Origin of the sequence: Faecalibacterium duncaniae, from assembly GCF_010509575.1 — a bacterium.
GTDB lineage: Bacteria > Bacillota > Clostridia > Oscillospirales > Ruminococcaceae > Faecalibacterium > Faecalibacterium duncaniae.
In genome coordinates this window covers 115,343-230,217 of the sequence record NZ_CP048437.1, presented here as the reverse complement: position 1 = coordinate 230,217, position 114,875 = coordinate 115,343, and the positions used below count along the sequence as shown (strand labels likewise).

The window sequence follows — 114,875 nt, the reverse complement described above, 5'->3', positions numbered from 1 at the left end:
TCTCCGGCCCCGTGGACCTGAGCCGCACCGAAAAGGATTATCCCGCCCTGCTCCACCGGGCGGGGCTCGACCGTACCATCCTATAAAAGAAAGGAGTTCCCCATGAAGAAATGCAAGATCTCTCCCGCCACGCTGGCCCGCACGGCGGCGCTGGCACTGGCGCTGACCAATCAGGTGCTCAGCGCCACCGGCCACCGTGTCCTGCCCATTGAATCGGCAGAGCTGGAGCAGCTGGTCTCCACCGGCCTGACCATTGCCACCGCGCTGGTCAGCTGGTGGAAGAACAATTCCTTCACCCCGGAGGCCATCGAAGCCGATGACTTCCTCTGCCAGCTGAAGGAGCACAAATAACCAAAAAGGGACGATGCTTTTGCGGCATCGTCCCTTTTTGGTTATCTGCTTTTGTTCTGAAGCACCGGCTCAGGAAATGGCATCCACGTCCCACTTCATGCGGACGGCATCCGCGCCATCCAGTTTGATATTCAGTGCACCGGCATTGTCCAGCACCTGCTCCGGGGTGCGGGCACCGCACAGCACATGCAGGCCGGGGATCATCCGGGCCGTCAGGGCAATGACCAGCTGGGCCACGGTGCAGTCGTATTTCCCGGTCAGGTCGTCCCACTTGGCCAGCAGGTCCAGCGCCTGCTTCCGGCGGGCAGGCTGGAAGCTGGGGTTGCTGTTCCGGGTGCTGCCCTCGGGGAAAGTGGTCTCCATGGTGACCCTGCCGGTGAGCAGACCCTGCTCCAGCGGGGAGTAGGCCTGCACCGAAACGCCCAGCTCCCTGCAGGTGGGCAGGAGCTGCTTTTCGATGCGGCGGGTCAGCAGGCTGTACTTTTCCTGAATGACATCCAGCTGCCCGTACCGGCAGTAGCCCCGGATGAGATCCGCCGTCACGTTGGACGCACCAATGGCGCGGATCTTGCCCTGCTCCTTCAGCTTCATCATGGCCTCCACGGTCTCCTCCAGCGGATAGAGGCCGGGTTCCGGGCTCTGCCAGTGGGTGTACAGCACATCCAGGTGGTCGGTGCCCAGGCGGCGCAGGCTGTCCTCCACGTCCTCAATGATGCTCTGCGCCGAGAGGTCCCGGTAGACGGCGGTGCCGTCCACGACCTTGTGGAGCACCGGTGTTTCGTGCCGCCACTCCAGGCCGCATTTTGTAGAGAGCACCACCTTGTCCCGGTCGATGTGCTTCAGGGCCTCGCCCACCACGGTCTCGCTGTGGTACAGGCCGTAGATGGGCGCGGTGTCGATCCACCGGATGCCCTGCTCCACAGCAGTCTGGATGGCTTTGACCGAAAGGGCATCATCGTTGTCGCCCCACCAGCTGCCGCCGCCGATGGCCCAGGTGCCCATGCCCAGAAAAGGCACTTCGATGCCGCTGCGGCCAATGTTCAGGTTTTCCATATACGTTTCCCTCCATGCCAGCAGTGTTCCCCGCAATGGGAACCATTCATACAGAGGCTGGCATCTTTTGTTGTATTTTTGCTTTTTTATAAAAAAGAGAACTGCGGTGCGAGTCAGCTCCGCACAGCAGCTCTCTTTTTTCCAATCAGATATTGCCGAACTCGCTCAATTCCAGCGTGTCGTTGTGGGTCTCAGCCCAGCGGACGGCCCAATCAGAGGTGAACAGCAGCAGACGGTTGCCCTTCATATCCTCCACAGCCTTGGTATCGCTGGTCAGATCCAGATCCCGCAGGTTGTAGGTGTCGGGGTCGTTCTTCACCCAGCGCAGCTGCTCAAAGGGCAGCTGCTGCATCCGGATCTCCACGTTGTACTCGGTGTTCAGGCGGTACTCCAGCACTTCCAGCTGCAGCACACCGACCACGCCGACCACGACCTCCTCCATGCCGCCGCCGACTTCGCGGAAGATCTGGATGGCACCCTCCTGGGCGATCTGCTCCATACCCTTCACGAACTGCTTGCGCTTCATGGTGTCCTTCTGCTCGATGCGGGCAAAATGCTCCGGTGAGAAGGTGGGGATGCCCGCAAACTCGACCTTCTTTTTGCCGGTGCACAGGGTGTCGCCGATGGAGAAGATGCCCGGGTCAAACAGGCCGATGATATCGCCCGCGTAGGCCTCATCCACGATGGCACGATCCTGCGCCATCAGCTGGGTGCCGGTGGCCAGCTTGATGTTCTTGCCCTCCTGCACGTGGTAAGCCTCCATGCCGCGCTCGAACTTGCCGGAGCAGATGCGCATAAAGGCGATGCGGTCACGGTGGGCCTTGTTCATGTTGGCCTGGATCTTGAAGATGAAGGCCGAGAACTCGTCGCGGCAGGGGTCCACCGGCTCGCCGGTCAGGCTGTCCACACGGGCCAGCGGGGTGGGGGTGAGCCGCAGGAAGTTTTCCAGGAAGGGCTCCACGCCGAAGTTGGTCAGAGCAGAGCCAAAGAACACAGGGCTCAGCTCACCGCGCAGCACCTTGTCGAGGTCAAATTCCTCGGCAGCGCCGTCCAGCAGCTCGATCTCGTCCACCAGCTGCTGGTGCAGGTAGGGGGTCAGCAGCTCGTCCAGTGCAGCATCGCCCAGTTCGGCCTCGGTCTCGTTGACCTTCTTCACGCCGTTGGCGCGGCCGTCGCTGGAGAAAGCCAGCACCTTGCGGGTATTGCGGTCGAACACGCCCTTGAACTCCTTGCCGCAGCCGATGGGCCAGTTCATGGGGTAGGTCTTGATGCCCAGGATCTCCTCGATGTTCTCCATCAGCTCAAAGGGGTCGCGGGCTTCGCGGTCCATCTTGTTGATGAAGGTAAAGATGGGGATGTGACGCAGGGTGCAGACCTTGAACAGCTTGATGGTCTGGGCCTCAACGCCCTTTGCAGCATCGATGACCATGACAGCGGAGTCCGCTGCCATCAGGGTACGGTAGGTATCCTCCGAGAAGTCCTGATGGCCCGGGGTATCCAGAATGTTCACGCACTTGCCTGCATAGTTGAACTGCAGGACAGAGGAAGTGACAGAAATACCGCGCTGCTTCTCGATATCCATCCAGTCGGACACAGCGTGCTTGGCGCTCTGCTTGCCCTTGACGGAACCGGCCTGATTGATGGCTCCACCGTACAGCAGCAGCTTTTCGGTCAGGGTCGTTTTGCCGGCATCGGGGTGGCTGATGATCGCAAACGTCCGGCGGCGCTCGATCTCTTCACGATTTGTCATATATTGATTTCTCCTGAATCAGAATGGCTCTTTATTCGGTCAATCTCACGTTACATTGGTAATTCTCCGTAAACTGGCTTGCCCTCTCAGTCTGCTTCGCAGCCAGCTCTCCCAAAGGGAGAGTCGGTTGCTGCTCCAGGTACAGGCCCTGCAGATCTGCAGCACTTCTCCTTCCAGATGCGTTGGCTCCCCCTTCGGGGGAGCTGGCAAAGCCGACAGGCTTTGGCTGAGAGGGCAAGGATGCCAAAATTACACACAACTTATATTTTACCAGCAATTCCACCTAGATGCAAGAGTTTTTGTTATTTTTTCAGGAGGAAGCAGGGCAAGGGGGCGGTATCGGCCCAATTGGCGAAACTGCAGACAAGGGCGGTGCACTGTTTCAGGGGCCGGGAGCGCATCCACTGGAGGATCTCGGTCTTTTCGTCGGAACCGATGATCTTGCCGCTGTACAGGATGGCGCTGAGCACCCCGCCGGGCCGCAGGGCCTCGAGGGCGGCCTCCAGCGCCGGAATACTGCTTTGGGCGTGGGAGAACACCCCGTGGTCGGCACCGGGCAGCCAGCCGAAGTTGAACATCACGGCATCAACGGTGCCGGGCTGTACATATTGTAAGAGGTTGGCGTGGCTGTCGCAGTGAAGCTCTGCCGCAAGGCCCTTCCGTGCAAGGTTCTGCCGGGTGGAGGCAATGGCTTCCGGCTGGATGTCAAAGCCCAGCACCCGGCCCCCTTCGCCCACAAGGCGGCAGAGAAAAGCCGTGTCGCCCCCGTTGCCGCAGGTGGCATCGATGCAGAGCCTGGGGTCAGCCAGCCGCGCGGCGAGGAAGTCCTGCACAAGCTTCACGGCCGTCAGGTCGGGGGTGCGGCGGCGGCACAGCCCGCTGCCCTCTGCCGCAAAGCCGAACTTTGCCCAGAAGGCCAGCTCCCCCGCATCGGCAGGCAGAGGAGCCGTGAACACCGTGGCGCTCTCTTTGTCATAGCCGCCCAGGCTGCGCAATACCTCTTTTAACAGGTAGGAACCGTAGCCCTTGCGCCGCCATTCCGGCACAATGGTCAGGGCAGTGATGTCCGCGCCCTGCTCCGTGGGCCGGGCCTGGCAGGTGCCAATGATGGTTTTCTCTTTATACAGGGCATAACCGCCCGGAATCTTTTCCAGTTTCATAATTTGCTCCTTTCGCGGACTTGCCCTGTTGGGCTAAACCTCTCAGTCGCGGGCGCTGCCGCGACAGCTCCCCTAGTAGGGGAGCCCTTGGCAGAAGATTCGTTTTTTCGCAATAATCGCTGACGCTCCAAAACCAATACCTGCCGCAGGGCAAACAGGAGCGAAGCGCCGACCCACGAAAACGCGACGGTATGCCAAGGCCTCTCCTACTAGGAGAGGTGGCATCGAGCAAAGCGAAGATGACGGAGAGGTTTCGCAATGCTGCCGGCTTCTGCGCTGCACCCTTAAAATACCAAGCCCCCGCGCCGCTGTCAAGGCTTCCCGCTGCGACCTTATTTCACATATTCTTCACCCGGTCAGCGATTCCTTTTCACAATTACCGGATACAATAGAAACAGTTCCAAGGAGGTGCGGCAGAAGCGCCCCCTCCGAACCATTCCCTTTGAGAAAGGAAGTAACCAGTATGGATAACGAGAACAAGTGGGAATACGATTATTCCTCTGAACATAGCCAGACCGGCGAGACCGGCTACCCCAACGTCGGCTCCTCCGGCATGAACACCGCCAACACGGCAGGCACCTACGGCGAGGCCGCACAGGCTGCCCCCCAGGCCGAGCCGAACAGCGGCAGCGATGGCGGCGCGGTGCCGCCTCCGGAAGACCCCCGGTATCAGGCCGCACAGGGAAGCCCCAAGCAGCCTCCCAAAAAGCGCCGCCGGAAAAACAGCAATATCGCCCGCAGTGCAGTTGCGCTGGTGCTGGCCGCAGCCATGGGCTTTGTCGGCGGCTTTGTGGGAGCCCAGGTGGGCAACACAGGCGGCAAGGTGGTCATCCAGCAGGTGGCACCTTCCTCCACGTCCAGCAGTGATTCCGGCTCTGCCTCCGCAGTGAACACCGCTTCCGGCATGACCACCGCTCAGGTCTCTGAGATGGTCAGCCCCAGCGTTGTGGTCATCACCACCGAGCAGGTGGTCTACTCCCAGTGGTCCTGGTACGGCCAGAACCAGGTGGAGAGCGGTGCTGGCAGTGGTGTCGTGATCAGCTCCGACGGCTATATCCTGACCTGTGCACACGTTGTGTCCGGCGCGTCCAACATCACCGTGACCATCGGCGATACCGATTACCCCGCCACCGTGGTGGGCGAGGATGACACCAGCGACGTGGCTGTCCTCAAGATCGATGCCACTGACCTGACCCCCGCCACCGTTGGCAACAGCGACAGCCTTGCCGTGGGCGAGAGCGTGCTGGCCGTGGGCAACCCGCTGGGTGAGCTGGGCGGCACCGTGACCAGCGGCATCGTCAGCGCCCTGAACCGCAGCGTGACCATCCAGGGCACCAGCTCCACCAACACCATGTCCCTGATCCAGATGGATGCCTCTGTCAGCCCCGGCAACTCCGGCGGCGGCCTGTTCAATATGAACGGTGAGCTCATCGGTCTGGTCAACGCAAAGTCCTCCTCCAGCGATGCGGAAGGCCTGGGCTTCGCCATCCCCATCAACGATGCCATCAAGGTGGCACAGGATCTGCTGGAGAACGGCTATGTCTCCGGCCGCCCCTACATGGGCATCACCTATCTGGCCGTGACCGATGCCCAGACCGCCGCACAGCTCAACGTCACTGCCTACGGCGTTTACGTTGTGGATGTTGTGCAGGGCGGCCCCGCCGACAAGGCCGGTCTGAAGACCGGTGACCGCATCGTGAGCATCGACGGCACCGAGATCGCCCAGAAGGACGACCTTGGCACCCTGATCCAGCAGCATGCCGCCGGTGATACCCTTTCCATCACCGTGGCCCGGGAAGGCCAGATGCAGACCGTCAGCCTGACCCTGGGCGAAAAGAACGCCCAGACCCAGCAGGCACAGAAAAACTCCTGATTCTCCCCAATCTTTTTCCTGATCAATAAATCAAAAATCCCCTGACCGGCATGAACTGGTCAGGGGATTTTCAATTGCAGGTTGTCAAGCAATGGCAGACCGTATTTTTATACCTGCCCAAACACGGTGGCGCTCAGGGGCAGGAGGACGGTCTGGCCGGTGCAGATGCGGCTGCTGCCCCGCCACAGGCTGGAGGAGATGCCGTCGCTCAGCAACTTCCAGCTGCCGCCGGGCAAGGTGACGACCTGCGCCGTCTCGGTGGGGTTATAGTAGACGCACAGGGCGCTCCATGCCGCGCCGTCGCCCCACTGGGCGGGGAGCCGCCAGCCCACAAGAGGCTGTTCCAGCGGGAAGAACTCGATGGCGGCAGGGCTGGCCTTGTCCAGCGCGCCCAGCCGGGGGAACGCCGCCCGCAGACCAATGAGCCCGCGGTAGTAATCCACAAGGCTGTGGAACTGTTCGGCCCGGTGCCAGTCCAGCCGGTTGAGGGCCGGGCTGGAGCGGTAGCTGTTGCCCTGCCCCTTCTTGGTGCGGGCAAACTCCTCGCCTGCCTGCCAGAAAGGCAGACCCATGCTGGTCAGGTAGATGCCCGCTGCCAGCCGGTTCTGGGCCAGCGCGGTCTTGTCCACAGCGGCAAACTCCGGGCGGGCATAGCGCACCATCAGGAGCTTATCCCACAGGGTGAAGTTGTCGTGGGCCGAAACGTAGCTGATGATCTGCCCCGGGGCGTGAGGCGGCAGCTTCTCACTGCGGCACCACGCCGCCACCGAAGCACCGATATCCCAGAAACTCCCGGACTTGCCCTCCACATAGCCCGGCTCCCGGGCATCGAAGCAGCCGCCCTTGATGGCATCCCGGGTGTTGTCGCAAAAGATGCCGATGCGCTCGTTCAGCATGTTCAGGTTGTTCTTGTTGGCCTCGTACCGGTGCAGGGCGCTGCAGCCGCCCTGCCACGGCTCACCGTACATCAGGATATCCCGCCCGCCGGGCAGCTTGTCCAGTTCAGCCCGGAGGAGATTCATGGTCTCCACGTCATACAGGCCCATCAGGTCAAACCGGAAGCCGTCGATGTGATATTCCCGTGCCCAGTAGAGCACCGAATCAATGAGATAGCGCCGGGCCATGGGCCGCTCGGAGGCAAACTCGTTGCCGCAGCCGCTGCCGTTGGAGAGGGAACCGTCGTCGTTCTGGCGGAAGTAGTAGAGGGGCACCACCCGGTTCAGCGCATTATCGGAACGATACATGTGGTTATACACCACGTCCATTACAACGCCGATGCCCGCCGCATGGAGGGCCGCGATCATCTGCTTGCACTCCCGCACCCGCACCTCACCCCGGGTGGGGTCGGTGGAGTAGCTGCCCTCGGGCACATTGAAGTTGGTGGGGTCGTAGCCCCAGTTATACTGCCGGGTCAGGGGGCGGCTCTCATCCACGCTGCCAAAATCGAAGATTGGCATGAGCTGGACATAGCTCACCCCCAGCCGCTTGAGGTAATTCAGGCAGGTAGGGTGGATGCCGTCGCTGCTCAGGGTCGTGCCCTGCTGGGTAAAGGCCAGAAATTTGCCCCGCCAGGCTGTGTGCACACCGCTGGCCGGGTCCTGCGAGAAATCCCGGACGCTGACCTCCCAAACGCTGCGGCGGGCCGGTGGGATCACCGGCCGCACATCCCGCTCCCAGCCCTGCGGGTCTACCCGGGCCGGGTCAAAGATCATGCTGCGCACCCCGTTCACCCCTGCCGAGCGGGCGTAAGGGTCCGCTGCATTGCAGGTGCCAAACGGGGTGGTAAGGGTGAAATCGTAGTATTTTCCGTGCTGGTCGCCGGGCAGATAGATGCTCCACACACCCTTGTCCTGCTGCTGCAGGGGCAGGGTGCCCACACAGGCCCCGCCGGTGCCCCGGCGGTACAGGTTCACTGCTGCCTGTTTTGCCGTGGGAGCCCACAGGCGCAGGTGTGTCCCGGCGGGGGTATACTCCACCCCCAGCGGGCCGTAGTATTCCGTCTGGCGGGCAAAGGCTTCGCTCTCAAACAGCGTCTTCCATTCAGCAGGTGTTCTTGGCTCCATGGCAATTCATCCTTTCATTTGACAATAGTGTAACGAACTTTGTCCTTTATTTCAACCCTTTCCTTGCAAAACGTACCAGACTCCACTATACTGAAAGAAAAAGCACTGCACGGAGGGAAGTTTTATGGCATACACCGATGATTGGGAAAGTCTGATGAACGGCGTGTTCGGCCCGGGGGGCAGATTCAAGGCCGCCCCCGGCACTTCTGCACCCAAAGCAGGCGGCAGCGCCGCCCTGCCTGACCTGAACGCGGCGCTTCTGGAACAACAGAAACGGCTGGATGAGCTGTTGAAGCAGCAGAACGCCCAGCTCAAAACCCAGAGCGATGCCACCGCCGCCGCGCTGGAAAGCAGCCGCCAGATGCTGCGGGACATGGAGGACGAAGGCCTGCTGGCCAGGGGCACCACCGACGTGAAGCCGGAGCACCTGGGCAGCTTTGAAGGCCTTGCTGCCGAGGTCAAGCAGACGGTGCTGGGGCAGGATGCTTTTGTGGACAGCGTGGTGCGGGCCATGCGCCGCCCCTTTGTGCTGGGCACCGAAGCCCCCGCCGCCCGCAACGTCATCCTGCTCACAGGCGGGGCAGGCACAGGCAGGCATTTTGCACTGGAAGAAACTGCCCGCCGCATGGCGGCCCGGGGCCTTTTGCAGAGCGACAGGATCGCCACGCTGGATCTGGCCCTTTACCCCAATTCCGGAGCCGAGAAGCTCTTCCTGCAGGACCTCTACGCTGCCCTGCATGCACCCGGGGAGATCCTTGCCTTTGAGCACTATGAGAGCTGTTATCCCGGCTTTCTGAAGACCCTGTCTGATCTGGCCGTCAAGGGCAGTGCCCCCCTGTCCAGCCGGTATCTCGTGAACAAAGAGGGCATCCTTGTGGATGCAGGCACGGCGCTGGCCCCGGGAGCCGTCAGCCGCATCGACCCCTGCGGCAAATACCTCATCTTCTACTCCCACAAGGGCCGGGAGGCACTGGCTGACAAATTCGGCGCGGCGCTGGTGTCGGCACTGGGGGATGTCTGCGAGACGGCCTCCTACACCCGGGAGGATCTGGCCGCCCTTGCCGCACAGCAGCTCAACGCGCTGGCCCAGAAGATCCGCACCCGGCTGGGGCTGACCCTTTCCGCCGGGGCCGACGTGCGGGACTATGTCGCGGCCCAGTGCACCACACAGAAGGGTGCGGCTGGCCTTTCCGCGTGCACTGACCGCATCTTCCGCGCCCTGAGTGAATATTGCCTGCGAACCGATGAAACCCTTACCGGCACCGTGACCCTGACCGCCGGGCCGGAAGGGGTGCTGTTCCGTCTGAACGACGGCGCAGACCAGCCCCTGTTCGACCTGCTGCCTGCGGCCTACACCGGCGCGCTGGATGCCATCCGCGCCGAGATCAACGAGCTGGTGGGCCTTGCCCCGGTCAAGGAATATGTGTTCGGTCTGGCCGACAACCTGCAGGTGCAGCAGCGCCGGGCCGCCGCCGGGCTCAAAACTGCCAGCCTGTCCATGCACATGATCTTCACGGGCAACCCCGGCACCGGCAAGACCACCATTGCCCGGCTGGTGGCACGGTATCTGAAAGCCATCGGTGCCCTCAAGGGCGGCCAGTTGGTGGAGGTGACCCGTGCCGATCTGGTGGGCCGCTACACCGGCCACACCGCCCCCCTGACCAACAGCGTCATTGAAAGCGCGCTGGGCGGTGTGCTCTTCATTGACGAGGCATACAGCCTTTACCGCGGCGAGCAGGACAGCTTCGGGCTGGAAGCCATCGACACGCTGGTGAAGGGGATGGAGGATCACCGGGATGAGCTGGTGGTCATTCTGGCGGGTTACACCAGGGAGATGGAGACCTTCCTCACCGCCAACAGCGGCCTTGCCAGCCGTTTTCCCAACCGGATCGAGTTCCCGGACTACACCGCCGTGGAGCTGCTGCAGATCACCCGGGTCCTTGCCAAAAACAAGGGCTACACCCTGGCCGAAGCCTGCACCGAACCCCTGCTGGGCTATTATGCCCGCTGGCAGGCAGTCGATGCCCGCACCGCCGGCAATGGCCGCCTTGCCCGCAACACACTGGAAAAGGCCATCTTCCACCAGAGCCGCCGCCTTGTCGCCGAGCCCGCCGCTGCCCTGGATCTGATCCTGCCCAGTGATCTGGAATTGAAGGAACCGTAAACACGCAAAAAGGACTGCTTTCGCAGTCCTTTTTCTTGTTATTGATGCTGTTCTGCCAGCCGGGCGGTCATCTCCCGCATTCCCTGCCGCACTTCGGGCGGGGCAACCACTTCTATCTTGCCGCCAAAGCCGCAGACCCAGCCATAGAACTGGTCACTGACGCAGATGGGGACATCAAAATGGAAGCAGCCATTCTCCTCGGGCAGGAACATGGGCGTTGCGCCAAAGCGCTCCCGCATGGCACCTTCCAGATCCGCGGTGCACCGCAGGGTAACGCGATGCTCCGGCCCGCCGTACATTCCAAAGTGCTTGCGCAGATAGGCAGGCAGGTCAAGATCCGCAAACTGCTCCTGACCCCGCCGGGGCGCATCCAGCACCCGGACCCCGCTCATCTTATCCACCCGATAATGGCGGATGCCCTTTTCGTCGGCAAAGGCAATGAGGTAGTAGCACCCGTTCTCCCAGGCCAGCTGCCACGGGCTGACGGACCTTTTCTCTTTCTCGCGGCTGTCGGCTTTTCTGTAGAGGAACTCCACCATTTTACCGTTGTTGATGGCCTCGTGCAGGGCATCGATGCTGTACAGCAGGCTCTTGCTGTCGGTCTTGGGGCGGCCCTCCACATAGACCTGACGCTGCAGCTGGCTGCCCTCGTAGTTGGAGCAGAGCTTTTCCAGCTTGTGGATCAGCCGCCTGCTCGTGGTGCCAGATACCACCCGGCTTGCCTGCACGGCATCCACCAGCAGCTTGAGCTCCGCCAGATCAAAGGTGCGGCTGGCAAGGAAATACCCGCCGCCCCGGCCCCGGCGCAGCTTGATGTCATAGCCCAGCGCACCCAGTGCCTCAATATCGCTGTACACGCTCTTGCGCTCGCAGCGGATGCCCTGCGCCTCCAGCAGCTCCACCAGCTGCGGCACGTTCAGCAGGTGGTTTTCATCGGTCTGCTGCTCAAAAATGCGCAATAGCGCCAGCAGCTTGGATTTCTGGCCTTCCTGTTTGGGCATTCGGTACACCTCATTTTTTCGTGTTGTGCCAAACCTCTCAGTCTCGATTCCAGCTCTCCCCAGCAGGGGAGCTGAAAAAAAACAGCAGTGCTGCGTGCTGAAAAGGTTACGGCGCTTTCTTATCAAACGCCGCGCGGCGCTGGGTGGACAGGCGGAACATCTCCTCCAGCTTTTCCCGGTCATCAGCCACAAGGGCGTTGCGCATCTCGTTCAGCGCCCCGCTGAACTGGTCGATCTCGGAGATAAGGTTTTCTTTGTTCCAGAGGAACAGCTCCGCCCACATCTTATCGTTGATGCGTGCAATGCGGGTCAGGTCCCGGAAGGAATCGCCGGTGTACTCGCACAGCGAGGTATTGTCGTTGGCGCACATCAGGCTGACGGCGATGGCATGGCAGAGCTGGCTGACATAGCCGATCATCCTGTCATGCTCCTGCACGGTCAGGGTGCAGATATGCTTGAAGCCCAGCACCTCGGCCAGCTCCCTGGCCCACTGAACGGCCTCCGGGGTGTTCTTTTCCGTGGGGGTCACAATGAAGTTGGCCGGGGCAAAATTCACCTCGGCGGCGTGCTCCACGCTGGAGGTCTCACGGCCCGCCATGGGGTGGCTGGCAATGAACTCCACGCCCGGCCTGCACATGGCCTGAATGGGCTCCACCAGACCGGTCTTTACGCCCGACACATCGGTAAAGATGCAGCCCTCCTTCAGCAGGTGGCCGTAGGTCCGGAACCACTCGAGCAGGGCCGTGGGGTACAAACCGAAGATGATATGATCGGCCTGACATACCAGATCCTCAAAATCGTGGGTCTTGCCGCTGGCGATATAGCCGTGGTCGAGGGCATACTGCAGATGGCCCTCGCTGCGGTTGATGCCGTCCACATGGAACCCGGCCCTGCTCAGCTCCAAGGCGTACTTGCCGCCCAGCAGGCCCAGGCCCACAATGAGATAACGCTTTGATTTATCCAACATGTTCCACCTCCGCGCCCAAAGGCTTGATGGCTTCCAGAAAATCCGGCCAGCTCTTGGCAACGGCCTCGGCCCCGCTGATGGGCAGGGCCAGCCCGGCGGCCAGCGCCAGCACCGCAAGGCTCATCACCACGCGGTGGTCGTTGTGGCCGGAAAGCGGCTGCTCCGGGGCATGGAGCGCGCCGGCACAGCCATGGATGGTAATGGTGCCGCCCTCGCTCTCCAGCTGCCCGCCGCAGGCCCGCAGCTCGGTCTCCATGGCCTCGATGCGGTCACTCTCCTTGATGCGGAGACGCTCGGCGTTGCGGATGACCGTGGTGCCCTCACACAGCAGGCCCAGCACCATCAGCACGGGGCCCAGGTCGGGGCAGTCGGCAAGGTCGATGTCCGTTCCGTGGAGCGGGGCCTTTTCAAACACCACGCCCTGCCCGGTGCGGGTGAATCTTGCACCGCACCGCCGGAGGATCTCCAGAATGGCGGCATCGCCCTGCAAGGTCTCCTCAGACAGGCCGGTGATGGCCACCCCGCCGGTCACAGCGCCCAGCACGGCAGGAAAAGCCGCCTGGCTGTAATCGCCCTCCACGGTGTAATCACCGGGAAGATAGTGCTGCCCGCCGGGAATTTCCAGCGTGTTTTCATCCAGCCAGCGGCTCTCCACGCCAAAGGCGTGCTGCACCGCGCGGGTCATATCGATGTAGCTCCGGCTCTCCACAGGCGGGATGAGGTGCAGGGTGCTGGTGCCGCCCAACAGGGGCAGGGCAAACAGCAGCCCGCTGATGAACTGGCTGGACACGTTGCCCGCCAGCTCGTATTCGCCCGGGGTCAGGGCACCTTCCACAGTCAGGCGGTCCGCGCCCTGCTCAAAGCGCAGGCCCTGCTGCTGATACAGCGTTTTGTAGACCGACTGGGGCCGCTCCATCAGCCGCCCACGGCCTGTAAAAGTCACTTCCTGCCCGGTCAGGCTGGCCAGCGGGATGAGGAAGCGCAAGGTACTGCCGCTCTCACAGCAGTCCACGGGGGCATCAACCGGCAGAAAGCGGCCAAGCCCCTCCACCACCGCGTCGTTTTCACCGGTGGTGACACGGGCGCACAGTCGGCCCGCCGCGCCCAGCGTGGCGGAGATATCCTTGCTGAAGGCAAGATGGTGGAGATGGGAGGTTCCCTTTGCCAGCGCCGCGCAGAGCACCGCCCGGTGAGCCATGCTTTTGCTGGGCGGCGCGGCGATCCTGCCCGCCACTGGGCGGGCGCGTTTTACCACCACATCCATCTTACATATCCCGGCCAATGGCCCATGCGACCTGACGGCACTTTGCCATGGCCTGTGCAAAGGCATCCGGGGTCAGGCACTGTGCGCCATCGCTCCATGCGTGGCGGGGATCATAGTGGACTTCCACCTCCAGACCGTCGGCACCGGCGGCCACAGCGGCGATCATCATCGGCTCAACCAGATTGGCCTTGCCGGTGGCGTGGCTGGGGTCCACGATGATGGGCAGATGGGTCTTTTCGTGGATGATGGGCACAGCGGAGAGGTCGAGGGTGTTGCGGGTGTATTTTTCAAAGGTGCGGATGCCCCGCTCGCAGAGAATGACCTGCTCGTTGCCGCCGGCCATGATATACTCTGCGGACATGATCCACTCCTCGATGGTGTTGCACAGGCCGCGCTTGAGCAGAACAGGCTTGTGCATCTTGCCCACGGCCTTGAGCAGCTGGAAATTCTGCATGTTGCGGGCACCGATCTGCACCACGTCCACATATTCCTCAAACTCCGGGATCCGGTCCTCGCTCATCAGCTCGGACACGATGGGCATTCCGGTGGCCTCCCGTGCCTTGACCATATCGAGGATGCCCTCGGTCTCCAGACCCTGGAAGGAGTAGGGAGAAGTGCGGGGCTTATAAGCGCCGCCGCGGAACAGGCTTGCACCGCCCGCCTTTACGCCGTTGGCAATGCGCAGTGCCTGCTCCTCGCCCTCGATGCTGCAGGGGCCTGCCATCACGGCGATCTTCTCGCCCCTGCCGATCTTCACGCCGCCGCAGTCGATGATGGAATCGGCGGGGTGGAACAGGCGGTTGGCCCGCTTATAGGGAGCGGACACGCGGGTGACGTTGTCGATCCAGGGGTTGGCCAGCACGTCGCGCTCATCGATCTTGGTGGTATCGCCCACCAGACCGAACACATTGTAATCCTTGCCGGTGATCAGGGTCACATCCAGGCCCTGTTTCTCGAATTTGTCTACGATCTTTTCCAGCTCTTCCTTGGGGGTGCCTTTTTTGGTCGAAATGATCATCTTGTTTCTTTTCCCTTCTGTTTTGTCTCTATGCTTTCAGTTTTGCTGCACAGCCTGCCCTACTTGCCAAGGGCTCCCCCTTCGGGGGAGCTGGCGAGCGAATGCGAGACTGAGAGGGTTGTTACTGCACCAGGTGCGTCTGCGCGCCGCCATCCAGCCGGAGCAGCTGCACAAGGTAAGCGCAGGCATGGAGATATCCGCTGACCCCCTCGCCTGCAAAGCGGCCCTGACAGCCAAAGGAGACCACATCCACGCTGCGGAAGGGCTCCTTGCCGCTGGGGTCGGCCAGCATCACTTCCACGGCGGGCACGCCGCACACCTGCAGCGCTTCCAGAATGGCCACGCTGTAATAGGCATAGCCGCCCGGGTTGAGGATAATGCCATCGGCCCGGCCTGCCGCCGACTGGATCTCATCGATGAGGTCACCCTCGTGGTTGGACTGGAAAAAGTCCACCTGAACATCCATCTGGGCACATCCCGCCTCGATATAATCCAGCAGTGTATTAAAATCGATCTGCCCCTCCATGCCCGGCTCCGTGAACTGGGTCAGGTTGAGGTTGGGACCGTTAATGACTAAAAATTTCATCCAGCGCCTCCATTGCCGCCGTCACGGCATCCGCAGGGGTGGTCTTGTTGGGGATCACAGCATCCGCTGCCGCCAGATAGAGCGGGCGGCGCTGGGCTTCCATGGTTTTCAGGGCCTCGGGGCTGGTGGAAAGGGGCCTTCCGCCGCCCACCAGCAGATCTTCCAGCGGCCGGTCGATAAAGAGCACGATGCCGTTGGCGTGGAGCGCCCGGAGGTTTGCCGGGTCTTTGACCACGCCGCCGCCGCAGGAGATGACCTGCCGGTTCTCCCTGGCAAAGCGGGCGGTCTGCGCGGCCTCCAGCTTCCGGAAGCCTGCCTCCCCCTCAGCGGCAAAGATGTCCGGGATGCTCCGGCCGTCGGCCTTGACGATCTCCTCGTCCAGATCCACGAACCGCTTGCCCAGCCGTTCCGCCAGAGCGCGGCCCAGGGTGGATTTGCCCGAGGAGGGCATCCCGATGAGGGCAATGTTCAGCTGTTCCCGCCGCAGCTCGCTGGTCACACGGGCGATCTCGGCACCGGCATCCTCAAACTTGCGGTCGAGGAAAAATTCTGCCGCGTACACTGCCTGCGCCACCAGCATTTCCAGACCGCCGACGGCAACGGGCACCCCCAGCTCTTCGGCCCGGAGGATGAGCTCGGTCTTATCGGGATTATAGATGACATCGATCACGGCTTCCAGCCCGGGCATGGAGGTGATATCCAGGGCGCTCACGCCCGCATTGGGGTACATGCCCACCGGCGTGGTGTTGATGATGATCTGCGCCCCGGTGGTCAGGGCCTGAGCATAAGTCAGCTCTCCCTTTTCGGGGTCGGGATGGCGGCTGACGGTATAGATCTGTTTCGCGCCCCGGTCATGGGCCACGGCCCAAGTGGTGTTGTGGGTGCCGCCGGTGCCCAGAATGAGCACAGTCCTGTCCTTGAACTCCACACCGTGTGCATCGCACAGGTAGGAGAAGCCGGGATAATCGGTGTTGTAGCCGTAGAGCAGGCCGTTCCTGTTGACGATGGTGTTCACAGCGTTGATGGCCTTGGCGTGGGGGTCGATGTAGGAGCAGTACTCCATGACCACCAGCTTATAGGGGATGGTGACATTGATGGCCCTGAACTGCCGCCGGGTCAGAAAGGCCCGGACTTCCTCTTCCGTGGGCAGGGGGCACAGGTCGTACCGGTAGCCGCAGAGCATCTCGTGGATGACCTTGGAGTAGGAGTGGCCCAGCCGCCCGCCGATGAGTCCGTATTCCATTTACAGCACCTCCTTGCGGTAGCCGGTGGGGTCCTCCATCCAGGCCATGCCGTATTTTGCGGTGAGCAGGTCGCCCACGGCCAGCGCGGCGGCGCAGGTCTGCACAATGGCGGCCCGGGGCACGATGCAGGGGTCGTGGCGGCCCTGAATGGACAGCTCCGCGTCCTTCTTTGCGATATAATCCACCGTGTCCTGTGTTTTGTAGATGCTGGGGGTAGGCTTGACCGCCGTGCGGAACACCACGGGCATCCCGTTGGAGATGCCGCCGTTCAGGCCCGCATTGTGGTTGGTGGCGGTGACGATGCGCTCCCCCTGCATCCGGAAGGCATCGTTGGCCTCCGAGCCCTTCTGGTCCGCAAAGCCGAAGCCGGAACCGAACTCGATGCCCTTGACCGCCGGGATGGAGAAGGCCAGGTGAGAGAGCTTGCTCTCCACGCTGTCGAAATAGGGTTCACCCACGCCTGCGGGCAGGCCCAGAATGGCGGTCTCCAGCACACCGCCCACACTGTCGCCCTCGGCACCGGCGGCACGGATGGCAGCTTTCATGGGTTCCTCCACACTGCCGTCCAGCAGGGCAAAGTCCTCGGACTTGTTCAGCAGTGCCTCGGCCTGCGCCGCCAGCGCGGCGGGATCATCCAGCGCAAAGGGGGCATCGCTGATCCCGGCACACCGCCCGATGTGAGTCACGATCTCGATCCCGGCCCGGTTCAGGGCTCTCAGCACCAAAGCGCCGCCCGCCACCAGCGCGGCGGTGACGCGGCCCGAAAAGTGGCCGCCGCCCCGGGCATCCTGATAGCCGTGGTACTTGGCGTAGGCGGTGTAATCCGCATGGCCGGGCCGCAGCAGGTCAGCCGTTTTGGCATAGTCGCCGCTGCGGGTGTTCTGGTTTTCGATCATCAGGGCAATGGCGGTGCCGGTGGTGCGGCTGTTGACCACGCCGGACAAAAACTGCACCGCATCCCCCTCCACACGGGGGGTGGAAAGGCCGTCGCCCCGGGCACGGCGCTTGTCCATGCAGGCAGCAAGAAAGGCTTCCTCCACAGGCACGCCCGCTGCCATGCCGTCCAGCACCGCGCCGACAGCCCTGCCGTGGCTCTCGCCAAAAATGGTCAGTGAAAGGTCGCTGCCAAAGGTGTTTTTCATGGCTTACTCCTCCACACCCAGCAGGGGGCGCAGGCCCTCCACGGGGATGGTCTCGGCCCGCCAGCAGCCCAGACCCGGCACCTTGATCACCGTGATCTGGCCGCCCTGAGCCTTTTTATCGTGCAGCATCTCGGCCAGCACCTTTTCCTTGTTATAGGTGGTGCGGGTGGGCAGGCCGATGCGGCGGTAGACCGCCCGCACCCGCTTCTGCAGCGCCTTGGATTCGATCATGGGCAGCATCCCCAGCGCCACGCACTCGCCGTGGAACAGGCCCACGGTGCGGCGGCCCTTGATGCCCTTGACGGCCTCGATGCCGTGACCGATGGTGTGGCCGAAGTTCAGGGCCTTGCGCATCCCGCGCTCGGTCTCATCCTGCTCCACGACGTTCTTCTTGAACCGCAGGCTGCGGTAGATGATCTCGCTGATCTGGGTGTCGATATCGCCCTTTTCAAAGATGGCGAACAGCTCGGGGTCCGCCAGCAGGCCTGCCTTGACCGCCTCCGCCAGGCCGTTGATGTAGTGGCGGCGGGGCAGGGTGGAAAGGGTGGCCGGGTCCACGATGACCAGCTTGGGCTGCCAGAACGCGCCCACGATGTTTTTGGTATCGCCCAGATCCACAGCGGTCTTGCCGCCGATGGAGGAATCGATCATGGAAAGGGTGGTGGTGGGGCAGTTGATGAAATCGATGCCCCGCATGTAGATGGCAGCGGCAAATCCGGCCAGATCACCGACCACACCGCCGCCCACGGCCACCACCAGGTCGCCGCGGCCCATGTTGAACTCCAGCATCTGCCGGAGCACCGTTTCCAGGATCTTGAAGCTCTTGCTGGCCTCGCCCTGCGGCACCGTGATGATGGTGGATTCCCGGCACTGGTCGGCCACGCGCTGGGCATATTCGGCAGGCACGCCGCTGTCGGTGACAACGGCCACCTTGCGGTCCAGCCGGGCAAACTGGTACAGGTTTTCCAGTGCACCGTTTTTCAGGATGATATCATAACTGCGCTCGCCCAGATTCATGGTGAGCTTTGTCCCGATGAAATCGCTCATTTCGTATACACTCCTAACAGCCGTACCGTGCGGCAGACATGATTCAGCTCGCGCAGCAGCGCGGCGGTCTTTTCGGCGGCGGGGTCTCCCACCAGCTCGACATAAAAATAATAATCAAAGGGGACGTGGGGCAGCGGGCGGCTCTTGATGGACTCCATATCGTAGCCGCTGGCACCGATGACCTGAATGACCTCGGCCAGCTTGCCGGGCTTGTTGTCCAGCGTGAACAGCAGGGAGAACCGGTTGCCCGCCGTGGGCTTTTCGCGGCTGAGGACGATGAAGCGGGTGGTGTTGTCGCCGTCGGTGTTGATGCTGGGCACCAGCACCTCCAGCCCATACAGGGCGGCCGTTTCCACGCTGGCAATGGCCGCCTTGGTCCGGTCGCCGCTCTCTGCCACGAACTTTGCCGCCATGGCCGTGTTGGGCATGGCCGTGGCAGGCAGGCCGAACTGCTTCAGGAAGGTCTCGCTCTGGGCAATGGCCTGCTGGTGGCTGTACACACGGGTCAGGTCGGAAAGCTGGGTGCCGGGCAGCACCAGCAGGTTCTGGGAGATGGGCAGGTCGTAGACATCCACCACCCACAGCCCGGGGTGGTTGTAACACAGGTCCAGCACCGCCGACACATCCCCCGCGTGGCTGTTCTCAAAGGGCACCACGCCGTGGGCGGCATCGCCCTTTTCCACGGCATCGAACACCTCATCCCAGGTGGGGCAGCTCACAGCCTCGGCATGGGGAAAGAGCGCCCGGAGCGCGATGTGGGCAAAGGCACCCTCCACGCCCTGATAGGCGGCGCGGTTGCGGCCCAACACCTCGGCTTCGTACTGCTTGGCCACGTCCATCATGTTCTGCACATGGTCCCGGTAATAGGGGCGCAGGGCCGGGTCCCCGATCCGCGCTTCGGCCTTGTCCAGCACCACCTTTTCGCGGGCGGCATCAAAGATGGGCAGGCCGTGGGCCTTTTTGTATTCCGCCACGCTGAGCACCGCCTTCATCCGCCGCTCAAACAGGGCAGCCAGCTGGGCATCCACCGTGTCGATCTCCCGGCGGGCCTGTTCCAGTGCGTCCATCATTCCACATCCTTTGCATTTCGTGATACTGGATTAGTATACCATAACTCGGACACGGAAACAACAAAGGGCGCACGGTTTCAGGGTGGACAACTTTTCAACTAGCACCTGCAAGAAGCGAATAGAATTGAAGAGGTGCCGCCCGTGGCAGCACCTCTTCAACGTTTCAGATCTTCCCGGCTCCGCGCCGTTCCATAGTATCTCCCATAGGGGTTTTCCAGCTCAGCGGCACGGGGCGGAGCGGGCGCGGCCGGCGGCTCCGGCACGGGGGCCGGGCGGCGGGGCGCGCCTTTTTCCCGGCGCAGGATACGGAACCGCATCGGCTCACCCCTCCGCTTCCACGGTGGAGACTGCCCCGGCGGTCAGTGCCTGCCAGAGCTCCTCGCCGCCCGCAAGGTTCTCCTCGGTGCCGGTGTTCCAGGCCCCGCGCATCCCGACATAGAAATCCGCGAGATAGGTCTGGCTGTCGCCGCCCTGGGCGTGGGTGGTGTCGGCCCGGTACTCGCCCAGGTCAAGCCCGGTCAGCACCGGGCAGTCCGTCCAGCGGTAGACCATGTTCCACCAGTCGCTGTCGCTTCCGGCCTCGGGCAGGGTGCCGTCCAGATACCGCAGGGAGCCGGTGCTCTCCTGAAAGCCCGCCGGGTCATACAGCAGGAACACCGAACTCAGGCCGCCCGCCACATCCGTGGACAGCTTGGTGGTGCCCGCCATGGTCAGGTAGGCATCGCTCTCGGTCTGGGTATCCCCGGCAGAATAATCCAGCGTGTAGACATTCAGGGTCACGACCGTCTTGCCGTCACCGTTCAGGTCCTCGCCATACCGGGCCAGCTGCTCCTGCAGGGCGGTCACGGTGTCATCCGGCAGGTAGTAGGGGGCCACCACTGCCACATTATAATCGGGCTTGGTGGTAAAGAAATACTGCCCGATGAAGCTGTAAGCCACAAAGGCCGCGGCAATACCGATCAGGAGGACCCACTTGAGGTTATAATCCCACCAGTTGGCCCAGCGCTCTTTGCGGGTATACTGTTTTTCCGCCCGCGGGGCAAGGTCTGCGGGGTCGATGTCCCGCTCGTAACGATAGCTTGCCATAGTTCTCCTTACAGTTGGGCCAGAATGGTCTGGCGCACGGCATCGGGCAGCTGCTTCTGTTCAGCCTTGCTCATGCCTGCGGTCTGAATGGCGGGCAGGATGCGCACCCGGATATCGCCGGGCGTGGCCCGCAGGCCGTGGCCCTCAAACAGGCCCCGCGCACCGGAGATGGCCACCGGCACCACGGGCACCCCCGTCTTGATGGCAATGCGGAAGGCACCGGCTTTGAACTCGCCCGCGCCGCCCTCTTCGCCCTTGTAGCGGGTGCCCTCAGGGAAGATGACGAAGCTCCGGCCGCTCTCCACGATGGCAGTGGCATCGTTCAGGGCCTTGACGGAAGCGCGGATGTCATCCCGCTTGACGAACACACAGCCCAGCAGCTTCATCCAGCGGTTGAGCAGGGGGATCTTTTCCAGCTCCTCCTTTGCCAGAATGCCGTGGGGCGCGTCCAACGCAGTCAGCAGGATGGGGATATCATAGTAGCTGCGGTGGTTGCCCACGAACACGCAGGGCCCCGCCGGGATATTCTTCTGCCCTTCCACCGTCATCCGGGCCCCCGTAACATGCAGGATGCCCCGGCTCCAGCGGGGGATGTTGGCCTTGACGATCTGCTCCACCGTGTCCAGATCCCCGGCAGCCAGGGCGCGCTCGGCCCGGCGCAGGGTGGCATAGTGCACGATCATATAGCCAAACAGATAAACGAATAACGCAATGGTGCGTAAAATGCTCAAATTCCTTTCCTCCTTCCGGCCCAAAAGGCCAGTATCATTGTAACATACTTTGGGGCAAAATGGGAGAGAACACACTTTTTTTACAAATGCGTGCTTTTTAGCTTGCAAAATCCACAAAATCCGGGTATATTTATAAGCAGAAAGGTAGCACAATGGCATTGCTGCCCATTACAAAAGAGAGGTATTCCGGAACAAATGGGTTTATTTCCTTCTTCTAAAGATTTCAAGGACGGGCCGGGCGTTGAAAAGGACACGCCCCGCAAAACGGGCGTAGGCCGCTTTTTTGAGCTGGTGGGCCGCGATATGAGCAGCATGTTCCTTGCAAACCTGCTCACCTGCATCGGCTTTCTGCCGGTGATCTGCCTGGTGTACATCGGCTTCCTGATGAACAACCTGACCGTGATGATCGTCAGCGCCATCGCGGGCGGCATCCTTGCAGGCCCCGCACTGGCCGGCATGTACGACACGGTGCTGCGCGCCCTGCGTGACGAGGCCGGTTACTGGTGGACAACCTACCGCCGGGCCTTCCGGCAGAACTTCAAGGCCAGCATCCTGCCCGGCATCCTGTACTGCGTGATCGTCACGGTGCAGATCTTCCTGGTCTATTTCTGCTTCAACATGCTGTACCACGGCACCAACGTGGGCGTTCCCATGTGGGTGGCCACGGTGCTGAACCTCGTGCTGTTCCACATGCTGTTTTCCTACATGTGGCCCCAGATCGTGCTGCTGGATCAGCCCCTGCGCCTGACGCTGAAAAACAGCCTGAACTGCATGATCGCGTTCCTGCCCCACGCGCTGGCCGCAGCGCTGGTCACCATCCTGTTCTGGGGCCTGGTGATCCTGTGCATGCCGCTGGGCCTGCTGCTGATGCTGGTGTTCGGCTTCTGGTTCCAGTGCGAGATCTGCTGCCAGATCGTCTACGGCGACCTGAACCGGGTGTTCCACATTGAGGAGAGCATCCAGAAGCTCCACGATGCCCAGCTGGAAAAGGAGCTGCGCGCCGAGCGCGGCCAGGACACCCCCGAAGAATAACACTGCGCCGTCCACAGCGCGCAAAGGAGAGAAGTGCGGATGGAACAACGGAACAATCTGGTGCTGCACGGCACCGAGACCTTCTCCCGGGGCGCACTGGACAATGTGGCGCTGGAAAGCGGCGCGGTGGTGCTGGATTCCTCCGCCGGCCGCTATCTGCCCTACGGCAGCTATACCACCCCGGAGTTCGCCATGCCGGCCTTCTGCAACCTGAATGTCAGCTGGAACGCCAGCGCTCCCCACAACACCATGGTCGAGGTGCGCTGCCGGGTCTATGCCGGGAACACCTGGACCGGCTGGCTCAGCTTTGGCAAGTGGGCACCGGATTATCCCCGCTGCAGCATCAAAGCCCAGAGCGAGGACGGGCTGGTGTTCCTGATGGGGGACACCGTCACCGTTGCCACACCGGGCGGCGGCACCGGCATCCAGCTGCAGGTGAACCTTTCCACCAACGATGACAAGGCGACCCCTGCTGTCCGGCTGCTGGCCGCTGCCGTGCGCCCCCTTGCCTGGGAGAAGCACAACGGCCACCCGCTGAACCGGCGGCTCTACCTGCCGGAATATTGTCTGAGCGCCCACGACCCCAGCTTTGGCCGGGAGATGGACCTGCCCCTTGTGATGGCGGCCCTGATGAACCGCTACGGCGAGGATATCCTGCCCGAGGAAGTTGCCTACGCCATGGAGGACAAAGCCACCAGCTCCACCGGCAATGCCGCCTTTGCGGCTGCGGCGGCGGGCTGCTGCGGCTATCCCTGCTGGCAGGCCTGGATGGATCTGGCCGACCTGCGCGCCCAGATCCACGATGACTGCTCCATCGCAGTCCGGGTGGAGCGCCGCGTCCGGGGCCAGCGGGACCCCGTGGGGGTCTGGATGGGCCTGCGGGGCTTTGGGCACGATGATGCCGTTCTGGCGGATTTCGTGCTGCTGAACGACCCCACTGCCGACAGCGACGGTGCCGTGAACTGCACCATGGCGCTGTCGGATTTTATGCGATACTTCACGGGCCGGGCCATTGCCCTGCGGCCCAAGCAGCGGGAAGTGGCCGCCGACCTGCCCAACCGGGTGCGATGCGACCTGACCCGCGCCGAGGATGGCAGCTATTTCTTTGAGCAGCGGGGCCAGCAGGACCCGCTGCCGGAGGATTTTTCCGGCTGGGCGGCCTATGCCGTCCACGATGGCGTGGCCCACGCCACCACTGCCCACCGCACCTTCCGCCGGATGGAGCGCACGCCCGAGGGCGGGCTGCTCTTCCCGCCCGAACAGCTGGCCGCAGGCGGCCGCTGCAGCGTGTACGCGGTGGACCAGACCGGGCGGATGCGGGTGGCGGAAGTCCGTCTCCCCGCGCCCCCCAAGCCCGCGGCAGAGCCTGCCGCACCCCAACAGGACCCAAGCACCGTGCAGTCCGGCCTCTGAGCCGGCAGCGCAAAGCGCTTTTCGGGATAGAAACCACAACATAGGGAGGAACACATTATGGCAAAAACGATCATCACCATTGGACGTGAGTACTGCACCGGCGGCAACTACATCGCAGAGGATGTTGCAAACGCACTGGGCATCAAGCTCTACGACAAGGAGCTGATCACCATGGCCGCAAAGCACTCCGGCCTCTCGGAGGAAGCCGTAGCCGCCAGCGAAAAACGCCGCACCCACAGCCTGCTGTACAGCCTGTATACCATGGGCAACGAGCTCCCGCTGGGTGATCAGGTGTTCATCCTGCAGAGCCGCATCATCAAGCAGCTGGCCGAGGAAGGCCCCTGCGTCATTCTGGGCCGCTGCGGTGACTATGTGCTGCGGGATCGCAAGGATGTGCTGCGCGTGTTCATCTACGCACCGGTGGAATGGCGGCGTGAGCTGGCCAAGACCGACCCGCTGGTCAAAGCACACGACGAGAAGGGCATCAAGGAAGAGATCGAAAAGACCGACCGCAACCGTGCTGCCTACTACAACTACTACACCCAGAACCGCTGGGGCGATGCCCACAACTATGATCTGGCCATCAACGCCGCCCTGGGCCGCGAGACCTGCGTCAAGATGATCCTGGACGCTGTCGCCGCCAAGGAAAAGACCATGGCTGAGTGATCCCCGCCGGGCCGGACGGCCCAAAAAACAATGCTGCTTCGTGGGTAGGGTGCTTTTGTGCTCTGCCCACGTTTTGGGCAACGGCAACGACCACCGCCAGTGGCGGATGAAGGGAGGAGCCGTTGGCGCGGCGGTCAGCGAAACGCAGGTGCTGTTTACAGCACGAAGCGATCGCCGGACACCACAGGAGAGGCGGGACACCTCCCTCCTGTTCAAGCATAAACCCTCGTCTATCATTCAACGTCAAAAGGAGAAATCGTGGAAAACAAACAGCTCAATCTTTCCGAACCCGAAAATATCATGGGCACCATGGATGTCAACCCGCTGCTGATCAAGCTCAGCATCCCGATGATGATCTCCATGCTGGTGCAGGCACTGTACAACGTGGTGGACTCGATCTTTGTCGCCCGTGTCAGTGAGAACGCCCTGACCGCCGTCTCTCTGGCCTTTTCGCTGCAGAACATGATGTTCGCCGTGGGCATCGGCACCGGCGTGGGTGTCAACGCCCTGCTCTCCAAGAGCCTGGGCGAAAAGAACCAGTCCCGCGCCAACAAGACCGCCGAGAACGGCCTGTTCCTGGCACTGTGCAGCTACCTGGTCTTTCTGGTGCTGGGCCTGACCGTTGTGCGCCCCTACTTCTACGCCCAGACCGCCGATGCCGACATCGCCGAGCAGGGCATCCGCTACCTGACCATCTGCTGCGTGCTCAGCCTGGGCATGTTCATGCAGGTGATGAACGAAAAACTGCTGGCCGCTACCAGCCGCACCACCCTGAGCATGATCAGCCAGCTGGTGGGTGCCATCGTCAACATCATCCTTGACCCCATCTTCATCTTTGGCTACTGCGGCGAGGCTCTGTCCGGCACCACCGGTGCAGCTTTGGCCACCGTCATCGGCCAGTTCTGCGGCGCAGGGGTCTCCTTCTACCTCAACCTCCGCAAGAACCCCGATATCCAGCTGGATTTCAAGGGCTTCCGCCCCAGCGCCGAAGCCATCAAACGGATCTACGTTGTCGGCCTGCCCAGCATCGCCATGCAGTGCGTGGGCAGCGTGATGACCTTCCTGATGAACCAGATCCTCATGGCCTTTACCGCCACCGCCGTGGCCGTGTTCGGCGTTTACTTCAAGCTGCAGAGCTTCGTGTTCATGCCCATCTTCGGCATGAACAACGGCATGGTGCCCATCATCGGCTACAACTACGGTGCCCGCAAGCCCGACCGCGTCAAAAAGACCATCAAGTGTGCCATGTTCTATGCTGAAGCCATCATGCTGGTCGGCTTCCTGCTGTTCCAATTCCTGCCCGACAAGCTGCTGGGCCTGTTCTCCGCCAGCGAGGCCATGCTGGCCATCGGCAAGCCTGCCCTGCGCATCATCTGCTTCCACTTCCTGCTGGCCGGCATGAGCATCATCCTGTCCTCCACCTTCCAGGCGCTGGGCAACGGCATGTTCAGCCTGATCATCTCGGTCTGCCGCCAGCTGGTGGTCCTGCTGCCCGCCGCCTGGCTGCTGAGTAAGACCGGCAATGTGAATATGGTGTGGTGGTCCTTCGTCATTGCAGAGCTGGTCAGCGTGACCCTGAGCTTTGTGTTCTTTGCCCGCCTGGACAAAAAGATCATCGAGCCCATGTACGACAACGCTGCCGCTGCACAGTAAACCGTTTCAGAACCCGTCCGGCACAAGAAAGGAACGTGACCTTTTATGGCAAAGAAGTTGAAATGGAATCTGATCCTGATGAGCGTGCTCTACCTGGGGCTGGGCATCTTCCTGCTCATGCGGCCCTCCACCGCCCTCAACGTGGTCTGCTACGCCCTGGGCGGCGTGGTGCTGGTGTGCGCCGCCGTTCAGCTGGTGCGCTACTTTGCCGTGGAGCGCGGCATCTTTCAGAGCCAGCTCACCCTCATCTCGGGCATCATCTGCCTGGGCCTGGGCGCGTTCCTCATCCTCCGCAGCGACATCGTGGTGCGCATCCTGCCCATCGTGTTCGGCCTGTTCGTTATCTTCGACAGCCTGGGCCGCATCCAGAACGCTCTGGACCTGCGCCGCTGTGAGTACCCCAGCTGGAAGGGCTTCCTGCTGCTGCCGGTGCTCAGCGTGGTGCTGGGCGTGGTGATGATCCTGAACCCCTTCGGCACCATGGAGACGCTGGTCATGGCCATTGGCATCATCCTCATTATCGAGGGTGCCATCAACCTGCTCAGTGCCCTGTACACCGTGCTGGCCATCCGCCGCTTTGCCAAGCTCCACCCCGAGACCCAGTCCATGCTGGAATCCCTGACCGGTCAGGATCTGAACGGTGACGGCGTGATCGCCCCGGACATCGCCCCTGCCGACGTGGAAGCCTCCGCCGTGGAGCTGGATCATGTGGATGAGAGCGCGGAAGTGGAGCAGGAAGAGGATTAAACTCCCTCCGTCATCGCTGCGCGATGCCACCTCCCTCCATGAGGGAGGCTTTGGCCACCCCCATAAAGCTTCCCTCCGAGAAAAGGCTCCCTCTCCGAGGGAGCTGTCGCCGACAGGCGACTGAGGGAGTTTGTAACTAATAGTAAAGGATAAAACTAGAGATGGAAAAATACGATCTGATCATTGTGGGTGCCGGTCCGGCCGGCATCTTCACTGCTGTAGAGCTGCTGCGCCACGGCAGCAAGAAAAAGATCCTGCTGGTGGAAAAGGGCAAGCCGGTGGAAAAGCGCCACTGCCCCAAGGCCGAGCTGGGCCACTGCGTCAACTGCCGCCCCACCTGCGCCATCACCACCGGCTTCTCCGGTGCAGGCGCGTTCTCGGACGGCAAGCTGAGCCTCTCCTATGAGGTGGGCGGCGACCTGCCCAGCCTGATCGGCGAGGAGTTCGCACAGGAGCTCATCCATTACACCGATAAGATCTACCTCGAGTTCGGTGCCGACCCCCATGTGGAGGGCATCTACACCGGCGAGGACATCAAGGAGATCCGCAAGAACGCCATCCACGCCGGCCTGAAGCTGGTGGACTGCCCCATCCGTCATCTGGGCACCGAGAAGGCCCAGCAGCTGTATCTGGCCATCCAGAACTATCTGGCCGACAACGGCGTGGAGATGCTGTTCAGCACCGAGTGCGAGAACATCATCCTGGAAAACGAGGAGTGCAAGGGCGTGTTCATCAAGGGACCCAAGGACGAGGAAGCCCATGCTGTTTATGCCGATACTGTGGTCATCGGCACGGGCCGCCGCGGTGCCGACTGGCTGGAGAAGATCTGCGCCGAGCACCACATCGCCCACAAGCCCGGCACCGTTGACATCGGCGTGCGCGTGGAGTGCCGCAACGAGGTCATGGAAAAGGTGAACAAGGTGCTGTACGAGTCCAAACTCATCGGCTACCCCAAGCCCTGGAAGAACAAGGTGCGCACCTTCTGCCAGAATCCCGGCGGCTTTGTGGCTCAGGAGAACTACGACAACGATCTGGCCGTGGTCAATGGCCACAGCTTCAAGGAGAAGAAGAGCGAGAACACCAACCTGGCCATCCTCGTCTCCCACAACTTCACCGAACCCTTCAACCAGCCCATCGCCTACGCCCAGAAGGTGGGTGAGCTGACCAACATGCTGGGCGCGGGCCACATCCTGGTCCAGCGCTACGGCGACATTCTGGACGGCAAGCGCACCTGGCCCAAGGAGCTGGCGCAATCCAACGTCAAGCCCACCCTGAAGGATGCCGTGGCCGGTGATATCACCGCCGCCATGCCTTACCGCGCCATGACCAACATCATTGAGTTCATCAAGATGCTGGATATGGTCGTGCCCGGCTTTGCCGCCAACGAGACCCTGCTTTACAGCCCCGAGCTGAAGTTCTACTCCAACAAGGTCAAGATGGACGAGAACCTCGACACCAACATCCGGGGTCTGCACTGCCTGGGTGACTCCTCCGGCTGGACCCGCGGCCTGATGATGGCCTCCGTCATGGGCGTGCTCATGGGCCGGAAGCTGGCCGAAAAGGAAGGGTGCTGATCGCACCTTCCCGCCCCTCAAAACGCAAAAAGGACTGCTCCAGCGGAGCAGTCCTTTTTTGTAATTTCAGCGCAGCTTATTCCGGTTTGGAGAATTTGACAGGCAGCGGGTTCTGGCGGGATCCCGGTTTATTTTGGAATGAGATGCATTTTCTTGCCAGATTCAATTGATTTTTCACCAAAAAATCGGTATACTATTCCAAGAGTACTGTGCGTTGTGCCCAATGCACAGCGCGCACAGGGAGGTATTGCTATGCACGATTCCCCGGGAAGCGTCGTCACCCAGCTGTGCTCCGGGCTCCAGCTTTACAGCGCCGAACGGCGCATTGCGGACTGCATTCTTGCAGATGTAAAGTGGGCCTCGGTCGCCACCTCTGCGGAGCTTGCAAAGGCCAGCCACTCGTCCGAAGCCACGGTCACCCGGCTGTGCCACAAGCTCGGCTACGCAAATTACCGCAAATTCCAACTGGAGCTTGCGCGGGATGTGCTGGAGCAGCAGGAAACGGAGGCCCGCAAAAGGCCCCCCAATGACCCGCTGCATCAGGCCCTGCTCGATCTTCAGAACAACCGTCAGGAGGAGGTTCAGGCCACCATTCAGGCCTTGAACCTTGTCCAGCTGAGAAAGGTGCTTTCCATTCTGCGGGCGGCAGAGATCATTGAGATCGAAGCCAACGGCAGCAGCCTGCCCGTTGCCATGGATGCTTCGCTCAAGCTGGGCAGTCTGGGCAAGCGCTGCATGATCAGCCCGGTGCCAGAAAAGGCACGGTCTTTCGCTTCGGCACTGACCCCAAAAGATGCCCTGCTGCTCATTTCCAGCGCAGGCCGCTGCGAGGCGTTGGAGACGGCCGCCCGTGCCGCCAAGAAGAACGGCACACCGGTCATCCTCATCACCTGCGACAAGCGCTCGGCGCTGGCAGGCCACGCCAGCTATACCCTGCTGGCCTCCAACCGTATCCAGCGCATTGCCAGCGATATGATGCCTTCCCAGCTTTCGGCAGCGCTGGTGGTGGAGGCGCTCTACTACCTGCTGGTGGGCAATTTCGATCTGAAGTAAGCGCAAAAAAGTCCCGGCCGTTCTGGTCGGGACTTTTTGCTGTGTTTAAGCGATCATGCGTTAAAAACGTACTTGTCCATGCGGTGGAACGCCTCCTCGATGCGGGAACGGGGAGAAGCCAGATTCATGCGCAGGTGGCAGGGGCCAAAGAACATGGTGCCGTCCTGGATGGCAGCGCCCACATCCCAGCAGGCGTGCTCCACATCCTCAATGGTCTTGCCGTGGGCCTTGCACCAGTCGGTGCAGTCCACGAACAGCATGTAGGTGCCCTGCGGCTTGGAGACGGTCACGCCCTCGAAGTGCTTCTCGATGTAATCGCAGGCAAAGTCGATGTTGCCGGTCAGCACCTCGCAGAGCTCGTCGGTCCACTCGTAGCCCTCGGGCTTGTAAGCACCGATCAGGGCGTGCATGGAGAGAACGTTCATCATGTTGTAGTGGCTCAGGCTGGACTCTTTTTCCATGCGGTCACGCCACCAGCTGTTGTAAACGATATGGTAGCTGCCCACCAGACCAGCCAGATTGAAGGTCTTGGAGGGGGCATAGAAAGCGGCAGTGCGCTGGCGGGCATCCTCGCTCACAGACTGGGTGGGGATGTGCTTGTTTCCGCTCAGGATGATGTCCGACCAGATCTCATCGGAGACCACATACACATCGTACTTCTTGTACAGCTCCATGGCCTTTTCCAGCTCCCAGCGCTCCCACACACGGCCGCAGGGGTTGTGGGGGTTGCACATGATGGCGGCATGGATCTTTTCCTCTTTCAGGTGCTTTTCCATGTCCTCAAAGTCCATCCGCCACACGCCGTTCTCATCCTTGACCAGCGGGCTGTGGACAGCCTCGTAGCCGTTGTTCTTCAGGCTCATGGTGAAACCGATGTAGGTGGGGCTGTGGATCAGGATCTTGTCGCCCTTGGAGCAGACGCAGTTCAGGGCGCTGATCACGCCGCCCAGCACGCCGTTCTCGTAGCCGATGCACTCCTTGGTCAGGCCCTGCACGCCGTTGCGCTTTGCCTGCCACCGGATGATGGAATCGAAGTATTCATCGGTGGGGTTGAAGTAGCCAAACGCGGGGTGGTTGGTGCGCTCGATGATGGCTTCCTGGATGGTGGGCACGGTGGGGAAGTTCATATCGGCCACCCACATGGGGATGGCGTCAAAGCCCTCCTTGGGGGCGGCGGGGGCAAAGCCGGTGCCAAGGCCATCCACTGCAATGGCATCCTTGCCGTGGCGGTCCATGATGGAAGTGAAATCGTATTTCATAGCGGTGCTCCTTCTCTCAAAATTTTTATCTGGCCCCACTTTAACACACTTTGCCGCCGGGTGCAAGCAGCCAGCACGTTTCCCCGGATATCGTGCGGAAAAATCACGAATTTTTACGGTAATTGCACGCAAAAAGCCGATCGGCATACGCCGACCGGCTTTTTTATTGGTATTGACTTTCTGGATCAGCCCAGCATCTCGTGAGCGGTCTTGCAGATGGTCGCTGCATCCAGACCGTACAGCTTGAGCAGGTCCCATGCGGGGCCGGAGCAGCCGAACTTGTCCTGCACGCCCACGCGGCGGACAGGGGTGGGCAGCTTCTCGCTCAGGACAGCGCAGACGGCCTCGCCCAGACCGCCGATGACGCTGTGCTCCTCGGCGGTGATGACCTTGCCGCACTCCTTGGCGGCCTTGAGGACGATCTCCTCATCCAGAGGCTTGATGGTGTGGATGTTGATGACCCGGGCGTGGATGCCCTCGGCAGCCAGCTGCTCGGCAGCCAGGCGGGCCTCGTTGACCATCAGACCGGTGGCGATGATGGCAATGTCGTTGCCCTCGGTGATCTGCTCGCCCTTGCCCAGCTCAAAGTGGTAGGTGGCCTCATCGTGGAACACAGGCACAGCCAGACGGCCGAAGCGCAGGTAAACAGGGCCCTGCATGGCGTAAGCGGCACGCACAGCGGCGCGGGCCTCCACATCGTCTGCGGGGCAGATCACGGTCATGCCGGGCAGGCTGCGCATCAGGGCAAAGTCCTCGCAGCACTGGTGGGAAGCACCGTCCTCGCCCACAGAGATGCCGCCGTGGGTGGCACCAATCTTGACGTTCAGGCGGGGGTAGGCGATTGAGTTGCGGATCTGCTCAAAGGCACGGCCTGCGGCAAACATGGCAAAGCTGGAAACAAAGGGAACATAACCCATGGTGGCCAGACCTGCGGCCACGCCCATCATGTTGCCCTCGGCAATGCCGCAGTCGAAGTGACGGTCCGGGTACGCCTTACGGAACATGCCGGTCTTGGTGGCGGCAGCCAGATCAGCGTCCAGCACCACCAGGTCGTCGTGGCCCTCGGCGGCCAGCTCTTTCAGGGTGTTGCCGTAGCTGTCACGGGTAGCGATCTTCTTCACTTCTGCCATCTTACTTGTCCTCCTCTTCCAGCGCGGCGTAAGCTGCATTCAGCTCCTGCATGGCCTGTGCGTATTCCTCATCGTTGGGGCCCTTGCCGTGCCAGTCAACGGAGTTCTCCATAAAGGAAACGCCCTTGCCCTTGAGAGTATCCAGAATGATGCAGGTGGGCTTTTCGTTCTCAGCGCGGAAAGCGGCGATGGCGCTCTCAATGGCATCAAAATCGTGGCCGTTGATGGTCAGCACGTTGAAGTTGAAGGCCTTCAGCTTCTCCTCCAGCGGGGCGCTGTTCATCACGGTCTCGGTGGTGCCGTCGATCTGCAGATGGTTGCGGTCCAGCATAACGCAGAGATTGGACAGGCCGTAGTGAGAAGCAAACATAAAGGCCTCCCAGCACTCGCCTTCTTCCACCTCGCCGTCACCCAGGATGGTGTAAACATTGATGGGCTTACCGGCGTGCTTGGCACCCAGTGCCATGCCGCAGGCGGCGCTCACGCCCTGACCCAGACTGCCGGTGGACATATCCACGCCCGGCACACTGTTCATGTTGGGGTGGCCCTGCAGGTAGCTGCCGATCTTGCGCAGGGTCTTGAGGTCCTCCACCGGGAAGAACCCACGCTCAGCCAGCGCGGCGTACAGCGCCGGAGCCGCATGGCCCTTGGAGAGCACCAGACGGTCGCGGTCAGGGTTCTTGGGATCCTTCGGATCCACCTTCATCTCTACGAAATAGAGGTACGCCAGCACCTCGGCGATATCCAGGCTGCCGCCCGGATGGCCGCACTTGGCGCTGTGAGTGCCCTCGATCACGCCCATGCGGATGTGGCAGGCGTGTTTTGCCAGGGTAAGCTTTTCTGCATTTGTCATCTTTGGTCCTCCCGTATGAACCTCAGCGTTTGCATCGGATATGGTACGCACCCGGGCCGTACGCCCCGATGCGCTATTTCTCAAGTCTATATTATCTATTCTATGCAAAAACGTCAAGGTTCTTTCGTCAAAATGTACATCCCTTGGCAAAATCGCTTGTAAATGTTCCCGTTTTTGTTGAAAATGCAGGGCCATTTTGCCCCCGCAAAACATTTTTGCAGCTTTTGACCGCTTTGCAATATCATCTTTTGCCGCTGTATGATATAATAAGATGAATTTGTTTGCTTTTTTTATCATTTTGGGAGGTTCCTATGTCTTTTTCCTCACCCACATCCCAGGCACAGCGCAGCCGCAGGATTTTTCCCTTGCTGTTGTACCTGTATGCCTTTGTGCTGTTCGCCATGCACTTTGTCCGCATTTTTGACAACTCCTTCTGGGGAGATGAAGGGTTCAGCATCGGCCTTGCCCAAATGAATGTTTTTGAAATGCTCCAAGTCACAGCGGCAGATAACCATCCGCCGCTGTACTATCTTTTCACACAGCTCCTATATCATCTTCTGGGCAATCACGGATATGTCTATCATCTGTCGGCTCTGATTCCCTATGGACTCATTCTGATTCTTGCCTGTACAGTGATTTTCAGACAGTTCGGATTGATTCCCGCAGTTGTTGTTTCCACTTTTGCCTCTTTGACTGATACCGCTATTATGTTCAATGTCGAGGCCCGAATGTATTCACTCGGCGCTTTCTTTGTGTTAGCGGCCTATCTGGCACTCCATAACATTCTTCATTCCGGTAAAACCTCCGATTGGATCATTTTCAGCGTCGCCTCTCTTTGTGCCGCTTATACGCACTACTATGCCCTGATTTCCGTTGCATTTTTCTATCTGGCTCTGCTTTCTCTGCTTCCGCAGGATAAGAGCAGCTTCAAAAAAATCCTTATCACTTATTGTGCCGCAGTGGTCGTATACCTTCCCTGGCTTCTGGTATTGCTTCCCACTTTCAAACGTGCTGCAGCAGACTGGTGGTCCACCTTCATTCCTTCTCCGATCAATTGTATCGGATTCTTCTTCAATCCTTCTTGGACAGTCCTCATTTTCGGTCTTGCATTCCTTCTTTATTTCACAGCACAGGCCAAGTCGTCCTCTAAATGGCTCTTCGCCCCTGATACGATCTGGCTTTTGACCGGCTTGCTTTCTGCCGCCGGCACCTCTGCAGTCGGGCTGATCGTTTCATATGCCTTTCGCCCGCTTTTTCTCGTTCGATACCTTTATCCGCTCACCGCAGTCGTTTACCTGGTTTTTGGCTTTCTTCTGTCTAAAGTCCGTTGGAGAACCATTCTGTCCAGTATTCTGATTTTGGGAACGCTGGTGTGCAGTCTACCGGATTTCTACCAAACCTATCAGCGGGAAAAGCGCATCGACCTTGCGACTACCCAGTGTCTGGAAGTTATTACCCCCTCTCAGGATGCAGTTCTTTATACAACGAACTACTTCCTAGACTGGACACTCTTTGATTATTACTTTCCGGGACGCGTCCATGCTCAAATCGAATCCTCCAATATTTCTCAGTGCTTCACTTCTTCCGATCCTGAGATCTGGCTCTTTATGGAACATGCGCTTTCTGATGCCGAATTGAATGCAGCCTCCGACAATGGTTATTCTCGCACCAATGTCTGTAACAGTACATTTGCAGAAGGCCCCGGTGAAGATTCCTTTTATTACATCTACAAATTTCAAAAATCCGCAAACACCGCCCCGTAACCATCCTCATCCGCTGAGCTTGACAAGGCGGCTTTGCATCTGCTATACTTTTTGCACAATTCCCGGCTGAAGCCGGGGCTTTGCGGGCTGAAGCCCGTGTTTCTCCCCGCAAACATTATTTTGAAACAGACACCATGAAGGGGTCTGCCGCTGGCGTGCGTGCTGGCGGCAGGCCCTTTTTGTCTGTGCATTTTCAGGAGGAATCATTGATGAATACCAAGACCCGTTCCGCGACCCGTGATCTGGTGCTGGCCGCACTGTTTCTGGCACTGGCCTTTGTGCTGCCCATGATCACCGGCCATGTGCCTCAGATCGGCAACATGCTCTGCCCCATGCACTTCCCGGTGCTGCTGGCTGGCTTCGTGCTGGGCGGCCCCTGGGGCCTGGCACTGGGCTTTGCCGCCCCGCTGCTCCGCTCGGTGCTGTTCGGGATGCCCCCGATGTACCCCATTGCCATCGCCATGGCCTTTGAGCTGGCCACGTACGGCGCTGTGGCCGGTTTCATGTACCGCAAGGTGCAGCACACCCTGCCCATGATCTACGCCACCCTTGTCACCTCGATGGTGGCAGGCCGCCTTGTCTGGGGTGCGGTGCGCTTTGTGCTGGCCGGTCTGTCCGGCTCCAGTTTTCCGTTCAGCGCGTTCCTGTCCGGTGCGGTGCTCACTGCCGTGCCCGGTATCGTGGCGCAGCTCATCCTCATTCCGCTGATCGTGGCTGCACTGCAGAAAGCAAAGCTGACGGCTTAAACCCCCTGCGCTGACCGAACCCACACAGCAAAAAAGCCCGGAACCGTACCTGCTATGGCGGCAGGTGGTTCCGGGCTTTTCAGTTCATATTACAGTGTGGCAGCAGCTGTAACAAAAAAAGAAGGAGAATCTTCAACCGGCAAATTGGAGAAGATCAGCCGGCAAAGCTTGCATTGACAGCGCGGCGGTTGCTCTGGTTGACAAAGTTCTTCTTTGCGCTCTCGAGCAGGCTTGCAAAAGCCAGGCCAATGCCGCAGTTATCGGACACGCCCTCGGTGACAGTCAGGTAAGCGTCCATCATAGTGTTGTCCAGAATAGCAGTGTTCTTGTTCATCATAATAAATATCCTCCGTATATCGGTAAATGTCATTGTGTTTTTTGGCAGGGCCTCTATCTCCCTGCATCCTCAGAGCGGAACCTTTCAGAACCCTTCGTTCTTTTGTTCCCCTCTCTGAGGATGGCCATATTATGCCACTCAATTATGAAATCGTTTTATAAATTCTATGAACAAACTATGAATTTAGTGATACATTTTTAACGTTCTTTCGTTCTTTGCGCAACTAGCACAAAACGTTTTTTATGAAAAATAAAGTTCTTGTATACATGGACGATTGAAACCTTGTTTGGAAAGTTTTTTCAGATTTTCTCTCCGTTTTGCCCAGAATTTCTTCTGTAAAAGGGGATACTCTCATGCAAAATCCGTCAGAATCCGTCAGTTTCAAACAGAACAAGGGCTTTCCTGTGCAAAATGCCCAGAAAAAGCTCCAAACAAAAAGGCCGCCGTGCCAGCAGCACAGCAGCCTTTGAAAAGCCATTTCAGTTTTGCATCACTTGCACAGGAACACCGGCAGGGGCTTGCCTTCCTTGCGCCACTGGTGATATTCCGCAGTGGCGGCAAATTCCACGTCGCCGGCGGAGTTCAGGGCAGTTTCCACGGAATCCTGCACCACGCCAATGATAAAGCCGACACCGACCACCTGCATGGCGATATCATTGGAGATGCCAAACAGGGAGCAGGCCATGGGGATCAGCAGCAGGGAGCCGCCAGCCACGCCGGAAGCGCCGCAGGCACCCAGAGCGCTCATCACCGAAAGAAGGATGGCGGCGGGCAGGGACACCTGAATGCCCAGCGTATTGGCCGCAGCCAGCGTCATAATGGTAATGGTGATGGCGGCACCATCCATATTGATGGTAGCGCCCAGCGGGATGGAGACGGAATACATATCCTTATCCAGCCCCAGCTTTTCGCACAGATCCATATTGACCGGGATGTTGGCGGCAGAGCTGCGGGTGAAGAAGGCGGTCAGGCCGGATTCACGCAGGCAGCGGAACACCAGCGGATACGGGTTGCAGTGCAGATACACAAAGATGATAAAGGGCGAGACGACCAGTGCCATAAAGAGCATGGTGCCCACCAGCAGGAGCAGCAGCCTGCCGTACTGGGTAAAGATGGACAGGCCGTTGCTGGACACGTTGGTGTACACAAGGCCCATGATACCGAAGGGTGCCAGATTGATGATCCAGCGGACGATCTGGGAGACTGCATCCGCTGTGTTCGCCAGGAACAGCTTGGTGCTGTCCGCGCCGTACTTCTTCATGGCCAGACCGAACAGGCAGGCCCAGAACAGGATGCCGATGTAATTGCCGTTCAGCAGGGCACTGACGGGGTTTGCCACAAAGTTGGTGAGCAGGGTGTTCATCACCTCGCCCAGACCCTGGGGCACCACCTCGGATTCTGCCGCCTCAGCCAGAACGACGGTCTGAGGGAACAGGAAGCTGGTCACCACCGCAATGGCGGCGGCCAGGAAGGTGGTGAGCATGTACAGCCAGATGACCGTGCCAAAGCGCCGGTCCAGCCTGGACGTGCCCTGCGCCAGCGCACTGGCCACGATAACGAACACCAGCACCGGGGCAATGCCCTTCAGGGCACCCACGAACAGGCTGCCGAACTCTTCCACCCAGCCCGCACCGGGCACCGCCAGTGCCAGCACCGCACCGACCACAAGGCCGATGACGATGCGCAGGATCAGGCTGGTGGCGTTGTACCTTGCCGCAACCGCTTTCAACGTTTTCATAACTTTTCTACTCCCCTATCCAGATTGTGCGCCCATTGCGCACAGTTTTCCCATTCCTCTACACGGAACAAGTACGATTATACGCCTCACAGGCCAAAAAGTCAAAGATTTTACCCGCTTTTTTTGTTTTTCATTTCAACATATACAGACACGAGCTTTTTTCACTGTCCGTATATGAAATACAGATTCACAAAAAGAGACCGCACCCCGTGTGTTTCGGGATGCGGTCTGTTCCGGTTTTAGTCGAGATAGGACACCTTGCCGGGCACAAAGCCCTGAATGCCCATGCCGGGCGCGTCGGAGACGGTGATGTTCTTTTCGTCGAACACGGCACCGCCGAGGATGTGGTCCTCGCTGCAGAGCACCGGGCCGTCGAGGTCGATCTTGGTGACGATCTTCTTGGCGCAGGCCAGCTCCACGGCGGCGTTGACCGAGATCTTTGCTTCCAGCATACAGCCGATCATGCACTCCACGCCGTACACCTCAGCGGCGGCGGCAATGCGCAGGGCATTGGTGATACCGCCGCACTTCATCAGCTTGATGTTCACAAGGTCGGCCGCGCCGGTCTGCATGATCCGCAGGGCATCTGCCGGGCTGAACACGCTCTCGTCGGCCAGCACGGGCACATCGGCATGGCGGGTGACATACTGCATCCCCTCAAGATCTGCGGCGGGCACGGGCTGCTCCACGAACTCAATGTCCAGCCCCTTCTCCTGCATCTGGTTCAGGATGCGGACCGCCTGCTTGGCGTTCCAGGCCTGATTGGCATCGATGCGGAGCTTGATGTCCCGGCCCACGGCCTGCCGCACCGCGGCAAGGCGGGCCACATCCAGTTCCGGGTCAATGCCAACCTTGACCTTCAGGCAGTCGTAGCCGCGCTGGACGGCGGTGCGGGCATCCCGGGCCATCTCCTCGGGCGGGTTGACACTGATGGTGATATCGGTCACGATGTTTTTGCGGGCACCGCCCAGCATCCGGTAGACAGGGGCGCTGTACTTCTGGCCCAGCAGATCCCACAGGGCCATGTCCACAGCGGCCTTGGCGCTGGTGTTGTGGACAAGCGCCTTCTGCACAGCGGCGGTCAGATCCTCAAATTCATCGAGGTCGCGGCCCAGCAGGGCAGGGGCGATATGATCCTGAATGGCACCGAGGATGGCCCCGGTGGTATCGCCGGTGATGACACCGGTCGGGGGTGCTTCGCCGTAGCCCACCGCACCGGTATCGGTGTGGAGCTCCACGATAACATCCTCAACGCTGTTCACAGTGCGCAGTGCCGTTTTGAACGGCACCCGCAGCGGGGTGGAAATGCGGCCCAGCCGCACCTGTGTGATCTTCATAGTCCCGTCCTCCTTCTTATTCCAGCGGCAGGTTTGCCAGCTTGACAATGGCGTTTGCAATGATCTGGGCGTTCTGCACCAGACGTTCCAGATCGATGCATTCATCGGGCTGATGCTCTGTGACCGGGTCACCCGCGAACAGGGGGCCAAAGGCCACCACGTTGGGCAGCATCTTGGCGTAGGTGCCGCCGCCGATGCACTTGGGCGGGGCATTGTCGCCGGTGGCATCCCGGTAAACCTCCAGCAGGGCGCTGACCAGCGGGGTCTCGGCAGGGTAGTAGAGCTTTTCCTTGTGCACCTGCCCATCCAGCGCCCAGCCTGCGGCCTCAAAGGCGGCCTGCACAGCGGGCTGGCAGTCTGCCCGTTCCATGGTCACAGGATAGCGGTAGTTCAGCTTGACCCACAGATGCTGCGCGTCGCCCTCGATCAGCCCCCAGTTGCAGCTCATGGGGCCGGAGAGCGCATCCTCCAGCCGGTGGCCCAGCAGGCGCTCGCCGTAGGGGTCGGTGCCCAGCTTCTCGGCCAGAAAGTGCACGGCCTGCTTGGCATCCCCCTCCAGCGGCAGCCGGTCAAGGTAGCACACCAGCCGCCCAATGGCGTTTTCGCCCTGCTCCGGGTGGCTGCCGTGGGCCGAAACGCCCACCGCTTCCACCTGATAGCCGCCGGGGATGGCTGTCACGGTGATGTGCTCCGCATCCGGCAGGGCGGCCCCCGCCGGGGCGGTCAGCACAGCGCAGGCGTAGTCCGGCACCACATTGCCGGCCACGCCGCCCTGCACCCTGCTCAGCTGCCAGGCCCCGGTCTGGTGCAGCTGCACGGCATAGCTCTCGTTCAGGATGCCCTTTTCGCCGTTGATGAGCGGATACTCGCCGTCCGGGGTGAAGCCCAGCACCGGGATCTCCCCGCCGTGGGCCTTGTAGTACAGCACGTCCCGGTCGTTGGTCTCCTCGTTCAGGCCGAACAGCAGCCGGACACGGCGGTTGAGCGGAATGCCCAGATCCCGGATGGCTTTCAGCGCGAACAGGCTGGCCACCACCGGGCCTTTGTCGTCAATGGCACCCCGGCCATACAGCCTGCCGCCCTCGATCTCGGCGGCGTAGGGCGGGTGATGCCAGCCCTCGCCCTCGGGCACCACGTCCAGATGCCCCAGCACCGCCACCATCTCGTCCCCGGTGCCGATCTCGCACCAGCCGATGTACCGATCCATGTCGGTGGTCTCAAAGCCCAGCTCATGGCAGAGGGCCAGCGCCTCGGCAAAGCAGGCATCCACCTCCTCGCCAAAGGGCTTGCCCGGCAGCGGGTCGGCCTCCACACTGCGCCTGCGCACCAGCCGCTGGAGCGCCGCCACCATCTGGGGCCGCAGCGCCGCCACGGCCTCGTTCAGTTTTTTGTCCATACGTTCCACCCCTTTTGTGATTCATTTCACAGCTTGTATTATAGAACGATTGCCCCCGCTCCACAAGCCCCCAGTTCCACGAAAAAACGCCCCCGCATACTTCATCAGAAGTATCCGGGAGCGCTCGGGCACAATCGTCAAGAGATGCCACCACCTCAGCATTCTGGTTTTTCTTTTTTTTTTCAAATTTTTTTGAAAAAGGGTGAAAGGATTTCGCGCGGCGTGTATTTAAGGAAGTGAGAGCATCCATTTTTGCCGGAGCTCCACTTCCGGCCCAAAGAAAGTGAGGGACCCCCTATGAAGAAACGACTACTCAGCCTTCTGGTGGCGCTGTGCATGGCGGTAACGCTCCTGCCTGTGTCGGCAATCACAGCGTGGGCGGAGGGAGGCGGCCAATTAAAAATTATTGATGGATATCCCGAAGGTTCTAGGGATAGTAATGGCACCTATACTACAAGTTGTTCCGGTGATGGCTGGAGCTATGACGGTTCTACACAAACGCTTGACCTGCATCCTGCCAGCTCGACAGAATATGATTTTTTATTGATTTGATAGACGCAAAACCTTTTATAAGTCCTCACAAATGTTTATAAACCAATGTGAAAATGGCTTAAAATCAAGGTTTTCCGCATATCTTCATTTTTCTTGTCATATCTCCGCATAAGGTGTTTTTGTAAGACCGGGCACCATTTTAGCACCACAGAATATAAGGAGGACGACATGAAAAACGAACTTTTGACTAAGGGTATTATACTTCCGTCCGGCGAAATCGGCAAGAATAAGATAAACCTTGTCGCCGGGGCAATCACGCAGCCGTTCGCGGAAATGGTATGGGTAACGACAGGCGGCGACATGGAAACAATCAACCGCCTTACCAACGTACTTGTAACCATGAACAACCCCACCGACCGGGGCAAGCTGTTCAAAATCATCAAACTGCTTTATGGGCTAATGGGCTTGCCTTTTTCAGAGGAAGCCGAGCCTATGGACGCAGACCCCGACGTTTTGGAATACTTCATCTTTTCTTTCATGGCAGACTTTGGAGAAGTCATGCAAGAACTGATAGCAGAAGAAATGAAATAGCGACCCGCACAGCGGCGTTTCTCACTCTCTCACTGGGAGAACAGGAACGCCGCTATTTTTATGCCCTCATGTTACGCAGTAGGGGCAAAAAAAGCCTTGATTTATCGGGCTTACAGAACGCAAAACAGAGGAAGCAAGGAAAAGATACCTTACCCCTCAAAATCCGCGTTCTACTGCGCAACAAATCTAAAGCAAAGGAGTGATGAAGCTATGGCAGTTTTCCGTGTGGAACGCAACACAGGCTACACCGTAATGAGCAACCACCACTTACGCAACAAGGAGCTTTCCTTAAAGGCAAAGGGGCTGTTATCTCAAATGCTGTCCCTGCCGGAGGATTGGGACTATACCCTTGCAGGGCTGTCCTACATCAACCGGGAAAGTATCGACGCTATCCGTACCGCCGTTTGGGAGCTTGAAAAAGCCGGATATATCACAAGGCGGCAGGGACGCGACGAGAAAGGCAAAATGACCGCAATCGAGTACACCATTTACGAACAGCCGCAGCCGCCGGAATTGGATTGCCCGGTATTGGAAAATCCAACAGCGGATAACCCGACAACGGAAAATCCGACGTCGGAAAATCCAATGCAATTAAATAAAGATATATCAAGAACTAACTTACAAAAAAAAGAAAAATCAAATACGGATTTATCAAGTACCCATTCCATTCCTATCCATTCCCTAAATCCCTTGCCTTATGGCGAGGACGAAGCGGCACAGCCGCCGGAACGGAAAGGAACGGAAAGGAACGACGCTTACAGAGTGTATGAGGAAATCATCAAGGACAATATCGAGTATAACATTCTCTTGCAGGATATGAAGTTTGACCATGACCGTCTGAATGAGATTGTTGACATTATCCTTGAAACGGTCTGTACGTCAAGAAAGAAAATCCGTATTGCAGGGGACGATTACCCCGCCGAGCTTGTGAAGTCAAAGTTTATGAAGCTGGACAGCGAACATATCCGCTTTGTGCTTGACTGTATGCAGGAGAACACCACGAAAATCCGCAATATCAAGCAGTACCTAAAGGCGGTTCTTTTCAATGCCCCGTCTACCATTGACAGCTATTATACTTCCCTTGTCGCTCACGACATGGCAAGCGGCGCATTATCCGGCAAGCCTAAATACGGCGACCCGGACTACTACACCTACAACGAGGGCGAAAGCCTGTAAACGAAAAAAGGAGGATTTACCACATGGCACAGAAAACAGGAGCTTTAATTTTTGACGAAACCGCTGACCGCTACGATATTCGCTTTGATATTGCCGACTATTACGGCGGCTTGCATTGCGGCGAGTGCATGGACGTATTCACAGGCGGCAAATGGAAGCCGACCCGGATTGAGTACGGGGACAACTGGTATCTTGTAGGTATCCGCGCCGAGGACTTGAACGGGCTGCGGGTGCGGATTTAACGGGGCGGCGTGAAGAACGGACGCCCTTTTTTCACGCCCAAAAGCGGCGTACCACCTTAACACTATCACTACTACCGGGAAAGGAGGACGGTAAACATTGCAAGATGAAATCAACGAAAAAGTGGTTGCGCTCTCTGTCAAGGGAGCGAAGCTGACCGCTGAAACGCTGCAAAAGGCAATCAAAGCCATGCTTGCACAGGCAAAAAAGCAGCAGGAAAAACAGCCCCACGGGAAGCAGACCCTAAAGCAGCTTGCGAAGCAGAACGCGGGGCTATCCAACATTGAGATAACCGAGGGCAATATCAAAGCCTTTGAGCAGACGGCAAAAAAATACGGTATCGACTTTGCCCTAAAGAAAGACAGCACCGAAACGCCGCCCCGTTATCTCGTCTTTTTCAAGGGGCGGGACGCGGACGCTCTGACCGCAGCCTTTAAGGAGTTTTCCGCAAAGAAGCTGACACAGGAGCAAAAGCCCTCTATCCGAAAGGCACTTGCCACATTCCGGGAAGCAGCAAAGCAGCTTAACGCGAACCGTCAAAAGACAAAATACAAGGACAGGGAGGTATCGCTATGAAGCCGAATATCAAGAAGCTGCTTATCCTAAACGCCCCCTATCTGCTCTTTGTGTATCTCTTTGATAAAGTCGGACAGGCGGTGCGGCTCTCGCCGGGGGCTGACCTCTCCGGCAAGCTGGTTTCCATTGGCAGCGGCTTTTCCGCTGCCTTTTCAAATGCCCTGCCGAGTTTTAACCCTATGGATTTGCTTATCGGCATTGTCGGGGCTGTCGTTATCCGGCTTGCGGTCTATGTGAAAGGCAAGAACGCAAAGAAATACCGTAAGGGCATGGAGTACGGCTCTGCACGTTGGGGCAATGCCGAGGATATAAAGCCATATATCGACCCCATGTTTGAAAATAACGTGCTGCTGACGCAGACCGAAAGGCTGATGATGAGCAGCCGCCCGAAGCACCCGAAGTATGCAAGAAACAAAAACGTGCTTGTCATCGGCGGCTCCGGCAGCGGCAAAACAAGGTTTTTTGTAAAGCCCAACTTAATGCAAATGCACAGCAGCTATGTTGTCACAGACCCGAAAGGAACGGTTTTAATCGAGTGTGGAAAGCTCTTGCAGCGGGGCGGGTACAAAATCAAGGTGCTAAACACCATCAATTTCAAGAAATCCATGCGGTACAATCCCTTCGCCTATCTGCGCAGCGAAAAGGATATTTTGAAACTGGTAAATACCATTATCGCCAACACCAAAGGCGACGGGGAAAAATCCGGCGAGGATTTTTGGGTGAAATCGGAACGGCTTTTTTACTGCGCCCTTATCGGCTACATCTGGTACGAAGCCCCGGAGAATGAGAAAAACTTTACGACGCTGCTTGAAATGATAAATGCGTCGGAAGCCCGCGAGGACGACCCGGAATTTCAATCCCCCGTTGACCTCATGTTTGAACGCTTGGAGGAAAAAGACCCGGAACATTTTGCGGTGCGCCAGTACAAGAAGTTTTTGCTGTCTGCCGGAAAAACAAGAAGCTCTATCCTCATTTCCTGCGGTGCGCGTCTTGCCCCCTTTGACATTCGGGAACTGCGCGAGCTGATGGAAACCGACGAAATGGAGCTTGACACCTTAGGCGACCGAAAGACCGCGCTTTTTGTTATTATCTCCGACACCGACGACACCTTTAACTTTGTTGTATCAATCCTTTACACACAGCTTTTCAATCTGCTTTGTGACAAGGCAGATGATGTGTACGGCGGGCGGCTACCTGTTCATGTGCGCTGTCTGCTTGACGAGTTTGCAAATATCGGGCAGATACCGAAGTTTGAAAAACTCATTGCCACGATAAGGAGCCGCGAAATCTCCGCGTCCATCATCTTGCAGAGCCAGTCGCAGCTAAAGGCTATCTACAAGGACAACGCCGATACCATTGTCGGCAACTGCGATACGACCCTGTTCTTGGGCGGCAAGGAGAAAACGACCCTTAAAGAAATGTCGGAAATCTTGGGGAAAGAAACCATTGACAGCTTCAACACTTCCGAAACAAGAGGACGGGAGCTTTCCCACGGGCTGAACTATCAGAAGTTAGGCAAGCAGCTTATGAGCGAAGATGAAATTGCGGTCATGGACGGCGGGAAATGTATCTTGCAACTACGCGGGGTGCGTCCGTTCTTCTCCGAAAAATACGATATTACCAAACACCCGAAGTACAAGTACCTTTCCGACTTTGACAAGAAAAATGCCTTTGACATGGAAAAGCACTTGCGCCGCCGTCCTGCAATCGTAAAGCCGGACGAGGTATTTGACTATTACGAAGTTGACGAAGCAGATTTGCAGGAGGACACAGAAAATGAATAAGCGTATCAGAAAGAAAAAGGCAAAACAGCAGCTAATCCGGGCTATCAGCGGGCTTGTGGAAGCTGCCGAGGAAATGCAGCGGGAACAGGAACGCAGGACAAGACAGGCAGGTATTTCCTATATCAAGTATATCGAAGCTGTCCGGGAACGGCAGTACGGCATTATGCCTGTCTACACACCACTTTTTGAAAAGGAGGGAGCTTAAAGTAAAAATAATAAACACGGGCTACATGGTACGCGCCCCTACTCCTTGCGCGTATCGCGGCAGGAAGCCGCACCCTTACAACTGAATACCGCCGCGCCGCAGCAACAAACGCAGCGCGGGGACTTATGACCGCGGCAGTTATCGAAAACTGACCGCCGTTTTTTATGCCCTTTTTCGGGCAGCCGCACAGCGGCAGAAAGGAGTTATATTATGGCATTTTTCAACAGCGCAGTAGGCGTTTTACAGACACTCGTTATCGCTCTCGGAGCAGGTCTTGGCATTTGGGGCGTTATCAACCTCTTGGAGGGCTACGGAAATGACAACCCAGGTGCAAAAAGCCAGGGCATGAAGCAGCTCATGGCGGGCGGCGGCGTTGCCCTTATCGGTGGCACCCTTGTACCTCTGCTTTCCGGCCTGTTCGGTTAAGCGGCGGGGTTAGCCTATGCAGAGCATACTTGACGCGATTAACGAATGGATAAAGGAAATCCTCATTGGAGCCATTAACGGTAATCTGTCAACTATGTTCGGGGACGTAAACGAAAAAGTCGGAACTATCGCCGCAGAGGTAGGACAAACCCCGCAGGGGTGGAACGCAGGCATATTTTCCATGATACAGAGTTTGTCGGAAAATGTGATTGTACCCATTGCGGGGCTTGTCATTACCTACGTTCTATGCGTGGAGCTTATCAGCATGGTAACGGAAAAGAACAATATGCACGATATTGACACGTTCATGTTCTTTAAGTGGTTTTTCAAGGCGTGGGTAGCGGTGTATCTCGTTACCCACACCTTTACTATCACTATGGCGGTGTTCGATATGGCGCAGCACGTTGTTTCCGGCGCAGCGGGCGTGATCGGCGGCAATACGAATATCGACGTTGACGCCGCCCTCTCGTCCATGCAAGCCGGACTTGACGCTATGGAAATCCCCGAACTGCTTTTGCTCGTTATGGAAACAAGCCTTGTGAGCCTTTGCATGAAAATCATGTCGGTGCTTATCACGGTTATCCTGTACGGCAGAATGATAGAAATTTACCTTTACTGTTCGGTATCGCCTATCCCGTTTGCAACTATGACCAACAGAGAGTGGGGGCAGATAGGCAACAACTACTTAAAAGCCCTGTTCGCCCTCGGTTTTCAAGGCTTCCTCATAATGATATGCGTCGGCATTTATGCGGTTTTGGTTGGCAGCATGATTGTAGCGGACAACCTGCACAGCGCGATTTTCTCCCTTGCAGCCTACACCGTGATTTTGTGCTTCTCCCTATTCAAAACAGGCGCACTTGCGAAGTCAATATTTAACGCCCATTAAAGACCGAAAGGAGGAGGTTTTCACTTGGCGTATGTACCCGTACCCAAAGACTTATCAAAAATCAAAACGAAAGTCGCTTTTAATCTGACAAAGCGGCAGATTATATGTTTTGCGGCAGCCCTCGCTATGGGACTACCGCTTTTCTTTTTGCTCAAAGACAGCGCGGGAACAAGCATGGCGGCATTTGCAATGATTGTCGTTATGCTTCCCTGCTTCCTCTTGGCAATGTATGAAAAACACGGGCAGCCCCTTGAAATCGTGATAAAGAACGTCATTCAGACAAAGTTTATCCGACCAAAGGAACGCCCCTATCAGACGGAAAATTTTTATGCCGTCATAGAAAAACAACGAAAACTGGAAAAGGAGGTATCGGCTATTGTCAATGGCAGAACGAAAAACCATGACCCGCGCGGTAAAAAATCCCGTGAAGCGTAAGCTGACCCGCGCAGAAAAGAAAGAAATCGCCGCCGTGATACAGGCGGCAAAGGGCGACGGGAAGCCCCGCACCGCACAACAGACCATTCCCTACTTGCAGATGTACCCGGACGGGATTTGCAGGGTAACGGAAAAGAAATACAGTAAAAGCCTTGTCTTTGAAGATATTAACTATCAGCTTGCACAGGCAGACGATAAGACAGCCATTTTTGAAAACTGGTGCGATTTTCTCAACTACTTTGACGCTTCCGTTTCGGTGCAGCTCTCTTTCATCAATCAGGGTGCAAGAAAGGAAAAGGCACAGGCGGCTATCGAAATTCCGGCGCAGGACGACGCTTTTAACTCTATCCGCAGGGAGTACGCGGATATGCTTAAAAATCAGCTTGAAAAAGGCAACAACGGACTGGAAAAGTGCAAGTACATTACCTTTTCCATTGAAGCGGACAATCTTGCGGCGGCAAAAGCCCGCCTTTCCCGTATCGAAACCGACGTACTCAATAATTTTAAGGTGCTTGGTGTAACCGCCCGCCCCATGAACGGACAGGAACGCTTGAACGTACTGCATGGGATTTTCCACCCGGAGGGCGAGCCGTTCCGTTTCTCTTGGGACTGGCTTGTACCGTCCGGGCTTACCACAAAGGACTTTATCGCCCCGTCCTCGTTCCGCTTTGGCGACGGCAGGACGTTTCGCATGGGGCGCAAGCTCGGTGCTGTTAGCTTCCTTGAAATCCTTGCGCCGGAGCTGAACGACCGTATGCTTTCGGACATTCTCGACCTTGAAAACGGAATTATCGTCAATCTGCATATCCGCAGTATCGACCAGAGCGAAGCAATCAAGACTATCAAGCGCAAAATTACCGACCTCGACAAGATGAAGATTGAGGAACAGAAAAAGGCGGTACGCAGCGGGTACGATATGGATATAATTCCGTCCGACCTTGCCACGTTCGGCAGCGAAGCGAAAAATCTCTTGCAGGATTTACAGAGCAGAAATGAAAGAATGTTTCTGCTGACGTTCCTTGTGGTAAACATGGCAGACACGAAGCGGAAACTGGATAATGACATCTTTGCTACGGCGGGCTTTGCACAGAAAAACAACTGCGCTCTGACCCGCCTTGACTATTTGCAGGAAGCGGGCTTTATGTCCTCTATTCCTCTTGGGGAGAACCTTATCCCCATTCAAAGAGGGCTTACGACCAGTAGCACCGCTATTTTTATCCCGTTCATCACGCAGGAGCTTTTCCAAAGGGGTGCAGCCCTTTACTACGGCTTAAATGCCCTTAGTAACAACATGATACTCTGCGACCGCAAGCAACTGAAAAATCCCAACGGGCTTATTCTTGGAACACCGGGAAGCGGTAAATCCTTTGCGGCAAAACGGGAAATGACAAACGCCTTTCTCATTACCGACGACGATATTATTATCTGCGACCCGGAAGCAGAATATTTTTCCCTTGTGCAGCGTTTGGGCGGGCAAGTGATACGTCTGTCGCCTGCCGGAAAAGGCATGGACGGCAAGCCCCAGTATGTGAACCCTATGGATATTAACCTCAACTACTCCGAGGACGACAACCCGCTTGCCTTGAAATCCGACTTTATCCTTTCCCTCTGCGAGCTTGTTATCGGCGGCAAAGAGGGCTTGCAGCCCGTGGAAAAGACCGTCATTGACCGCGCCGTTAGGAATGTGTACCGACCTTTCCTTGCAGACCCCGACCCGGCAAAAATGCCGATTTTGGGCGACCTCTACAACGAACTGCTGAAACAGCCGGAGCCGGAAGCTGCCCGCATTGCGGCGGCATTGGAGCTTTATGTTTCCGGCTCTCTGAACGTCTTTAACCACCGTACCAACGTGGAGCTTTCAAACCGTCTTGTCTGCTTTGATATTAAGCAGCTTGGAAAGCAGCTCAAAAAATTAGGTATGCTCATTGTGCAAGACCAGGTGTGGAACCGCGTGACCGTCAACCGCGCCGAGAAAAAGGCAACCCGTTACTATATGGACGAATTTCATTTGCTTTTGAAAGAGGAACAGACCGCAGCCTATTCTGTGGAGATTTGGAAGCGTTTTCGTAAATGGGGCGGCATACCGACGGCTATCACACAGAACGTCAAAGACCTTTTAAGCAGCCGCGAAGTCGAGAATATCTTTGAAAACTCCGATTTTGTCCTCATGCTCAATCAGGCACAGGGCGACCGGGCTATCCTTGCAAAGCAGCTTAACATCTCCCCGCAGCAGATGAAGTATGTAACCCACACCGAAGCGGGCGAGGGGCTTATCTTTTACGGGAATGTGGTGCTGCCGTTCATTGACCGCTTCCCGACGGACACCGAGCTTTACTGTCTGCTTACGACAAAGCCGGAGGAAGTGAGCAAGCCATGAAAACAGACGTAATCATCAACCGCGACGCCCTCTATGCCCTGCGGGAGCTTCCGAGCGAAAGCGTGAACTGCTGCGTCACAAGCCCGCCTTACTATGGACTAAGGGACTACGGGCTTGACGCGCAGATTGGACGTGAGGACACGCCGGAGCAGTATATCGGGCGGCTTGTGGAAGTGTTCCGGGAGCTGCGCCGGGTACTCAAAGACGACGGGACATTTTGGCTGAATATCGCAGACACATACTGCGGCAGCGGCATGAAAGCGGGCTGCAAGCAAAAGGATTTAATCGGTATTCCGTGGCTTCTTGCCTTTGCCCTGCGCTCTGACGGGTGGTATTTACGCAGCGATATTATCTGGCTGAAAGAAAACCCTATGCCGGAAAGCTGCCGCGACCGACCGAGCCGCTGCTATGAGCATATCTTTTTACTGACGAAATCAAAGAAATATTACTATGACGCTGCCGCCATTGCAGAGCCGATCGCGCCGGGAACGGCTGCGCGCTACAGGCAAGGGCGCAGCGCAGGACACAAATACGCCGAGGAAGTACCAGGACAGGGCAAGGTACAGGGTATCAATCAGCCCCGCAGCGGCAGCTATTATGACGACGCCCTTATGCCGACCACAAGAAACAAGCGGGACGTTTGGCTTATCAATACCGTACCGTACAAGGGCGGGCATTTTGCCGCCTATCCCCCGAAGCTCGCGGAAACGTGCATACTTGCGGGCTGTCCGAAAGGCGGCGTTGTGATAGACCCGTTCTTTGGAAGCGGCACCACCGGGCTTGCAGCGCAAAGCCTTGACCGCCGCTATATCGGCATTGAACTGAACGCCGAGTATTGCGCCCTTGCAGGGGCGCGGATTGGAGGTGGTAACACTTGAAAGACCCATTAAAGCCCCGCGATAAAATCACGCAGAAAATGACCCGCGACGGGGCTATCGCAGAAAATCAGACCACGGGAGACACGGAACGTATCAGCAACCGCATACGGGACGCGGATTTACAAAAGACCCCGGAACAACAGGCGGCACAGGACGCTATGCAGCTTCCCCCGGTATCTGATACAAGCCCGCTTCCCCATGTGCCGGGAGCTGCCCCCAAAGCGGACACAGGCAAAACGGAGCGCGTCATGAAGCATATCGACGCCGCCCATACACGAAAAGCCAGTAAAAAGGCAGTACGAAAAGCACAGGCAGAAGCTACCGCCGGGACGAAATCTTCCCGGCTGCAATTTACCGACGAGGAACGCGCTGCCCCGGAGCTTGAAAAGTATATCAAGAAATCCGATAAAGCCGCCGACCGCTTGGATAAGGCAAAGGCAGCTATCCCCAAAGAAAAGAAACTGGTAAAAGAGCGCACCTTTGACGAAACCACCGGGAAAGGCAAGACCCGCCTGCACTTTGAGGAAAAGGACAAGCCGCCCGGATTTAAGGAGAAGCACAACCCGCTATCCCGCCCCACACAGGAAGCCGGGATTTTGGTACATAACAAAATCCATTCTGTCGAAAAGGATAATTCCGGCGTGGAGGGCGCACACAAGAGCGAGGAAGCCGCAGAACGGGGATTGAAGTACGGGGCGCGGAAAATCAAGCAGGGCTACCGCAACCATAAGCTGAAACCCTACCGGGAAGCGGCAAAGGCAGAAAAAGCGGCTTTTCGGGCAAATATGGACTTTCAGTATCACAAGACCCTGCATGAGAACCCGCAGCTAACCAGTAACCCCATTTCCCGGTTTTGGCAGAAGCAGAAAATCAAGCGGCAGTATGCAAAGGAAGCCCGCAATACCGCAAAGGGTATCAAGGGCGCGGCAGAACGCACCCGCAAGGCGGCAGCCAAAGCCGCCGAGAAAACGAAGCAGACCGCAGCATTTGTGGCAAGGCACCCGGCGGGTGTGGCAATCGCTGTCGGGGTGCTACTGCTCTTTATCATGGTTATGTCCGGGCTGTCCTCTTGTGGGGCAATGTTTTCCGGCACGTTAAACGGCGTGCTTGGAACGTCCTATACGTCCGAGGACAGCGACCTTGTGGAAGTGGAAAACAGCTACGCAGGATTGGAAAACGAGCTGCAAAGCAGGATTGACAATATCGAGCGCGACAATCCGGGCTATGACGAGTACCGCTATGACCTTGCAAATATCGGACACAATCCCCATGAATTAGCGTCTTATCTGACCGCAAAATACCAAAGCTACACCTGCGCCGAGGTACAGAGCGAATTACAGCGGATTTTCAATCAACAATACAAGCTGACGCTAACCGAGGAAGTGGAAATACGCTACCGGGAGGAAGAACGCACCGACACATGGACAGATGAGGACGGCAACGAGCATACGGACACCTACACGGTACAAGTGCCTTATGAGTATTACATCTTGAACGTCAAGCTGACGAATACCCCACTATCCACCATTGCGGAAAACAATCTGACCCCGGAACAACTGGAAATGTACCGGGTGTACTTACAGACAAGCGGGAACAAGCCCCTTATCTTTGGCGGCGGCTCTCCCGACACTTCCGCGTCGGAAGATTTAAGCGGCGTGGACTTTGTAAACGGAACGCGCCCCGGCAATACCGCTATCGTTGACCTTGCAAAACGGCAAGTCGGAAATGTGGGCGGCTATCCGTATTGGAGCTGGTACGGCTTTAATTCCCGCGTGGAATGGTGCGCCTGTTTCGTGTCCTGGTGCTACGGGCAAATGGGACTTTCCGAGCCGCGCTTTGCCGCCTGCCAGTCGCAGGGTATTCCGTGGTTTACTTCTCACGGACAATGGGGAGCGCGGGGCTATGAAAACATTGCCCCCGGCGACGCTATCTTTTTTGACTGGGATTTAGACGGCAGCGCAGACCATGTAGGACTTGTTATCGGCAGGGACGAAAGCCGCGTCTATACCGTGGAGGGCAATTCCGGCGACGCCTGCAAGATTAAGAGCTATCCCCTTGACTATGCCTGTATCAAAGGGTACGGGCTGATGAACTGGAACTGACACATTTTTTGAAAATCGAAAGGAGAAAAATTTTATGGCAATGAGTAAAATCGAAAGAATTGACAAGGAAATCCAAAAGACCCGTGAGAAAATCACGGAGTATCAGAACAGGCTGCGCGGACTGGAAGCACAGAAAACCGAAGCGGAAAATCTGCAAATCGTTCAGCTTGTGCGCTCTATGCGCCTTACCCCGCAGGAGCTTACCGCTATGCTTGCGGGCGGAGGTATTCCGGGCATTGCCCCTATGCCCGCAGACTATGAGGAACAGGAGGACAATGCAGATGAAGAATAAAATCCTTGCAAGCCTTACCGTACTTTGCGCCGCCCTTGTCCTTGTGGGCGGCTTTTCCGTTACCGCCTATGCACAGACCCCGACGGAAGAAACCGACGACAGCGGCGTAATCGTGGAAACCGAGCCGCAGCCCTTGACCCCGGAGGGCAACATGACCCTTGTGGACGACATTGACGGGGACGCTGCCGAGGATAAGCAGTTTATCGTCGTGAAAAGCAAAGGTGGCAACTATTTTTACATTATCGTTGACCGGGCAGCCGAGGGGGAAAATTCCGTCCACTTCCTAAATCAAGTAGACGAAAGCGACCTTATGGCGATTATCGGGGAGGAACAGACCGAACAACCCCCGGCTGTCTGCAACTGTACCGAGAAATGCAAGGCGGGCGAAGTAAACACCGCCTGCCCCGCCTGCTCTGTCAACATGGATAGCTGCACAGGCAAGGAAGCCACGCCGGAGGAACCCGCCGAGCAGGAGCAGCCCCAGAACGGCATGGGCGGGCTTTTGATTTTCCTTGTCGTGGGCTTGCTTGGCGGCGGCGCAGCCCTCTACTACGTTAAGTTTATGAAACCGAAACAGAACGTGAAAGGCAGCACCGACCTTGACGAGTTCGATTTTGACGAATACGACGAGGACGAGCCGGAAGAAGCTGACAGCGCAGACACCGAACAGGAGGACGAGGAAGAATGAAACTTGTGATTTGTGAGAAACCCAGCGTCGGGGCGGCGGTTGCCGCCGCCCTTGGCGTAAGGGAGAAGAAAGACGGATATATCGAGGGGAACGGTTATGTTATCTCTTGGTGTATCGGGCATTTGGTAGGACTTGCGGAAGCTGCCGCCTATGGGGAACAGTACAGGAAATGGAGCTATGACAGCTTACCCATTCTGCCGCAGGAATGGCAGTACACCGTAGCTGCCGACAAGGGAAAGCAATTCAAAATCTTAAAAGACCTCATGCAGCGCAGCGACGTTTCGGAAGTCGTGAACGCCTGCGACGCAGGACGCGAGGGAGAATTGATTTTCCGCTTTGTCTATCATCAAGCGGGCTGCAAGAAGCCCTTTACCCGTCTTTGGATTTCCTCTATGGAAACGGACGCCATCAAAAGCGGCTTTGACAATCTGAAGGACGGGCGCAGGTATGACGCTCTCTATCATTCCGCACTATGCAGGGCAAAGGCTGACTGGCTTATCGGCATTAACGCGACCCGCCTTTTCTCCTGCCTGTATGGAAAAACCTTGAACGTGGGGCGCGTTCAGACCCCAACCCTAAAAATGCTTGTAGACCGGGACGCTGCCATTATGAACTTCAAGAAAGAAAAATATTACCATGTGCGCCTTATGCTCCCCGGCGCAGAAGCGGCAAGCGCGAAGATCTGCGCCGCTGATGAAGCGGGCAAACTGAAAGCGGCCTGCGAAGCGTCGGCGGCTGTCTGCACTTCCTTGACCCGTGAAAATAAAACCGCTATACCGCCGAAGCTCTTTGACCTTACCTCTCTGCAAAGGGAAGCAAACCGTATCTACGGGTACACGGCAAAGCAGACCTTTGACCTTGCACAGACACTTTATGAAAAGAAGCTGCTTACTTATCCGAGAACGGACAGCAACTATCTGACCGACGACATGGGCGACACAGCGGCGAGTATCGTATCGCTGCTTTGCGGCAAGCTGCCCTTTATGGCGAGCGCAGCCTATGAACAGAGTATTTCCCGCGTTCTGAACAGCAAAAAAGTATCAGACCACCACGCCATTATCCCCACTATGGAAATTGCAAAAACTGACCTTACTACGCTGCCGGAAAGTGAAAGAAATATCCTTATCCTTACCGGGGCGCGTCTGCTTATGGCGACCGCAGAGCCGCACGTTTACGAAGCGGTAACGGCGGTTTTCTCCTGCGCCGACCATGAATTTACGGCAAGGGGCAAGACGGTAATCGCTGCCGGGTGGAAAAACATTGAACGGCTTTACCGGGCTACCCTCAAAAAGAAGCCGGACAGCGACGACGAAAACGAACTTGTTTTAGATGTGCCGGACTTTACCGAGGGACAGACCTTTGAAAACCCTGCTGCAAAGGTTACGGAGCATGAAACGACGCCGCCGAAGCCCCACAATGAAGTTATATGCTATGAAAGGGGGATAAGAAATCGCCCATAGAAAGGAGAGTTTTTCAATGAAAGCAAAGAAAACGGACAACGGCAAGATAACCGCACTATACGAGCGTCTTTCCCGCGACGACGACCTCACAGGCGACAGCAACAGCATAATCAATCAAAAGAAACTGCTTGAAGATTATGCAAGGGAACATGGCTTTACGAATTGCGTCCACTTTACCGATGACGGCTGGTCTGGGGCAAACTTCGAGCGTCCGAACTGGAAACGCATGATTGCGGGAATTGAAAGCGGCGAAATCGGCTATGTACTGGTAAAGGATTTAAGTCGTGTCGGCAGAGATTATCTGCAAGTGGGATTTTACACAGAAGTCATGTTCAAGGAGCGGGGCGTCCGTTTTATTGCCATAGCAAACGGAGTTGACAGCGACAAGCGCGAAAGCAGCGAGTTTGCCCCGTTTTTGAATATTATGAACGAATGGTATGTGCGTGATAGCAGCCGAAAAATAACAAGCGTTCTCCACGCAAGAGGAATGTCCGGCAAGCATACAAACAGCCATTGTATTTATGGCTATAAGAAAGACCCTAATGACAAAGACCACTGGATTATCGACGAGGAAGCCGCCGAGGTAGTACGCCGGATTTACCGCATGGCGTTGGAGAGCAAAGGCCCGTATGAAATTGCCCGTATCCTTGCTTTGGAAAAGGTTGAAAGACCGTCCTATTATCTTGCACAGCGCGGCGTGGGGAAACATCAGTCTAATTTTAACCCCGCTGAACGGTACACATGGCGTGGCGGCACAGTTGCCGATATTCTATCCAAGCCGGAGTATATGGGGCATACAGTAAACTTCCGCACCTATAAAGAAAGCTACAAAGACAAACGCTCCAGAATGACACCCAAAGAGGATTTAGTCATTTTTAAAAATACGCAGGAAGCTATTATTGACAAGGAAACATGGGAGCGCGTCCAGAGCTTGCGGAAAACGATACGCCGGACGGACACCATAGGCGCGGCAAATCCTTTAACGGGCTTGATGTTTTGCGCGGATTGCGGGGCTAAGATGTATAACCACAGGGGCGGGGCTGGACTGGCGCGGGACTGGGCGGGGCGACCCAACGGCAGGAAGCGTCCAGAACGCGACGAGTACAACTGTTCTCGTTATGATTTAGGCAACCAGCACTATAATAGATACTGCACGACGCACCTTATCCGCACAGCCGTTGTAAATGAGCTTCTGCTTGAAGCTATCAAGGAAGTATGCGACTACGCGCTGAACAATGAAGCGGCATTTATGGAGCAGGTCTGCTCTGCTTCCAGCGAGCGGCAGGTGAAAGCGGCAAAGGCAATCCGGCAGAGAAAACAGCGCAGCGAGAAACGAGCCGACGAATTGAGCCGCTTAATCCGCAAGCTCTATGAGGACAATGTAAACGGCAGACTTTCTGATAAGCTCTTTGAACAAATGCTGCATGATTTTGAAGCGGAGTTAGAGAGTTTAACCGAGAGCGTTACCCAAGACGAGCAGGAGCTTGACCGTATAAGCCGGGAAACCGTCAACGCTGAAAAATTCCTTGCCCTTGTCAAAAAATATACGGATTTTTCCGAGCTTACCCCCGCCATGATAAATGAATTTGTTGAAAAAATCCTTGTCCACCAAGCCGAGGGAAAAGGGGCGAGCCGCACACAGGAGGTTGAGATTTTCTTTAACTTTGTCGGCAAGGTAGAAATCCCCCATGAGGAAATCGTACTGACAGAGGAAGAAAAAGCGGCATTGGCAGAGCAGGAACGGCGCAGAGCAAAAAAAGCCGAATACAACCGCCGCTATATGGAGAAAAAACGCAGACAATGGAGAGAACAGCGGGAACGGGAGCAGGAGCAAAAGCCCCATAAACTTCCCCCTGTCGCAGACGAGAAAGGAGAAAAGAGCGCATGAGAAGATTGATTGACAACGGTACTACTTTACCCGCCAGACCGCCCTATATCGGGCATTATGGACACTTGCGGAAAGCCTATCTTGAGGGCTACCGCCCCGATCTCTACACCGCCCTTGTTGCCAGTGAAAAACTGTATGAGCATTGTGCGGAGATTGACGCAGCCGCGCGGAGCCTGATTGACCTTATCATGCCGGAGCTTGCCAAGAGCGCGGGAGCCACCGAGGAATTGAAAGCCGCCGCGCCTATGAAGTGGGTAGGGCTGATGAACGCTTGCAAGGCACAGGCAGAAGAAATCGTAAAATATGAGCTAATCTATGCTTGACAGTCAAGAGCCGGAAAAATCGGAAATCTTGCGATAACAGCCGCCCCGACGATACATTCCCCGTCCGGGCGGTTTTTATCGTCAAAAACGCCGTTTTCTCCAAGTCAAGAGCCGGAGAAAACATCCGAAAAATGCCCCTATTGCGTAACAAGGGCGAAGAAAGGAGCTTGCATGAGAACAGGGCTTACCAAGCAGGAAAAGACCACCGATATTTGGTTTGACGAGAAAGACCCGCTAATCCATGTCCGCACCCACAACACCGATTTGAAAAAGCGGCTACTTGCATACAGCCGCCGTTATCCGACGATCTGCCAGCAGACCGACGCAGACCCGGAAACGGGCTGCATGGAGTTTGAAATCCACAAGGGGCGTTTCTCTTTCCGTCTGACCGCCCCATACAGTGAGGAACGGAGGAACGCCGCCAGCAAAGCGGCAAAGAAACATTCCGGCAACTTGACACACCCTATTCAAAAAGATGTGCTATAATTTTTTTGAAAAAGTTTCGGATTAGATGTAGTATTTGCCGCTGAAACCGTAGTACATAGGTGAAGCCCGAAAGGAGGCGGTGAGATGATAGACGACGAAAAAATCATAGAAATGTTTTTTGGACGTTCAGAACAAGGCATACGAGAGCTGGATATAAAATACGGAAAGGTCTGCCACAATCTTTCCTACCATATCGTAGGCAGCAGACAAGACGCGGAGGAATGTGTAAACGACGCTTATTTAGGCGCATGGAACGCCATTCCCCCGGCACGACCTAACCCGCTGCTATCTTATCTTGTTAAAATCGTTCGGAACATTTCACTCAAAATCTATTGGAGAAAGGAAGCAGCCAAACGGAGCAGCCATTACACGATTGCTTTGGAAGAAATTGAAGCCTGTATAGCAGCCCCGAATACAGTAGAAGCAGAAATCGAAGCCAAAGAGTTAGCCCGTATCATTGAAGCATTTTTAGACACGCTGACTACCGAAAATCGCGTTATTTTCATGCGCCGCTATTGGTTTTCCGACAGCTATAAGGACATAGCCGAGTTTATGGGGCTTTCAGAAAAAAACATTTCTGTCCGGCTGACCCGTATCCGCGAGAAGATGAAGCAATATTTGATTGAAAGAGAGGTATTCGTATGAATGCAAAGAAGTTTTCCGACGCTATGAGCGAGCTTGACACAAAATATGTCGATGAAGCTCTCAACTACAAGAAGAAAGCCAAAAAGCCCATTTGGGTAAAGTGGGGGGCTATTGCAGCTTGCTTGTGCTTGATGATACCATTGACCGCATTTGCCGTTGATATAATTCAATATAATGCAGCGGTTGATTATCTCAATTCTCTCGGCATTGCTGTTGAAGATTTGAGCGACTATTCTCATAAAGAAATAAAAGAAGCTGCAAAAACGATTGACGCAGGAGAAAGTAACCCGTTGACTGAAGAAATCCTTAGTCTAATACCAGAAAACAAAGAACCGCTCGATACACCGACGCAGGTAACATCTGAGCAAATTAAAGAACTAACACCGACCATGACAAGAGAAGATGTTCTTTCTCTTTTAGGTGACACACAAGATGTTGGCTCAGGCATTTATATATATCTTTACGAAGTAGACCAACAATACCTGCTGCGTATTCCTTTTGCAAGCGATGAAGCACAATTAGGTGTAACAGGAGAAGATTTGCTAAAGGCATTGGTTCCCATTTCTGGAGATATTGCTCCTATGGTCTATGTAAATGATACGCTTTATCAAATCGTTGACTCTCAACCCAACTTCGCAGATGAAAAAAGTTCTTTCAATTTGTTAGGAAAAATCGAAAACACAGTTAGTTCTTCGGAAGAACCAAAAGAAAATTTCCAAGCAAATGATGATATTGTAGGGGCTGCGGTTTATCAGTACGGCGATAACATTGTCGTTGAGTTTGAGGGAAAATACTGGTTATATGAACACTATCATAACACAGACTTTGACGGAAACCCAGACGGGTATGACCCACTCCCCAATAACCAAACTTCTGGTGAAGAAGTATCAGAACAAGACCCCGCAGCAAACTGAATAATCTTATCCTCATATTGCAAGGGCAGCCGAGAAAATCGACTGCCCTTTTCCATGCCTACGGGCAGAAAGGAGCGACACCCATGACGAAACCGAGAGAGAAAACCCGCGAGGAATTGCAAGCCGAGATTGAGGACGGAAAGAAGAAAATCCAGCAGTTTGAGAACCGGGAAAAAATGTTGCGTCAGAAGCTATCCAAGGAGGAACGCAGAACGCGCAGCCACCGCCTTATTGTCCGGGGCGCGGTCTTTGAGAGTATTGTGCCGGAAGCTAAGACCATGACCGACGAGGAAGCTGCCGCGCTTCTCCGGCTCGCCTTGACGAGTGAACCAGCGCGGGAATATCTGAAAAAACGAGGCGAGGGAGCGACAAGCCGAAAATCCCTTAGGAACTAAGGGCGCACTTATACACCCTTACGGGCGTGTGCGCTCTGCCGAGGGCTTGTCTCCGCACAGGGAGATTTCCCCGCGCTCCGATATGGCGGCTTTGCCGCAACAAGGGGCTGCACCCCTTGCGCCGCTTTGCGGCTATCCCTGCACACCCACAAAAACAGTACACCCGCCGTTGGCGTCTGTACCATTTTTGCGGGTTTTATTATCCTATCCGGGAGGTGATACCCATAGCCATTTACCATTGGAACGTCGGCATTGTGAGCCGAGGAAAAGGCAAATCAGCCGTTGCCGCAGCCGCCTACCGAAGCGGCGAAAAGCTGACAAACGAATGGGACGGAATGACCCATGACTACACCCGCAAAGGCGGCGTTGTCCATACAGAGATCATGCTGCCGCCCCACGCGCCACCCTCATTCTCTGACCGTTCAACCTTGTGGAACAGCGTGGAGCTTTACGAGAAAGCCGGGAACGCCCAGCTTGCGCGTGAGATTGACGCAGCGCTCCCCATAGAATTATCCAGAGAGGAACAGATCCGGCTTGTCCGGGAATACTGTTCCTCTCAATTTGTTTCCAGAGGAATGTGCGTTGATTATGCCATTCACGACACCGACAAAGGCAATCCCCATTGTCATATCATGCTGACCATGCGACCACTTGACGAGCGCGGCGCGTGGGCGGCGAAATCCAAAAAGGAATATGACCTTGGCGAAAACGGCGAGCGTATCCGCTTGCCAAGTGGCAGATACAAAACCCACAAGGTTGACCTTACAGGCTGGAACGACAAGGACAACACCCTCTTGTGGCGCAAGGCGTGGGCTGACTATACCAACGACTTTTTGGAGAGGAACGGAAGCCCGGAGCGTATCGACCACCGCAGCAACGCCGAGCGCGGCATAGACGAGATACCCACCGTCCACATGGGCGTGGCGGCTTGCCAGATGGAGAAGAAAGGTATCGCCACCGAGAAAGGCGAACTGAACCGCAGTATCCAAAAGACAAACCGCCTTATCCGGGAAATCCGGGCGCAGATTGGGACGCTCAAAGAGTGGCTTGCCGACCTGTTCAAAGCGCGGGAAACCGCCCCGGAACAGCCGCCGCAATCTTCCAACCTTGCAAATCTGTTGATGAAGTATTTGAGAGTTCAGAGAGAAAAGAGCCGGAAGTATTCGCAGCGTTGGCAACAACAGCACGCAACCGATGAATTGAAAACCATAGCGGCAGCGGTCAACTATCTCTCCGAGCATGGTATCTCTAATCTTGACGAGCTGGACGCTTCCCTTTCCTCTGTCAGCGATAAAGCCTATTCAATCCGGGAGGGAATGAAAACCGCCGAGCAGCGCATGAAAGAACTGCAAAAACTCATGGAGTACGGCAGAAATTATCAAACCTACAAGCCCATACAGGACGAGTATCGGCAAATCCGCTGGAAAGGAAAACAGGAGAAGTTTGCGGAAGCCCACCGCGCCGAGCTTACCCTATGGGACGCGGCAAACCGCTATCTCCATGCAAATCTGCCGAAAGGAACAAAGACCTTACCTATTGCGGAATGGGAACAGGAATATGCTGACCTCAAAACACAGAGGGACAGCGATTATACCAAACTGAAAGATACCCGCGCCGAGGTTGCCGAGCTTCAAAAAATCCGCAGGTGCGTGGATATTGCACTCCGCGCCGACCAGCCGGAACAGACACAGAACCGCACCAAGCGGCACGATATAGACCGCTGAAAGGAGTTGAACTTTTATGTATTACACCCAAGAACAAATAGACCGCGCCAACCAAGCCGACCTTGTTTCGTTTCTGCAAGGACAGGGCGAGCAGCTTATCCGCGCCGGGAACGAATACCGCTGGAAGCGGCACGACAGCCTGACCGTCCGGGGAAACAAATGGTATCGCCACAGCCAGAGCAAGGGCGGCGCACCCATTGATTTTGTCATGGAGTTTTTCGGCAAGAGCTTTACCGAAGCCGTTGAAATGCTGACAGGAGAAAAAGGCGCAGCCCCGCCGCCGGACAGACCAAGCCCCGCGCCCCTCTCTGACTTCCGACTGCCACCCCGCAGCACCGACAACCGCATAGCGAGGAACTACCTCACAGCCGCCCGCCGCATTGATGAAGATGTGACGGGCTTTTTCTTTGCCACCGGGGATATTTACGAGGAAGCCGCCCACCACAACGCCGTATTCGTAGGGCGGGACGAGGACGGAGTACCACGCTACGCCCACCAGCGCGGCACAGCCGGGAGCTTCCGGCTTGATGTGAAAGGCAGCGACAAAGCCTTTAACTTCTGCTACCGGGGCGAGGGCGAAAGATTGTTTGTTTTTGAAGCCCCCATTGACCTGTTATCTTTCCTCTGTCTGTTCAAAAAGGATTGGCAAAAGCAAAGCTATCTGGCGTTGGGCGGCGTGGGCGAAAAAGCCCTTTTGCGTTTCCTTTCTGACCGCCCCAACATCAAGACCGTGTACCTCTGCCTTGACAGCGACCAAGCCGGAAGCGACGCTTGCAGCCGCCTTGCGGAGTTTGTGCCGGAGGGCTTGACCGTTCACCGCCTTGTGCCGCTTTACAAGGACTGGAACGAGGTATTGCAGCACCGGGCAGAAATCGCGGACGGGAAGTATATCCGTGAAGCGATTTACGGCTTGAAAGAGCCACCGCAGGAAGAAACCGTTGAGATTATCCGCATGAGCGAGGTTGACACGCAGACCGTTGAATGGCTATGGGAGCCGTATATTCCCTTTGGGAAAGTAACCATTGTGCAAGGCAATCCCGGCGAGGGCAAGACCACCTTTGCCCTACGCCTTGCCGCCGCCTGCACCACCGGGGGAACGCTGCCGGGAATGAAGCCCTTGCCGCCATTCCAAGTGATTTACCAGACCGCCGAGGACGGGCTGGGCGATACCGTCAAGCCTCGCTTGATAGAAGCAGAAGCCGACCTTGACCGCGTGCTTGTGATTGATGAAGCCAAGCGGGAGCTTACCCTCTCCGATGAGCGCATAGAAAAGGCAATCACGCAGAACGGAGCGCGTCTGATTATCCTTGACCCCATACAGGCGTACATGGGCGAAAAGACCGACATGAACCGAGCAAACGAAGTGCGCCCCATGTTCCGCCGCCTTGCCGATGTTGCCGAGCGTACCGGGTGCGCCGTTATCCTTATCGGACATCTCAACAAAGCTGCCGGAGGGCAGAGCGCATACCGGGGCTTAGGTTCTATCGACTTCCGCGCCGCAGCAAGGAGCGTCCTGCTGATCGGGCGTGTGAAGCGAGAACCGAATGTGCGCGTTATCGTCCATGACAAATCTTCCCTTGCGCCGGAGGGCAAGCCCGTTGCCTTTTGCCTTGACCCGGAAACGGGCTTTTCGTGGATAGGCGAATACGACATCACCGCCGACGAGCTGCTGTCCGGCGCGGGCGGCAACACCGCCACAAAAACCGAACAGGCTGAAAAGCTGATACTTGACCTACTGGCAGACGGAAAAGAGCTTGCCAGCGAGGACATAGAGAAAGCCGCAGCCGACGCGGGGATTTCTGCCCGTACTGTCCGGGCGGCAAAGAAAAACCTTGACGGGCGCATTACCTCAAAGCGCATTGGCGCGGCATGGTATCACGCTCTTAAAAAGTGAAACGGCAAAATCCAAGTGGCAAAACCCAGATACCTTGCCACTTCGCCACTTCAACCTCAAAACCACCGCCCCATGTATGACCGCATGGGGCTTTTCTCATGGAAAGGAGAGCCTATGAACAACGACACCAGCAACCGCAGCACCCCCGCAACCGCTTCCCCTCTGACCGTAAAGGAAGCCGCGCCACCTGTAATGATAAAGAAAATCGGAAAGACCACCTACCGCGTCAAAATCCATTTCAGTGAAACGAGCAAAGAAACCATGAGCGACAAAATCAAGCGTCTGATTTTGAATGACAGCGAAAAAAGTTCTTAAACACCCTTGACAAAACGTATCAGAAGCGTCCTTACTTTCTGCTATGGAACGCGCCGGAAATGAGGACACCGACCCGGACGCAGAACGCCGGGGGCTTGGTACGCCTGCCACCCGCGCCGCTGTCATTGAAAAGTTAGTGAAAGGCGGCTTTGTGGAGCGCAAGGGCAAGCAGCTACTTCCCACCAAAGACGGCACAAGCCTTGTCTGCGTCCTGCCGGACAGCTTAACTTCTCCGCAGCTTACGGCTGCATGGGAAAACAATCTGACGCAGATTGCAAAGGGCAACGCCGACCCTGCCGCTTTCATGCAGGGAATTGAAGCAATGGCACAGGAGCTTGTAAAAACCTATGCTTCCGTGTTAGGCGAGAAACAGGAGCTTTTCAAGACAGAGAAAACAGAGCTTGGAAAATGCCCCCGCTGTAAATCCCCGGTCTATGAGGGGAAGAAAAACTACTACTGTTCCAACAAAGAGTGCAGCTTTACCATGTGGAAAAATGACCGCTTCTTTGAAGAACGAAAAACTGTCTTTACCCCGAAGATTGCCGCTGCACTCTTGAAATCCGGCAAGGCAAAAGTCAAAAAGCTGTATTCCGTAAAAACGGGCAAAACCTATGACGGAACGGTGCTTTTAGCTGATACGGGCGGTAAGTATGTGAATTACAAAGTAACCATTTCAAAGGACAAAGAACTGGAATAGCAAGCATAGGAAGCGGGTACCCACTTCCGTAAAATCCCTGCCACTCTGACCGAGCTTGGCGGGGATTTTGCTTGTTGGGAAGTTTCCCAAACCCTCTAAAAATCCTCAAAAATCTTTGGCAGAAATGCGGGCGCACCGTAGTAGGACTATGTAACCACAAACGCAGCGTCCGCGCTGCCATACGCGAAAGGAGGTTTTACACATGGCAAGTTTGCGCGACAGCGTAAAGGACTATCAAGAGGAACTTAGGGACGGTATCGCATGGGTGGCGTTCTGGAAAGAGGGGCGTTCATGGAACGCCGAGCTGTTTCATCTTGAAGTGGACGGTACTTTAGAACCGTTTGACAGGAGCCGGTTAGAGGAAATCAAAGCGGCTGACCCCGCCGCCGTTATTCTAAACGGCTACTACTGCGGGCATTTAGGCGAGGATATGAGCCTTGACGAACTGACCGCCGGAGTGCGCTATCACTATGAAAACAGCATGAATGACCTTGACGGTTTTATCGGGGCGCATGACGACAGGCTTCCCCCGGAGGTTATCGAGGAAGCAAGAGCCGCCGCCCATGCAGCGGGGATTCCCTTTTCCGAAAAGCCCTACCGGGACGGGGAAGATTTTGACCCTTATGTATTTGACGGAAGCATGAGTATTGAGGACTACGAACTTATGCACCGCATGATTGAAAAAGAAAGGAGCAAGCGAATGGACGAATTGAAAACAGGTTATTCTTCATACGACCGCGACAGACTGGACGCCGCCGACAAGATGAAGATTGAGCGCGGTATCTATTTTGACACGAAAGGCGCGGATATTTCCCCGCTGACCGCCTTATCTCTTGCGGAGCTTATGAAGCTGCGGGAAGAAAGCGCGGCTGCGGAACAGACCGTTTTTGAAAATCTGAAAGTACAGGCTGCCGCCTGGGAGGAACAGGCGGGAAAGACCCTGTTATATGACAAGGCGATTGAGTATGCAAGAGTACCCGAAGTGAAGCATACGGCGAACAAGTGGCAGGACGAGGACAACGACCGCCACATTATCAGCAACCGGGTATATAAAATGAGCTATCATGTGTACGAAAATACCCGCTATGACAAGGCAGCACAGAAATCTATTCCATATTCCTATACGTTATCTTGGAACGTCTACACCAACAGCCCCCACGGGTACGGACAGGCGAAAATCGCCGGACAGGACAGAAAGGTATTTGCTGACCGGGCAGCTATGGAAAAATATCTGAATGGGCGTATCAAGGCGTATGAAGAACTTTTTACGGAAATCTCCCCGGCTATCCCGCCGGAATACGCGGAACAGTTTAGGGTAAACGGGCAGCTCTTACCGGGCTACACCGTAGAGGGCGAGGAAATCAAGCAGCCCGCCGCCGACAGTCCCGCCGCTGCACCGAGAACCGAACCGGGACAGGAAACGGAACAGTTTGCAATCCTGATTGACAGCCGCACCCGTTTTGAAACGGGAGAACCGGGTGGCTACTGGCTTTCCATGCCCGCCACCAAAGAGCAGCTTCACGAAGCCATGCAAAGCGTCGGCATTACCGCAGACAACCCGCAGGAATTTTTCATTCACGGCTACTCTGACCGGGAGGACAGACACATTGCCCTGCCGTATGACATGGTATGCGCGGCACAGGTGGACGAGCTGAATTTCCTTGCGGCACGACTGGAAAACCTTGACGCTTCCGGGATTGCCGCGCTGAACGCCGCCACACAGCGAAAGAACGGTTTTGAGAATATCGGGCAGCTCATTGACTTTACCTATAACGAGGACTTTTTCGTGCATATCCCCGAAGTACATAATCCCCGCGAATTGGGCGATTATTACCTTAACAAATCCGGCATGGTGCAAATGCCCGCTGAATGGAAAAACAGCATTGACCTTATCGCCTTTGGACGAAACGCCGCCGCGCAGGAAAAAGGCAGCTTTACGGAATACGGCTACCTTGTGGAAAGCGGCGACGAATGGGAGAAACACTTTGAGGGACGGGACGTGCCGGAGGAATACCGCATTATGAGCTACCCGCAGCCGACCATCGAACTGGACGCAGCCCCGGCAGTACAGACGGCGACCATTCCCGAAGCACAGCAGCAGGAGCCGCGCCCGGTTATCCCTATCGTGCTGACGAGCGAGAAGCCAGCCGAAAAGCTCAAAGAGATAACCGACCGCTTGGAGCAAGGCATTACGGAGCTGTTCGACAGCGAGCGTTACAAGGAATATCTGCGCGTCATGTCAAAGTTTCATAATTACAGCTTTAACAATACGCTGCTGATCGCCATGCAAAAGCCCGACGCTTCCCTTATCGCCGGATTTTCCGCATGGAAAAATAACTTTGGACGAAACGTGATGAAAGGACAAAAGGGTATCAAAATCCTTGCCCCGTCGCCGTTCAAGATTAAAAAAGAAATGGAGAAAATCGACCCGCAAACACAGAAAGTCATTATCGGTAAGGACGGAAAGCCCGTAACCGAAGAAAAGGAAATCACAATCCCCGCCTTTAAGGTGGTATCTGTCTTTGATGTATCGCAGACCGAGGGAAAGGAAATCCCCGACATTGCCGTAAATATGCTGACCGGAGATGTGGAGCATTACAAGGAGGTTTTCGCTGCCCTTGAAAAGACTTCTCCTGTTCCTGTTGGCTTTGAAAAAATCGAGGGCGGCGCACATGGTTACTACCACTTGGAGGACAAGCGTATTGCCCTTGATGAGGGCATGAGCGAGCTGCAAACCTTAAAGACACTTATCCATGAAATCGCCCATGCAAAGCTGCACGACATTGACCTTAACGCACCATTGGAGGACTTGGAGAACAGACCCGACCGCCGCACCCGTGAGGTACAGGCAGAAAGTATCGCCTATACCGTGTGCCAGCATTACGGGCTTGATACTTCCGATTATTCCTTTGGGTATGTTGCCGGGTGGAGTGCCGGACGGGAGCTTGCCGAACTGAAAAGCTCTCTTGAAACAATCCGCAGCGCAGCCGCCGAGATTATCAATTCCATTGACGGACATATCGCAGAACTGCAAAAGGAACAGGCACAGGACGCACCGAGGGAAAAAGCCGCCATGCCGGAGTACATTTACAAGATTGAAGCCAACCCCCGCACAACGGGCGACAACGACCGCTTTTTCCTGCAAGCCTATCTCCCGCAGGAAAACGGCAGGGCAAAAATCGGGGACGTGCTGTATATCGGCAGCCTTGCAAAATGCCGGGAACTCATGGGCGGGCTGAACGCCGGAGAGCTGACGCAGGGAGAAGTAAAGGAGCTATATGCAAAGGCGCAGGAAGCCGAAGCCGACAAAGACACCTTTTCCATTTATCAGCTAAAGCAAGGGGACGAAACGCGGGACTTCCGCTTTGAGCCTTACGACCGCCTGCAGGCGGCGGGAAATGTGGTTGATAAGACAAACTATGAGCTTGTCTATTCCGCAGAGCTTACGCCGGGTACTTCCCTTGAAGATATTTACACCCGTTTCAATATCGACCACCCGAAAGATTTTAAGGGACACAGCCTTTCCGTTTCCGACGTGGTAGTGCTTCATCAGAACGGACAGGACGCGGCGCATTATGTAGATAGTTTCGGCTACAAGGAAGTGCCGGAGTTTTTGCAGGAGCAGACACAACAGCCGGAAAAGATAAACCCGCTAAAGCACGTCGAGGACACAATCGAGCAGAACGACAACAACTTTGACGGTATCATCAACAACACCCCTACGGTTGACGAACTGGAAGCAAAGGTAAAAGCCGGGGAACAGATTTCCCTTGTTGACCTTGCAGAAGCGATTAAGGCAGACAAAGAACGCGGCAAAGAAAAGCCCTCTATCCGGGCGCAGCTTAAAGCTGACAAAGAACGGACGGGGAAAAAGAAGAACGCAAAGCAGAAGTCGCAGGACTTGGAAAGGAGCTGACACATGAGCAAATTAAATAAATTTGAAGATGTAGACGTGTTCGCTTCCCTCGATGCGATTATGAAGCAGAATACAGGCTTTTACCAAAGCGATTTTGATATTGACAGGGAGATTATCGCAAAAACGGCGGCAAGCGCAAGTAAAGAGGATAAGACCCTCTTATGGTTTTGCCGCCCGTCCGGGACGCATTGCTTCCGGGAGCGTGACGTTTTCCTAAAGGACACCGCGCCCCATAATACCTGGCGTTTTTACATGGAGCAGACAAGCGACCGTATTCTTGCCTATGCAATCGAGCTGACAGGCAAGGAGCATGGAAAAATCAAGGGCAATCTGTATGAACTTGACTATTCCCGCCATTATGAGCGCGTCAAAGAAAAAGGGCTGCCCGCCGATACGGTAAAGCTGATTTATGAGCGCGGGGAGCAGATGATACCCGCCGGACAGTATTTCAACGGAAGCCCAGACCCGCAGTTTGGGAAGTTTGAACGCTTTGAAGCCATACCCAACGACCCGGACGCTCTTAAATGGCTCTTACGGGAGGAACACCGCAACAGGGAGCAGCTTCCACCGGGAGATTTTAAGGCCCATATCGCCGCATTGCATGACGGACTGATTGAAACGGAAGCACGGCGCATTGTGCGGGAAATGAAGCGGCATGACACGCCGAACAGCCCGAACAAGACCCATTTCATGGTGGAGCTTTCCCCAGCGTTCATGCAGCTTGCGAACACAAAGGACATTGACCGCCTTTTCTCCATGCTGCCTTACAAGACCCTTTCCTTTTCCAAAATCGAGGGCAGACATGGAACGTATGCGCTGATTGACAAGGGAGAGAACCGGGACAAAGAGATTAAAAAGCCCCGCCCCTCTGTCCGGGCGCAGCTTGCCGCAGACAAGAAAACAGCCGCCCCGAAAAAGTCAGCGGCAAAAAGAAAAAATCACGATTTGGAGGTATGAGCATGAATAGATTTACTGTTGAGGAAACAAACCTTTTGAGCATTTACCATGAGGGAAGCAAGGCGCAGCTTATTGAGAACATGACCGCTGCGCTGCCTTACATGGACGCGGGATTACGGGAGCTTGCAGAGCGCACCATTTCCAAAGTGAACGCGCTGACCGACGCCGAGTACAAAGAGCTTTCCGTTTATCCTGCTGATGAAGTATGACCGGGATTAAGCGGCTGACGCCGCGACAAAGCCGCAAGGTAAACACCCTTGTGAAAAAGGAGTGCTGCAACTGCGAGAATGGCAACTGTATTTTACTGGACGACGGGGACACTTGCGTATGCCCGCAGCTCATTTCCTATTCCCTGCTCTGTAAGTGGTTTCGGATTGCCGTACTTCCTCTTGATAAGCTGCTCTATGCGGAACTCTATCAGACCGAGGACAGAAAGAAATGTACCGTGTGCGGCGCGTTCTTTGCGTCCACCTCTAACAGCGTCAAATACTGCCCGGACTGTCGGAAGCGGATTACCCGCAGACAGGCAGCCGAGCGCATGAGAAAACGGCGCGCTCTTGTTACGCGGTAAGGGCGAAAAAAGCCTTGTTTTACAGGCTTCTGACAACCGTTTCCTCATAGGGCAAGGGCTTTATACCTTTTCCCTTAAAAACGGCGTTCTACTGCGTAACATTTCAGAACTGCACCCATAAGAAAACCGGGGCGCGGATAGTCTTTACTGACTGTCTGCGTCCCGGTTTTTCCTTTGCTATTTTTCCATGTTGATTTGAGGGGTTGCGCCCTTATCTGTGGTAAGTAAACGGTATATCGTAAGGGGGATATACCATGCAGCCACGACGAGCCGCCATATCAAAATGACCCCACCGATAATGCCGCCCAAAATGAAGTTGAGGGCAATGATACCCACCGTTCCGGCTATGTCATACCCATGCGGTACAAGCCATACGAACATACGGCGAATACCAAAGGGAATACCGCAGCACAGCCACACATAAAAGTAATTGGTCTGCCCGTCCTCTGTAAAGACGTTCTTAAACATGAAGAATAAAAACAATGCGATAACGGCGGGCAAAACGGTTCTCTTAAAAAAGTCTTTCCAAATTTCCCCGCGTGTCATGGTATCACTCCTTTTCTATTGGGAATTGTGGGATAGCTTCTAACAGTTTCAGTATGAGCGTTTGCCGTAAATCGTCGTCGATTTCCTCTTTTACGCTTCCGTCCGGCTGACGCTTTTTTACCATTGCAAGGCGGTTGATTTCGTCACCGTAACAAGCAAGCACTTTTTCCAACGCCCATTTTTCGCCCGCAACGGCGGCGCGTATCGTTTCATAGTCCGGCATTTCCTGTTCCATTCTCTGACACTTCCTTTGCTGAAAATGTATCACTTTGGTATGTAACTACTGTTTTTGATAGGAACTATTATATCATACAAGTATGAACAAAGCTACTCCCCGCGTTCTTTTCCTTTTTCCCGTTCCGGTTCTCTTGGCTGCCGTAAAATGCTGTCTATGTTCTGTTTGATAACGTCGTACTCTTTGACCTGTTTTTTCAGTCTGCCATAGTCGGCGTAAAGGGCTTCTTTCTGTTCCTGGAGCTTTTCATATTCCGATTGCAGCGCGGTGAGGTTCGGGAGCTTGGAAACGCCCGCCGCCTTTAATGCCTTTGCCGCTGCTTCATGCAAGATGATTTCGCGCTCATGGGCTGCCCGGTAACTGTCCTTATTTCTTGCTTTGCGGTATGCGTCATAGGCGGGTTTTGTCTTTTGGAACGTGGAAACATTCTTGATAAGCACCGCCATATCTACAAGCCGTTTTTCCGCGCTCTTTAATGCGTCTGCCGCCTGTTCGCTCTCTGTCTGTATCTCTGCGATTTTTGCGGTCAAGTCGGTGTATTGTTCAATCTTGTGTTCCGTAATAAAATTCATGGTCTTAGCTGCCTGTTTCAGATTGTGGATTTTCGCCCATTGTTCATAACCCCGGCTCTGCGCCGCCTTGATACTGTTTTCAATATCAATGAGCAGGGACACGCCGCGTTCTGTCTTGGGAGCTTTGGCGGTGCGGGTACGCTTGCCCTCTATCCGTTCCCGGATTGCTTCCTCTGTATAATCTGCGCCGAGGGTTTTCAAACGGGTAAACCGTTCCTGTCCCGGAACCAAACAGGACACATATTTTCCCCGTTTGATTGTGAAGCCTTCTGCCTGTAACCGCGCGAGCAATTCTTCAAAGTCGGACACTTGGGGGATAAGGGTATCGACGGCAAGTTTCAATTTTGCTTTGGCGGTTTTCTCTTTCTTATACACCGCATAATTCTTTCCCTTGCCGCCTTTCTCCGGCACAAGGACGGACAAGCCGTTTTCCCGGCACAGCCTGTCGCTGATGTTGCGTATTCCGTAATAGGTGCGCTTGTTGGAAACATACTTGTGGTAGTCTACAAAGTTTACCGCACAAAAAATGATGTGGTTATGGATATGCCCTTTATCTATGTGAGTGGTAAGGACGTATTCATATTGCCCCTTTGTTACCGCGTCGGCAAGCTGTTTTCCGATTTCATGGGCTTTCTCATAATCGACTTCCCCCGGCTCAAAAGATTGTATCAAATGGTGTGCGAGGTTGTTTCCTCTGTCAAGAGCTTGCGACAATGTAAATCCGAACTCAATATCTGCCGTTTCATAGCTGCACCCGAACGAGGACACCAGCATTTTCCCGTCCGTCTTGTTCGGGTTTTGGATATAGTCAAGGGCTTTTTTTAACGTGCTTTTAATAGGCTTAATCTTTGTAACCGCCATATCTCCGCAAGCACCTCCTTGATTTCTTCTATATCCTCTTGGTAGACGCTGCCCGTCGCATTGACGCGCTTTGCAATCTGATTGACATTGACCCCGATTTTCTGTATCTCCGCTGTCATAGCTTTTATGTCGGCATGGTCTATCTGAATGATATACCCGTCGATTGCCATTTTCCGCAAGTAGGCTTCCATGTTCCGGGTAGGGACGAGCTGCATTTTCTGTTCAATGAACGCCCGTTCTTCCTCTGTTACTCTGAATTTAATTTGTACTGTCCGTTTCCTGCCGTTCATCGGCTCACACTCCTTTCCATTCCGAGGGTTTGGGACACTTCCCAACAAGCAATTTTCAACCGACGCGCCGCAGCGCAGGAGGGCGAAAATACGGAAAGGGTACCCCTTTCCTATGCTTGCTACGAAAGTTTTTCCTTACTTCCTACTACGGAGCTACACCCGATTTTGCCAAACTTCCGCAAAAGAAAAACGCTGCAATCTCAAAAAAAGATTACAACGCTTCTTAAATCCTGTTCAGTTTTGCCGGACACATCTTATCTGCCCTCTTTTTCGACTTTAGCTATTTCCTCTGCTGTTGCGGTCACAATCCGTATGCCCGTATCGCTCATATCGTCAAGGAGCGCGTCAAGCTGCCGCCGATTTGTGTCTTTCCCGGCGGGGCTGTCAAAAAGGAACTGGTCTACGGATATATTATAACGCTGTATAAGCTCAAAGAAAATCTGCAAACTTGGGTGTTGCCCGTTGTTCTCAATGTTCGCAAGGTAACGCGGGGAGATATACATTTCGTCGCTTACTTTCTTGCGGCTCTCCTTGCGCCCTTTCCGAGCTTCTTTTATCGCTTCCCCAAAAGCCTTGAAGTCATACTTTTCTACTGGTCTTTTTGCCATATTCATTCACCCGATTACATTTTACTGTTCCCCTTTCCCGTTGGATATGCTTACACAATTCCTACTATGCACCAAAATAATTCATAATCAGACACTTGCTATTATTCGCCTGTCCGAGTATAATTATACTGATACTGTATGCAGAAAGGACGGGAGAATTATGGAATATATGTCTGCGCCACAGGCAGCGGAAAAATGGGGCATTTCGGAACGACGGGTACAGATACTTTGCAGCCAGAACCGCATACCGGGCGTTTCAAAACTTGGGTATATGTGGCTGATACCAAAGGACGCGGAAAAGCCGATTGACGGGAGAACAAAACAGAGAAAGGAGTTACGCCATGAACAAGGTGCTAATTATTGAGGATGATAAAGAAATATGCTTTATGATAAAAGACCATCTGGAAAAATACAATTATCAAGTATTCTTCACATTTACTGGTGCAAATGCGCTTGAACGTGTAAAAGAATTGACCCCAGATTTAATTATTTTAGATTTAATGCTTCCTTTTATCAGTGGAGATGAGTTAATTAGAACTATTAGAAAATTTTCAAATGTACCTGTAATTGTTGTTTCTGCAAAGAGTTTGACATTTAATAAAGTTGAACTCTTTCGCTTGGGTGCTGATGACTATTTAACAAAGCCATTTGATTTGGACGAATTATTAGCACGGATTGAGCGCAACTTATTGAGAAGTCAAAAATGTACGCCCAATCTTTGTTTGAAATTTGGAGAACTTTCCATTGATACAGCATCAAAAATAGTTACTGTTGCAGACGAAATCATTGTGCTTACCGCAAAAGAATATCAACTTTTAGAACTATTGGCGAAATATCCCGATAAGGTTTTTTCAAAGCAAAATCTTTATGAAAGTATTTGGCAAGAACCATTTGCAAGGGATAACGATGTCATTAACACACATATAAGCAACTTACGCAAAAAATTAAGGAGCGAAGGCTGCCGAATTAAAACCGTATGGGGCTTGGGCTACCGCTTTGCAAAATAAACTTTAGCTATTCTTTAGATTTGCCTTAGATTATTCAAGAAATTATCTGCGATACTAAGTAATAAGAAAGGAGCTGTGAAAATATGAACACAACAGTTTTTGAAGCTATCAACATCACGAAAAAGTATCGCAACACACTGGCCCTAAATCAAGTATCTATGTCTGTAATGCAGGGAGACATTTATGGGTTTATCGGAGAAAACGGTGCAGGTAAAACGACCATGATCCGTTTATTAACTGGGTTAGCAGAACCTACAACTGGCAATATTGCTTTGTTCGGTAAGAGTGATAAGAAACTCGCAAAACAGCGTGAGCGCATTGGTTGTATTATTGAGAGTCCTTCTCTTTATCTTGATATGACAGCCCATGAAAATTTGGAGGTACAACGCCTGCAACGTGGTATTCCTGGAAAGGTTTGCATTGATAATGCTCTGGAATTGGTCAATCTGAGAGACGCCGGAAAGAAAAAAGCAAAAGATTTTTCTTTGGGTATGCGGCAGCGATTAGCTCTTGCAATCGCTTTGCTTGGAAATCCTGAATTTCTCGTACTGGATGAACCAATTAACGGATTAGACCCTACTGGAATTATTGAATTAAGAAACTTACTAAAAAGGTTAAATGAAGAACGTGGAATTACTATTTTAATTTCAAGTCACATTCTCTCGGAGCTTCATCAATTAGCCAATAGATACGGTATCTTACATGAGGGGAAACTTTTGCAGGAAATTACTGCGGCAGAGTTAGAGCAACGCTGCAAAAAGCATTTATTATTACAGGTTAATGATGTAGCTACTACCAGTGCTTTGTTGGAAAGCGAACTGAATACTTCAAATTTTTCTGTTATGCCAGATAAAAGTATTCATCTATATGATTATGTTGAAAATGCCGGAAAAGTATCAGCGTTGCTAAGTGCGAATAATATTATAATTTATCAGTTGGCACAATCCGGAGACAGCCTTGAAACTTATTATACTAATTTGATTGGAGGGTGCAAAAATGATTAACCATTTTAAAGCTGAATTTTATAAATTGTTTCGCTCAAAAATAATGATAGCTATATTAGGCGTATGTGTGGCACTTGTAATGGTCTCCTTTGCACTTGGCGATATGACTTTTTTCGGAGCAGGAGACGGAACAGAAAGTGTAATCGGCTTTCAAGCTAAATGTTACTTATCCAGTGAAATGCCAACTTTTCAAACTGTTGCCCGCTCATCCCTTGCATACACAGCCTTTTTCTGGATTGTTTGCCTTGTATTTGCGACCATATTTTTTACAAAAGAATATAACACGGGCACAATCAAGTTGTCTGTTGCATACGGTACTAAACGGACTATTCTCTATTACACCAAGGCAATTACAATATTGGCAGTGTCCCTGATAACATATCTGATTTTTGTCGCTGCATTTTTCGTTATCGAAATCATACAATCCGGTTATATTCCGTCTGCGAGTGAAGCACTAACCCTGTTTGGATGGGCACTGGCTTGTGGAATCGTTTTGTTAGCATTTGAAAGCATTTCTATTTTCCTGTGTGTTATCATTCAAAATATAGGGGTTGTAACTGGAATTTGCTGCTTATATGTATTCAGCGGAGCGTCTGTTTATTTAATGCTATGGAGTAATATGGACGCGGCTTCAATACCTTTGAAAATTTTTGTGTATGGAAATCCTATGTACTATTGGATGAATTTTTGTTCTTGCCGCACAATGGGGATTATCGAACATTTACCATTTTATTTCATGGGGGGCATTTTGCTTTTGATTGTCGGCGGCATTGCTATGAGTAAGAAAGAAATCAAGTAAAAACAAGGAGGTAGAATATGGGTTGGGCGATTCTGTTTCTTGTTCTAGTAGTATTGGTCATTATCCTTTCAATTTCTTTAATTAACTGGAAAATGCAGATACACAAAGTGAACGTCCAACTAAATGCTATTCTGAATGGAGAAACGAAAAAGTTAGTTACAATATCTTTAACTGATAGGCGGTTGGAGCATTTAGTGGAAATCATAAATCAAATCGTATCAAAAGATAACATTTATCTGGGAGAAATCCGAAAAAAGGAGGATGAACTTAAAGAGAATATTTCTTGCCTTTCTCACGATTTACGGACACCACTAACTTCTATTCGCGGATATTTGCAGCTTTTATCAAGTGCGCCGGACGAAAAAAGACAAGAATATATTTCAGCATTATCAGGAAAAGCCTTGAGATTAGAACGTCTCATAGACGACTTTTATCAAATCTCTCTTTTGGAAGCAGGACAATATCCATTTTATTATGGAAAAGTTGAATTATGCTCATTGCTTACCGAAATCCTGTTGGACAACTATTCGACTTTCAGTGTTAATGGAATTGAACCGCAAATAGAAATACCTGATGTGAATATTTATCTTAATGCTGATAGAAAAGCGTGTATTCGCATTATACAGAATCTTATATTCAATGCGATAACTTCCACTACAAGTAATGTTGTAGTTCAGCTAATTTATAATACAGATTCTGTTCAACTGTGTATCAAAAATCCTATTGCAACTATTCCTACAGAAGAATATTCAAAATTGTTGGAGCGCTTTTATGTGGCAGATATTTCAAGGAGTAACGGTACATCTGGACAGGGACTTTATATTGTAAAAAAGCTGTTGCTGTTGATGAATTGCAAAAATCCAATAATTGAGATACAAGACCATATTTTTAAGATTACGATTGATTTTTCTCCCTTACTCATAAAAAAATAATCTGCCGGACGACGGCAAAAGAAAAAAAGCCGTCGCAGAGCAGAAGCATTTTCACGCGCCTACTATTTTTCGGCGGCTTTGATTTTCAGAGCCGCCGTTTCTTTTTGCCTATCAGAAACCTACGACGACCCTAAACCATGTAAAAGACATGGCGGCTTTAGGAGGGAACCGCCATGAGCTATAAACTGTATCGACAAATTCTTACATTCTTTGACTTATCAAAAAAAGCCCGACCACCGCCGGGGACATTTCTACCCTTGAATATGAACTGTCAAATCATCTGAATACTTTTTACTATACTTATGCGCCTGTCCGGGCTTTTCGGACAGGCGCATTTTGCTTTTTCAAAAATTTTTTGAAAAAGTTTGCTCCCCAGTTGGCAAAATCTTTCGCGCGTCCGTCGAGGGTTTGCGAAAGGGGAGAAATAAACCTGCCCCCACCGGGTACGAAAGGGGGTGAGAATATGGAACCTAATCGCATTGAATGGCAGAAACGCTGCACATTCAACGGCTTTTGCAAAGCGGTATTGAGGAATGAAGCTATCGACGCTATCCGAGAAAGAAAGTATCGGAAAAAGCATGAAGTCACTTTTTCAGACCTGTCGCCACAGGAAGAAAATCAGCTTTACACTTGCGACAAGTATTTTGTAAATGATGAAGCTGAAAAATCTTTCTTTGTCGCTGGGAAAGAAATTACGGCGAAACAGCTTGCCGACGCGCTTCACTCTTTGCCGGAAGAAAAGCGTCAAGCTGTACTGTTGTATTACTTCTTTGATATGAAAGACGCAGAAATCGCGGAGCTGATGAAGATACCGCGCAGCACAGTACAATTTCGACGGACAAGCTCTTTTGAGCTGTTAAAAAGATTTTTGGAGGAAAGCCGATGAATGAACCGATTAGCAACAATCCCGACGAACGCGGCTTATTGCCTTACCCGGTTATTTTAGCCGCAACAAAGGGCGACCCCGAAGCAATGAAAATCGTTGTGCAGCACTACGCAAGCTACATAGCCTACCTGTCTACCCGTAAAGTGCGTGATGAATACGGCAATGTTTATTACGGCATAGACGAGGATATGCGCGACCGGCTGCAAGCGAAGCTCATGCGGGCTGTTCTGGACTATAAGATAGACTGACATAGTATGTGGACGTTCCCCTTTCCGTTCCACATATTCAGACTATCGCAGCACCTTGACAAAGAAAGCGGCGCAAGATAACGGCGACGCAGCATAGGGCAAATCAGATACATTCGATATATGGGGAGCCGTTGGGCTGATACGCGATGACCGAAAGGCGGGAGAAACACCGAGCGAGAACTATCAGCGTTCCATAGCAGACCTTGGCACGTCTGCCGCCACAATCCATATATCGGTATAATGATACTCCCCTACCGCCATAATCCGAGCGTTAGAAGCGTCGCAGGTAATGGGTAGGGCTGCATGAGAACCATGCAGGGGTGCAATTCCCGTGGAGCTTGCCGAAGCCGTCTGATTAAAGCCCACTTTTTGTAAATCTGACTTTTTAGCCATTTATGAAAGGGGGTATTTTCCTATGGCAAAAAAGGAAACTGCAAGCCCCGCTATCCCTGTATTCCCTATGTTAAAGACCGTTGAGCAAATGAGCAAAGTTAGCGGTATCGGGGAAAATAAACTGCGCGAGCTTATGGATAGCGGCGAGCTTGAATATATACAGAATGGAAACCGCCGATTGATAGCTGACGCTGCTATCTGGGACTGGTATCACAGAGCAAAGAAAACAGCGAAGCCCCCGGCACGACAGGGAGGTTAAGCTATGGCGGTATCATCAAGACAAGTTAAGAACAAACGCGACAGTAACGGCGTACTGACCGGGCGACCGGGTACAGTCTACGACGTGAATATAAAATACACCGCCCCGGACGGGAAAAAGAAGTCCTATGCGAAAAAGGGCTTTGCCACCAAAAAGGAAGCGACGCAGCACGAAGCGGAAATGAAAACGAAGCTCCAAAATCCGGGGCAAATTGCGTCAATCACTTCACAGCGGAAACAGACCGTCGCAAGCTACCTTAACGATTGGGTGGAAAGCTACGCAAGAGTGAACTTGCGCCCCTCTACCTATGACGGGTACAAAAAGACGATTGCAAACTATATCAATCCCTATATCGGCGGCGTTGCTCTCAATCAGCTTACCCCCGCTATGGTAGACAAGATGTTTCAGCAGATTATCGACAAAGGATTGAAACCGTCCACCGCTGCCGGGGCAAAACGTGTTTTAAGCGTGGCGTTGAGCCATGCCCGCAAATACCGCTATATCGAAACCAACGCGGCAAAGGACACGCTGACGAAGTTTGGAAAGAGCGACAAGACCCCCGACCCTTACACGCCGGAACAGGTAAAAGCCCTTATGCAGCGCGTCGAGGGTACAGTGTGGGAAATGCCCGTCATTTTAGGCGGGCTTTATGGTATGCGGCGTTCTGAAATCTTGGGCTTGCGTTGGCGCAATGTTGACTTGGAAAACAACACTTTTGATGTTTCCGAGCAGCTTCCCTTTAAGGTGCCGCCAAAAACAAAGGTTATCGAGGAAATGGCACCGCCGAAGTCCAACGGGCGCACGCTGCCGATTACAGAGCTTGCCCGCCCGTTCTTCCTAAAACAGTTTGCCATGCAGGAAGCACAGCGCGAACAGGCAGAAAAAGACGGGAAACCTTATTATGACAATGACCTTGTTGTAGCAAAGCCGGACGGTTCCCCTATCTCCGCGTCGTGGGTATCTTCACAGTTTGGAAAACTGCTTGAAGATTTGGATATGCCGCATATTCGCTTTCACGATTTACGCCATACGGCGGCTACGAATATGCACCAACTGACGGGCGACTTCTACACCGTAGGCGAAGTGTTAGGACATACGCTTGCGGGTATCGGCGTATCGCTTGGATTGTCTATGAACTTTGAAGCCGTTACTGCCCGCTATGTTGACGTGCGGCTTGAACGGAAAAAAGAAGTCCTGGACGCTTATCATGGGGCTGTCAAACAGGCAGACCCGGCAAAGGCAAAGGAAGCCGAGCCGAAGAAAGCAAAGAGTGCGGCGAAGAAAAAGAGCAGCGAAATTGAGCTTTAACCGCCTTATCTTTTTACTGCTTCTTATAGCCTTTTATAGCCCCGCGTGGGATTTGGGCACCATTTGGGCACCATTAGCCGAAAACGCACCACCAAAACAGGCGATAAAAGAAACGCCGAGAACACGCAAAAACATAGTGTTTATGCGGGTTTCCGGCGTTTTCTAATCCCTCAACCGACTTAAATCTATCTTGTGCGAGAGAAAAAAATTCTACTATTTTTTATCAATTATTTCCGGCACTGGAAATGTCACCAAATGTAAACTCACGATTGGAGGAAATGCAACCATTGTTAGGGGAAATTTCGACAACACTGTGATAAATAACGGAAAAATCAGTGGCGGTTATTTTTATTCTTCTTCTCCTCTCACAAATCATGGCACTATCATCGATGGTTTATTTGTATCTGCCGTATCCAATGAATCTGAAGGCAAGATTGAAAATGGCACGTTTAGATCTACCGTTACCAACAACGGCATCATAAAGGGCGGCATTTTTTCAGAACAACCAGCAGGTGGCACTGTCGCTAGCGGCTATACCTTGAATATTAATTTCCCGGAGAATGGCAGCTATGAGATTATTGATGCAGGAATCAGTTATTTCGGCAACAGCGGTTATGTCATTCCCAATTCCAACCATAATACCAGCATCAGCATCTATATTTTTTTCCGTGACAGTCAAGCAATATTATTTCCTATTGATGTTACATTCGGAGAAACACATTGTTTGTTAGAAGATTGGGCACCAAGTGCAAGATATTACGATAATGGTAGTGGTTATTTTTCTGTCACTTTTACCGCACCACACGCCGATGCGGACACCGTTACCCTGAGCATACTGACCCGGCTGGTGATCGATAAAGCCGGCTACCCCGTTGGCACCGAAGGCGGCACCCGGGATTACAGCGGCAACGGCTGGAAGTTTGAGAAGGGCAATGGCACACTGACGCTGGAAAGCGGCAATTATAATTTCTCCGGTGAGAAAAACGCACTGCACCCCTTGAACCCGGCTGTCCAGTTGAAGGTCAAATCCGGTGCAACGCTGACCGGCGGCGCGTTCAAAAACGAGCCCACTGGTGAAGGTGCAGGCACATTCAGAACAGTCACCCTGAACGGAACCGGTTCTATCACAGCAGTCAATGGTCTTGCGTCCGGCGACTGGGGCAACAAACTTTATGCAGTCAAGACCGGGAATAATACCATTACCGCCAGTGAACCCATCCGGGATATCAACCGCATTTTATTGGAAAACGATGATCCTATATATCCGAATCCTTCCAACAAAAAAACCGTGTGCATCAATATACAACAATTTCTTAATTCTGTGAGTGCTCTTGATCCGGAAGCGAATATCATACTGAACCAAGCTTCTTACGATTTGCCCCTTATCATGGCCAGCAATGGCACACCGGTTATAGTCAATGCTCCTTTTGAGGCCGGTGGAGGACATTATACCTACTATGGTGACGGTTGGCACATCCAGAAATCATTTGAGGGCATCGGCACACTGTATCTGACCGGCGGAAAAACCTACAACTTCCGCTCTACCGATCCTGTCAATAAAAAAGGTGAACCTCTAAACGCCGTGATATGCAGTATCGTCAATGAAGGCGGCATCATCGAAGATGGTACTTTCAGCAAGCCGATAGCCAATGGTCAACCTGGCAGCACTTCAAGCGAACCCCATGAAATCGAGGGCGGCACATTTGCGGCCGGTTTGCTTTATAATGACGGAACGATAACCGGCGGTGCATTCAACGGAAAAGACAGCATTCTCCCCCTTGGAATCGGGCTGAGTGGAAATTATCGCTCCGTTACCGTAAAAGATGGAGCTATCGTGAAAGTAAACGACACGTTTCCTCTTGTTTACGATAAGACCACCCATGATTTGGTTCAGGGCTCCGCATGGGATCTGTATTCTTATGCAGGCACCGTCCTCACCGTAAAAGCGGATGCAGATATTACAAATATCAACGGTCAAAAAATCGGCGAGGCATTCAGCAGCTACTACCTGAACGGTGAAACCGACAAAAAAGTGGTACGCTTTGTGATGCCCGACAGCGATGTGGAGTTGAACTCGACCAAAATCGTTGTTCCCGAACCGAAGCCCGAACCCAAACCTGACCCCGAACCCGAAGCCCCCACCTACACCCTGACGGTAAAGGGCGGCACGTTCACCTACAACGGCGGCGAAGCCATGACCAGCGCCAGCGTGCCGGTGGATGCCGAGGTCAAGGTGACGCTGAACCAGAGCGCCGTGCCCGAGGGCATGGTGTTCGACCTGTGGGCCATGGATGGAGCCAGCCTGCTGGGCAACCCGGCGGTCGCCTACAACGAGGAGAGCTTTACCATCCCGGCGGGCAGCGTGGCCAAGGGCAGCACCGTGACCGTGGAAGCCCAGTACCGGGATGCCACCATCGAGAGCGAGCCCAGCGTTCTGGGCACTGCCGCCATCATCGGCGTGGCCGGTGCAGGCACGGCGGTCATCGTGTGGCAGGGCTACCGCATCGGCATGGAGCTGTACGAGAAGTATTTCCAGCCCACGCCGGAAGAAACTGCGGCAGAGCAGCCCGCCCCGGAAGCTCTGGCAGCTGCCGCTTCCTGAACGCAGGCGCACCCGCTCCCTTCCACGGCTGACAGAACCGCATAAAAACAGCGCCGCTCCATCGTTTGTGGTGCGGCGCATTTTTGCGGTTCAATCCCGGCGCAAAGGCAGGGTAAGGGACATTTTCTGGTAGGCAATGCGGGGCGTGCCATCCTCCACATGGATGATGCCGCACCTGGTAAAGCCGTTTTCTTCCAGCAGGTGCTGCATGATCTTGTTGTCGGCGTGGGTGTCGGCCCGCAGGCTCTCGCAGTGCTCCAGGCACCAGGTGATCACAGCGGCGGCAACGCCGGGGTGCCTGCCCGCCGAAGCCAGCCGGTGGATGGTGCCGTAGGGCAGGGTATCGTTCAGCCACTTGCCATCCTCGATCCGGGCATAGGTGGGGTCCGGGCCAAGGATAAAGGCAAACACGCCCTCCAGCTCGCCGTTGACAAGGTAGAGGAACAGCCGGTTGGAATCAATGTCCTCTTCCAGCAGCTCCTGCGGCGGGAAATGATCTCCCCACTGGGTGGGGTTGCCGGAATCCGCCATCGCCTGCCGGGCGCGGGCATAAATTTTCAGGATCGCATCCAGATCTGCACGTCTTGCTCCACGAAACATCTTCATCCAACCTCTCTTCCGGCGGGCCGCTGCCCGCCCTGATCGTTCTGCCTTAATATAACACAAAACGGCCCTCTCCGTCAAAGCCTGCTGCAAAGGCGGAGAGGGTCGTTCACTGATGCACTTATGTGCGCTGGCTGCGTGCCCGGCGGTACTCCCGGGGGCTCTGGCCATACCGCTCATGGAACAGGCGGTAGAAGTAGCTGGTGTTCTCGTAGCCCACCTGGGTGATGATCTGCTGGATGTTCAGGTCGCTGCGGCGCAGCAGGCGGGCGGCGGTCTCCATCCGGTGCTTCTGCAGCAGCTCCTTATAGGTCTTTCCGGTCTGGGCCCGGACGCACTCGCTGACATACGCCAGCGAAACGCCGTAGCTGCGGGCCACATTGGAAAGGCTTGCTTCGCGGTAATTCTGGGTGATCTCCTGCAATGCCGCCTGGACCAGCGCTTCGCGGCTGACCGCCTCGCCGCGCGTTTCCAGCGGGAAATTCTTGGTCTGTACCATAGCGTTAAAACCCTCCGTTGCGGCAGCGGCGGGCGGGGACAGGGGGATGCCGGACACCCGCCGCAGCCAGTTCATCAGGCTTTCTGGGGAAGCCTTTCTGCCTATAATACGGGCGGGTCACAGAAATAATTGCAGGAAGCTCAAATTTTTACAGAAACAAAAGATCAGAACATATTTTCGTTATGATAACGCCCGCTGCGGACGAACTCCACCCACTCGGCCAGGTTTACGGCGTGGTCGCCGATGCGCTCCAGGTACTTGATGACCATGAGCAGATCCAGGGCGGCATCCACCTTGCCGGGGTCGGCGGCGATCTCCTGCGCCAGCGTATGCTTGATGGCGTTGAAATCGTAGTCCACCTCATCGTCGGCGGCAATGACCCTGAGGGCGGCCTGCTCGTTCTCAGAGGTCAGGGCATTCAGGGCATCCAGGATCATCTTGTGCGCCTTCTGGCCCATCTTGATGGCCTAGCTCACAGCAGGGTCGCCCTCCTTGCGGACAGTGACCAGATGGGGGATGATCTCCGCGATATCGGAGGCATGGTCGCCGATGCGCTCCACATCCGTGACCACCTTCATGGTGGTGGAGATGCGGCGCAGGTCGCCTGCCACCGGCTGCTGGCGGAGCAGCAGGGTCATGCAGCGGTGCTCAATGTCCCGCTCCATGTTGTTGATGCGGCCATCGCCCTGCGCCACGGCGGCGGCAGCCTCGGCATCGGCGGTGCAGAGGGCTTCCATTGCAGCTTCCACGGCATCGGCAGCGCTCTGACCCATCTCGGTCAGGGCCGTTTTCAGGGCAGCAAGGTCGTTTTCGTATTGTGTGCGGTTGCTCATTGCGTTTTTCTCCTTAGCCGAACCGGCCCGAAATGTAATCCTCGGTGCGCTTATCCTGCGGGGTGCTGAAGATCTGCGCCGTGGGGCCGGCTTCCACCAGCTCGCCCAGCAGGAAGAAGGCGGTGCGGTCGCTGATACGGGCTGCCTGCTGCATGTTATGGGTCACGATGACCACGGTGTAGTTCTTTTTCAGCTCGCTCATCAGCTCTTCCACCTTCATGGTGGAGCCGGGGTCCAGGGCGCTGGTGGGCTCATCCATCAGCAGGACTTCGGGCTTGACAGCCAGGGCGCGGGCAATGCACAGGCGCTGCTGCTGGCCGCCGGAAAGGCCCAGAGCGCTCTTTTTCAGGCGGTCCTTGACCTCGTTCCAGAGGGCGGCACCCTTCAGGGAGCTTTCCACCAGCTCGTCCAGCTCTGCCTTGTTGTGCACACCGTGCAGCCTGGGGCCGTAGGTGATGTTATCGTAGATGCTCATGGGGAAGGGGTTGGCCTTCTGGAACACCATGCCCACCCGGCGGCGCAGCTCAGTAGGCTGCATCTCGCGGGCAAAGATGTCCTGTCCTTTCAGGCGGACATCACCCTCGATGCGGATCCCGGGCACAAGGTCGTTCATCCGGTTCAGGGTCTTCAGGAAGGTGGACTTGCCGCAGCCGGAGGGGCCGATCAGGGCCGTGATCTCCCGCTCGCCCATGTCCAGCGAAATATCTTTCAGCGCCTTGAAATCCCCGTACCAGAGGTTCAGGTTTTTGGCTGTGATAATGGGTGATACGTTTTCCATAGTTTTCCTCTTGTATTGACTCCCTCAGTCGCGGCTATGCCGCGCCAGCTCCCTCTGAGAGGGAGCCTTTTGCGTTGCGGGCAGGATAAGCCTCCCTCCGTGAGGGAGGTGGCATCGCGCAGCGATGACGGAGGGAGTTATTTACTGCTTCTGTTTCAGTTTGGTTTTGGCCAGCCGGGCTGCCAGATTGATGGCAAGCACCAGCACCAACAGCACTGCACCAATGGCCCAGGCGGAGTCGAAATCGCCGTCCTCAAAGGCACGGAGGTAGAGCAGCACCGACAGGGTGGCACCGTTGGAGGTGTAGGCCTTGAGCACGCCGTTGGCAATGACCTCGGCGGCACCGGCGGTGAAGAGCAGCGCGGCGCTTTCGCCCACGATGCGGCCCACGGCCAGGATGCAGCCGGTCACGATGCCGTCGATGCTGCAGGGCAGCACGATGGTGCGGATGATGTGCCACTTGCCCGCACCCAGACCCAGCGCACCCTCACGGTAGCCCTGGGGCACCGTTTTCAGGGATTCCTGGGTGGTGCGGATGATGGTGGGCAGGTTCATGATCACCAGCGTCAGGCTGCCGGAGAGCAGGCAGGTCTGAAAGCCCAGCGTCTGGGCGAACACCAGCATACCCACCAGACCGTAAATGATACTGGGGATGCCTGCCAGCGTCTCGTTGGTGAACTCGATCATCGAGATGACCTTGCGGTTCTGGGCGTACTCGGTCAGGTAAACGGCCGCGCCCACACCCAGCGGCAGTACGATCAAAAGCGTCAGCAGGATGACATACAGCGTGTTGAGGATCGCAGGCAGGATGCCGTCCGTGCCCTTCAGCACACTGGCGGTGGTGGTCAGGAATTTCCAGCTGATGTGCGGGATGCCGCGCACCAGCACCATGCCCAGAATGCCCGCCACCAGTACGATGACCAGCACAGCCGAAGCCCAGACCAGAGCGTTCATCACGCGGTTCCAGGTGCGGCGGGAGGCAGAAGCACTGTTATTCATCGCGCTTTCCTCCCTTCAACACCACATTGAGCAGGATATTGATGCCCATGATAAAGACGAACAGCACCAGCGCAATGCTGAACAGCGCCTGTTTCTGCAGGCCGCTGGCGTAGCTCATCTCCTTGGCAATGGCGGTGGTCAGGAAGGTGACGCTGCGGAACAGGCTGTCCGGCATGTTGGGGCTGTTGCCAGCCACCATCATCACGGCCATGGCCTCGCCGATGGCGCGGCCGATGCCCAGCACGATACCGGCTGCAATGCCGCTCCTGGCAGCGGGGACGCTGACCTTGAACCAGGTCTCGGCATCCGTTGCGCCCAGAGCCAGGCTGCCCTGCTCATACTCCGGCGGCACAGCGTTGAGCGCTGTGACCGACACCGACACGATGCTGGGCAGGATCATCACCGCCAGCACCACGATGCCGCTCAGCAGGCAGGCACCGGAGGCCTTGCCAAAGGTCCTGGCCACGGCGGGCACCAGCACCTGCATGCCCAGCAGGCCGAACACCACGCTGGGGATGCCGCTCAGCAGCTCAATGGCGGTCACGACCACGGTGCGCACCTTCGGGCCTGCGGCCTTGGAGAGGAACACCGCCGTCAGCAGGCCGATGGGCACACCGATCACGGTGGCACCCAGCGTGCCGTAAACGCTGGACAGGATGAAGGGCAGGATGCCGTAGGCCGGGTCGGCAGCGGTGGAAGCCCACCGGGTGCCGAACAGGAACCGGAACAGCCCGATCTTCTGGATGGCAGGCACACCGGAGAGGACCATGTACACCGAGATCAGGAGCACACAGCCCACCGCCAGAATGCCGCAGAGGAAGAAGATGAAGTTCATCACCGCTTCCAGCCACTCAGCAGGGGTTCTGGGGAGAGAAATCTTTTTGTTGTTCATAGCATCATTGCTTTCCGCAATTACTCATTCACAGGAACAGCACCGGCAGTGCGGATCAGGTCAGCAGCATCGGCACTGGTGGCAAAGTCGAAGAAAGCCTGTGCCTGCTCAGACAGGGTGACAGACTTGTTGGTGACGAACACGAAGGGACGCTGCACCTCGTAGCTGCCGTCCTTGACGGTCTCCTCGCTGCACTCCACACCGCCAACGGTGACCATCTTCACGGTGTCGCCCACAGCGGACAGGGAAGCGTAGCCGATGGCCAGAGGGTTGGCCTCCACAGCGCTGATGACAGCGCCGGTAGCGGTCAGCTCCTGCGCGTACTTGCAGCTGTCCTTGACATCCACGATGCTCTCAAAGCCATCACGGGTGCCGGAGCCAGCCTCACGGCCGATCAGAACAATCTCGCCGTCGTCGCCGCCGACCTCAGACCAGTTGGTGATCTCGCCGGTAAACATCTGTTTGAGCTGGTCAACAGTCAGGTCCTCCACCTTGCTTGCATTGTTTACGATGATGGCAATGCCATCCAGAGCGATGGTGGTGCCCTCCACGTCAGCCTTCTCGTCGTCCTTCAGGGCACGAGAGGACAGGCCGATGTCCAGGGTCTTATCGGTAGCACCGGTGATGCCTGCGCCGGAACCGGTGGGGTCGTAGCTGACGGTGACACCCGGCTCAACCTCAGCAAAGCCTTCGGTCAGGGCAGCGATGACGTTCTTCATGGAGGTGGAACCACCGGTAGCAACGTTGCCGGACAGGGCAGCAGCGGTGGAAGAAGCAGTGGAGCCTGCAGCGGCAGAGGCAGAAGAAGCTGCAGCAGAGGAAGCAGAACCGCCGCAGGCGGTCAGGGCAGCAGCGGCAGCAACTGCACCGCAGACAGTGAGAAACGAACGACGCGTGATCTTTTTCATAATATTTGTCCTCCAAACATCCGGGCTTTCCGTTCCCGGCTCTTGTTTTCGTGTTTTCCTTGGGTACGGCACTATTGTATCCCAGTCGGTAAGCCGCTTCGACCACAAGCGGGAAAAATCGAGGTAAATTGTTTGGACATGTTTTTGCCCCAATGTAAAATTTGGGCGCAAAAAAGCCCGGGGTGCAGGTGCACCTCGGGCTTTTGGGGGATATTAGACTTTATCGACAGCGGAGACTGTCACTTTGCCGTCACTCGTCAGAGCAAACTCAGCTGTCCTGCCTTGCAGGGTCACATACAGCTTGAAGGGTACGCCCTGCTTAAAAGAACCGTACCCACTGGCCTTTGCACGGAACTGCGGCACATAAGTCTTTGTCAGTTTAGAGGAGATTTCCTCTTTTCCATTGGTCAGTTCCAGCGCGGTCTTATCAATTTTTGCCACAAAGACACCGGCAAAATTGTATTTGATCTCGCTGGCTGCACCATTGTACCGAATCCGCACATTGGGTTTGCAAAGGTAGCCGTTGGCGTTCTCATTGCCCACGACCTCATCACCAGTGATGGTCATGTTGCCGGTCATGGTCACTTCAAACTCACCCAGCCCGATGGTTGCGGACGGGATCTCGCTGCCGCCCCCATCGCAGCCGGTGAGGACACCAGCGGCAGAAGCGGCCAGCACAGCGGCGGCAGATGCTTTCAGAAAATCACGGCGGGAAAAAACATTGCGCATCAGAAATTCCTCCCATTTCAGATCTGGTTTGTTCCTATCATCATAGTACCATATTTACCCAGACTGTCAAGGGACAGAATTCAACCCCTCAGTCTCGCTGCGCTCGCCAGCTCCCCTAATAGGGGAGCCCTTGGCATATCGGGAAAGTCTGCACGGATTGACAAAGCACCGTCGTTAAAGCTCGACTTCCACGCCATCGGGGCGGTAGAAGGTGACGTTCCTGCGCCACTGGGGCTCGCCCATGGTGCGGCGGTAGCAGTCTGCCAGCTGCCGCACGGCTTCCTCGGGGCTGCGCACCTTTCCGCCGCAGCAGGGGAGCACCAGCACTCGGAACCAGGCATCAAAGAGACGCTCTGTCCAGCCGGTGTCCTTGGCCCCGCACCGGGCGTAAAAGCCCAGGCGGCGCACAGCCATGGCCTCGTCCTCGGCTTTTTCGGGGCACTCCGCTTCAATGAGGATGGCCTGCGCGCCCTTCTCGTGGTCAGGCAGGGCGGCCAGCAGAGCGGCTCCGATGCCGCCGGCCCGATACTGGGGCAGAACGGCAAAGTAGTCCAGCTGGCTCACCTCACAGCCCACGGGCCGCACCATCAACAGATACGCCACCAGCGCGTCGTCCTCATACACGCCCCAGGTGTGGGCGGTACCGGCGGCCTCGCTGTTCAGGATCATGCTCAGGGGCTTCAGCTCTCCGGCAGGAAAATCCCGGCGCATCTCGTTCAGGTAAACGTTCGTCAGCTCTTCGGCGGTCAGCAGCCGCCAGGTCAGGTTCTCGGGGTTCATACGATACGGGTTCCTTTCTGGTAGACAGCCTGAATATTCAGTTCCTTGTCTGCCAGGATCACATTGCCGTAACGGCCTGCAGCCAGACTGCCGTAATCATTGTCGATGCCAATGCTCTTGGCGGGGTTTTCGCTGGCGGCGCGGACAGCGCTTTCCAGCGGGACGTTCATCTCCAGCACGGCACGCTTCATGCAGTCGTACAGGCAGGTGGCACTGCCCGCAATGGTGCCGGGGTGCTCGGTCAGGGTGGCGCGGGGGCCGCTGACCGTGACCGCCTGACCGCCCAGGCTGTACTGGCCGTCGGGCAGGCCGCAGGCCATCATGCTGTCGGCGATCAGGATGACATGGTCATCCCCGAAGGTGTTGAAGGTGAACCGCACCATGGCCGGGTGGATGTGAACGTTGTCGGTGATGAGCTCCACCTCCGCGCCCCGTTCCAGCGCCGCAATGATGGGGCCGGGCTCCCGGTGGGTGATGCCGGGCATGGCGTTGTACAGGTGGGTCATGTGGGTCGCGCCTGCGTCAAAGGCGGCGTTGGCGGTGTCGTAGCTGGTGCAGGTGTGGGCAATGGAGATGCGCACCTCGTCATGGCAGGCGGCAATGAACTCCAGCGCACCCGGCTCCTCCGGGGCGATATCCACCAGCTTGATCAGGCCGTTTGCCCGCTTCTGCAGGCGGCGGAACATTGCAACATCCGCCTTGTGGAGATACTCCGGGTTCTGGGCACCCACCTTGTTGGGGCTGATGAAGGGGCCCTCCATGTTGATGCCCACAAGGTCTGCGCCTCTGCCGTTTTGATGGGCGGCGGCGGCATCCATCACGCCGTTCAGTATCTCTTCTGAGAAAGTCATAGTGGCGGGGCAGATGGCCAGCACGCCCTTACCGGCCTCAAAATCGGCCAGGGTCTGGATGGCTTCTTCATTGCCGTCACAGAAATCCTTGCCCATGGCACCATGGAAGTGGATATCCACAAGGCCTGGCAGAGCGTAAGCGCCCTTGGCATCCACGATTTCTTCGCCTTCCTCCGGCTGTGCAAAGGGCACGATGCGCCCCTCCCGGATGGTCAGGCTCCCCTCCTCAAAGGTGTGGCGGGGGGTATAAATCAGAGCATTTTTGATGATCATTTTATTGCCTCCTAAACCTCTCCGTCTGCGAAGCAGACGGAGAGGTTTTGTCTTACAGCAGGCTCAGTGCTTCCTCATCGGCCACAAGGATGCAGTCGGGGTGCATCTGCAGGATGGAGCCCGGGCACTCGGGGGTCACAGGGCCGGAGACGACCGCCTTGACTGCCTTTGCCTTTGCCAGACCGTTGGCCACCACCAGCACCTTGCGGGCCTGCATGATGGTCTTGATGCCCATGGTGTAGGCCTGCTTGGGCACCAGATCCTCGTTGCCGTCAAAGAAGCGCTTGTTGGCCTCGATGGTGGCAGGGGTCAGATCCACGCAGTGGGTCTCCAGCTCAAAGGCCTCGCCCGGCTCGTTGAAGCCGATGTGGCCGTTGGGGCCAAGGCCCAGCAGCTGCAGGTCGATGCCGCCCACGCTGTGGATGATCTCGTTGTACTTTTTGCAGGCATCCGCAGCATCGGGGTTGGTGCCGTCGGGCAGATGGATGGCCTCGGGGCGGATGTTGACCTTGTCAAACAGGTTCTTGTGCATAAAGCTCCAATAGCTTTCGGGATGCTCCTTGGGCAGGCCGCGGTACTCGTCCAGATTGACGGTGGTGACCTCAGAGAAATCCAGGTCGCCCTTGTTGTACCAGTCCACCAGCTGAGCGTATGCGCCAACAGGGGTGCCGCCGGTCGCCAGACCCAGCACGCAGTTGGGCTTCATAATGACCTGTGCGGAGATGATGTTGGCAGCCTTGCGGGACATGTCCTTGTAATCTTTTGCACGAATGATCTTCATAATGGGGAACCTCCTGTTATTTTGCTTTGTTGTTGTCAGTATAGCATATTTTCCGGCCAAAAGGGTAGCCGGTTTGTGAACAAAACAAAATGCCGCCGAAAGCGGGGCGTAAACGCCCGCCCTCAGCGGCATTTTTACAGTTTGGGAATGGATGCGGAAGCAACCAGCCTTCCGCACGGAAACGTGCTCAGAAGGATGCTTACAGCATCTTCTTCAGCTCATCATACACGAACTGCACCTTGGTGCCGATGATGACCTGGCAAGTGGTCTTGTCGGGGCGGATGACACCGGCAGCACCGGCAGCCTTCACAGCCTTCTCATCCACAGCGGTGTAGTCCTTAATGGTGAAGCGCAGGCGGGTAGCGCAGTAGTCCACGCTGGAGACGTTCTCCTTGCCGCCGATGGCCTTCAGCACGCCAGCAGCAACCTCAGTGTAGTTGTTGTTGGCCAGAACGACCTTCTTCTCAGCCTCTTCGGCATCCTCGTCCTCACGGCCGGGGGTCTTCAGGTCGAACTTGGTGATGGCGAAGTAGAACACGAAGTAGAACACCACGAATGCAGCGATGCCCAGAGGAATGATCATCCAGGTCTTAGCAGCTGCAGGCAGAGAAGCGGAGAACACCAGGTCGGTAGCACCTGCGGAGAAGCAGAAGCCAGCACGGAAACCGGAGTAGTAGGTGATGATGGTGAAGATGCCGTACAGAGCGGAGTACACAACGTACAGCGGGAAGCACAGGAACATGAAGCCGAACTCAAAGGGCTCGGTAACGCCGCAGACGAAGGCGCAGATAGCAGCGGACAAAACCAGACCGATGGCAGCCTTCTTGTTCTTGGCGGTACGGACCATAGCCAGTGCAGCACCGGCGATACCGAACATCATGCAGGGGAAGAAGCCGGACATGTACATACCCAGGCTCCAGCCCACGTCAGCAGAGGTCTCGCCTGCCCAGAAGTGGGACAGGTCGCCCAGGCCGATGGTGTCGAACCAGAACACGTTGTTCAGAGCGTGGTGCAGGCCGGTGGGGATCAGCAGACGGTTCAGGAAGGCGTAGATGCCAGCGCCGATGCCGTCCATGCCTGCGATGCCTCTGCCAATGGCGACCAGTGCATCGAAGATGACGGGCCAGACGAACAGCAGAGCGACAGAAACAACGATGGAGATCAGGCCGGTGGCGATTGCAACGAAGCGCTTGCCGGAGAAGAATGCCAGCCAGTCAGGCATCTGAGTGCTCTTGAACTTGTTGTAGCAGGCTGCACCCACCACAGCGGCCAGGATGCCGATGAAAGAGTTGCCGGCCACCTTCTGGAAAGCGATGTAGGTAGCGGTGCCCTCTTCCAGGGTGCGCACCATGCTGACCACGCCGGGGCTCAGCAGCTGCTGCATCATCAGGTAGCTGACCAGGCCAGCCAGACCAGCGGTACCGTCGTGGTCATCAGCCAGGCCCACGGCTGCACCGATGGCGAACAGCCATGCCATGTTATCGATCAGAGCGCCGCCTGCCTTGACCAGCAGGAAGCCAACGGTGTAAGCTGCACCGGAAGTTGCAGCACCGGGGACACCCATGACACCCGGGGCCAGAGCATAACCGAGACCCATCAGGATGCCGCAGATCGGCAGCACAGCGACGGGAAGCATCAAAGCTTTGCCCAGTTTCTGGAGATACTTCATCATAAGACACATTCCTCCTTAAAGAATGTTGTTGTTATGGAGGCCTCTGGTTGCAGGCTGTCCATAATTGCGTAACAATATTTTAACACATCCTCCGAAAAAAAGAAATAGGGTCCACGCCCGTTTTCGCAATTTTGCACCAAAAATCCTTGAATTTGCATCTTTCGTGAAAAACTTTTTGGAATTATTGCGCATTTCAGAGCAGGATTTTGAAAAAACTTTTCTTTTGCTCTTTCTCCCCAAACCGCTTGCATCCCGCGCCGGAATCGGGTACTATACTTATAAATAGAAAACACAAGACCCAGGGAGGTTCTTTTATGGAATGGACTGATATCCGCCTGACCGTGGCCAAGGCCGTTGCCGACAACGCCGAGGCCGTTGCCACCATGATCGCCGAAGGCGGCATCTATATCGAGGATTACAGCGACATCGAGCAGCAGGTGGCCGAGATCGCCCATGTGGATCTGATCGAGCAGGAGCTGCTGGACAAGCCCCGCGACACTGTGATCATCCACATGTATCTGGAGCCGGGCGCTTCCCCCGTGGAGACGCTGGCCCTCATTCAGGCCCGGATGGAAGCGGCAGGCATCGCCTACACCGTGGAGACCGAGGGCGTGGAGCAGGAAGACTGGCAGAACGGCTGGCGCAAATACTACCACCCCATGGACATTGGCAAACGGCTGGCCATCGTGCCCTCCTGGCAGGAGTACGACACCGACCGCGTCAAGCTGATCCTTGACCCCGGCCTTGCCTTTGGCACCGGCGGCCACGAGACCACCAGCCTCTGCCTGGAAGCGCTGGACGAGCGGGTGCGCGGCGGTGAACGGGTGCTGGACATCGGCACCGGCAGCGGCATCCTTGCCATTGCCGCCCTCAAGCTGGGCGCAGGCAGTGCCGAGGGTGTGGACATCGACCCCGTGGCCGTGCGCACCGCAGGCGAGAATGCCGCCCTGAACGGCGTGGCCGACAAGCTGACCGTTCTGGTGGGCGACCTGTCCGACAAGGCCAGCGGCAGGTACGATATCATCACCGCCAACATCGTGGCAAACGCCATCATCAGTCTTGCCCCCGCCGTGCCCGGCCTGATGGCCGAAAACGCCACCTTTATTGCCAGCGGCATCATCGACAGCCGCAAGGACGAGGTGATCGCCGCTCTGGAAGCCGTCGGCCTGACCGTGCAGGAAGTGAAGGAGAAGCGCGGCTGGGAGTGCATCGTCTGCAAAAAAGCGTAATTACAGAAGCTTTCATGATTTCTTTCAGCTGGCTTGCCCTCTCCGTCACCTTCGGTGCCACCTCTCCCAAAGGGAGAGGCCTTGGCAAAAAGATGAAGTTTGCGTGGACTGCCAAGGGCTCCCACTTTGGGGGAGCTGGATTTGCGAAGCAAAGACTGAGAGGGCGAGGACGTTTAAGGAGAACCACTATGCCTCACCGTTATTTTACAACCGAAATCTCCAATGGCACCGCCACCCTGCGGGGGGCCGATGCCCATCATCTTTCCCGCGTGATGCGGGGCAAGCTGGGGGACACTGTCATCTTATGTGACGGCAACGCCGTGGAATACACCGCCACCATTACCGGCTTTGGGCCGGAGACGGTGGAGTTCAGCGTGGAGCCGGGCTATCCCAGCGCCGCCGAGCCCAGCGTGGAAGTGACCCTGTTCGTGGGTTACCCCAAGCAGGACAAGCTGGAACAGGTCATCCGCCACGGCGTGGAGCTGGGCTGCACCCACTTTGTGCCCTTCTTCAGCCGGTACTGCGTGGCCGCCCCCAAAAAGGAGGAGCAGAAAAACGAGCGCTACAACCGCATCGCCTTTGAAGCCGCCAAACAGTGCGGCCGGGGCGTGCTGCCGGATGTCGCCCTGCCCCTGCCCAACTTCGGGGCCCTCTGCCGCAGTCTGGAAGGGTACGATCTCGTGCTTTTCTGCTACGAGCTGGGCGGCGCGCCCCTGCGCCAGCTGCTGGCAGACGCAAAGCCTGCCGACGGCCAGCGGCTGAAGATCGCCCTCATCACCGGTGCCGAGGGCGGCTTTGCCGCAGAAGAGGCTGAAATGGCCGCCAATGCCGGTGTGAAAACGGTCGGCCTCGGCCCCCGCATCCTCCGGTGCGAGACCGCCCCGCTGGCAGTGCTCTCTGCCGTGATGACCCTGACGGGCAACTTGGAGTAATTTTTATTTCCACATATACAAAAAGGACGGCGCATGCCGTCCTTTTTGTTTACTTTATTTTCGCGTTCATCAGCGCTTTTTTCACCTCAATGAGGTTTTGCGGGCTGACCGAGAAGCTCCGCAGGCCCAGCTGCAGATATTGCAGGGTGTTGGCCGGATTGCCCACCGCGCTGCCGCAGATGGTCACGGGGATCCCGCCCTCCCGGGCAGCCTCCACCACCATGCGGATGAGCTTTTTCATTGCGTGGCTGGCCGGGCGGTAGTAGCGCTCGGCAATGGAGATATCCCGATCCACCGCGTGGGTGTACTGGGTCAGGTCGTTTGTCTCGATGACAAAGAAATTGCACCCGTGCTCCACGAATTCCTCTGCCGTCAGGCAGGCCGAGGGCACCCCGAACATCACGCCAAAGGGCGTGTTCGGGTCAAACTCCTCCCCGCGCTCCCGCAGCAGCTGGCGGCAGTGCGCTACCAGCCGCATGGCCTCATCCCAATCTTCGAGGTTGGTCACCATGGGGAACATGACCCGCAGGGGGCCGTGGGCCGCCGCCCGGAGCAGGGCGCAGATCTGCGTCTCAAACTGATGGGTCTGGCGCAGGCTGCTGCGGATGCCCCGCAGGCCCAGCTTGGAGGATTCCAGCCCCCTATGGATATCGGCCATGGCGCGGTCCACACCAAAATCAAAGGTGCGCACTGTCACCACACCGCCCTTTGCGGCGGCAATGCAGGATTGATAGAACACGAACTGCTCCTGCTCGTCCACCGGGCGGCCCGGCAGCATCATATAGCCGCTGCGCAGCAGGCCCACGCCGGAAGCGCCTGCCTGCAGCGCCGATTCAATATCCTCCTGCCCGTAGCAGTTAGCCAGGAGCTCAAACGGCACATCATCCTTTGTCCGGTTGGGCAGGACGCTGATGCGGGCGGCTTCCGCGCTCTCCCACTGCAGCTCACAGATGCGGCTGACCGCCTGCTGGCGGGTGTTGGCATCCGGGTCCAGGATGCACTCGCCGTTGTTGGCATCCAGCACCACAGTACGGCCGTCGCAGTCGTCCAGGAACGCCTGCCCCACCTGCACCACGCAGGGAATGTGCATGGCCCGCGCAATGATCGCCGCGTGGCTCTGCTTATTGCCCTCCGAAGTGATGATGCCCAGGATCATCCCCGCCGGAACGCTGAACAGATCGCTGGGCATCAGCATCTCTGCCGCCAGGATCACCGGGTGATCCAGCGCCAGCCAGACCCGGGGACGGTTGGTCAGCACGTTCACCACGCGGCGGGCGGCATCCAGAATATCCGCACTGCGCAGCTGCATGTAGGCGTTGTCCTCCATGGCCGCAAGCTGCTCTGCATAGCGGTTGCCCGCACGGTACATGGCCTCGGCAGCGCTGATGCCCGCCTTGATCTGGAATTTGACCTCGTTCATAAAGCCTTCGTCTTCCAGCATCATGCTCTGGAACAGGAAGATGGCCTGCTCCGTGGGGCCGCTGCGGTCTGCCATGCCGTCCAGCTCACGCTGGGCTGTCCGGACAGCGTTTTCCAGCAGACGCTGTTCCCGTTCCGCGTTGAACGGCCCGGTGGCAAAATTTTCGTGCCAGCGCTCCAACCGGCTCACCTGTCCCATCACAAGGCCCGGCGAGGCGCTGTGTCCCTGATAGACCTTCATTCCTCGATCACCTCCGGCAGTACCGGCCCGGTAAGGGCACGGCAGACCAATGCCTGTAAGAACGTATTGGGCAGCAGAGCGGCCCGTGCGGCCTGTGCCGCATTGCCGCTGCCCTCAAACAGGGGCGCAAAGCTCTCGATGCGCTCCCGGTCGCATTTTTCCAAAAAGGCTTCCGCCAGCGTCCGGGTGGTATAGAACACGGTGGGGTCCACGCCCGCATCCTCGGCGGCAGCTTCCAGCGGGGCCAGCTGGGCATCCTTCATGTTGGCCAGCAGCAGGGCCGCATCCGCTGTCAGGGTCACGGGGTATTTTTCCCGCACCGCCTTCTGCACCTGCTGGAATTTCCACGCAAAGGCGGCGGCATCCTCACAGCTCTCAGCGCTGGTGGAAACAGCATAGGCGCAGCCCCGCAGATATCCCATGGCGCGGCGGGTATCGTAGTAGCCCAGCTCCATGTTCCGTCTGGCGGTATCGGGGTCAAAGTGGAGGATATCCCCCAGCTCCCAGTAGCTGCGGATCATGGTGGTGGGCAGGCCGGTGCGGTTGGGCAGGGTGATGCCCACCCCTTCCAGATCAACACAGACCAGCTCCTCCGCGCCCATCTTCTGGGCCAGCGCGGTGGGCATATTGTCCCGGTAGCCGCCATCCAGGAACTGCACCCCGTCGATCTGCTTTGCCCGCAGGGCGGGGAAACAGGCAGCCGAGGCCAGCAGATAATCCTTTACCTTGCCCGCCGGGATATCCTCCAGCGTCAGCTCCCGGGGCTTCAGCCCCCGCTTTTCCACGGTGACAAGGCCGAACCGGATGGGCGAAGCCCGCAGGGCATCCTCATCCAGCACCCGCTCCACGATCTCTTCCAGCGGGGTCACGTCCATGCCGCCGTCCCGCACCACTTCCCGCAGGAAGGCGTGCAGCTCAGAAAGGTCGGCGTTTTCCTCCGGCAGCTCCATCACGTCCTGGCTGCGGATGCTCATCCACATATCCCGGGCCGTTTCGTACAGATCCAGCGCAAACATGGCGCCGTTCAGGCTGCCCACACTGGTGCCGGTGATGATCTGGGGCCGCCAGCCCAGCTCGGTCAGGGCACGCCACACACCCACCTGATAGCTGCCGCGCGCACCGCCGCCTGCCAGCACCAGTGCCTTGACCGGGGTATCATTCTGTGCCATCTGGAACGCCTCCTAGTCATTCTTTGGAAATCTGTCAAAAGTATACCATATTTTCCGGAAAAATTCTCCCTGTTTTTGGAACAAAATCCATGGTATAATTTTGTTAACTTGTGTGAAACGATGGTGGAGGTAAAACAATGCACTGCAACAACTGGATCTTTGATATGGACGGCACCCTGACCGACAGCATGACCGTGGTATGGGAGGGCGCGCCCGATGCCCTGCTGGCCCGCTATGGCCGCACCCCAAAATCTGACCTCCACAAAACGCTCCTGGCCATGGGCATGGCCGATGGCGCGGCCTACCTCATCCGGGAGTACAACCTGCCCCTGAAAATGGAGGACTACAACGATGTGATGTGGGATGTTATCACCAAGCTCTACGAGACCGTGGAGCTCAAACCCGGCGTGCGGGAGCTGCTGGCCCGCCTGAAGGCCGAGGGTGCCCGCATGTGCATCTGCTCCAACACCTGGAGCGCCCAGTGCCGCACCGTGCTCACCCGTTTGGGCATCGATGAATATTTCGACTTCTATGTGGAGGCACAGGGGGCGCTCCACAAGAGCAGGCCGGATGTATTTTTCCAGACCCTTGCACGCCTGGGCGGCACTGACCCCAACCGGTGCGTTGTCTGTGAGGATTCCCTCTACGCCGCCCGCACCGCCCACGACGCAGGCTTCCACGTCATCGGCATCGCCGATGCCGCCAGCAAGTCCGATGAGCCCGCCCTGCGGGAGGTCAGCGACCAGTTCCTGACCGACTGGACGGAGCTGGACTGGAATAAGGTATAAGGATACAGCAATAAAACCCCGCCAAAAAAGGCGGGGTTTTACATTTTCAGCTCTTCTTATTTTTTTCTTCTGCCAGAACCTCGTGATAGTCGGCAAGGATCTGTTCCAGCGTGATGGTTTTCATACTGGCGATCAAATTGTTTTTCAGTGTGTCATAGGTTTTCCCCAGCACATTGCCGATGTTCCGGCCCACCGGGCAAAAGGGCGAAGGAGAATGATGGATCCCGATCATTTTATCAATTGCCTCCGGGTCTACGACGGAACAGATCCGATACAGATCGATCTTCTCCGGCGGCAGAGCAAGCTCCGCACCGCCCGTACCGGGCTTTACCGTGATGATCTCGCCTTTTTTCAGGGCACTGAGAATATTGCGGATGGTGACTGGGTTGCACCCTGTCGAACATGAAAGCAGTTCACTGGTCACTTTTTCCCTTTCACCGTACTCTGAAAGAAAAACCAGACAGTGAACCGCAATGGAACATTTATTGCTGATGTGCATAGGCGTAACCCTCCCTCTTTTATTTTATCGCATCTTCCTTTTGGTGTAAATATTGACACTACATCTTTTCAGTGGTATACTCCATTTTAAGATGTAGTTTTATTTTTTACATCAAGGAGGATTTCTTATGACCTGTTTCCAACTCATTTTCAGCCCCACCGGCGGCACGGAACGTGTTGCAAAGGCGCTCACCGAGACCTGGCCGAATGTGCAGACCATTGACTTGTCCGCACAGAACTTTACCGCACCTGCCATTCCATTCAGCGCAGATGACCTCGTTCTGATTGCCATGCCAGCTTTTGAAGCCATGGCACCTCAGCCCGCTCTGGACCGTCTGGCGCTCTTACAGGGCAATGGTGCCCGCTGCGCCCTGGCAGCGGTCTACGGCAACCGTGCCGTTGATAACACCCTTGCCCAGATGGAAGACTATGCCCGGAACGCCGGGTTCCAGCCCATTGCCACAGTTTCTGCCGTTGCGGCACACAGTCTGCTGCCCGAATTTGCCGCCGGCCGTCCAGACGATACCGATTGCCAGCAGCTGGCCGTTTTCGGCAAGCAGATCCTCGAAAAATTCACTTCCGGCTCCGATACCTGCCCGCCAATTCCCGGAGAGCACAACTGCAAAGCGAAGCGGGCCGGGCTGATTCCCACTGTCAATGCCAATTGCATTTCCTGCGGGCTTTGCGCACGGGAATGCCCCGTGGGAGCCATCTCCTACGATAACTTCACCGTTACCGATCCGTCCAAGTGCATTACCTGTATGCGCTGTGTTTCCCGCTGTCCGGTTCACGCCCGGTCTGTGGATGCCGCCATTGTCGCGCGGGTGACCGATTTTCTGAGAGCCCGCTGCTCCGACCGCAAAGAAAACGAGCTGCTCCTGTAAGACACCTTACCCTTCCAGAAACGCCCGGAACGCCGCCCTTACGGCGGGCTCACGCCCCCGGGGGATGGGCACCCGTGCCCCGCTGCGCATCCAGAGCTCTCCGGCGGAGAGCTGGGCGGCGGCGGCAAGGTTGACCACATAGGAGCGGTGGGGCTGCAGAAAACGGGCATCGGCCAGCAGGGGCTTTGCCACCTCGGAAAAGGGCACCCGCAGGGAGAGGGAGGCCACGTCCTCGCCGCTGGCAAGGTGGTAGTGCACCACATGATGGGTGCACTCCAGATATTCGATGTCCGCAAAGGGCAGGGCCCGCAGACCCATGGCCGTGGCGACCGGGATGACCGGGCCGTATTCCGGCTCGGTGGCCCGGTCCAGCAGGGCTGTCAGCTGCTCCGGACGGAACGGGATATGCAGGTACTGCATCGCGTTCACCCGGAACGCTTCGTAGGCATAGGCCGTGGTGTGGGCCAGAAAGGCCAGCGGGGCCCGCACACCCCGGCGGCGCAGCTCTGCAGCCGCCTGCAGGCCGCTGCACGGGTTGGCGGCAGGCAGCTCGATGAGGTAGAGCTCGTACCGGGAGCCTGCTTCCTCCTGCCGCAGCAGGGCCGCCGTGCTTTCCAGCTGCTCCACGATGCAGGCATCGGCCCGGCGGGCATAATATTCCATGCAGTGGCGCTGCACCCGGCCCCGCAGCACAGGGTCCGGGCTGCACACCGCAATGTGAAAGATCATATCCGCTCCTCCTTTCTCTCTGCACAGCGCTTGATTTTTGCGCCATGAGGGAGTATTATGGACGAAAAAAGAAATGGGGGACACCGCCATGGATCAGCCGCTCGTCAGCATCATCCTGCCCGTATACAACGCTCAGAATCATCTGGCCCGCTGCATCGGCAGCATCCTGAACCAGACCTATAAAAACATTGAACTCATCATCCTGAACGATGGCTCCAAGGATCACAGCCTGCCCGTGTGTGAGGAGTTTCGCGCCAAGGACAGCCGCATCGTGCTGGTGGACAAGGAGAACTCCGGCGTGTCCGACACCCGCAACCTGGGCCTGAAGCTGGCCGGGGGCGAGTATGTCCAGTTCGTGGACAGCGATGACTACATCGACCCGGACTTCACCCAGCATCTGGTGGAAGCCGCCGAGACGCACCACGCAGATCTTGTGATTGCGCCCTACAAGATGGTGATCCCCGCCGGGGCCACAAAGCCCGAGCAGGTGCTGGAAAAGCTGGAGGACAATCTGGGCGTGATGAGTGTTGCCCGGCCCCCTGAGGTGCGGGAATACGGTTTCCTGCCCGCCGGGGTCTACGACAAGGACACCTTTGCCCTGCGGCTGATGGATAAGCCTGCCTCCTACTTTTACAGTGTGCTCTGGAACAAGCTCTACCGCCGCATCCTGCTCACCGGCAATGACATCCAGTTCACCAGCGAGCTGAAATGGGCCGAGGATCTGGTGTTCAACATGCAGTATATCCAGTATGCCGAGGCCTTTGTTTCCATTGACAAAGCCGGTTACTACTACGTCCAGAATCCCCAGAGCATCTGCCACACCCAGATCAACCCGGCCTCCATCGTGCAGAACAAGATCCAGACGTTCCGGTATTATAAAGACCTCTACACCCGCCTTGGGATGTACGAGGAGGTGCGGCCCCAGCTGTACAAGTTCCTGGTGGATATCGCCGAGAGCACCTACCCCTCCGGCCCCTTCAAAAAGATCATTGAGGAAGCCAAGGAATATTGGAAAAACCGGAAAGAATAAACCAAAATCGGGAGACCCCCTGCGGGGTCTCCCTTTTTTGTGGTTATGCTCCGATGGCAGCGCACTTCTTTGCCAGCCAATCCCGCTCTTCTTCATTCAGGCGGGGAGCCAGCTTCTCAAACACTTCGCGGTGGTAGGCGTTCAGCCAGTCCAGCTCGTCCCGGGTCAGGACACCGGGCACCACAGGAGAGGTGGCAATGGGCACAAAGGTCAGCGGACGGAAGGCCAGGAAGGTGCCGTACTGGTTGTCGGCCTTGTGGTAGCACTCCAGCTCGTTCTCAATGCGGATGCCCACCTGACCGGCCTCGTACACGCCCGGCTCATCGGTGATGATCATGCCCGGCTGGAACACCGTGGTGTTGCGGCCGTTCAGGGAGTGGGGACCCTCGTGGACGTTGCCCACAAAGCTGACGCTGTGGCCAGTGCCGCAGCGGTAGTTGATGAGGTGCCGCCACAGCGGCTCACGGGCGATGGTATCCAGCATGTGACCGTCGCAGTAGTTCAGCCAGACAGCCTTTGCAATGTCGATGTGGCACTGCAGGGTCCAGGTGTAGAACAGCTTTTCGTCCTCGGTCAGTTCACCCAGCGGGTAGGTGCGGGTGATATCAGTGGTGCCGTCCAGATAGGTGGCACCGCTGTCCACCAGCAGGAAGCCCTTGCGCTCCAGCTTGGCATGGTCCTCCTTGGTGGCGTGGTAGTGCATCATGGCAGCGTTTCCACCGTAGGCGGCAATGGTGCCAAAGCTCTCCACGATGAACTTGTCCTGTGCGGAGCGGTACTTGTGGAGGATCTCGTCCACAGTCAGCTCGGTCAGCTCTTCCCCGGCAGCCAGACGCTCTTCCAGCTCCTTCTGGAACCGCACCATGGCAACCGCATCCCGCAGATGGGCTTCGCGGTCGTGAGCCAGCTCGACCTCATTCTTCACGCCCTTCATGGGCAGCAGGGGGTCGGCCTCATCCTTGACGGTCAGGGCGGCGTTGTTCTGCAGGGTCTCGTAAACAGCAAAGTTCACGGATGCAGGGTCGGCCAGCACGGTCTGGGGCTCGGTCTCAGCGGCCAGGAACTTGAGCACGTCATCGTACTCCTGGATCTCCACGCCGTTGGCCTTGAGCTCTGCGGCAGCTTCCGCGCCCAGACGTGCGGTGTTGATGAAGAGCACCGCGCGCTCCGGGGTCACATAGCAGTAAGACATGGCATAGGGAGTGCACTGGATATCCATGGCACGCAGGTTCAGCAGCCAGGCCAGATTATCCAGCTTGCCCACCAGCTGTGCGGTGCAGCCCAGCTCCTTGAGCTTGCCGCGCAGGCGCTCCAGCTTTTCGGCAGGGGAGAAGCCTGCATACTCCTTGGGCAGGATCCATGCCGGGGTGGCAGGCAGGGCGGGGCGGCCCTCGGTCCACAGCTCATCCTCAAGGTTCAGGGTCTTGATGGTGCCCTTCTTGGCATCCAGCTCCTTCTGCACGCCGCGCACCAGCCCGCAGGAAGCGGTCAGGCCGCACAGGCCCAGCACGCCGTTCTCAGGCAGCACCTTGCCGCAGTATTCCTCCACGGTGGGCACGCCCGGCTCACCCATCCGCATCAGCTGGATCTCGGTACCGGCAATCTCCTTTTCGGCCTGCACAAAATAGCGGCCGTCTGCCCAGACAGCGCTCTCGGTGGGGGTGACGACGAAGTTGGAGTTTTCGCCGTGGAAGCCGGAGAAATAGGTCAGGGAGGTGTAATGGTCGGGCAGGTACTCGCTGGAATGCGGGTCACCCACCGGGATCAGATAAACGTCCACGCCGTTGGCCTTCATGGCAGCCCGCAGGGCGGCCAGACGCTCAGGAACCGTGTTCATGCTCATAATAAAAAGCCTTCTTTCTTCCATCTATCTGCCGGAAAAACGTCCGGCGGCGGGAGTCACTGTGTCCTATTGTACCATCACTCCGGGCAGAATGCAATTCACCGGCAGCGAAAAGCCCCCGCCGGGGCATCAGCACTCAGGCGGGGGCAGAAAGCACGGTCACTGCGCGTTCTTTTTTGCAAGATCTTTGGTGTACAGGGCACGGGTGGCGTTCAGCACAGCCAGCACCATCACACCCACATCGGCGAAGATGGCGGTCCACATGCTGGCCAGACCCAGCGCACCCAGCACCAGGCAGGCGAACTTGATTGCCAGAGCAAACACGATGTTCTGATACACGATGCGCAGGGTGCGGCGGGCAATGCGCATGGCCAGCGCGATCTTGGCCGGGTCATCGTCCATCAGGACAACGTCAGCGGCCTCGATGGCAGCATCGGAGCCCAGAGCACCCATGGCGATGCCCACATCGGCACGGGACAAAACCGGGGCATCGTTGATGCCGTCGCCCACAAAAGCGAGGTTTTCTTTGGGCTGCTTTGCGGCGAGGAGCGTTTCGATCTGGTCCACCTTGTCGCCGGGCAGCAGACCTGCATGGTATTCATCCAGCCCCAGCTCGGCGGAAACGGCCTTTGCCACAGGCTCTGCGTCGCCGGTCAGCATGACCGTCTTGCGGACACCGGCCTGTTTCAGGCCCTTGATGGCAGCGGCACTGTGGGGTTTGACCACATCAGCGATGAGCAGATAGCCTGCGTATCTGCCCTCCATGGCAACATGGACGATGGTGCCCGGCTCGGTGATCTCGGGAACTGTCAGGCCCAGCTTTGCCATCAGGCGGGCGTTGCCGGCAGCGACGGTTTTGCCGTCCACCTTTGCGGTCACGCCGTGGCCGCCCAGCTCCTGCACATCGGTCACACGGTTCGGGTCAATGTCCTTGCCGTAAGCGTTCTTGATGCTCAGGGAGATGGGGTGCTTGGACCAGCTCTCGGCCAGTGCGGCGGCTTCCACAAGGGCGTCCCCGGTCACACCGTTTTCGGGGTGGATGCCCACCACCTTGAAGGTGCCCTGGGTCAGGGTGCCGGTCTTATCAAACACCACGATGCCGGTGCGGGCCAGCTCTTCCAGATAGGTGGAGCCCTTGACCAGGATGCCGCAGGCAGACGCGCCGCCGATGCCGCCGAAGAAGCTCAGCGGGATGGAGATGACCAGAGCGCAGGGGCAGCTGATGACCAGGAAGGTCAGGGCGCGATAGATCCAGTCACCGAAGCGGGCGGGCTGGCCCATCAGCAGCAGAACGATGGGGGGAACAAAGGCCAGTGCCAGTGCGCCGTAGCAGACAGCGGGGGTGTAGACCCGGGCAAAGCGGGTGATGAAGTTCTCGGTGCGGGCCTTCTTCATGCTGGAATTTTCCACAAGGTCGAGGATCTTGGAAACGGTGGATTCGCCGAACTCCTTGGTGGTTCTGACCTTCAGCAGGCCGGTCATGTTCACACAGCCGCTGATGACCTCATCGCCGGAGCGGACATCCCGGGGCAGGCTCTCGCCGGTCAGGGCGGCGGTGTTCAGGGCAGAGGTTCCCTCCACGATGATGCCATCAATGGGCACCCGCTCGCCGGGCTGGACCACGATCACGGTGCCCACCTCCACATCATCGGGATCCACCTGCTCCAGTTTGCCGTCCTCGTCCTCAACGTTGGCGTAATCGGGGCGGATATCCATCAGGCTGGAAATGCTCTGGCGGCTCTTGCCCACGGCCACGCTCTGGAACAGCTCGCCGATCTGGTAGAAGATGATAACGGCACAGCCCTCCACATAATCGCCCAGCGCAAACGCGCCCACGGTGGCAACAGCCATCAGGAAGCACTCGTCAAAGGGCTGGCGGTTCTTGATGCCCAGCAGTGCCTTGCGGAGCACATCCCAGCCGACCACCAGATAGGGGATGCAGTAGAGCAGCAGCTCCACCGGCGTGGGGAACTGGGGCAGCAATTTGAGGATGAGCACCAGCACCAGAGCAGCAATGATCCGGTACAGGTTCTTCTTCTGCTTTTTATTCATATCTGTACTCTCCTTTTTTCTGGGTTCTGGGCCGCAATGCGCCGCGGCGGGCGGGGTGGATTCAACAGGTTTTCCCCGCGGGATAGACTTTTCCACGTTTTCCCCTGAGTTTTCCACGGACTTTTCCCGGAGAAAACCTGCTTTTTCGCGTTTCTTTTTGCACTTTTTCGCAGAAGCTGTTGAAAACCCGGTGGAAACTGTTGAAAACCCGTTTTCTTTTCCACAGTTTCCCACACCGGCTTTGGGGCTGTTCTGCCCGAAAAATGCGTCACAAAAAGCTCCCCCGCAGGGGAGCCGCACCGGAGTTACAAACCCCTGTTTCCTCAGATATCGAAGATCTCGCAGTCGTCCTCGACCTTTTTGCAGGCAGCCAGAACATTCACCATGGTATCGTGGGGCTCTGCACCCTCAGCAAACTCGACCTTCATCTTCTGGGTCATAAAGCTGACGGTAGCCTGTGCCACACCTGCAACGGTGTTGGCGGCATCCTCCATCTTCTGGGCGCAGTTTGCGCAGTCAACTTCGATCTTGTAGGTCTTCTTCATCATAGGTACCTCTCTTTATTTTATGTGGACCTCTCAGGCACGCCTTGTGTGCCCGGAGGCTTTGTACTGCGTTTTCCGTTTACTCCTCAATGTGGTCCATGCCCATCGAGAGGATGCTTCTCACATGGTCATCATCCAGTGCATAGTAAACGGTTTTGCCATCCCGGCGGAAGCGCACGAGCTTGGTGTCCTTGAGCACCCGAAGCTGGTGGCTCACTGCCGACTGGCTCAGCTGCACCGCATTGGCAATGTCCTGCACGCAGAGCTCATTGTCATGCAGCGCATATAAGATCTTGATGCGGGTGGAGTCGCCGAACACCCGGAACAGGTCGGCCAGCTCATACAGCACCTCGTCATCCGGCATCACCACCGGTTCCGTGTTTTCCTGCCCCGCCGGGGTCATCTGCTCCAATCCGATCATGTCCGTTCTCCTTTTGCCGCGTTTTACATGAACGTCTGTTCATGTGTTCATGTTATCATGCAGAAGAGCTTCTGTCAAGGGGTTTTGCAAAGATTTCTGTCCACTTTTCAAAATAGTTAAAACAAACCGCAAAACGCAAGAAATTTGCAGTTTTAATTTGCAAACAGCAGGCGTTTTGGGCAAACAAAAAGCCGCCCTGCCCGGTGGGGACAAGGCAGCTTGCAGAAAGCACTTATTTTCTCTTTTTGTGCCGGGCATCCGCTACCACCCACGGCAGATACATCAGACACAGCGCCACCGCAATGGCGGGCAGAAAGCCCAGAATATAGTATTTTTCACCCAGCAGGCGGGTAAACGCACTGGTGATGACATTGCCGTAGGGATTGTTCAGAAAGTAGAAATTGGTATTCAGTGGTTTATTCAAGAAGTAAATAGGCAGGGCAGAGCCAAACAAAAAAGCCAGCACTTGCGGGGCACGGCGGGCGCTGGGGCGGTAGCCTCTCACCACAAGCAGAACCGGGTAGAGCACCAGCAGGGCATGGATGCTGATCGAGTGCAGATTGATGAGCGTCCACCAGGAGGGCACGTCCAGCCAGCTGGGGCAGAGCAGAGCCAGCGCCGCACCGGGGATGCAGAGGGCATAGAGTTCCTCCTTGCACCAGTTCTGATCGGTGAGGGTATTGTACAGACAGACGAACACATTGATGCTGCACAGATGGAGAGGCAGATAGCTCCAGTTCCACTGACCGGTCAGAGCCATGCCCAGCAGCAGGGCAGCTTCATCGGCCAGCAGGGCAATGGTAACGCCCACGAGGATGCGCCGCCGGGCAGAGGCCGAGCTGCGGCGGTACCACAGGGCCATCCCCACAATGAACACCAACGAGAGGGCAAGCTCGATCAAATGGATTTTACCGTACAGCGGGTAACACCGGAAGTTCGGGCCAAGCTCCGCATGGGTGATATCGTAGGATTTCCAGAAGTCGTTCATGTTTTTTTCCATCCCTTTCGGGCCAATGATACCGCAAATTGCGCCAAACAGAAAGAGATTTGCAGAAAAAAACGCCCAAACAGGTGCATCTGTGCCAAAAGTGTGGTATTCTAACAATGTATTTCTAAATTTTCGCCTTCGGGCATCTGGAAAGGATGTATTTTTATGTTGGAAGCTGGAATCCGCGGCGAGCAGAGTGTCGCCGTTACTTCCGAGAACACCGCAAAGACCATGGGCAGCGGCACGCTGGACGTGTTTGCCACCCCCGCGCTGGTGGCACTGGCCGAAAAGACCTGCTGGATGAGCGTTGCCGCCGCGCTGGACGAGGGCTGTGGCACCGTGGGCACCCGGCTGGAGCTGGAGCACAGCGCCCCCACCCCTGTGGGCATGACCGTGACCTGCGAGAGCGAGCTGACCGCTGTGGAGGGCCGCAAGCTGGTGTTCAAGGTCTCCCTGCACGACGAGAAAGGCCCCGTGGGCGGCGGCGTGCACGAGCGGTTCATCATCAACAACGCCAAGTTTGCCGCAAAGGCAGAGAGCAAAAAGGGGTAACGGCCTCGCCCTCTCAGTCAGCGCCGTTGGCGCTGCCAGCTCCCCCAAAGGGGGAGCCTTTGGCATTGTGGGCAGGCTGGCCGTGCACATACAGCGGCTCTCTGTCCTCTTCCATCACCTGCGCTTCCGCCTTTTGCTGGGCGGCGGTCAGCAGGCGGATGGCCTGTTCGTTGGCGCGGAACAGCTCAAAATACAGCGCTTTATAATCCGGCGTGGCGGCGGCCCCCTTTCCGTTTGCAATAGGGATAGTCTGCCCCGGGCCGGGACAAAAAATCAAGTGAGGAATCATTTATGAAAAAGACAAATCTCTCCTGGGTGGGGGCACTGCTGGTGTTTGCCCTGCTGCTGTGGTGCACCGCAGCCACCCCCGGCACCATTGCCGACCCGGCCAGCTACACCCCCGCGGTGTACAGCTCCATGCTATCCCTGCTGCCGCCGGTGGTGGCCATTGTGCTGGCCCTGAACACCAAGGAGGTCTACACCTCCCTGCTGGTGGGCATTGCCACCGGCGCGCTGCTCTTTGCCAACGGCAACCTGGAGCTGGCGGTCACCACCCTGTTCTTCAACGAGGACGGCGGCATGGTCGCCAAGCTCTCTGACAGCAGCAACGTGGGCATTCTGGTCTTTCTGGTGATGCTGGGCATTCTGGTGGCCCTGATGAACAAGGCCGGCGGCAGCGCCGCCTTTGGCCGCTGGGCCTCCACCCACATCCACACCCGGGCCGGGGCGCAGTTTGCCACCCTGATTCTGGGCATGCTCATTTTTGTGGACGACTACTTCAACTGCCTGACCGTTGGCTCTGTGATGCGCCCCGTGACCGACCGGCAGAAGGTCTCCCGCGCAAAGCTGGCCTACCTCATTGATTCCACCGCCGCGCCCATCTGCATCATTGCGCCGGTGTCCAGCTGGGCCGCCGCCGTTACCTCCAGCGTGCCGGAAGGCTCCGGCATCAACGGCTTTACCATGTTCCTGCGCACCATTCCCTACAACTATTACGCCCTGCTGACCATTGTGATGAGCCTGTTCCTCATCTTCACGGGCACGGACTACTGCTCCATGAAGCAGCACGAGGACAACGCCCGGGCCGGTGACCTTTTCACCACGGCTGACCGCCCCTACGGCGACGATGTGGATGCCGGGGACGATGCCCACGGCCATGTCATTGATCTGGTGGCTCCGGTGCTGGTGCTGATCGCGGCCTGCATCCTTGGCCTGATCTACACCGGCGGCTTCTTTGAGGGCGTGGACTTCATCACCGCCTTCTCCGACTGCAACGCCTCCGCCGGTCTGGTGCTGGGCAGCAGCATTGCCCTGATGTTCACCTTTGTGTTCTACCGTGTCCGCAGCGTGATGACGTTCCAGGATTTTGCCGCCTGCATCCCCGAGGGCTTCAAGGCCATGGTCAGCCCCATGCTGATCCTGACCCTGGCCTGGACGCTTTCCGGCATGACCAACCTGCTGGGTGCAAAATATTACGTTGCCAACCTGCTGCCGGTCATCATCTTCCTGGTGGCGGTGTTCCTGGCCTTTGCCACCGGCACCTCCTGGGGCACCTTCTCCATCCTGATCCCCATCGTCTGCCACGCTTTCCCGCAGGGCGAGATGCTGGTGGTCTCCATTGCGGCCTGCCTGTCCGGCGCTGTGTGCGGCGACCACTGCTCTCCCATTTCCGACACCACCATCATGGCCTCTGCCGGTGCGCATTGCAGCCATGTGAACCATGTTTCCACCCAGCTGCCCTACGCCATTACCGCCGCATCCTGTTCCGCCGCGTGCTATGTGATCACCGGCCTGACCCAGATGTTCCTGGGCAGCAGCGCCAGCCTGTGGACCTCGTTGATCCTGCTGGGCGTTGCCATTGTGCTGGAGCTGGTGGTGCTGAACATTCTGCGCGTAAAGCTGGGCAAAAAGGCCAAAGCGTGATATACTAAAGGAAATTGAGTGTTCGAAGAGAGACCGTACCATGCTGGAAAAAGCATTCAACGATGTCTATACCAAGTTCAAGCTCCATTTCTACCAGAACGTGTTCCAGCGCTTTGCCACCCGTGAGGCGACCCTGACCACGGTGGAATCCTTTTGCATGGAGGGCATTATGGCCATGGGGGAGCCCACCATTGCGGAGTTTTCCCGGATGATGCAGATCTCCACCCCCAACGCGGCGTATAAGATCGGCTCGCTGGTGCGCAAGGGCTATGTGGAAAAGATCCAGTCCACCACCGACCGCCGGGAGTATCACCTGCGGCCCACCCAGAAGTATATCGACTACTACAACATCAGCTACTCCTACCTGAGCACGGTGGTCCAGCGGGTGAACAAGCGCTTTCCCAAAGAGGACGTGAAGAAGCTGGAACAGATGCTGACCATCATCAGCAACGAGCTGATGCCCGAGCTGAACCTGGAAAACAACCCGGAGGCTCCGGAGGAAAAGAAAACCGCGCGCTGAGCCGCACCCTTCCGGAAACCCCGGAAGCCCGTGCGCCGACCCCGCGCAGCCAGACAGGACTGCCCCGCAGAGATGTGGAGCAGCCCTGTTTTTTTCTGCCGGAACGGGCCATGCGGCCAACAAAAAAAGCCCCGGAGGGCTTGCGGGACCCTCCGGGGCGAGACAGCGGCGTGCGGGCCCGCTGCCTCAGGGGATAGCGATCAACAAAAGATTCTGGGAAGTAACTTTTGGGGGGATTACAAAGGAATGTGATGCATGGCCCAAAGGGTCAGCGGGGCGTTTGCCCGGGGCCTTTGGGGGTTGGGGTTCAGTGCTGGGACTTGTAGAACATGGCCTTGCGCTTGCGCTCCATCCAATATCCCGCTGCAGACAGCACCATGCCTGCGCCCAGCATCAGGTCTGCCAGCCAGCCGCTGGTGCCGGTCTGGATCAGCTTGGCATCCTGCACCGCCGGGAGCACCGGGGTCTCAGGAGCGGGGGCCGGAGTGGGAGCCGGAGTGGGGGCGGGGTCAGGTCTTGCATCCTGCACCACGGGCAGCACCGGGTTCTCGGGGGCGGGGGCCGGGGCGGTGGCGGGCTTTGCGTCCTCCACCGGCGGCAGCTCGGGGGAATCGGGGCCGGGGTTCACGGGCGGCACCACGGTCTGGGTGTAGCCCTTGATCCACACATCCCGGCTCTCCTGAGAGGTAAAGGTGTAGTGCACTTCCGCATCCTGCTTGGTGGTCACTACCATCTTGTCTGCCTCAAACGGCACGGGGTTGCCTTCCTTGTCCTTCTCGGTGTGGTACTCGTACTTGATAAAGCCGCCTTCCACGGTGCCTGTGCCCTCACCGTTAAAGATGTTCCGGATCAGGTTGGTAAAGCTCTTGTAGTGGCCTTTACCGGTGCCTTCGACCTTATTCTCCTTGGTAATGGGGGTTTCGGTCATCTCCTGATCATACAGGTACTTTACCGTCTCCTGACTGCCGCCCAAATCCGTTCTCTTTTCCTCTGTTTGCTGAGTAGTCACGGTGGTCATCTGGGTGAGCTTCATGCTGCGGTGGGTGTAGTCTGTCGACGTGCGGATGCTGAGGGGAGCAAAGATGTTTTTGACCTTGGATTCGGTCTCGCCCACCACCTTGCCTTCTTTCGTCTGAACCAGCTTGGAGATCATCAGGTCGTAGCCGCCGACGTACTCCCAAGTACCGTCCTGCCGTTTGTAGGTCCGGTTGATGCAGGTGTTGGCATCCCGGGTCATATAACCATAGGCAGTCATGTCGGCGCTCTGGGTGTAGACCTGATAGCCACTCGGGCTGTTGGGGTTGGAATCGGAAGACCCGATCTCCACAATGTAGGTCTGCTTGATCTTCTCTCTGAATGCTTTCTTCTCCCACCAGCCAAGGTTCCGGTACGTCTCCGTCTGACCGGTTTCTTCCAGATAGGCATTGAAGGCTGCATTACTACTTCCAAACAGCTTGACCTTTCCGTTTTCCTTCACCACATCGTAGACCACCGTACCGGTGACCTTGTAGAAAGCACTCTGGTTCGGATTATTGTTCTCGCCGCGCTCGTACTCGTAGTGGCCCGGGCCCTTTCCACCTTCGTTGTCAAAGCTGATCTTGCTGTCCAGACCCACGTCTGTGTTGCTCGGGTCATTATCCACCAGCTTATCGGCCTCGTAGTTCCACTTCAGGGTCGGGTTGACCAGCACGCAATCCGTGGATGTGCCGTCCTGCTTCTCCAGCTGTGCGCCGGATGCAAGGTCAAGGTGCTTGATGTTGGTGGGCTTTACTTCCACCTTCTCGACATACACCTTCTCCCAGTCGAAACCACCGTTCCACTGCAAGTAATAATAACCGTTCTTATCCTTTTCGACCTGATACCATTCTAATCGCTGGCCGTCCTTTGTCTTGTAGTAGATGTCTGCCTTATCGCCAGCGTAGTAGTTGGGCAGCGTTTCCTCGTACTTGGTTCCTTCATTGACCTTGACCATATGCGTCTTTGCGGCCTCGGCCTGTTTCTTCAGGGCTTCCTTCAGCTGCTCCGGGGTCATATCAGCCTGCGTGACTTTTGTCCTGATATACTTAATGACCTCCGTCTTGACGGCCTCGCCCGTATCCGTGATCTCAATGTCACCGACAAAGAGGGTCTCGTCTTTTCCAAGCCCTTTCTTTTTCGCCACGATCTCGTCCCACAGTTCCTCATAGGCTGCATTCAGAGTTGCCTCGTCCGTGACCACCACAGTCTTCTGCACCGATGCAGCCTCGCTGCGTTCGATCTTCAGGGTGCGCTTTTTCAGGTTGGCGCAGTCAACCGTAACAGGGGCACCGTCCTTCGTAAAGGTGGCGGTGTTTCCGTTCAGCTTAATGTCATCGGCATTAACCTCAAACCTCTTTGCCAGCATTTCCCTGGCTTCATCGTCAGTCAGCTCTTCATTCGTCTGAGTCTGTTCCGTAGCGGTATAGGTGACCGTTTTGCCGTCCTCGATTGCAGTACGGGTGAATTTGCCGTCCTTCATTTCATAGACATCGTCGCCGTAGGTCAGGGTGCTGCCGTCCTCTGCAATTGTCCAATTCTTGTCGCCGTCATATCGGATCGTTTCATCCAGTTTATCCGTTTTATCGGTCTTTTTCTGGGTGGTTTGGGTCACAGTCCACGTCACGGTGGAAGCATCCCCAACAAGACGGATGTTGGTATAGCCTGCGGCTTCCAGTTCTGCCTGTGTCGAGAATCCTTTTTCTTTCATCAGGGCCTGCACAGCCAGTTCCTTCCGCTGTTCATCCGTCATGCTGGAAGTATTGCCGGAGGTGATGGTGTAGGTCGTGGTAACTGTATTTCCCTCATTATCCGTGGAGGTAAGCGTATAACCGAGGAAGTTTCCGTCGGCATCATAGTTTTTCTTCGCTTCCTCCGGCACATTGAGCACGCTGGCATCGCCTGTGGTCACGGTATACTCGCCGTCCTTACCCGTTTCAGTCCAGCTGATGGTGCCTTTTGTCACATACGCCGTGCCGGTGACGGTATGGTCCTTCACGTCCTTAACGTTCTCAGGGTTACTGATGTCGGGCTTTTCCGTTGTGGGGGTGCCGGGCGTAACCGTTACCTCAGCGGCGCTGTAGGTCAGGGTGTATTTTGTGCCGTCTTCCAATGTCACCTCAAAGGTGCCGCCCTTGTCCAGCTGCTCCTGCGTAATGGTCAGGCCGCTGATTTTTGCCTTCAGCTGGCTGGCGGTAGCCGTGTCCTCAATGCCCAACTTGTCCACTGCCTTGGTCAGGGCATCCCGGGTGGCATCTCTCTTGGCGTTTTCCGTGGCGGTCTGCTCACCGGCGGTTCCCGGGTCGCCCTTCTCCGTGGTCTTCAGAGTCACTTTATAAGTGAGGCTCCGGCGGAGAAGCTCGTTCTGTGTTACGTCCAGCTTAACTTTCTCCTTGTGCGGGGTGGTGTAGTAGATCTCGCCGTCCGCACCCAGTTCGTAGTTCTTGTTGCCATCTTTTTTCAGTCTGTCAACGATCTCTGCGTTGCTCAGCGGCGTTCCTTCGCTTTCGGGGCCAACCTGAATAACGTACTCCTTGCCGTCCGGTGCGGTGTAATGGATTCCGTCATCCGCCCCTGTACCCTTGAGCATCTTTTCCAGATCCTCGGGCTGAATGGTCTCAACCACTTTGTCGCCATCCTTGATCTGGATACTGGGGTATGTCACCTCGTCTCTGAACGATTCACTGCCATCCTGCTCTGCCTTTTGCCGGGTGATGGTCAGCTCGGTGGTGGTTTTGGTGGTGACCTTGTTGTCCTGAATGGTGATGTAGGTGGTGCGGGTCTGGGGGTTGCCCTCTGCGTCCAGAATGGTCTCGGTCCGGGTGAGGGTATAGGTGCCGTCGGGGTTCACCGTGGGCTTTTCGGCATCCACCAGCTTGGCGATGTCTTCAGCGGTCATCTCGGCGGTGGTTTTTTCCTCTTTCCTCAGCTTGAGGGTCTGCTGGTTGCCGTCCTCAGAGTTGGTCACATCCTCTACTTTGTAGCCGTTGACCGCGTCAGCGCCCTTCTCAATATTCCAGCTGATGTCCGGTTTCTCGCCCAGCTCCTTCGTCAGGTCGATGTTCTTTTTCGGAACCTCTTCCTCTTTCTCGTTCAGATTGCCCGTGGCCGTGCCGCTGCCGGTGGTGGTGGTGGTCTCCTTGCCGGGGGTCACGGTGGGCTGGGTGATGGTGGTGGAGCCGTCCGGGTTCTTCTCCACAGTGGGCGGGGTGGTGGTGTCCACAATGGGCTCTGCGCCGGGGTTGGGTTTCGTCTCCACGTTGGTCTCGGACTTCTCGGTCTTTTCAGCGGTGCCGATCACCACTTCCTCGGGCTTTTTCTGCTCGGGATCAGTCGTGCCGCCGGTCTCA

Annotated in this window: 112 protein-coding genes and 2 pseudogenes (2 of these 114 running past the window's edge); 61 read left to right on the top strand and 53 right to left on the bottom strand. The window is 56.3% G+C overall.

The annotated features are described in order from the left end of the window. Positions 1-86 carry the final stretch of a GH25 family lysozyme gene (locus tag GXM22_RS01055; protein WP_005928393.1) on the top strand. 538 nt of this gene lie to the left of the window's left edge, so the window shows 86 of its 624 coding nt (coding positions 539-624); its start codon lies beyond the left edge, outside the window; it ends in the stop codon at positions 84-86. A 16-nt stretch (positions 87-102) separates the two neighbouring features. After that, complete coding sequence (locus GXM22_RS01050) at positions 103-351, top strand: phage holin (protein WP_005928396.1); 249 nt, start codon at positions 103-105, stop codon at positions 349-351. A gap of 69 nt (positions 352-420) precedes the next feature. Here the strand turns inward: GXM22_RS01050 and GXM22_RS01045 are convergent, their stop codons facing one another. The 3 genes from GXM22_RS01045 to mnmM all read right to left on the bottom strand — a co-directional run bounded on the left by GXM22_RS01045 (position 421) and on the right by mnmM (position 4,314). Beyond that, complete coding sequence (locus tag GXM22_RS01045; protein ID WP_005928399.1) at positions 421-1,404, bottom strand: aldo/keto reductase; 984 nt, start codon at positions 1,402-1,404, stop codon at positions 421-423. Between the two features lie 145 nt (positions 1,405-1,549). After that, the gene (locus GXM22_RS01040) at positions 1,550-3,154 is read right to left on the bottom strand and encodes a peptide chain release factor 3 (protein WP_005928402.1); all 1,605 of its coding nucleotides are present in this window, start codon (positions 3,152-3,154) and stop codon (positions 1,550-1,552) included. Between the two features lie 302 nt (positions 3,155-3,456). Then, on the bottom strand, positions 3,457-4,314 hold the full coding sequence (mnmM, locus tag GXM22_RS01035; protein WP_005928408.1) for a tRNA 5-(aminomethyl)-2-thiouridylate-methyltransferase MnmM: 858 nt from the start codon (positions 4,312-4,314) through the stop codon (positions 3,457-3,459). Positions 4,315-4,777: 463 nt separating this feature from the next. On the opposite strand from mnmM, the gene GXM22_RS01030 reads away from it, so the two are divergent. Then, positions 4,778-6,187 carry a S1C family serine protease gene (locus GXM22_RS01030; RefSeq protein WP_005928410.1) on the top strand — a complete coding sequence of 470 codons (1,410 nt, stop codon included), beginning with the start codon at positions 4,778-4,780 and terminating at the stop codon, positions 6,185-6,187. A 107-nt stretch (positions 6,188-6,294) separates the two neighbouring features. Here GXM22_RS01030 and pulA read toward each other — a convergent pair whose 3' ends face one another. Continuing rightward, complete coding sequence (pulA, locus tag GXM22_RS01025; protein ID WP_005928412.1) at positions 6,295-8,250, bottom strand: type I pullulanase; 1,956 nt, start codon at positions 8,248-8,250, stop codon at positions 6,295-6,297. 124 nt (positions 8,251-8,374) lie between these two features. Here pulA and GXM22_RS01020 point away from each other — a divergent pair, with 124 nt between their 5' ends. Further along, entirely contained in the window at positions 8,375-10,414 is a 2,040-nt protein-coding gene (locus GXM22_RS01020; protein WP_005928416.1) for an AAA family ATPase, read from the top strand. Between the two features lie 38 nt (positions 10,415-10,452). On the opposite strand, the gene GXM22_RS01015 is transcribed toward GXM22_RS01020, so the two are convergent. The 12 genes from GXM22_RS01015 to GXM22_RS00965 all read right to left on the bottom strand — a co-directional run bounded on the left by GXM22_RS01015 (position 10,453) and on the right by GXM22_RS00965 (position 21,570). After that, positions 10,453-11,415, bottom strand: a complete 963-nt coding sequence (locus GXM22_RS01015) for a helix-turn-helix transcriptional regulator (protein WP_005928419.1) — start codon at positions 11,413-11,415, stop codon at positions 10,453-10,455. Positions 11,416-11,521: 106 nt separating this feature from the next. Next, positions 11,522-12,382 (bottom strand): prephenate dehydrogenase, encoded by an 861-nt coding sequence (locus GXM22_RS01010; RefSeq protein WP_005928422.1) that lies wholly within the window; start codon positions 12,380-12,382, stop codon positions 11,522-11,524. After that, positions 12,372-13,646, bottom strand: a complete 1,275-nt coding sequence (gene aroA / locus GXM22_RS01005; RefSeq protein WP_005928426.1) for a 3-phosphoshikimate 1-carboxyvinyltransferase — start codon at positions 13,644-13,646, stop codon at positions 12,372-12,374. The genes GXM22_RS01010 and aroA overlap by 11 nt, the downstream gene beginning before the upstream one ends. A gap of 1 nt (position 13,647) precedes the next feature. Continuing rightward, on the bottom strand, positions 13,648-14,664 hold the full coding sequence (gene aroF, locus GXM22_RS01000; RefSeq protein ID WP_005928429.1) for a 3-deoxy-7-phosphoheptulonate synthase: 1,017 nt from the start codon (positions 14,662-14,664) through the stop codon (positions 13,648-13,650). Positions 14,665-14,785: 121 nt separating this feature from the next. Continuing rightward, complete coding sequence (locus GXM22_RS00995) at positions 14,786-15,250, bottom strand: type II 3-dehydroquinate dehydratase (RefSeq protein WP_005928431.1); 465 nt, start codon at positions 15,248-15,250, stop codon at positions 14,786-14,788. Next, positions 15,231-16,493, bottom strand: coding sequence for a shikimate kinase (locus GXM22_RS00990; RefSeq protein WP_005928434.1), 1,263 nt, complete (start codon positions 16,491-16,493; stop codon positions 15,231-15,233). Before GXM22_RS00990 ends, GXM22_RS00995 begins: the two co-directional genes overlap by 20 nt. Beyond that, positions 16,494-17,636 carry a chorismate synthase gene (aroC, locus tag GXM22_RS00985; RefSeq protein ID WP_005928437.1) on the bottom strand — a complete coding sequence of 381 codons (1,143 nt, stop codon included), beginning with the start codon at positions 17,634-17,636 and terminating at the stop codon, positions 16,494-16,496. It abuts the gene before it with no gap. Between the two features lie 3 nt (positions 17,637-17,639). Further along, on the bottom strand, positions 17,640-18,683 hold the full coding sequence (gene aroB, locus GXM22_RS00980) for a 3-dehydroquinate synthase (RefSeq protein ID WP_005928440.1): 1,044 nt from the start codon (positions 18,681-18,683) through the stop codon (positions 17,640-17,642). Continuing rightward, complete coding sequence (locus GXM22_RS00975) at positions 18,680-19,750, bottom strand: chorismate mutase (protein WP_035393171.1); 1,071 nt, start codon at positions 19,748-19,750, stop codon at positions 18,680-18,682. Before GXM22_RS00975 ends, aroB begins: the two co-directional genes overlap by 4 nt. Before the next feature lie 158 nt (positions 19,751-19,908). Beyond that, complete coding sequence (locus GXM22_RS14995) at positions 19,909-20,070, bottom strand: hypothetical protein (RefSeq protein WP_166444376.1); 162 nt, start codon at positions 20,068-20,070, stop codon at positions 19,909-19,911. A 4-nt stretch (positions 20,071-20,074) separates the two neighbouring features. After that, on the bottom strand, positions 20,075-20,839 hold the full coding sequence (locus GXM22_RS00970) for a hypothetical protein (RefSeq protein ID WP_005928448.1): 765 nt from the start codon (positions 20,837-20,839) through the stop codon (positions 20,075-20,077). A gap of 8 nt (positions 20,840-20,847) precedes the next feature. After that, complete coding sequence (locus GXM22_RS00965) at positions 20,848-21,570, bottom strand: lysophospholipid acyltransferase family protein (RefSeq protein ID WP_035393175.1); 723 nt, start codon at positions 21,568-21,570, stop codon at positions 20,848-20,850. A gap of 195 nt (positions 21,571-21,765) precedes the next feature. Here GXM22_RS00965 and GXM22_RS00960 point away from each other — a divergent pair, with 195 nt between their 5' ends. The 7 genes from GXM22_RS00960 (at position 21,766) to GXM22_RS00930 (ending at position 29,708) form a co-directional block, all read left to right on the top strand. After that, positions 21,766-22,602, top strand: a complete 837-nt coding sequence (locus tag GXM22_RS00960; protein ID WP_005928455.1) for a DUF624 domain-containing protein — start codon at positions 21,766-21,768, stop codon at positions 22,600-22,602. Between the two features lie 39 nt (positions 22,603-22,641). After that, the gene (locus GXM22_RS00955) at positions 22,642-24,015 is read left to right on the top strand and encodes a hypothetical protein (RefSeq protein ID WP_005928458.1); all 1,374 of its coding nucleotides are present in this window, start codon (positions 22,642-22,644) and stop codon (positions 24,013-24,015) included. A 57-nt stretch (positions 24,016-24,072) separates the two neighbouring features. Then, positions 24,073-24,681 (top strand): cytidylate kinase-like family protein, encoded by a 609-nt coding sequence (locus tag GXM22_RS00950; RefSeq protein ID WP_005928461.1) that lies wholly within the window; start codon positions 24,073-24,075, stop codon positions 24,679-24,681. Between the two features lie 258 nt (positions 24,682-24,939). Next, positions 24,940-26,334: an MATE family efflux transporter gene (locus tag GXM22_RS00945; protein WP_005928464.1), complete on the top strand. Its 1,395-nt coding sequence runs from the start codon at positions 24,940-24,942 to the stop codon at positions 26,332-26,334. Positions 26,335-26,379: 45 nt separating this feature from the next. Next, a complete protein-coding gene (locus tag GXM22_RS00940; protein WP_005928467.1) occupies positions 26,380-27,081 on the top strand; it encodes an HdeD family acid-resistance protein in 702 nt (233 codons plus the stop codon). A 161-nt stretch (positions 27,082-27,242) separates the two neighbouring features. Then, positions 27,243-28,655 (top strand): NAD(P)/FAD-dependent oxidoreductase, encoded by a 1,413-nt coding sequence (locus tag GXM22_RS00935; RefSeq protein ID WP_005928470.1) that lies wholly within the window; start codon positions 27,243-27,245, stop codon positions 28,653-28,655. 252 nt (positions 28,656-28,907) lie between these two features. Continuing rightward, a complete protein-coding gene (locus tag GXM22_RS00930) occupies positions 28,908-29,708 on the top strand; it encodes a MurR/RpiR family transcriptional regulator (protein WP_005928472.1) in 801 nt (266 codons plus the stop codon). A 53-nt stretch (positions 29,709-29,761) separates the two neighbouring features. Here GXM22_RS00930 and GXM22_RS00925 read toward each other — a convergent pair whose 3' ends face one another. The 3 genes from GXM22_RS00925 to GXM22_RS00915 form a co-directional block, all read right to left on the bottom strand. Continuing rightward, complete coding sequence (locus GXM22_RS00925) at positions 29,762-30,967, bottom strand: MalY/PatB family protein (RefSeq protein ID WP_005928475.1); 1,206 nt, start codon at positions 30,965-30,967, stop codon at positions 29,762-29,764. Between the two features lie 185 nt (positions 30,968-31,152). Next, positions 31,153-32,097 carry a transketolase family protein gene (locus GXM22_RS00920; protein ID WP_005928481.1) on the bottom strand — a complete coding sequence of 315 codons (945 nt, stop codon included), beginning with the start codon at positions 32,095-32,097 and terminating at the stop codon, positions 31,153-31,155. 1 nt (position 32,098) lies between these two features. Then, entirely contained in the window at positions 32,099-32,950 is an 852-nt protein-coding gene (locus GXM22_RS00915) for a transketolase (protein WP_035393178.1), read from the bottom strand. 311 nt (positions 32,951-33,261) lie between these two features. Between GXM22_RS00915 and GXM22_RS00910 the strand changes: the two genes are divergently transcribed. Together GXM22_RS00910 and GXM22_RS00905 are read left to right on the top strand one after the other, a co-directional pair. Continuing rightward, positions 33,262-34,713 carry a glycosyltransferase family 39 protein gene (locus tag GXM22_RS00910; RefSeq protein ID WP_005928488.1) on the top strand — a complete coding sequence of 484 codons (1,452 nt, stop codon included), beginning with the start codon at positions 33,262-33,264 and terminating at the stop codon, positions 34,711-34,713. Positions 34,714-34,922: 209 nt separating this feature from the next. Next, entirely contained in the window at positions 34,923-35,459 is a 537-nt protein-coding gene (locus GXM22_RS00905; protein WP_035393179.1) for an ECF transporter S component, read from the top strand. Positions 35,460-35,613: 154 nt separating this feature from the next. Here GXM22_RS00905 and GXM22_RS00900 read toward each other — a convergent pair whose 3' ends face one another. From GXM22_RS00900 to GXM22_RS00885, 4 genes are all read right to left on the bottom strand, one after another. Then, positions 35,614-35,796, bottom strand: a complete 183-nt coding sequence (locus tag GXM22_RS00900) for a hypothetical protein (protein WP_035393180.1) — start codon at positions 35,794-35,796, stop codon at positions 35,614-35,616. A gap of 490 nt (positions 35,797-36,286) precedes the next feature. Next, entirely contained in the window at positions 36,287-37,525 is a 1,239-nt protein-coding gene (gene sstT / locus GXM22_RS00895) for a serine/threonine transporter SstT (RefSeq protein WP_198403676.1), read from the bottom strand. Positions 37,526-37,773: 248 nt separating this feature from the next. Continuing rightward, the gene (locus tag GXM22_RS00890; RefSeq protein WP_005928513.1) at positions 37,774-38,871 is read right to left on the bottom strand and encodes a dipeptide epimerase; all 1,098 of its coding nucleotides are present in this window, start codon (positions 38,869-38,871) and stop codon (positions 37,774-37,776) included. A gap of 16 nt (positions 38,872-38,887) precedes the next feature. Beyond that, positions 38,888-40,267 carry a Sapep family Mn(2+)-dependent dipeptidase gene (locus GXM22_RS00885; RefSeq protein WP_005928516.1) on the bottom strand — a complete coding sequence of 460 codons (1,380 nt, stop codon included), beginning with the start codon at positions 40,265-40,267 and terminating at the stop codon, positions 38,888-38,890. A gap of 297 nt (positions 40,268-40,564) precedes the next feature. Here GXM22_RS00885 and GXM22_RS00880 point away from each other — a divergent pair, with 297 nt between their 5' ends. The 30 genes and pseudogenes from GXM22_RS00880 (at position 40,565) to GXM22_RS00735 (ending at position 69,600) form a co-directional block, all read left to right on the top strand. Next, a complete protein-coding gene (locus tag GXM22_RS00880; RefSeq protein ID WP_005928522.1) occupies positions 40,565-40,819 on the top strand; it encodes a hypothetical protein in 255 nt (84 codons plus the stop codon). A 168-nt stretch (positions 40,820-40,987) separates the two neighbouring features. Then, positions 40,988-41,350, top strand: a complete 363-nt coding sequence (locus GXM22_RS00875) for a hypothetical protein (RefSeq protein WP_005928529.1) — start codon at positions 40,988-40,990, stop codon at positions 41,348-41,350. Between the two features lie 210 nt (positions 41,351-41,560). After that, on the top strand, positions 41,561-42,526 hold the full coding sequence (locus GXM22_RS00870) for a DUF6017 domain-containing protein (protein ID WP_005928536.1): 966 nt from the start codon (positions 41,561-41,563) through the stop codon (positions 42,524-42,526). Between the two features lie 23 nt (positions 42,527-42,549). Next, entirely contained in the window at positions 42,550-42,768 is a 219-nt protein-coding gene (locus GXM22_RS00865) for a DUF5348 domain-containing protein (protein ID WP_005422968.1), read from the top strand. A 97-nt stretch (positions 42,769-42,865) separates the two neighbouring features. Further along, positions 42,866-43,342 (top strand): PcfB family protein, encoded by a 477-nt coding sequence (locus GXM22_RS00860; RefSeq protein ID WP_005928540.1) that lies wholly within the window; start codon positions 42,866-42,868, stop codon positions 43,340-43,342. Then, on the top strand, positions 43,339-45,126 hold the full coding sequence (locus GXM22_RS00855) for a VirD4-like conjugal transfer protein, CD1115 family (RefSeq protein WP_005928544.1): 1,788 nt from the start codon (positions 43,339-43,341) through the stop codon (positions 45,124-45,126). Before GXM22_RS00860 ends, GXM22_RS00855 begins: the two co-directional genes overlap by 4 nt. After that, the gene (locus GXM22_RS00850) at positions 45,119-45,331 is read left to right on the top strand and encodes a hypothetical protein (RefSeq protein WP_005928546.1); all 213 of its coding nucleotides are present in this window, start codon (positions 45,119-45,121) and stop codon (positions 45,329-45,331) included. The genes GXM22_RS00855 and GXM22_RS00850 overlap by 8 nt, the downstream gene beginning before the upstream one ends. A gap of 210 nt (positions 45,332-45,541) precedes the next feature. Next, entirely contained in the window at positions 45,542-45,757 is a 216-nt protein-coding gene (locus GXM22_RS00845) for a Maff2 family mobile element protein (RefSeq protein ID WP_005928550.1), read from the top strand. A 16-nt stretch (positions 45,758-45,773) separates the two neighbouring features. Further along, entirely contained in the window at positions 45,774-46,643 is an 870-nt protein-coding gene (locus GXM22_RS00840; protein WP_005928553.1) for a VirB6/TrbL-like conjugal transfer protein, CD1112 family, read from the top strand. A gap of 24 nt (positions 46,644-46,667) precedes the next feature. Then, on the top strand, positions 46,668-47,078 hold the full coding sequence (locus GXM22_RS00835) for a PrgI family protein (protein ID WP_005928557.1): 411 nt from the start codon (positions 46,668-46,670) through the stop codon (positions 47,076-47,078). Continuing rightward, positions 47,026-49,455, top strand: a complete 2,430-nt coding sequence (locus GXM22_RS00830) for a VirB4-like conjugal transfer ATPase, CD1110 family (RefSeq protein ID WP_015542402.1) — start codon at positions 47,026-47,028, stop codon at positions 49,453-49,455. Before GXM22_RS00835 ends, GXM22_RS00830 begins: the two co-directional genes overlap by 53 nt. Further along, the gene (locus GXM22_RS00825) at positions 49,452-50,333 is read left to right on the top strand and encodes a DNA-methyltransferase (protein WP_005928563.1); all 882 of its coding nucleotides are present in this window, start codon (positions 49,452-49,454) and stop codon (positions 50,331-50,333) included. The genes GXM22_RS00830 and GXM22_RS00825 overlap by 4 nt, the downstream gene beginning before the upstream one ends. Before the next feature lie 38 nt (positions 50,334-50,371). After that, a complete protein-coding gene (locus tag GXM22_RS00820) occupies positions 50,372-52,435 on the top strand; it encodes a C40 family peptidase (protein WP_035393412.1) in 2,064 nt (687 codons plus the stop codon). Between the two features lie 34 nt (positions 52,436-52,469). After that, positions 52,470-52,727 (top strand): DUF4315 family protein, encoded by a 258-nt coding sequence (locus GXM22_RS00815; protein ID WP_005928569.1) that lies wholly within the window; start codon positions 52,470-52,472, stop codon positions 52,725-52,727. Then, a complete protein-coding gene (locus GXM22_RS00810) occupies positions 52,717-53,415 on the top strand; it encodes a DUF4366 domain-containing protein (protein ID WP_015542401.1) in 699 nt (232 codons plus the stop codon). Before GXM22_RS00815 ends, GXM22_RS00810 begins: the two co-directional genes overlap by 11 nt. Beyond that, positions 53,412-54,836: pseudogene (locus GXM22_RS00805) on the top strand (DNA topoisomerase); the annotation flags it as partial. The gene GXM22_RS00810 and the pseudogene GXM22_RS00805, both read left to right, overlap by 4 nt. 55 nt (positions 54,837-54,891) lie before the next feature. Further along, positions 54,892-56,763 carry a recombinase family protein gene (locus GXM22_RS00800; protein ID WP_005928579.1) on the top strand — a complete coding sequence of 624 codons (1,872 nt, stop codon included), beginning with the start codon at positions 54,892-54,894 and terminating at the stop codon, positions 56,761-56,763. Further along, entirely contained in the window at positions 56,760-57,086 is a 327-nt protein-coding gene (locus tag GXM22_RS00795) for a TnpV protein (RefSeq protein WP_005928582.1), read from the top strand. The genes GXM22_RS00800 and GXM22_RS00795 overlap by 4 nt, the downstream gene beginning before the upstream one ends. Positions 57,087-57,257: 171 nt before the next feature. Next, entirely contained in the window at positions 57,258-57,572 is a 315-nt protein-coding gene (locus GXM22_RS00790) for a hypothetical protein (protein ID WP_005928584.1), read from the top strand. Positions 57,573-57,656: 84 nt separating this feature from the next. Beyond that, the gene (locus GXM22_RS00785; protein WP_005922902.1) at positions 57,657-58,217 is read left to right on the top strand and encodes an RNA polymerase sigma factor; all 561 of its coding nucleotides are present in this window, start codon (positions 57,657-57,659) and stop codon (positions 58,215-58,217) included. Then, a complete protein-coding gene (locus GXM22_RS00780; RefSeq protein ID WP_005928587.1) occupies positions 58,214-59,131 on the top strand; it encodes a hypothetical protein in 918 nt (305 codons plus the stop codon). Before GXM22_RS00785 ends, GXM22_RS00780 begins: the two co-directional genes overlap by 4 nt. 83 nt (positions 59,132-59,214) lie before the next feature. Continuing rightward, positions 59,215-59,526 (top strand): DUF3847 domain-containing protein, encoded by a 312-nt coding sequence (locus GXM22_RS00775; RefSeq protein ID WP_005928591.1) that lies wholly within the window; start codon positions 59,215-59,217, stop codon positions 59,524-59,526. 215 nt (positions 59,527-59,741) lie between these two features. Next, positions 59,742-61,250 carry a MobQ family relaxase gene (gene mobQ, locus GXM22_RS00770; RefSeq protein ID WP_005928594.1) on the top strand — a complete coding sequence of 503 codons (1,509 nt, stop codon included), beginning with the start codon at positions 59,742-59,744 and terminating at the stop codon, positions 61,248-61,250. A gap of 16 nt (positions 61,251-61,266) precedes the next feature. Then, complete coding sequence (locus GXM22_RS00765; RefSeq protein ID WP_005928597.1) at positions 61,267-63,144, top strand: AAA family ATPase; 1,878 nt, start codon at positions 61,267-61,269, stop codon at positions 63,142-63,144. Between the two features lie 114 nt (positions 63,145-63,258). Then, the gene (locus GXM22_RS00760) at positions 63,259-63,459 is read left to right on the top strand and encodes a transposon-encoded TnpW family protein (protein ID WP_022473970.1); all 201 of its coding nucleotides are present in this window, start codon (positions 63,259-63,261) and stop codon (positions 63,457-63,459) included. Between the two features lie 19 nt (positions 63,460-63,478). Then, positions 63,479-64,156: pseudogene (locus tag GXM22_RS00755) on the top strand (DNA topoisomerase); the annotation flags it as partial. A gap of 202 nt (positions 64,157-64,358) precedes the next feature. Then, positions 64,359-68,072, top strand: coding sequence for a YodL domain-containing protein (locus GXM22_RS00750; protein ID WP_005928606.1), 3,714 nt, complete (start codon positions 64,359-64,361; stop codon positions 68,070-68,072). A 3-nt stretch (positions 68,073-68,075) separates the two neighbouring features. Continuing rightward, on the top strand, positions 68,076-69,029 hold the full coding sequence (locus tag GXM22_RS00745) for a hypothetical protein (protein WP_005928610.1): 954 nt from the start codon (positions 68,076-68,078) through the stop codon (positions 69,027-69,029). A gap of 2 nt (positions 69,030-69,031) precedes the next feature. Next, complete coding sequence (locus GXM22_RS00740; RefSeq protein WP_015542400.1) at positions 69,032-69,238, top strand: transposon-transfer assisting family protein; 207 nt, start codon at positions 69,032-69,034, stop codon at positions 69,236-69,238. Then, positions 69,235-69,600 carry a cysteine-rich VLP domain-containing protein gene (locus GXM22_RS00735; RefSeq protein ID WP_005928617.1) on the top strand — a complete coding sequence of 122 codons (366 nt, stop codon included), beginning with the start codon at positions 69,235-69,237 and terminating at the stop codon, positions 69,598-69,600. Before GXM22_RS00740 ends, GXM22_RS00735 begins: the two co-directional genes overlap by 4 nt. Positions 69,601-69,777: 177 nt before the next feature. Here the strand turns inward: GXM22_RS00735 and GXM22_RS00730 are convergent, their stop codons facing one another. The 5 genes from GXM22_RS00730 to GXM22_RS00710 all read right to left on the bottom strand — a co-directional run bounded on the left by GXM22_RS00730 (position 69,778) and on the right by GXM22_RS00710 (position 72,712). After that, positions 69,778-70,146 (bottom strand): DUF6050 family protein, encoded by a 369-nt coding sequence (locus GXM22_RS00730; protein WP_005928622.1) that lies wholly within the window; start codon positions 70,144-70,146, stop codon positions 69,778-69,780. Between the two features lie 4 nt (positions 70,147-70,150). Continuing rightward, complete coding sequence (locus tag GXM22_RS00725; RefSeq protein ID WP_005928624.1) at positions 70,151-70,381, bottom strand: helix-turn-helix domain-containing protein; 231 nt, start codon at positions 70,379-70,381, stop codon at positions 70,151-70,153. Between the two features lie 92 nt (positions 70,382-70,473). Continuing rightward, on the bottom strand, positions 70,474-71,814 hold the full coding sequence (locus tag GXM22_RS00720; RefSeq protein WP_005928627.1) for a relaxase/mobilization nuclease domain-containing protein: 1,341 nt from the start codon (positions 71,812-71,814) through the stop codon (positions 70,474-70,476). Then, the gene (locus GXM22_RS00715; protein WP_005422959.1) at positions 71,775-72,104 is read right to left on the bottom strand and encodes a plasmid mobilization protein; all 330 of its coding nucleotides are present in this window, start codon (positions 72,102-72,104) and stop codon (positions 71,775-71,777) included. The genes GXM22_RS00720 and GXM22_RS00715 overlap by 40 nt, the downstream gene beginning before the upstream one ends. 254 nt (positions 72,105-72,358) lie before the next feature. Continuing rightward, positions 72,359-72,712, bottom strand: coding sequence for a helix-turn-helix domain-containing protein (locus GXM22_RS00710; protein WP_015542399.1), 354 nt, complete (start codon positions 72,710-72,712; stop codon positions 72,359-72,361). Positions 72,713-72,872: 160 nt separating this feature from the next. On the opposite strand from GXM22_RS00710, the gene GXM22_RS00705 reads away from it, so the two are divergent. The 9 genes from GXM22_RS00705 (at position 72,873) to GXM22_RS00660 (ending at position 79,548) form a co-directional block, all read left to right on the top strand. Next, the gene (locus GXM22_RS00705; protein ID WP_015542398.1) at positions 72,873-73,076 is read left to right on the top strand and encodes a helix-turn-helix domain-containing protein; all 204 of its coding nucleotides are present in this window, start codon (positions 72,873-72,875) and stop codon (positions 73,074-73,076) included. Then, positions 73,054-73,719: a response regulator transcription factor gene (locus tag GXM22_RS00700; protein WP_005928637.1), complete on the top strand. Its 666-nt coding sequence runs from the start codon at positions 73,054-73,056 to the stop codon at positions 73,717-73,719. The genes GXM22_RS00705 and GXM22_RS00700 overlap by 23 nt, the downstream gene beginning before the upstream one ends. 83 nt (positions 73,720-73,802) lie before the next feature. After that, entirely contained in the window at positions 73,803-74,723 is a 921-nt protein-coding gene (locus GXM22_RS00695) for an ATP-binding cassette domain-containing protein (RefSeq protein WP_005928640.1), read from the top strand. After that, entirely contained in the window at positions 74,716-75,522 is an 807-nt protein-coding gene (locus GXM22_RS00690; protein ID WP_005928643.1) for an ABC transporter permease, read from the top strand. Before GXM22_RS00695 ends, GXM22_RS00690 begins: the two co-directional genes overlap by 8 nt. A gap of 17 nt (positions 75,523-75,539) precedes the next feature. Next, positions 75,540-76,454, top strand: coding sequence for a sensor histidine kinase (locus GXM22_RS00685; protein ID WP_005928646.1), 915 nt, complete (start codon positions 75,540-75,542; stop codon positions 76,452-76,454). Positions 76,455-76,917: 463 nt separating this feature from the next. Beyond that, positions 76,918-77,340 (top strand): RNA polymerase sigma factor, encoded by a 423-nt coding sequence (locus tag GXM22_RS00680; protein WP_005928648.1) that lies wholly within the window; start codon positions 76,918-76,920, stop codon positions 77,338-77,340. Then, on the top strand, positions 77,337-77,588 hold the full coding sequence (locus GXM22_RS00675; protein WP_005928652.1) for a helix-turn-helix domain-containing protein: 252 nt from the start codon (positions 77,337-77,339) through the stop codon (positions 77,586-77,588). Before GXM22_RS00680 ends, GXM22_RS00675 begins: the two co-directional genes overlap by 4 nt. Before the next feature lie 415 nt (positions 77,589-78,003). After that, complete coding sequence (locus tag GXM22_RS00665; protein WP_005928655.1) at positions 78,004-78,240, top strand: MerR family transcriptional regulator; 237 nt, start codon at positions 78,004-78,006, stop codon at positions 78,238-78,240. Positions 78,241-78,243: 3 nt separating this feature from the next. After that, entirely contained in the window at positions 78,244-79,548 is a 1,305-nt protein-coding gene (locus tag GXM22_RS00660; protein ID WP_005928658.1) for a tyrosine-type recombinase/integrase, read from the top strand. A 496-nt stretch (positions 79,549-80,044) separates the two neighbouring features. On the opposite strand, the gene GXM22_RS00655 is transcribed toward GXM22_RS00660, so the two are convergent. Continuing rightward, complete coding sequence (locus GXM22_RS00655; protein WP_035393186.1) at positions 80,045-80,227, bottom strand: hypothetical protein; 183 nt, start codon at positions 80,225-80,227, stop codon at positions 80,045-80,047. A gap of 45 nt (positions 80,228-80,272) precedes the next feature. Here GXM22_RS00655 and GXM22_RS00650 point away from each other — a divergent pair, with 45 nt between their 5' ends. Continuing rightward, positions 80,273-82,150: a hypothetical protein gene (locus tag GXM22_RS00650; RefSeq protein WP_147585115.1), complete on the top strand. Its 1,878-nt coding sequence runs from the start codon at positions 80,273-80,275 to the stop codon at positions 82,148-82,150. 90 nt (positions 82,151-82,240) lie between these two features. Here the strand turns inward: GXM22_RS00650 and GXM22_RS00645 are convergent, their stop codons facing one another. From GXM22_RS00645 to GXM22_RS00590, 13 genes are all read right to left on the bottom strand, one after another. After that, positions 82,241-82,750 (bottom strand): acetyltransferase, encoded by a 510-nt coding sequence (locus GXM22_RS00645; protein WP_035393427.1) that lies wholly within the window; start codon positions 82,748-82,750, stop codon positions 82,241-82,243. Between the two features lie 124 nt (positions 82,751-82,874). Continuing rightward, entirely contained in the window at positions 82,875-83,327 is a 453-nt protein-coding gene (locus GXM22_RS00640) for a helix-turn-helix transcriptional regulator (protein ID WP_005928664.1), read from the bottom strand. A gap of 89 nt (positions 83,328-83,416) precedes the next feature. Continuing rightward, positions 83,417-83,710 carry a phosphate signaling complex PhoU family protein gene (locus GXM22_RS15170; protein ID WP_005928666.1) on the bottom strand — a complete coding sequence of 98 codons (294 nt, stop codon included), beginning with the start codon at positions 83,708-83,710 and terminating at the stop codon, positions 83,417-83,419. Between the two features lie 9 nt (positions 83,711-83,719). Continuing rightward, complete coding sequence (locus GXM22_RS15165) at positions 83,720-84,085, bottom strand: phosphate signaling complex PhoU family protein (RefSeq protein WP_005928668.1); 366 nt, start codon at positions 84,083-84,085, stop codon at positions 83,720-83,722. Between the two features lie 13 nt (positions 84,086-84,098). Then, complete coding sequence (pstB, locus tag GXM22_RS00630) at positions 84,099-84,863, bottom strand: phosphate ABC transporter ATP-binding protein PstB (RefSeq protein ID WP_005928671.1); 765 nt, start codon at positions 84,861-84,863, stop codon at positions 84,099-84,101. A 141-nt stretch (positions 84,864-85,004) separates the two neighbouring features. Further along, the gene (gene pstA / locus GXM22_RS00625) at positions 85,005-85,862 is read right to left on the bottom strand and encodes a phosphate ABC transporter permease PstA (protein ID WP_035393191.1); all 858 of its coding nucleotides are present in this window, start codon (positions 85,860-85,862) and stop codon (positions 85,005-85,007) included. Then, positions 85,855-86,754, bottom strand: a complete 900-nt coding sequence (pstC, locus tag GXM22_RS00620; protein WP_005928677.1) for a phosphate ABC transporter permease subunit PstC — start codon at positions 86,752-86,754, stop codon at positions 85,855-85,857. Before pstC ends, pstA begins: the two co-directional genes overlap by 8 nt. Positions 86,755-86,774: 20 nt before the next feature. Further along, positions 86,775-87,662: a phosphate ABC transporter substrate-binding protein gene (locus tag GXM22_RS00615; protein WP_082210746.1), complete on the bottom strand. Its 888-nt coding sequence runs from the start codon at positions 87,660-87,662 to the stop codon at positions 86,775-86,777. 213 nt (positions 87,663-87,875) lie between these two features. Next, positions 87,876-88,391 (bottom strand): twin-arginine translocation signal domain-containing protein, encoded by a 516-nt coding sequence (locus GXM22_RS00610; protein ID WP_005928686.1) that lies wholly within the window; start codon positions 88,389-88,391, stop codon positions 87,876-87,878. Positions 88,392-88,565: 174 nt separating this feature from the next. Then, positions 88,566-89,171 carry a GNAT family N-acetyltransferase gene (locus GXM22_RS00605; RefSeq protein WP_005928691.1) on the bottom strand — a complete coding sequence of 202 codons (606 nt, stop codon included), beginning with the start codon at positions 89,169-89,171 and terminating at the stop codon, positions 88,566-88,568. Beyond that, positions 89,168-90,295: an N-acetylglucosamine-6-phosphate deacetylase gene (gene nagA, locus GXM22_RS00600; protein ID WP_005928694.1), complete on the bottom strand. Its 1,128-nt coding sequence runs from the start codon at positions 90,293-90,295 to the stop codon at positions 89,168-89,170. Before nagA ends, GXM22_RS00605 begins: the two co-directional genes overlap by 4 nt. A 52-nt stretch (positions 90,296-90,347) precedes the next feature. Beyond that, positions 90,348-91,076, bottom strand: coding sequence for a glucosamine-6-phosphate deaminase (gene nagB / locus GXM22_RS00595; RefSeq protein WP_035393193.1), 729 nt, complete (start codon positions 91,074-91,076; stop codon positions 90,348-90,350). A gap of 199 nt (positions 91,077-91,275) precedes the next feature. Further along, on the bottom strand, positions 91,276-92,748 hold the full coding sequence (locus GXM22_RS00590; RefSeq protein WP_005928700.1) for a PTS transporter subunit EIIC: 1,473 nt from the start codon (positions 92,746-92,748) through the stop codon (positions 91,276-91,278). Positions 92,749-93,062: 314 nt separating this feature from the next. Here GXM22_RS00590 and prmA point away from each other — a divergent pair, with 314 nt between their 5' ends. Together prmA and GXM22_RS00580 are read left to right on the top strand one after the other, a co-directional pair. Continuing rightward, complete coding sequence (gene prmA, locus GXM22_RS00585) at positions 93,063-93,977, top strand: 50S ribosomal protein L11 methyltransferase (protein WP_005928706.1); 915 nt, start codon at positions 93,063-93,065, stop codon at positions 93,975-93,977. Between the two features lie 188 nt (positions 93,978-94,165). Beyond that, complete coding sequence (locus GXM22_RS00580) at positions 94,166-94,909, top strand: RsmE family RNA methyltransferase (protein ID WP_035393196.1); 744 nt, start codon at positions 94,166-94,168, stop codon at positions 94,907-94,909. 49 nt (positions 94,910-94,958) lie between these two features. Here the strand turns inward: GXM22_RS00580 and GXM22_RS00575 are convergent, their stop codons facing one another. Together GXM22_RS00575 and GXM22_RS00570 are read right to left on the bottom strand one after the other, a co-directional pair. Continuing rightward, a complete protein-coding gene (locus GXM22_RS00575) occupies positions 94,959-96,569 on the bottom strand; it encodes a phosphoenolpyruvate--protein phosphotransferase (RefSeq protein ID WP_005928711.1) in 1,611 nt (536 codons plus the stop codon). Then, entirely contained in the window at positions 96,566-97,738 is a 1,173-nt protein-coding gene (locus GXM22_RS00570) for a patatin-like phospholipase family protein (RefSeq protein ID WP_005928713.1), read from the bottom strand. The genes GXM22_RS00575 and GXM22_RS00570 overlap by 4 nt, the downstream gene beginning before the upstream one ends. Before the next feature lie 137 nt (positions 97,739-97,875). Between GXM22_RS00570 and GXM22_RS00565 the strand changes: the two genes are divergently transcribed. Continuing rightward, positions 97,876-98,526, top strand: coding sequence for an HAD family hydrolase (locus tag GXM22_RS00565; RefSeq protein WP_005928716.1), 651 nt, complete (start codon positions 97,876-97,878; stop codon positions 98,524-98,526). 46 nt (positions 98,527-98,572) lie between these two features. On the opposite strand, the gene GXM22_RS00560 is transcribed toward GXM22_RS00565, so the two are convergent. Continuing rightward, positions 98,573-99,025, bottom strand: a complete 453-nt coding sequence (locus GXM22_RS00560) for an RrF2 family transcriptional regulator (protein WP_005928719.1) — start codon at positions 99,023-99,025, stop codon at positions 98,573-98,575. Positions 99,026-99,152: 127 nt separating this feature from the next. Between GXM22_RS00560 and GXM22_RS00555 the strand changes: the two genes are divergently transcribed. Further along, positions 99,153-99,908, top strand: coding sequence for a 4Fe-4S binding protein (locus GXM22_RS00555; protein ID WP_005928722.1), 756 nt, complete (start codon positions 99,153-99,155; stop codon positions 99,906-99,908). Positions 99,909-99,914: 6 nt separating this feature from the next. On the opposite strand, the gene GXM22_RS00550 is transcribed toward GXM22_RS00555, so the two are convergent. Further along, positions 99,915-100,637: a LytR/AlgR family response regulator transcription factor gene (locus tag GXM22_RS00550; protein WP_005928726.1), complete on the bottom strand. Its 723-nt coding sequence runs from the start codon at positions 100,635-100,637 to the stop codon at positions 99,915-99,917. Positions 100,638-100,725: 88 nt separating this feature from the next. On the opposite strand from GXM22_RS00550, the gene GXM22_RS00545 reads away from it, so the two are divergent. Then, entirely contained in the window at positions 100,726-101,667 is a 942-nt protein-coding gene (locus GXM22_RS00545; protein WP_035393431.1) for a glycosyltransferase family 2 protein, read from the top strand. A 43-nt stretch (positions 101,668-101,710) separates the two neighbouring features. On the opposite strand, the gene GXM22_RS00540 is transcribed toward GXM22_RS00545, so the two are convergent. The 5 genes from GXM22_RS00540 to GXM22_RS00520 form a co-directional block, all read right to left on the bottom strand. Next, on the bottom strand, positions 101,711-103,510 hold the full coding sequence (locus GXM22_RS00540) for an aminopeptidase P family N-terminal domain-containing protein (protein ID WP_050762763.1): 1,800 nt from the start codon (positions 103,508-103,510) through the stop codon (positions 101,711-101,713). Positions 103,511-103,669: 159 nt separating this feature from the next. After that, entirely contained in the window at positions 103,670-105,562 is a 1,893-nt protein-coding gene (locus GXM22_RS00535; RefSeq protein ID WP_005928732.1) for a heavy metal translocating P-type ATPase, read from the bottom strand. Between the two features lie 323 nt (positions 105,563-105,885). Further along, positions 105,886-106,107 carry a cation transporter gene (locus GXM22_RS00530; RefSeq protein WP_035393437.1) on the bottom strand — a complete coding sequence of 74 codons (222 nt, stop codon included), beginning with the start codon at positions 106,105-106,107 and terminating at the stop codon, positions 105,886-105,888. A gap of 79 nt (positions 106,108-106,186) precedes the next feature. Continuing rightward, positions 106,187-106,528, bottom strand: a complete 342-nt coding sequence (locus tag GXM22_RS00525; RefSeq protein WP_005928738.1) for an ArsR/SmtB family transcription factor — start codon at positions 106,526-106,528, stop codon at positions 106,187-106,189. A gap of 232 nt (positions 106,529-106,760) precedes the next feature. Next, a complete protein-coding gene (locus GXM22_RS00520) occupies positions 106,761-107,516 on the bottom strand; it encodes a YwaF family protein (protein WP_099357262.1) in 756 nt (251 codons plus the stop codon). A gap of 165 nt (positions 107,517-107,681) precedes the next feature. Between GXM22_RS00520 and GXM22_RS00515 the strand changes: the two genes are divergently transcribed. After that, positions 107,682-108,068 carry a thioesterase family protein gene (locus tag GXM22_RS00515; protein WP_005928748.1) on the top strand — a complete coding sequence of 129 codons (387 nt, stop codon included), beginning with the start codon at positions 107,682-107,684 and terminating at the stop codon, positions 108,066-108,068. Positions 108,069-108,081: 13 nt separating this feature from the next. On the opposite strand, the gene GXM22_RS00510 is transcribed toward GXM22_RS00515, so the two are convergent. Then, the gene (locus GXM22_RS00510) at positions 108,082-108,345 is read right to left on the bottom strand and encodes a hypothetical protein (RefSeq protein ID WP_143405757.1); all 264 of its coding nucleotides are present in this window, start codon (positions 108,343-108,345) and stop codon (positions 108,082-108,084) included. 14 nt (positions 108,346-108,359) lie between these two features. On the opposite strand from GXM22_RS00510, the gene GXM22_RS00505 reads away from it, so the two are divergent. Both GXM22_RS00505 and GXM22_RS00500 read left to right on the top strand, forming a co-directional pair. Then, positions 108,360-109,991: a Na+/H+ antiporter NhaC family protein gene (locus GXM22_RS00505; protein WP_005928754.1), complete on the top strand. Its 1,632-nt coding sequence runs from the start codon at positions 108,360-108,362 to the stop codon at positions 109,989-109,991. A gap of 40 nt (positions 109,992-110,031) precedes the next feature. Next, the gene (locus GXM22_RS00500) at positions 110,032-110,511 is read left to right on the top strand and encodes a MarR family winged helix-turn-helix transcriptional regulator (RefSeq protein WP_005928757.1); all 480 of its coding nucleotides are present in this window, start codon (positions 110,032-110,034) and stop codon (positions 110,509-110,511) included. 307 nt (positions 110,512-110,818) lie between these two features. Here the strand turns inward: GXM22_RS00500 and GXM22_RS00495 are convergent, their stop codons facing one another. Next, positions 110,819-114,875 carry the 3' portion of a hypothetical protein gene (locus tag GXM22_RS00495; protein ID WP_005928761.1) on the bottom strand. It continues 575 nt past the right edge of the window, so only the last 4,057 of its 4,632 coding nucleotides appear in the window; its start codon lies off the right edge, out of view; the stop codon is at positions 110,819-110,821.

Coding starts and splice junctions, on each gene's coding strand:
- GXM22_RS01050 (WP_005928396.1), top strand. CDS start 103: ATGAAGAAATGCAAGATCTCTCCCGCCACGCTGGCCCGCACGGCGGCG.
- GXM22_RS01045 (WP_005928399.1), bottom strand. CDS start 1,404: ATGGAAAACCTGAACATTGGCCGCAGCGGCATCGAAGTGCCTTTTCTG.
- GXM22_RS01040 (WP_005928402.1), bottom strand. CDS start 3,154: ATGACAAATCGTGAAGAGATCGAGCGCCGCCGGACGTTTGCGATCATC.
- mnmM (WP_005928408.1), bottom strand. CDS start 4,314: ATGAAACTGGAAAAGATTCCGGGCGGTTATGCCCTGTATAAAGAGAAA.
- GXM22_RS01030 (WP_005928410.1), top strand. CDS start 4,778: ATGGATAACGAGAACAAGTGGGAATACGATTATTCCTCTGAACATAGC.
- pulA (WP_005928412.1), bottom strand. CDS start 8,250: ATGGAGCCAAGAACACCTGCTGAATGGAAGACGCTGTTTGAGAGCGAA.
- GXM22_RS01020 (WP_005928416.1), top strand. CDS start 8,375: ATGGCATACACCGATGATTGGGAAAGTCTGATGAACGGCGTGTTCGGC.
- GXM22_RS01015 (WP_005928419.1), bottom strand. CDS start 11,415: ATGCCCAAACAGGAAGGCCAGAAATCCAAGCTGCTGGCGCTATTGCGC.
- GXM22_RS01010 (WP_005928422.1), bottom strand. CDS start 12,382: ATGTTGGATAAATCAAAGCGTTATCTCATTGTGGGCCTGGGCCTGCTG.
- aroA (WP_005928426.1), bottom strand. CDS start 13,646: ATGGATGTGGTGGTAAAACGCGCCCGCCCAGTGGCGGGCAGGATCGCC.
- aroF (WP_005928429.1), bottom strand. CDS start 14,664: ATGATCATTTCGACCAAAAAAGGCACCCCCAAGGAAGAGCTGGAAAAG.
- GXM22_RS00995 (WP_005928431.1), bottom strand. CDS start 15,250: ATGAAATTTTTAGTCATTAACGGTCCCAACCTCAACCTGACCCAGTTC.
- GXM22_RS00990 (WP_005928434.1), bottom strand. CDS start 16,493: ATGGAATACGGACTCATCGGCGGGCGGCTGGGCCACTCCTACTCCAAG.
- aroC (WP_005928437.1), bottom strand. CDS start 17,636: ATGAAAAACACCTTTGGCAGCGACCTTTCACTGACCATTTTTGGCGAG.
- aroB (WP_005928440.1), bottom strand. CDS start 18,683: ATGAGCGATTTCATCGGGACAAAGCTCACCATGAATCTGGGCGAGCGC.
- GXM22_RS00975 (WP_035393171.1), bottom strand. CDS start 19,750: ATGGACGCACTGGAACAGGCCCGCCGGGAGATCGACACGGTGGATGCC.
- GXM22_RS14995 (WP_166444376.1), bottom strand. CDS start 20,070: ATGCGGTTCCGTATCCTGCGCCGGGAAAAAGGCGCGCCCCGCCGCCCG.
- GXM22_RS00970 (WP_005928448.1), bottom strand. CDS start 20,839: ATGGCAAGCTATCGTTACGAGCGGGACATCGACCCCGCAGACCTTGCC.
- GXM22_RS00960 (WP_005928455.1), top strand. CDS start 21,766: ATGGGTTTATTTCCTTCTTCTAAAGATTTCAAGGACGGGCCGGGCGTT.
- GXM22_RS00955 (WP_005928458.1), top strand. CDS start 22,642: ATGGAACAACGGAACAATCTGGTGCTGCACGGCACCGAGACCTTCTCC.
- GXM22_RS00950 (WP_005928461.1), top strand. CDS start 24,073: ATGGCAAAAACGATCATCACCATTGGACGTGAGTACTGCACCGGCGGC.
- GXM22_RS00940 (WP_005928467.1), top strand. CDS start 26,380: ATGGCAAAGAAGTTGAAATGGAATCTGATCCTGATGAGCGTGCTCTAC.
- GXM22_RS00935 (WP_005928470.1), top strand. CDS start 27,243: ATGGAAAAATACGATCTGATCATTGTGGGTGCCGGTCCGGCCGGCATC.
- GXM22_RS00930 (WP_005928472.1), top strand. CDS start 28,908: ATGCACGATTCCCCGGGAAGCGTCGTCACCCAGCTGTGCTCCGGGCTC.
- GXM22_RS00925 (WP_005928475.1), bottom strand. CDS start 30,967: ATGAAATACGATTTCACTTCCATCATGGACCGCCACGGCAAGGATGCC.
- GXM22_RS00920 (WP_005928481.1), bottom strand. CDS start 32,097: ATGGCAGAAGTGAAGAAGATCGCTACCCGTGACAGCTACGGCAACACC.
- GXM22_RS00915 (WP_035393178.1), bottom strand. CDS start 32,950: ATGACAAATGCAGAAAAGCTTACCCTGGCAAAACACGCCTGCCACATC.
- GXM22_RS00910 (WP_005928488.1), top strand. CDS start 33,262: ATGTCTTTTTCCTCACCCACATCCCAGGCACAGCGCAGCCGCAGGATT.
- GXM22_RS00905 (WP_035393179.1), top strand. CDS start 34,923: ATGAATACCAAGACCCGTTCCGCGACCCGTGATCTGGTGCTGGCCGCA.
- GXM22_RS00900 (WP_035393180.1), bottom strand. CDS start 35,796: ATGATGAACAAGAACACTGCTATTCTGGACAACACTATGATGGACGCT.
- GXM22_RS00890 (WP_005928513.1), bottom strand. CDS start 38,871: ATGAAGATCACACAGGTGCGGCTGGGCCGCATTTCCACCCCGCTGCGG.
- GXM22_RS00885 (WP_005928516.1), bottom strand. CDS start 40,267: ATGGACAAAAAACTGAACGAGGCCGTGGCGGCGCTGCGGCCCCAGATG.
- GXM22_RS00880 (WP_005928522.1), top strand. CDS start 40,565: ATGAAGAAACGACTACTCAGCCTTCTGGTGGCGCTGTGCATGGCGGTA.
- GXM22_RS00875 (WP_005928529.1), top strand. CDS start 40,988: ATGAAAAACGAACTTTTGACTAAGGGTATTATACTTCCGTCCGGCGAA.
- GXM22_RS00870 (WP_005928536.1), top strand. CDS start 41,561: ATGGCAGTTTTCCGTGTGGAACGCAACACAGGCTACACCGTAATGAGC.
- GXM22_RS00865 (WP_005422968.1), top strand. CDS start 42,550: ATGGCACAGAAAACAGGAGCTTTAATTTTTGACGAAACCGCTGACCGC.
- GXM22_RS00855 (WP_005928544.1), top strand. CDS start 43,339: ATGAAGCCGAATATCAAGAAGCTGCTTATCCTAAACGCCCCCTATCTG.
- GXM22_RS00850 (WP_005928546.1), top strand. CDS start 45,119: ATGAATAAGCGTATCAGAAAGAAAAAGGCAAAACAGCAGCTAATCCGG.
- GXM22_RS00845 (WP_005928550.1), top strand. CDS start 45,542: ATGGCATTTTTCAACAGCGCAGTAGGCGTTTTACAGACACTCGTTATC.
- GXM22_RS00840 (WP_005928553.1), top strand. CDS start 45,774: ATGCAGAGCATACTTGACGCGATTAACGAATGGATAAAGGAAATCCTC.
- GXM22_RS00830 (WP_015542402.1), top strand. CDS start 47,026: ATGGCAGAACGAAAAACCATGACCCGCGCGGTAAAAAATCCCGTGAAG.
- GXM22_RS00825 (WP_005928563.1), top strand. CDS start 49,452: ATGAAAACAGACGTAATCATCAACCGCGACGCCCTCTATGCCCTGCGG.
- GXM22_RS00820 (WP_035393412.1), top strand. CDS start 50,372: ATGACCCGCGACGGGGCTATCGCAGAAAATCAGACCACGGGAGACACG.
- GXM22_RS00815 (WP_005928569.1), top strand. CDS start 52,470: ATGGCAATGAGTAAAATCGAAAGAATTGACAAGGAAATCCAAAAGACC.
- GXM22_RS00810 (WP_015542401.1), top strand. CDS start 52,717: ATGAAGAATAAAATCCTTGCAAGCCTTACCGTACTTTGCGCCGCCCTT.
- GXM22_RS00800 (WP_005928579.1), top strand. CDS start 54,892: ATGAAAGCAAAGAAAACGGACAACGGCAAGATAACCGCACTATACGAG.
- GXM22_RS00795 (WP_005928582.1), top strand. CDS start 56,760: ATGAGAAGATTGATTGACAACGGTACTACTTTACCCGCCAGACCGCCC.
- GXM22_RS00790 (WP_005928584.1), top strand. CDS start 57,258: ATGAGAACAGGGCTTACCAAGCAGGAAAAGACCACCGATATTTGGTTT.
- GXM22_RS00785 (WP_005922902.1), top strand. CDS start 57,657: ATGATAGACGACGAAAAAATCATAGAAATGTTTTTTGGACGTTCAGAA.
- GXM22_RS00780 (WP_005928587.1), top strand. CDS start 58,214: ATGAATGCAAAGAAGTTTTCCGACGCTATGAGCGAGCTTGACACAAAA.
- GXM22_RS00775 (WP_005928591.1), top strand. CDS start 59,215: ATGACGAAACCGAGAGAGAAAACCCGCGAGGAATTGCAAGCCGAGATT.
- GXM22_RS00765 (WP_005928597.1), top strand. CDS start 61,267: ATGTATTACACCCAAGAACAAATAGACCGCGCCAACCAAGCCGACCTT.
- GXM22_RS00760 (WP_022473970.1), top strand. CDS start 63,259: ATGAACAACGACACCAGCAACCGCAGCACCCCCGCAACCGCTTCCCCT.
- GXM22_RS00750 (WP_005928606.1), top strand. CDS start 64,359: ATGGCAAGTTTGCGCGACAGCGTAAAGGACTATCAAGAGGAACTTAGG.
- GXM22_RS00745 (WP_005928610.1), top strand. CDS start 68,076: ATGAGCAAATTAAATAAATTTGAAGATGTAGACGTGTTCGCTTCCCTC.
- GXM22_RS00740 (WP_015542400.1), top strand. CDS start 69,032: ATGAATAGATTTACTGTTGAGGAAACAAACCTTTTGAGCATTTACCAT.
- GXM22_RS00735 (WP_005928617.1), top strand. CDS start 69,235: ATGACCGGGATTAAGCGGCTGACGCCGCGACAAAGCCGCAAGGTAAAC.
- GXM22_RS00730 (WP_005928622.1), bottom strand. CDS start 70,146: ATGACACGCGGGGAAATTTGGAAAGACTTTTTTAAGAGAACCGTTTTG.
- GXM22_RS00725 (WP_005928624.1), bottom strand. CDS start 70,381: ATGGAACAGGAAATGCCGGACTATGAAACGATACGCGCCGCCGTTGCG.
- GXM22_RS00720 (WP_005928627.1), bottom strand. CDS start 71,814: ATGGCGGTTACAAAGATTAAGCCTATTAAAAGCACGTTAAAAAAAGCC.
- GXM22_RS00715 (WP_005422959.1), bottom strand. CDS start 72,104: ATGAACGGCAGGAAACGGACAGTACAAATTAAATTCAGAGTAACAGAG.
- GXM22_RS00710 (WP_015542399.1), bottom strand. CDS start 72,712: ATGGCAAAAAGACCAGTAGAAAAGTATGACTTCAAGGCTTTTGGGGAA.
- GXM22_RS00705 (WP_015542398.1), top strand. CDS start 72,873: ATGGAATATATGTCTGCGCCACAGGCAGCGGAAAAATGGGGCATTTCG.
- GXM22_RS00700 (WP_005928637.1), top strand. CDS start 73,054: ATGAACAAGGTGCTAATTATTGAGGATGATAAAGAAATATGCTTTATG.
- GXM22_RS00695 (WP_005928640.1), top strand. CDS start 73,803: ATGAACACAACAGTTTTTGAAGCTATCAACATCACGAAAAAGTATCGC.
- GXM22_RS00690 (WP_005928643.1), top strand. CDS start 74,716: ATGATTAACCATTTTAAAGCTGAATTTTATAAATTGTTTCGCTCAAAA.
- GXM22_RS00685 (WP_005928646.1), top strand. CDS start 75,540: ATGGGTTGGGCGATTCTGTTTCTTGTTCTAGTAGTATTGGTCATTATC.
- GXM22_RS00680 (WP_005928648.1), top strand. CDS start 76,918: ATGGAACCTAATCGCATTGAATGGCAGAAACGCTGCACATTCAACGGC.
- GXM22_RS00675 (WP_005928652.1), top strand. CDS start 77,337: ATGAATGAACCGATTAGCAACAATCCCGACGAACGCGGCTTATTGCCT.
- GXM22_RS00665 (WP_005928655.1), top strand. CDS start 78,004: ATGGCAAAAAAGGAAACTGCAAGCCCCGCTATCCCTGTATTCCCTATG.
- GXM22_RS00660 (WP_005928658.1), top strand. CDS start 78,244: ATGGCGGTATCATCAAGACAAGTTAAGAACAAACGCGACAGTAACGGC.
- GXM22_RS00645 (WP_035393427.1), bottom strand. CDS start 82,750: ATGTTTCGTGGAGCAAGACGTGCAGATCTGGATGCGATCCTGAAAATT.
- GXM22_RS00640 (WP_005928664.1), bottom strand. CDS start 83,327: ATGAACTGGCTGCGGCGGGTGTCCGGCATCCCCCTGTCCCCGCCCGCC.
- GXM22_RS15170 (WP_005928666.1), bottom strand. CDS start 83,710: ATGGGCCAGAAGGCGCACAAGATGATCCTGGATGCCCTGAATGCCCTG.
- GXM22_RS15165 (WP_005928668.1), bottom strand. CDS start 84,085: ATGAGCAACCGCACACAATACGAAAACGACCTTGCTGCCCTGAAAACG.
- pstB (WP_005928671.1), bottom strand. CDS start 84,863: ATGGAAAACGTATCACCCATTATCACAGCCAAAAACCTGAACCTCTGG.
- pstA (WP_035393191.1), bottom strand. CDS start 85,862: ATGAATAACAGTGCTTCTGCCTCCCGCCGCACCTGGAACCGCGTGATG.
- pstC (WP_005928677.1), bottom strand. CDS start 86,754: ATGAACAACAAAAAGATTTCTCTCCCCAGAACCCCTGCTGAGTGGCTG.
- GXM22_RS00615 (WP_082210746.1), bottom strand. CDS start 87,662: ATGAAAAAGATCACGCGTCGTTCGTTTCTCACTGTCTGCGGTGCAGTT.
- GXM22_RS00610 (WP_005928686.1), bottom strand. CDS start 88,391: ATGCGCAATGTTTTTTCCCGCCGTGATTTTCTGAAAGCATCTGCCGCC.
- GXM22_RS00605 (WP_005928691.1), bottom strand. CDS start 89,171: ATGAACCCCGAGAACCTGACCTGGCGGCTGCTGACCGCCGAAGAGCTG.
- nagA (WP_005928694.1), bottom strand. CDS start 90,295: ATGATCATCAAAAATGCTCTGATTTATACCCCCCGCCACACCTTTGAG.
- nagB (WP_035393193.1), bottom strand. CDS start 91,076: ATGAAGATCATTCGTGCAAAAGATTACAAGGACATGTCCCGCAAGGCT.
- GXM22_RS00590 (WP_005928700.1), bottom strand. CDS start 92,748: ATGATGAAGTATCTCCAGAAACTGGGCAAAGCTTTGATGCTTCCCGTC.
- prmA (WP_005928706.1), top strand. CDS start 93,063: ATGGAATGGACTGATATCCGCCTGACCGTGGCCAAGGCCGTTGCCGAC.
- GXM22_RS00580 (WP_035393196.1), top strand. CDS start 94,166: ATGCCTCACCGTTATTTTACAACCGAAATCTCCAATGGCACCGCCACC.
- GXM22_RS00575 (WP_005928711.1), bottom strand. CDS start 96,569: ATGAAGGTCTATCAGGGACACAGCGCCTCGCCGGGCCTTGTGATGGGA.
- GXM22_RS00570 (WP_005928713.1), bottom strand. CDS start 97,738: ATGGCACAGAATGATACCCCGGTCAAGGCACTGGTGCTGGCAGGCGGC.
- GXM22_RS00565 (WP_005928716.1), top strand. CDS start 97,876: ATGCACTGCAACAACTGGATCTTTGATATGGACGGCACCCTGACCGAC.
- GXM22_RS00560 (WP_005928719.1), bottom strand. CDS start 99,025: ATGCACATCAGCAATAAATGTTCCATTGCGGTTCACTGTCTGGTTTTT.
- GXM22_RS00555 (WP_005928722.1), top strand. CDS start 99,153: ATGACCTGTTTCCAACTCATTTTCAGCCCCACCGGCGGCACGGAACGT.
- GXM22_RS00550 (WP_005928726.1), bottom strand. CDS start 100,637: ATGATCTTTCACATTGCGGTGTGCAGCCCGGACCCTGTGCTGCGGGGC.
- GXM22_RS00545 (WP_035393431.1), top strand. CDS start 100,726: ATGGATCAGCCGCTCGTCAGCATCATCCTGCCCGTATACAACGCTCAG.
- GXM22_RS00540 (WP_050762763.1), bottom strand. CDS start 103,510: ATGAGCATGAACACGGTTCCTGAGCGTCTGGCCGCCCTGCGGGCTGCC.
- GXM22_RS00535 (WP_005928732.1), bottom strand. CDS start 105,562: ATGAATAAAAAGCAGAAGAAGAACCTGTACCGGATCATTGCTGCTCTG.
- GXM22_RS00530 (WP_035393437.1), bottom strand. CDS start 106,107: ATGAAGAAGACCTACAAGATCGAAGTTGACTGCGCAAACTGCGCCCAG.
- GXM22_RS00525 (WP_005928738.1), bottom strand. CDS start 106,528: ATGATCGGATTGGAGCAGATGACCCCGGCGGGGCAGGAAAACACGGAA.
- GXM22_RS00520 (WP_099357262.1), bottom strand. CDS start 107,516: ATGAACGACTTCTGGAAATCCTACGATATCACCCATGCGGAGCTTGGC.
- GXM22_RS00515 (WP_005928748.1), top strand. CDS start 107,682: ATGTTGGAAGCTGGAATCCGCGGCGAGCAGAGTGTCGCCGTTACTTCC.
- GXM22_RS00505 (WP_005928754.1), top strand. CDS start 108,360: ATGAAAAAGACAAATCTCTCCTGGGTGGGGGCACTGCTGGTGTTTGCC.
- GXM22_RS00500 (WP_005928757.1), top strand. CDS start 110,032: ATGCTGGAAAAAGCATTCAACGATGTCTATACCAAGTTCAAGCTCCAT.